Source organism: Pseudomonas sp. TH34, assembly GCF_016650865.1.
Taxonomy (GTDB): domain Bacteria; phylum Pseudomonadota; class Gammaproteobacteria; order Pseudomonadales; family Pseudomonadaceae; genus Aquipseudomonas; species Aquipseudomonas yamanorum.
The window spans coordinates 1-113,804 of record NZ_JAEKFB010000023.1 but is presented as its reverse complement, the minus strand read 5'-3'; the positions used below and the strand labels follow the sequence as shown (position 1 = coordinate 113,804).

Genomic DNA, 113,804 nt, shown 5'->3' with positions numbered 1-113,804 from the left:
CCGAAGGTAACCCAGGCTCTCCAGGGTAAACACCATGCGCTGGGCCGAGCTCTTGGTCATGCCGGCGGCCTCGGCCACCTCTGCAAGGCTCATGCTGCGGCGCTGTGCGCTGAATGCCTTGAGCACCGACAGGCCTTTTTCCAGGGATTGGTTATGCAAGCTATTGCGTTCTTCAGACATGGCGAACTCGCGGTCAAGTCGATCAGGCGTGGCGATATTTCTACACCAAACTGCCAAATTCGACCACTTAAAATCGCATATCGATACGAAGGGTTCATTTTATCTATTTTCTATACCGAAAAACGATTTTATTGAATCGAAATGGCATAGAGCTTGCGGTTTGCTTTCCAACCGCTTGCGGTACTGACGATCCGTTTTCCTTCTGGAGTAACCCGATGAACAGTCTTTCGCCCTTGTTTCGCCGCCTCGCCTTCGGTATCTGCGCCACCTTTTGCGTGGCAACCGTGCACGCCGCCGGTGCGGCCTCGTACAAAGTCGGTGCAACGGCCAGCGGTTCGCCGTTCACCTTCCTCGACATCAAGAGCAACAGCATCCAGGGCGTGATGGTCGACGTCGCCAATGCCGTGGGCAAGGCCGGTGGTTTCACCAGTGAAATCGAGCAGACCAACTTTGCCGCACTGATTCCCTCCCTGACTTCCGGCAAGCTCGACTTCATCGCCGCCGGCATGCTCAAGACCCCGGAGCGCGCGCAGGTGGTGGACTTCAGCGCACCGGTGTACGCCTACGGCGAAGGCCTGATCGTGAGTGCGGACGACAACGCAACCTATACCGACCTGAGTTCCTTGAAGGGCCAAGTGGTCGGCGTACAAGCCGGCACGATCTTCTACGACATGCTCAACAAACTGGGGATTTTCAAGGAAATCCGCACCTACGACTCCATTGGCGAAATGGTCCGCGACCTGAGCCTGGGCCGCATCAAGGCCGCGGTGGGTGACCAGCCGGTAGTGGCTTACCAGATCCGCCAGAAGCTGTTCAAAGGCGTGAAGCTCGCCGCCGACTACAAGCCGGTGAACGTCGGCGAGGTGTGCCTGGTGGTGCGCAAGGGCGACAGCGAAACCCTCGCGCGCCTGAACCAGGCCATCGCCAGCATCAAGGCTGACGGTACCCTGGAAGCGATCCTCAAGAAGTGGGGACTTGATGCCCAGGTGCAGCCATGAACCCGGCTGAATTCCTGCAAAACGCCCGTGACTTCCTGCCGATCCTGCTTCAGGGCGCCTGGGTGACGATTCAGATCACCGTGTTGTCGTTCCTGCTCAGCAGCGCGATTGGCCTGGTGCTGGCGTTGCTCAAGCTGTCGCCGATCCGCGCGCTGTCGTGGGCGGCGAGCACCGTGATCAATGTAATTCGCGGCCTGCCGATCATCGTGCAGCTGTTCTACATCTACTTCGTGTTGCCGGACATGGGCGTGCACCTCAGCGCATTCCAGGCGGGCGTGATCGGCATGGGCATCGCCTACTCGGCGTACCAGGCGGAGAACTTCCGTACCGGCATCATCGCCGTCGAACAGGGCCAGCGTGAAGCCGCCGAAGCCCTGGGGATGCGCTCGGTGCTGATGATGCGCCGGGTGATCCTGCCCCAGGCCTTTCGCATCGCGCTGCCGCCATATGGCAACACCCTGGTGATGATGCTCAAGGACTCGTCCCTGGTGTCGACCATCACCGTGGCAGAGATGACGCGCCAGGGCCAACTGATCGCCTCATCCACCTTCCAGAACATGACCGTCTACACCCTGGTCGCCCTGCTCTACCTGCTGATGAGCCTGCCGCTGGTGTATGGCCTGCGCCGCATGGAACAGCACTTGGGCCGGAGGAAAAAAGCATGATCGAGATTCGCCAACTGCAAAAACACTACGGCACCCATCGTGTGCTGCACGGCGTCGACCTGGACGTGGCCAAGGGCGAAGTGGTGTGCCTGATCGGCCCGTCCGGCTCGGGCAAGTCCACCCTGTTGCGCTGCATCAACGCGCTGGAAGCCTACGACGGCGGCACCATCCGCGTATTCGGTGAAACCGTGCAGCGCAGCAGCAAGACCGTGCATGCCCTGCGCAGCCGCATGGGCATGGTGTTCCAGCGCTTCAACCTGTTCCCCCATCGCACCGTGCTGGAAAACGTGATGGAAGGCCCGGTGTACGTCAAAAGCGAACCGCTGAAACAGGCCCGGGAAGAGGCCCTGGCGCTGCTGGATAAAGTCGGCCTGTCAGCCAAGGCCGATGCCTACCCGGAACAGCTCTCCGGCGGCCAGCAACAACGGGTGGCCATCGCCCGCGCACTGGCGATGAAGCCCGACGCCATGCTGTTCGACGAACCCACCTCGGCCCTCGACCCGGAACTGGTGGGCGATGTGCTGGAGGTGATGCGCACCCTGGCCGATGAAGGCATGACCATGATTGTGGTGACCCACGAAATGGGCTTTGCCCGGGAGGTGGCCGACCGCGTGTGCTTCCTGCACGGCGGCTACATCGTAGAGAGCGGGCCGGCCGAGCAGGTGCTGGGCAACCCGCAACAACCACGTACCCAGGACTTCCTGCGCCGCGTGCTGCATCCCACGGCCAACACCCGGAGCCTGTCATGAAGTCACTCTGGGCCGCGACCGCGCCCGCTGCACCGCCGACACCCGCGCTGACTGAGTCCTTGAAGGTGGACGTGGCCATCGTCGGCGCCGGGTACACCGGTTTGTCCACGGCCCTGCACCTGGCGGAACGTGGCGTGAGCGTGTGCGTGCTGGAGGCCAACGAACCCGGCTGGGGCGCGTCCGGGCGCAATGGCGGGCAGGTCAACCCGACGCTCAAATACGACCCGGATCAACTGGTGCAGAGGTACGGTGCCGAGCGCGCCGAGCCGCTGATCAACACCGTGTCCAACTCGGCAGACCTGGTGTTCAACCTGATTGAGCGCCATGGCATTGACTGTGCGCCCACTCGCAAAGGCTGGATGCAGGTTTCTTATTCCGAAAAAGGCGTGGCGGGCCTGCATGCCCGGGCCGAGCAATGGGAGCGTCGCGGGGTGCCGGTGCAGCGCCTGGATGCCGGCGCGGTGTCCGCCCGCATGGGCAGCCAGGCGTTTGCCGGTGGCTGGTTGGACGGTCGCGCCGGTGCCATCCAACCCTTGGCCTATGCTCGGGGCCTGGTGCGTGCAGCGCAGGCGGCGGGCGTACGCATTCACGGGCAAAGCGCCGTGACCGCGATGCAACAGGCGGGTGCTGGCTGGAAGTTGCAAACCGCCAGCGGCGCGCAGGTGTCTGCCGGCCAAGTGGTGCTGGCCACCAACGGCTACAGCGGCGACTTGTGGCCCGGCATGGCCCAGAGTGTGCTCGCGGCCAACAGTTTTATCGTCGCCACCCGGCCCTTGAGCGGGCCTGCGGCAGAGAGCATTTTGCCGGGCCAGGAAACCGTCTCAACCGCGCAGCGCCTGCTGCTGTACTTCCGCAAGGATGCCCATGGTCGCCTGCTGATGGGCGGGCGCGGGTTGTTCGAAGATCCCACCGGGCCAGCGGACTTTGCGCACCTGGAACGCTCGCTGGCGTTGTTGTTTCCGCAACTGGGCAAGCTGGACTTCGAGTACCGCTGGGCAGGACGGATCGCGATCACCCGGGACTTTATGCCTCACGTTCACGAGCCCGCACCGGGCTTGACCCTGGCGCTGGGTTGCAACGGGCGCGGGATTGCGTTGTGTACCAGCCTGGGCCAGCAACTGGCGGGACGTTTATGTGACAGCCGTTCAGCGTTCGCGTACCCGGTGACACCTTTGCAACGGTTGCCGATGCATGGCTTGCAACGCTTCTACATCGGCGCGGGCGTGGCGTGGTACAGCCTGCTGGATCGCCTCTCCCTGTAAACAACTCGAAGGCGCCGCGTTTCGTCAGGAGACCGGCGCTCTCATCTGGGCAACATGGACCGTCTCTGACTGAGGGAGACGTGCTCGGATTTTTCCGACAACCGTTTCAGGTTGTCGGTCGGACCCGGGCTGACTAACCTCCCGCAGTCGCTGCCAATTCAGCGACCGGATTTGACCGTCCGACCAATCGACGACTGCAACGCCCACACCTATTCCAGGCGTTTTTTTAATGCCTGAGGTATCGTGTCGCGGCGGCTGTACGCGGGATACCTTCGGGTATGCCGGGTTCGTTGATAACCGGTCGGTCAACCCGCGTACAGCTGCCACCCTCCTCGTTTGACCGCGAATGGTGGTGGCTCCACTTATCGACGGAGCTACACCATGATTAAAGACAGTCCAAATCCCCCAAATCATGCCGACCGGCTTCAAGAAGCCGCTTACCGCGCCATCCACCACTATCTGAAACCTGACGCCCAACCGCAGACACCTGAACCCGCCGAGCTACCGTTCGATGGATTATTTACCGTGCGTACGGACCTGGACACGGAAACCTTGCTGGCCAATGCCTCGCAGGATCTGGCGTCGATCAATGTCATCGCCGCTCACCTGGCCTTCGAAGTCGACGGAACTCAACGTAACGTGGCGCTGGGCATCTGCCGGATGCTGGAAGGTGCCCAGATGCTGGTCGACAAAGCGCTGGATAGATGCGCGGAAAATAGCCCGCGCTGAGCTCGTTCCCACTCTCCGCGTGGCAATGCAGACTGTGACGCTCCGCGTCACAAAGGCAGACGCAGAGCGTCCAGGGCAGCGCTCCCACGCAGAGCGTGGGAGCGATCAAGTCTCTTCAAAAAACCGACCATCCGATACGCTCGCTCAACAACTCCAACGCCTTCATCCCCGCCAGGGAATTGCCCGCCGCATTCAGCTCCGGTGACCACACGCACACCGTAAACTGCCCCGGCACTACCGCGAGAATTCCGCCGCCTACCCCGCTCTTGCCCGGCAAGCCAACGCGATAAGCAAAGTTCCCCGCCTCGTCATACAGCCCGCTGGTGGCCATGATCGAGTTCACTTGCTTGGTCTGCCGCGCCGTCAGAATCTGCTCGCCACTGTGGGTGCACACGCCTTCATTCGCCAGAAAGCAAAACGCCTTGGCCAAATCCAGGCAGCTCATCTGCAACGCGCAGTAGTTGAAGTAGCTGTGCAGCACTGCATCCACGTCATTGTGGAAGTTGCCGAACGACTTCATCAGATACGCCATCGCCGCATTGCGCGCACCGTGCTGAGCTTCGGATTCAGCCACGACACTGTTGACCAGAATCTGCGGATTGCCCGACAGCCGCCGCACGAAGTCGCGCATGGACAGGATCGGCACGGCAAAGCGCGATTGGTTAATGTCGCAGATCACCAGGGCACCGGCATTGATAAACGGATTGCGTGGCCGCCCGCGCTCAAACTCCAGCTGCACCATGGAGTTGAACGGTTGCCCCGACGGTTCGTGACCCAGGCGCTCCCAGATGCTTTCGCCGCCATGGTCGATGGCCTGCACCAGGCTGAACACCTTGGAGATGCTCTGCACGGAGAACAGGGTGTGAGCATCGCCCGCGCAATAGAACGAGCCGTCATTGCCATACACGGCAATGCCCAGTTGCTGCGCCGGTACGTCGGCCAATGCGGGAATGTAATCGGCGACCTTGCCGAGGCCGATCAGTGGACGAACTTCGTCGAGGATCGACTCCAGGAGGGCCTGCATGTTGTGTTCTGGCATGGTTTGGGAATAGTTGTTGAGCGGGGCGCGGAGGATACCTGAAACGCCGGGGCCAGGCAGGCTGCTGGTGCAAAGATGGACGCTGCGCAGGCCGTGCGATATCTTCTGGCCGCCGCCGATTCAGGCGAAAACACACGAAGGAATGGAATGTTGAAGATGCAGGACGCTTTGAGAGGACGAAGCTTTGCTGTGCTGATGGGCATTGCCTTTATTGCCCTGGACCAGTTGATCAAACTGCTGGCGCTATTTTCGCTGCAAGCCACGACGTTCCGATTCGGTTCAAGCCCGGTGAACATGGCGTTGGAACTGAGCCTGAACCCGGGCGCATTCCTCAGCCTCGGCGCTGGTTTGCCAACCCGGGTCAAGCAACTGATCTTTATCGTCGGTGTGGCCGCCGTAGTGTGTTGGGCCGGTTATTGGGCCTGGAAGAATTGGAACCATTCCCTGCCCAAAGCCGCGCCGCTTTTTTTGATTGCCCTGGGCGGCGCCGGGAATTTGATCGACCGGGTCTTTCGTGACGGCCATGTCGTCGATTACATGGTGGTGAATGTCGGCTCGCTGCATACAGGCGTATTCAATCTTGCGGATATCGCGATCACTTTGGGTGCGTTGTTGCTGATGGTTGATCTGTTCAAGAAGCCGGGTAACGTCTGAGGTTTGTCCAGTCAACCCGAATGGCTGCCGGAAAACCCTGAACACTTGTGGGAGCTGTCGAGCTTTAGCGAGGCTGCGATGGCGTCAGTTCTGCGACATTGAGGTCGGCTGACCCACCGCTTTCGCAGCCTCGCTGAAGCTCGACAGCTCCTACGTTTGATGTTCTTTCCAGCCCGCCATGCGCGCCCTTGAACGCCACCGAAAACAAAAAAAGCTCAGCAACACCCCCCTCCACTCAAAAGTGCGCCACATCCGACACTTGGGTATCCAGCACGTCCCGCGCCAATGCCCAAGCCTGATCCGTGGATTCGACTACCAATAACGGGTAGCCCCACGCCTTGCCAAACATCACCGCAAACGGCTTGAGCGCCAGGCGTTTGGCCGCGCTGGGCTCTACCTGGATCATGCCTTTGACGAAAGCACGCAGGGCCACCTTGTTCTTCTTCATCCAGATAGAAGCTTGTTTGCGCTCTTCGTGGGAGTGCTCGTGAGCGCTTTCGTCCACGGCTTTTTCATGCAGCAGTACGAAGGGCTCTTCGCGCCGCAACAACGCCTCGAAGGCCACAAAGGTGTCTTGCGGTGGCGTGTCGCTGGGGGCGTCAAATACGATTTTCACCACAGGGAATGTAGAACTGTCGAGTTGCATGGGAAGCGCCTTTAACGAGAATGTTTCTCATGATAGCCATGCCATCACTGGACGCCATTGCACAGAATTGCCAGAATGTTTCGCAATCCAGCCACGACGCACACCCCCATGTACAACCACCGCCTCGAAACCCGTGACCCATTGCGCCCGGCCCTTGCCGATGCGATTCCCCGTGCCGTGGTCGCGGTGAGCGCCTCGAGCACTTCTGCCAGTTGGGAGCACGCACCGCACCAGCACCGCAAGGGTCAGTTGATGTACACGTTGCGCGGGGTGATCCATTGCGTCATCGAAGAAGGTATCTGGATCGTGCCTCCCCAGTGCGCTTTGTGGATTCCGGGCGGTCTTTCCCATGCCGCACGCGGTTCCGGGGCAGCGGATGTGTACTGCCTGCTGGTCGACCCAGACGCTGCCGGTGCCCTGCCACAGCAATGCTGCACGCTGGCGGTATCACCGTTGTTACACGAATTGATCAGCAAGGCCGTCAGCTTCCCACCGCTCTACGACACCGAGGGCGCCCAGGGCCGGTTGGTGGCCACGCTGCTGGACGAACTGGCGCTGGCACCGGTCGAGGCCCTGCACTTGCCCATGCCACGAGACGTTCGGCTCAGGCGCCTGGCCGACAGTTTGCTGGCCAACCCCAGCGACAAGGCCACCCTGGGGGAATGGGCCGTGCGCATCGGCATGAGCGAACGCAGCATGACGCGATTGTTGCTGGAGGAGATTGGCCTGAGTTTCGGCCGCTGGCGCCGGCAGCTGCATGTGATCCTGTCGCTGCAGCGCCTGGCGAAAGGCGAAAGCGTGCAGACGGTAGCGCTGGACCTCGGCTATGAAAACGCCAGCGGCTTTATCACCATGTTCCGCAAGGCCATCGGCCAACCCCCGGCGCGCTACCTCGCCGACCGCGCGAGCATCTCCCAGCACACAACCCCCGCTATCGCGTTGCTGGATTATTATAAATAGTCACGTATAAGCATTTTTAGAGCTTAAGGACTAGAAGGGTTAAATCATTCCAGCCAAAAAATATCAACCCGCCTAAAATACTTATCGCACACTAAAAAATTTGCACTAGCATATGAGTACTCCCGCCCAGAAACCCACGTTCAACACCCGCCTGAAATCCGCCTTATCCCCTGCAAATAACGTGGCGAATGTTAAAATTTGTCACGTTTTGGCGTATTCAATTCGATTAACATCTAAACGCCTGCAGCGATTGAATTGACGGCCTCGCATGCCGGAAAAGGGAGCAACGTGATGCATTTTTCCAACGTCCTCGCTATTGCACGGACCCCATCGAAATCCGAGGACTTCAGCGAGCTTATAGTTCGTACTGTACCGAAAAATCTAAAAGTCGATACACGCTCCTACGGCCAACTAATTGGTCCCTGTGAAAGCCATGGACATTACCGTGCCATCATCATAGAGATCGACACCCCCTCCGCCAGCACTCAAACGCTGGACATCATTAAAAAAACCAGATCGGAAAATCCTGGCAGCACGATTTTTCTGGTTGTCACCTTCGCCACCACACTAAGCAAAACCAAATATTATCTAGCAGGCGCCGACTATTGCATAAAGGTGGTCGAGAGCTCGCCCGAGAAAAAACTTGCCCTGTTTGCCGCGTTCCTCAGCGAGACGTACTGGCTAAGTAATACTGATTTGCTACTCGATCAGGACCGCATGTGCATCTACGGGGGAGGCAAAAAGCTCGAAATCTCCTTCGTTGAAATGAAAGTACTTGAAGCGCTCATTCATAATCGATTGCTCAGTCATGATGAAATTGCCGTGGTCATGGGGCTTAACGCCCGATTTTATGATTCCAGGGCACTCGAAAAATCAATTAGCCGTTTGCGCGGCAAAATAAAGTCGCACTATGGAAGTAATATTATTCAAAGCATCCGGGGTTACGGCTACAAACTAAGCAGAGGACTGGCTTCGGTTAATCATATTCAACCCGTCAGGGAGCGGCCGAACCGTGAATAGCGGAACTCTATTGCTTGCGGACTCTGTCGACTTTACATTTTCACGACAAGCGATACTTGAAAGAAGTTGTGCGTTATGGGGCAGCGAGGTCCGAGTCCATGCCGAGCATGTTCTTGACAACCTGCCCGCTGATACGTGCGCCTTTTATTCTGAGCAACTTAAAATCGCCTACAGTGAAGCCCTGCGATACACCAGACCGAGTTCGGCCGTTCAACAAGGAAAACGTTTGCGTGTGGACAAAAGTGCGGGCCTCCATAAGTTTCTCCGAATCGAGCAGTCATTATTGATGAATGAGGACCTGCTCAAGGAAATTGTCAGCACTTCCAACACCTTGGAAAAACACAAACAACAACTCATCGTCAGCGTCGAAAATACGCTGGATACTCTACCGGGCCCGGTGGAGCGTCGAAACATGATCCGCCAACTCTATAGCCTGAAAGACCGAAGCAGCCTGAAACTTGCCTATAACAATTACACACTCGATACAAAAAAAGCTGACCTGCTGATCGACTTGAGTCTTTATGACTATATAAAAATGCCTTTTCCAGACTCGGCCCTCAGGCTCAGTCTGAACACGCGTTCGGGCCTGTTCGACCGACTTTACGACCAGATGCTGGGGGTGATGAGCACCTCCCGAGTCTCGTTCATCGCCGAAAACGTCGAGCACGCCGACAGCGCACTTCTCGCCAGACGCTTGCCTTTTGACTATTTTCAGGGCCCCTACTTCTCCCCTGCTGATAGTTTATGAACCCCCGTACTTTCCTGGAATCGGTGAATGCCATGAGTTCTCTCAAGAAACACACATTTACATCGACGTACCCGTCAATCGCACTGCACGATTTCACGCCAAATGTGGCATTTTTACATTACGACGTCGACAGCGGTCCGCTGATCGAAACGGCAGAAAAAACATCGGACGCTTCGACCAGTTCCTATGCCGTTACCAGTGAGCAGAACTTTAATCTCTGGCTCAGCAACTATGTGGCCGCGAAAAGACTTTACGAGGCCAGCAATCGCCTGACCCGAAAACTTTACGACGCCTCAAAAAACCCGAACATCACCGCATTAAAATCAGACGCTCCACACCCGCACCTTAATAACACTCCGACCGAAACTGTTAATGCAACACCCGTATTGCGCACTCCCGATGTCTGGCTGCTTACCCAGCAAGACCGGGCACTGGTGAAAGGCGGGCTACGAATTTCGTTGACCACCATTGAGTCGGCGCTGATTAAAAAGATGCTGCACCATGAAGAACGTGTGGTGAGCAAGGAAGAACTTATTCGCAATATCGGGCGCGAACCCGACCTCTATCGCGGGCTTGAAATGTGCCTTAGCCGGCTGCAGGACAAGTTCAAACGCGTCAACGATGGCGAGCGCCTGTTCCGGGCGGTACGCAATCGCGGTTATTGCCTCACACAGAAAATAAAAAGCCCGTTGAGCAACCGCAATAACGTCGCCGAACAATAATTATTTCATAAAAATTACAATTCACCCTGCCTATTAAAACCTCGTTATATCTGCCATTTTATAACAACATGACCGCGTTATAAGTCGTCAGCCATTGCTCCCTGCCATTTATTACTATCAATACGCACGCCTACGCGTGCGCCTGCCATTTGATAGTCATTAAAACCACGCCTCGCTTTAACCTGCCAGTACGTGAGTGGATACCACAGGGAGCAGAAGTATGCTTAACAACAGAAGAATGCATCGTAACCTTACACCCAAGGGTCTGACCTTTTGGGGGCAGTGGGCAATTGCCTTGAGTGTGGTCGTTGTACTTTTGTTTTCACTGGTACTGTTCAAGACCGGACAATTGGAATCCCACTACCGGATATTGGCAGCCATTACAATACTGGCCTCTATACCGGCGTACATGTTATGTGACGTCTATAGCAAAAAAGATGACTTTTTTGTTGGACTGGGACGGCTATTCACCGGCTGGTTATTGACCTTGGGCATATTATCGGCGGTTGGCATTGCCTGTAATGCCAGCTCGCTGTTTCCCTTGGAGATCCTGCTACTCTGGGCAGCAGTGAGCTATCCAATACTAGCACTCTGCTACATTCCGATTCACAGTCTGTCCAGGTACTACCATCGGCAACTTCACGAGCGCCAGAAATCACTGATTATTGGCACGGGCAAACTAGCGACCGACTTGGCCAATACGCTTGCCAGGCAAAAACGCTCACCCTTAGTCGGCCTTGTCGGCCCCAACACCGCGTCCCCCCAGGGCAACACTCAACCGCAGATTCTCGGCGACTTGCCCGACCTTCCCTCATTGATCCGAGCGCACGGCATACGCCGGCTGTACATCACCCACTCCCTTCAGGAAGCCACGCACATCGAGGCGCTCTACCTCAACCTGCTGGAGATCAGCGTGGACGTGATTTGGGTGCCCGACCTCAACAACATGCTGCTGCTCAATCACAGCGTAGCCGAGGTAGACGGCCTACCTGCAATCTTCCTTAATGAGAGCCCGCTGACCAGTCGCCCCACGGCGGCACTGAGCAAGTCACTGCTGGACAAGAGCCTGGCGCTGTTGGCGATTGTGCTGCTCAGCCCTTTGTTGTTGCTGTTCGCCCTGCTGATCAAGCTCACCTCCCCCGGCCCGGTGATTTTCAAGCAGGACCGTCACGGCTGGAATGGTGAGGTGATCAAGGTCTGGAAGTTTCGCTCGATGCGCGTGCATGACGACCAGGAAGTGCGCCAGGCCAGCCGCAACGACTCACGCATAACCCCCGTGGGGCGTTTTATCCGCCGTACCTCCATCGACGAGCTGCCGCAGCTGTTCAACGTGCTGCAAGGGCACATGGCACTGGTGGGACCACGCCCCCATGCCGTGGCCCACAATGACTATTACTCGGGCAAGATTCGCGCTTACATGGCGCGGCATCGCATCAAGCCCGGCATCACCGGCCTGGCGCAAGTCAACGGCTGCCGGGGCGAAACCGAGACCCTGGAGAAGATGCAGCAACGGGTCGATATCGACCTGCGCTATATCAACAACTGGTCGCTGTGGCTGGACATCAAGATCCTGTTCAAGACGCCATTTACCCTGCTCTCCAAAGACATTTACTAAGCCCTCCCTTCCCCCGCGCCGCCACACCGGCGGCGCGGTGCACCAGGCGCCCTTAGGGGCGCTATCGCCCCTCCCCTCATCGTCCCCGCCCCGCGCAAAACTAACGCCCACAGCAACGCCTGGGCATCCAGGCCCAAGCCGTTCGTATAAAAGTCAGAGAGGAAAGTCAGGGACGTGTTGCGCGCCGGCATTGCACCTGGCGCTTTACTGTTGCGGTTTGCTCACCGCCCGGCGCATGAGCACCGGGCAGTGAGTCACCTTGTCGGCAGACGCCGCTACATTACTCAGTGATCTTCTCGAAGTTGTTGTAGAACAGCTCGCTGTCACGCCCATCGGTCATGGTTTGCAGTGAGTACCCGCGGTTCAGGCGTGCGCCGCCATCCCGGGTCAGGGGTGCCCATACGACGTTGGCGCGACGCATGGTCGAAGTGCTCATCAGCTCGTCGAACGGGACGGAAATGTAGATGCCCTTGTCGAAGCTGCCCTCGCCGTATTCTTCCTTCGAGGCCGTGGTCAGCGTGACCCAGCCACCAAACTTCACGCCATTCTTGAACTGCCGCGAGATGTCGACCGTGGTGCCCCAGTCCCGCGCCAGGTAACGCCCCACACTGACGGCGGCCAAGGTGTCATACGGCAGCTGCGTATAGCTGGTGACATGCCCGGTGATGGTCTGGTAATCCCGCAGGCCGAAGCCCTGATTGAAATCACGCTGGCGCACGAAGTTCAGGTCTGCACCCACCGACCAGTGTTTGCCCGCCGGCCGGAACAGCATCTCGCCGCCAACCCCAGCGTACATGGACTCCAGGTAACCGCCGTAGACCATGCCATACAGGTCGCGATCCAGCCGCGCCGCATGGTTGAACTGGAACGTCGGCATCGTCACATCGGACGTCGTCATATACTGGCGCAGATCGGTGCGCACCCGCGGCAACCCGCTTGGCGCGTCGTAGGTGAACTTGTCGTAGTTGTTCAGCAGGTTGGCGCTGACCAAGCCGCTCCACCAGGTGTTGCGGGTAAACCGGTACTCCGCGTCGGCGTCGGCGGTGAACTGATAGAGCAACCCGTCGGGGCCGCCGATGTTCTGTTTGTAACCCAGGCCGAGCCCGTAGCTGAAGGGCTGACGTTTGCCGGTGTAGAGCGTAGTTTCCTGGTGGGCAATCGCCGGGTTGACCTCAGTGGTACGGTGCAGGTCCTTCAACGGCTGGTCGTTGTTGACCACCGCGCGGAAGGTGTCACGGGGCACGCTGGTCTCTTCCATAGGCATGTCGTACCGCTTGTTCACCAGGGTGAACCAATCGATATCCTGATTGACGCTGTTGTCGAGGATCCGGCTGGCGCGCCCCACGGCCTTGGCTGAATAGAAGTAGCGTTGTTGCTCGCCATACACCATCAGCTCGGAACCGTGCTGGGTAATGCGCTCCACTTTGTAGCCGGCATTCTGCTGCAAACGATCGGATACGTTGGCCCAGTCAACCTGGTCGGCCGGGGTCGTCGGCATGCGCGCCGGCAACGGTTCGGCGGGAGGATCGTAGGTCTTCACCGGTGCCTTGCGGCTGACAAAGTTGGTGTGCAGGGTGATACCGAACATCGCGGTATTACCGCGCTCCCAGGCCGCGCTCAGATCGACGCTGTCGGCCAGCTTGTAGACCACGCCGATATTCACCGGCGAATCCTGTTTGATCGGGTTGTCCAACGGCTCGTGCTTGTAGTCGTTGCCCTCGTATTCGAGCTTCACGCTCAGGGGTTCCCAGGGCGTTTGATAGGCGATTCCGCCAAACAACGAAGGACGCCCCCTGAAGTAGGCGTTGGAGTTCACATCCCCTGCCCTGGCGACGACCGCAGTACTCTTCGGCCGGTCGTTGAACTTGCTGCCGAGCACCGACAGCGGGTTACCGAAATCGCCTCGATTTCCCAGGTAGCCCCAGGCGATGCCGAGGCTGAAGTCCAGGTTGCCATAACGCTTGTTGGCGACGAAGTATTCGCTGGAAAACAACCCGGTACCACCGATGTCCCGGGCGCCGAAGGCCAGTTGGGGTGCCCAGTGGCTTTCTTCCCAAAGCCGCGCCTTGAAGTCGATGGCCTTGTCTTTGAAGCTCTGGCTTCCGCTCAACGCCTCGGCGCCGTACCTGCGGTTGCTGATGGCGGTGTAACGAAACGAGCCTTCCAGCCAGTCGAACGGCTGCAAGGAAAAGCTGTAGCGCGAGTAGGGATCGGTGCGGTTGGCGTTGGCGCTCAACTCGCCCGCCGGGGCCATGCGTGCGGTGGGGGTCTGGAGTAGACCCACGCCGCCGAAATCATTTTGGGTGTAACGGGGTTCTCCGTGAACCAGTCCGCAGGGCAAAAGCAATACAGCAGCAAAACGTAAATTCAAGGGTTCACCTCAGCCAACGGTTGAGTGGCAAAAAACTCGGCCAGTTGTTGGTTGAGATCAGGGGTCGGCGTCTCAAGGTCATCGCTGCGCACCGGCACCAGGATCCGGCTGCCAGGCGCAGCCACGATGCCGTCCTCCCGATTCCACGCCGCCACGCCCACCCGTCGCACCTGGCCGTCGGGCTGGATCAGCCACAGGTCATCGCGCTCGGCGTCGTCGAGGACGGTGCAGTTGCGAACATAATCCCCGACCTCTTGCATGGCGCGGTACGGCACCTCACAGGGCTGCGCGACGGCCCCGAGCACTTCCACGGTGGAGGGCCTTTCGGGGTAAACAAGTTGGTCGCCGTCATCGAGCAACGCGTTGCGCGCGAACCCTGCCTCCACGGCGATCGGGTCCAGCACCGCCACCTGGCGGCCCGTGACCGGCAACTGCTCGACCTGCCGATACAGACGCGCACTCAACTGCGCTCGGGTGGGCCGGTCGTCCAGCAAGGCTCCCCGTTGCAGCAGTTTCAAATCGAACAAAACCCCGGCCTTCAAACGCGCCTGCGGCTCCATCAACGACTGGTGCAGCCATGCGGCACCCAACCAGTAGCTTTCGGCGTTCGGTTGCGCCACGCGAATCACGTCCAGCAAGCGCGCCCCCGGTTTGACCTCATAGGCGCCAGGGCTGCGTGCATCGCCACTGACCGTGACGGCTGCCTGGCTCGTACCGGGGCCGATCAACAACAGGCCCAGCCATAGAAGATTCAGAGACTTCACCGGGCAGCCTCCCGATCAGGGCGTAGCTGTAGGATTTTCAGGGACAACCGGGGCGTCAGATGCTGCTCGCTGCGCAGGATGAAACCATCCTGCGGGTCGACCCAGTAATGGTTGGTGGCGCGGAAATCCAAGGTGGGAACATCCACCTGCTCGTCGATGCGCAGCAAGGCATGATCCTTGTCCAGAATGCGGAGGGTCTCGATGGCGTGGGTGCTGAAACGGCTGTTGACCGCGACGCCGATTCGGTTGCCGTCGTAGAGGTCGATCCAGCGTGTGCTGGTGTAGCCATCGGGCAGATGCTGGAGGCCGCGCTTGAACGGTGACTCGCCACTGAAGCGAGTGCCGTCCAGGGAAACGCCCAGGCCGACGGTGCGTACCACCAGGCCGTCACGCATCATCACCACTTGCTTGCCGGAAGCGACCCAGAACTCCAGGTCGCCCCGGCGCCGTGCCCTGGCCATCACCCCCTCACTGACAGCGGTGGTGACCAGAATCTGCGGGTACGGCACGGCGTCGACCTGGGCACGGGTCACGTTGATGGGGGCCGGGCCGCTGACGGAGGTTTCGAGGGTGTACCAGGACGCCCTCATCAACGGGTTACACCCGCTCAACAAGAGCGCCATCGACAGACAGGCGCAGGTAGGCAAAATTTTCACGGAGGGCTTGAGCCTTATCTGCTGTTGGCTTCGCTGAGGTCATTAAACGATCGGGCACCGATCCCGACGGCACTGGCGGTTGGCAGCAGTTGGCTGATCAGGCGGTTCCAGCGCGTCACGCCAGCTGGCCCGACGTACACGATGTCTTGGGGCTGCAAGTCGAATCGGGTGGCCAGCACCAGCGCGGACGGTGATTGGGCATCGAGCTGGAACACCTTGGCGGGTTCTGCTTCAAGGTTGTCCGCGCCACGAATCACGTAGACGGCGTTGCCATTGGAGGTGGTCTGGTTCAAGCCACCCACCGTGCCCAGGGCATCGGTCAGGTTGATCGACTTGCCCTTGAAACTCAGGGCCCGGGGCTGATTGACTTCGCCCATGAGGTACACACGTTTTTGGTCGTTATAGGGCAAATACAGCCGGTCGCCGCCCTTGAGGTAAATGCCCTGCAGTTGCGAGCCCTGGCGATTCAGGCTGTCCAGGTCAAGCCTGTATTCACGCCCGTCGCGGGTGAGTGTCAGGCCCGACAGGTCGGCATTTGTCGGGTCGATGCCGGCGGCGCCAATGGCTTCAACGGCACTCAAGGGCGTGGTAGTGATTGGCTGTTGGCCGGCTTTGATCACCGCACCGGTCACCACCACGGTCTGGCTGGCAAACCGCAGGACGCTGACGTCGACCTGAGGGCTTTCAATAAACTGCGACAGTCGCCCGGCGATAAAGGCGCGTAATTCTTCGATGGTTTTACCGGCCACCGGAACGTTGCCGATATACGGATAAAACAGCGTGCCGTCCGGACGCACCAAGCGGCCGTTGGCATCGATCTGCTGTTGCGGCCCGGACGGTGCCGTCAACTCGGGGTGATCCCAGACCGTGATAAACAACAGGTCGTTGGCGCCTACCCGATAGCCACCCGGAACATACGCCAGCAATTCAGCAGGTACCGATTCACGAACGTGCGTGGCGGCATCCATGGCGATCAACTTGGGCGTGATCGGAATCAACTCCACCCGGGTACTTTCGGGAGAGCCCTCACTGGACATTTGACTGGTGTCCATGTGTTGACCAGGCGAAAACATGCAGCCGTGCAAGCTGATACTTGCCAGCAAAAGAACAGGTAACCTAGAAATCATAATGGCACTACGCTAGTCGAGGACGAGTCTAAAAAAGATCACCCAGAAAGTTCTGAGTGATCTTGTACAACAGGGTTTACGAGGGATTAGTTGGTACCGGTAGTGCCGCCTGTACCGGTTGTACCGCCGGTGCCGGCAGTACCGCCATTGGAACTGCCACCCGAGTTGGAAGCGGCTGCTGCAGCGCCGACAACGGCCGTGCCGACCCCAACCCCTTCACCGAGCGTCACGCCACCCACGAGCGGGGTGCTCAACGACAGGGACTCACCTGCGCCGGCGGCCTCGCTCACCGCAGCGCCGGCGACTTCACCCGCCGCCAGTGCCGCAGTACTTGTGAAAGCCAGCAAGCCGGCCAACAGTAATTTCCTCATATCAGACTCCTTCTCGATATTTACCCCTTATCAAACTTTGCAATAAGGGAGTAGTGATGGAACGGAGATAAACAGGCTATGCAAACTGTACAAAGATCCTGTTGGATCACACACTTAGCCTCCTCGAAATCATCTCACTTGTGGATAGCTCAAACCACCCATGTTAATAATCGTCAGGTTTAAACGACTGGCCGTACTGATAACCCGCGACCAATACCGTAATAGTCAAAGCCGTTGGCTTTCATCCGCTGCGGATCAAATATATTGCGGCCATCAAAGATCACAGGCGTGCTCAGTTTTTCTTTAATCAAGTCCAGGTCCGGGGCTTTGAACTCACGCCACTCCGTCACAATCACCAATGCATCGGCACCTTGCAGCGCGGCCTCTTTGGTCCCCATGAGCAGCAAGTCTTCGTTCATGCCGTAAATGCGCTGGGTCTCGGCCATCGCTTCCGGGTCGAAGGCTTGAACCCTGGCGCCCACGCTGCGCAATTGTTCGATCAGCACGCGGCTGGAGGCTTCGCGCATGTCGTCGGTATTGGGTTTGAAGGCCAGGCCCCAGATCGCAAAGGTCTTGCCCTCCAGTTGCCCACCAAAGTGATGGTGGATATGCCCGAACAGGTGCTGCTTCTGGCGCTTGTTGACTTCCTCGACGGCCGACAGCAGCGTTGCCTGATAGCCGATCGACGACGCGGTGCGCTCCAGGGCCTGTACATCTTTCGGGAAACACGAGCCGCCATAACCGCAGCCAGGGTAGATAAAGTCGTAGCCAATCCGTGGGTCAGAGCCAATGCCCTTACGAACGGCCTCAATGTCTGCGCCCAATCGTTCGGCGAAGTTGGCCATTTCATTCATGAAGGAAATCTTGGTGGCCAGCAGGCAGTTGGCCGCGTACTTGGTCAGTTCGGCACTGCGGATGTCCATCGTGATGATTTTTTCGTGGTTGCGGTTGAAGGGTTCATACAGTTCCCGCATGCGCTCCACGGCGTAGCTGCTGTCACTGCCGATGATGATTCGGTCGGGGCGAGTGCAGTCGGCAACTGCCGAACCTTCCTTCAGGAACTCGGGGTTCGAGATCACCTGAAACTCCACCTCAAGCCCCCGGGACGCCAACACCTCGGACACCTTGGCCTGGACTTTATCCGCGGTCCCCACCGGCACCGTGGACTTGTTCACGATAATCTTCGGCTCGGTCATGTTGAGCGCGATGGTCGCGGCAACGGAGAGCACGTACTTGATGTCGGCGCTGCCATCGTCATCCGGCGGCGTGCCCACGGCGATAAATTGCACTTCACCATGCCGCACGCCTTGCGCCGCGTCAGTGGTGAACTGCAAGCGCCCGGCATCATGGTTCTTCTGCACAAGGGCACTCAGCCCGGGCTCATAGATCGGAATGATCCCGCTCTTGAGGTTCTCGACTTTGGTGGCGTCAATGTCGACACAGCAGACTTCATGCCCCGCGTCAGCCAGCACCGCCGCTTGCACCAGGCCCACATAGCCGATTCCAAATACAGTTACGTTCATTTCAATAGTCCTTTAAACAAGCTCGAGGCGGCCATAGCGGTCTTCAAAGCGGATGATGTCGTCTTCGCCCAAGTAGGAGCCGGACTGCACTTCAATCAGCTCCAGCGGGATGCGTCCCGGGTTTTCCAGGGAGTGCACAACGCCAATGGGGATGTAGGTGGATTGGTTTTCGGTGAGCAGCACCTGCTTGTCGGCGATCTGCACATTCGCGGTGCCGGACACCACGATCCAGTGCTCGGCCCGATGGTGGTGGAGCTGCACCGACAGCTTGTGCCCCGGCTTAACCGTGATCCGCTTCACCTGGTAGCGATAACCCTGGTCCACCGAGTCATATTTGCCCCACGGCCGATAGACTTCGCGGTGACTGGCGCTCTCGATGCGGTGCTTTTCAGTGAGCTGCGCGACGATTTTCTTGACGTCTTGCGCATGATCCTTGGTGGTCACCAGGATCGCGTCGGCGGTCTCGACCACCACCACATCATTGATCCCGGCAACGGTGACCAGGCGGTGGCTGGCATGCACATAGCTGTTGGTCACGTCTTGCAGCAGCACGTCGCCCTGGGTGCAGTTCTGGTTCTGGTCCTTGAGGCCCGCTTCCCAGACCGAGTCCCAGGCACCCAGATCGCTCCACGGAGAGTTGAGGATGACCACCGACGCGATGTCGGTTTTTTCCATCACCGCGTGGTCAATCGACACGTTGGGCGCGTTCACGAAATCCACCTGGTTGAGCCGGGTGAAATCCTGGTCGTGCGTCGCATTGGAGAGGGACAGTTCTGCGGCCACCATGATCTCCGGGCTCAAGCGCTCCAGTTCAGCCTTCATCACGGAAGCGCGGAACATGAACATGCCGCTGTTCCAGAAGTAGTTGCCTTGGGCCAGGTAGCTTTGTGCGGTCTCAAGGTCGGGCTTTTCGACAAAGGCCTCGACATGCGCCGCGCCATCGAGGGCAGCGGCTTGAGTGCGGATATAGCCATAGCCAGTCTCCGGCTTGGTAGGCACCACGCCGAAGGTAACGATCTTGCCCTTGTTGACCTCCACCGCGGCCAGCGTCAAGGCCGCATTAAAGGCGCCGGTATCGCCGATCACATGGTCTGCCGCCAACACCAGCAGGATCGGGTCATCGCCGTCTTGCAGGGCTGACAACGTCGCGGCGGCAATCGCCGGAGCGGTATTCCGGGCCGTGGGTTCAAGAAGGATTTTCTGGGGTATCAAGTCCAGCGATCGACTTTGCTCGGCCACGATGAAACGGTGTTCTTCGTTGCACACAATGATCGGTGGGCTGACGTTCTCGCCCTCTATCGAGAGGTTCTTGATGCGGTCCAACGTGGCTTGAAACAAACTCAAGTCACCGTGCAGCGCTATAAACTGCTTTGGCTTAAGTGCTCTAGAAAGCGGCCACAGGCGCGTGCCTGAGCCGCCAGACAATATCACTGGGATCATAGCGATTACTCGATGATTAAACGTAATGGAAGCGTGTCGACAACCGACCGAAACTTAAGACGTGAATGACTTTACATAACTGATCAGGCGGTCTCTTTCGGTAAAGTCCAATGGACTTTCCGAACTGCTGTAGTTAAGTGCTGAATCAATTGCCGAAAAGAAGCCGTCTTTATCGTGGGCGATAAACACCGACGGAATATCTGAAAAGTTCTCGGCGGTGTCGTACTGGTGATTATTGATGTGTTCACCCCGTCGGCTGTCTCGCGGGACGATAACGATGGGTTTTCCCAGTTCAAGGGAGCGAATGATATTGCCCATGCCCGCATGGGAAACAATCACTTTTGACGCATTAAAGTTCTTGGAAAACAGCGGCTCGGCAATGGTCTTGTGCGCCGTAATGCGGCCCAGGTCATTTTCCTGATTGCCCACTTGGGCGACAATCGGGACCTCAGGGTTTGCATGACTCCACTCATGCAAGTAGCCGAGCATCCGTTCAAAGGGTGCTTGAGTGCCAACGCTGCAAAATATCATTTACACAATCCTCCCTTTATATTGGGCCCGGCTGTTTTGCGAAAGCGTGGGCCACTGGGTCAGCAACTCATCGACAAAATAAACAGCGATCCGGCCGGACAACGAAAGTTTCTTGGGGTTGGCGATACTGTCGATCCACAGGGTCTTTTTCCCCATGAGTTTTCCCGCGACCAATCCCAGCAACCCCGGCGCGGCGCCGGTGGAGATCACGTACCTGGCCTTGCTGCGGTAGACGATCGCAAAGATCTGGCAAAAGCCCTTGATGATCTTCATCGGCTCACTGCGATTAAAGTCCGGGACTTGCGCAAAGGCGTGGGCGGGATACTGCGAGCCAATGCTGATATCCACGGTGGCAATGGTAACTTTCTGACCGTCGAAGGCCGGCAGCAACTTGCTCATTTGCACCCAGTGCCCACCTCCAGAACAAATCAATAAAACATCACTTGATTGACTCATGACGGTTCCCTTCCTGTCAGGTGTAATAGACATCATTAAATAGTGGCGGCAGTTCTTAACTGTTGTGCCTGGCCTTTCCAGCGGGCTATTCGCTTGGCTTTGAGCAAGGCTGATTTCTCTTTATAGATTTCTTGATTGGCGATGAGCTGCGCGACGCCGGCCTTTATCGACAGTGGATTCAGGGTGTCTACGAACACTGCGGCTTCGGAAAACAGCGAGCGCAGTACCGTGGTATTCGAGAGCGCCATCGGCCGGCCGGCGCTGACCGCTTCGTTGGCCACGCTCAACTGCACGTTGTCGCGGGTGGTCAGGCCGAGCACCACATTCGCGTTGCACAGCAACTGTTCGAACGTCGCTTTGCTGAGGAAACCGGTCAGCTTGATGTTCGCGGGAAGGGACGCCACGAGTTCTTCAGACAGCTTGCCCTGATGTTTTCCGGTGATCAGGAAGTCGACATCCGGCATTTCCCGGGCGGCGTTGATCACGACCTCTATGGGCTCATCGATATCAAAGGAGCACGGAAACAGCACATAGGGCCTCTCGCGCTCGGTGGCGGGCGCCGCCGGGAAGTCACACGGCAAGTCTTCCAGGATAAAGATATTGGTTTCCTTGACGCCAAGGCCTGCCAGTTCCTCTTTGACTTTAAAGTTATGCACGACCACTGCGTCGATTCTATTCAACAGGGATACAGTGCCCGGAAAACCTATCCACTGTTTGCGCAACAAGCTGTTGTGGGCATCAGCGATAATCTTCAAGCGCCGGTTAAATATAAACTTGTAGGCCAGTGCTATATGCAATACCGGGCTCGGCGGCAACTGCACCCACAGCACTTCCGGCGAACCGGCCAATAGCGTCTTGATGGTTTTAAACGACTTGATCAAGTAGTCCAGTGGACGCGCCGATTTCTTCTTGAACCGGTTGGGCAAGTGCAGAATGTCATAGGCCCAATATTGCTTCATGGTATCGGCGCGTCGTTGATAGCCAATCCATGCGATCATTAATGATTTCACGTCAGAATCCTGCATAAATAAAAGTGGAGCCAGTGAGGTGCTTACACGGCAAACCAAATCGGAAAGTCGGCGCTGTACAGAATATTTTTATTCCTGAAGCGAAGATGTTTGGCCGGGTTGCCGCCCACAATTGAGTACGCTTCAACGTTGCGCGTGACCACACTGCCTGGATAAACCACGGCGCCTTTTCCGATGGTGACGCCTGGCATCACCATCACATTGGGAAAGAGCCAGGCGTTGTCTTCGATCACTACGGGTTTGCCCACCAGACAACTCATCGGGTCATCAATATCGTGACCCAGGGTATAAATCCGGGCGTTGTGGGAAATATTGACGTTGTCCCCAATCTGGATACCGGCCCGGTTGTCCAGGTAGCAGTCGTAATTGACCGTGCAGTTTTTCCCGATGGAGAAGTTGCCGAAGGTGAAAAAAACCACCTTGCGGTGAACCGTAGTTTTCGCGCCCACCTGGCATCCGGTCAGCCTGAGCAGTGAACGCCTCAGGTTGAAAAACAACGCCAGGCTGAGCAGCGAATTAAACAGCGCAACAGCGGCCTTCTTGATATTCAGTTTCAGGTTTTTCACTTAGTCACCCTGCCCTGATGCATCAGTCACGCGCTGGGAGCTCATCACAAAATTCCTGAAGCGAATATTGGTGCTGACCGGCGTGGCGAACGACGGGTTATTCCCACCAAAGAACGTAGAAAACAGCAGGCCATCGATGCTGATGTCCGGGGTATCTCTAAACGTCAGCCCGGTTTCGGAATGCACCAGCTTTTTGTCATACCAGATGGAAATCACGCCATCGGCCTGCCCCGGTGTATTCAACTTCACCAGTTGCTCCAACCTGTGCCACTGCCCGACCGTAAAAATCCAGGAACCCAGGCCGACTGCCGTGCCCCAGGTTTTACTGGTGGGCAAATAGGCATAGATCGCACCGGCGCCCTTCTCTTTCCAGATATAACGCGTGGAAAAGCCGTCATGCCCGTTGGGTATTTTCCCGCCGGTATTGCCGGTGCCGCCGTAGAGGCCAGGGAGCTTGCCGCCTTTTACAAAATTGAAATTCTGGTCGAACTTCAACTCGTACGTCAGCACCAGGCACTCCCTGCCCGGTTGCGGGAGCGGGGATTTGAATTCGATTCCGCCGTAGGGCAATCCGAGCCGAACCATCGAGCCCGGGTCGTACGAGCCGGCGGGAAAATGAACGGCGATGTCCTTGATTTTCTGGCTGTAGGTTTTGTTGGTTAAATTGGCGCGGCCCTTGATGCTGTTTTGCGCCTGAGCACCGTCGAGCACCTGCGACACATCCGGAAGTGACGGATAGATGTTCTTGATGCGTTGCTCGCAGCGGTCGCTGACCTCTGATGCGCCGCTCGCGGCCACCTGCAGAGAAAACGCCAAAGTGAGTAGCGTCGAGGCTGTCTTTTTCACGTCGGTTGCCCCTCCACTTTATTTTTCATCGACCCATTTCAAAAAGTCGTCGACGGCTTTTTGCGCAAGGGAAGATCGCTGGGCGATTTCTTGCTTGAGGTGCTCGGCCATTTGCGCTTTCGATTGGCGGAATTCGCTGATGGTCGTGATGATCACGTCGGGGTCCGGGACGCTGACCAGCTTCGTGCCGTGCGGCAGCATTTCATGGACTTTTTTCAGCTTGTTTTCGATTTCAACGGCGATGGTCGGGAAACCCAGGGAAGCCGGCAGGAGTACGCCGTGGGCCCGTGCGCTGATGATCACGTCGGACTCAACGATCAGCTTCGCCATGAAGGTTTCAGGGGTATCGCCGGCGGCGTCCCAGCACAACCACTCGAAGGTGTCGTACTTGTCGATCAGGTGCTGGTCACGCTCTTTGTAGAGCGAGACCAGGCGCACCTGCTCGCCACGTTTGGCCAATTCATCAGCGGCCTGGACCATCGCCTTGATGAACTGTTGCCCGTTTGCATCGTGGGGCCAGTCGCGCAGGATAAAGGACAGGTACTTGCCCTTCTTGAGGCTGCCGACTTCCAGGTCTTTGCTGGAGATCCACAGATCGGAAAGCAGGCTGGGGTCGGTGTACACCTCCACGTCTTTCTTTCCAAAGGTATTGCAATGCTGCTGGCTGGTACCGTCCCGCACGGAAATGTAGTCACAGCGATTGATCACGCTGACGGCGCGGGTCAGCAACTTGCCACCGCCATCAAACGGGCCCAGGCCGATACAGAACGCCGCCAGACGCCGGTGGAAATAGATCTTGTCGACACCACCACGCAGCCCGACATACAGGCGTAACAGCGTGGACTTCAGGTCGGTTTGAGCCTTGATGCTCTTATAGGCCTTCGCCAATCGACCGGTAGGAGCGGTGACTTCCTTGGCCGGCGGGATGAACGAGAAGAACTGGCCGCCGCCGCCCAAGACCACCAGGTCGGCCTTGACCGGTTCCTTGATATGCAACCACTTGATGCGCGGATTAAAGTTCCTGGCGATCTGCGGATGATCGACACCCACCGCAATATCCGACTCTTTAAAGCGTTTTTTCAGAATATTGATCACGCATAGCATTAATACGTCATCACCCAAGTTACCCGGACCGTATGCACCCCGGATATAAACTTTACTGACATTCATGCTGGGCTTCCATTTTCCACGGGGTCATTAAACACGGCATTCAAGGCAAACGTTGTTGCGAGAATGTAGATAAATATCGTCGCCATAATCATCAATCGATACAGCACACTTTCAACGTAGGCGCTGGATATGAAACTGATAAAAGGCAATGTCCAGAGGATCAAAATCCTGGGAGATATAAGCAGTTCCAAAGGCAGTATTTTCTTATAAACAAAATAAGGCAGCCCTAACAGGAAGTGGATGAACTGCGAACCAATAAAGGCCTTGGCAATCCCGATTGCGCCCTCCTCCCTGAGCCATAACGCGCCGGCGATAAACAGCAGGCCCCATAGAATGTTGCTCATGACGCTGAACCAGGCCAGGTTCATCACGATCATCTTTCTTGAAATGCCGGACTTGAATGCACTGAGCAAAGATCCGAGGATTACCAGCACCAACGTCACTTCAAAATCCCGCCCGAGGAAACTGCTCCCGTAGAGTTTGGCCAGCAACTCGGGAAACATGATCACCGGCTGTATGATCACCAGCACCACTAACCAGCCCGAGAGAAAGTTCAAGGCGTCCAGCTTGCGGTTTTTACCGCCCAGCGCTGCGGCCAGCATCGGTACCAGTACAGAGCCCAACACCACCGAAACATGTGAAAAGATCGCGTTCCATTGCATGGCAGCGGCGTACATGCCCAACGCGGCAAGGCCGTTGGTGGTTTCCGCCAATAACTTGTTCGCGAACCAGTTCATCGGGGCGACCATCAACCCCGTCAGTAATACCGGCAGGCCCACCGACAGCACGGCATGCTTTTCAGTCATTGCACCTGTGAAGCTCAGCGTGGTGTTCCGGCCCTTGAGTATTTTCCAGCAGGCCAGTGCGCTGAAGAACACGATCAGCAATTGGGAACCGGCCAACCCCAGCAGCGCGCCGTTGAGTCTGAACTTGACCGTGAGGAAATACGTCGCCGGGATCGCGACCATCGCGATGATTCCGTTGATCGTCGCAATCGACCGGTATTGCCCCCACCCGGTCAGACAGCCTTGGGTCCATCCCGACAGAATGATGAAGGTGATGGTGCTCAGTACAATCAGCGAAGCCGCGCTCAGGCTGTCTGCGCCCAAGATAACGCTGGAGAAGAAGTGCGGGAAAAACAGCGCTGTCCCGATGATCATCGCACTGAAAAACACCGAAAATGTCAGCGTCAGGGCGATACCCCGGCCGGTTTTCTCGGGGCTGCTCTCCTTGAACTGCCCGATATGCTTGGCCGTTGCCGTGGTGGTGGCTTGGGCGGCGACGTTGGCAAGCATCACAATCGCGCTTTGGATCAACCCGTACTCACCAAAGGATTGGGCGCCCAATACCCGGGCCACCAGGATGCCGGTGATCACCACCGAGACTTTGGTGGCGACGGCAGAGATGAAACTCCAGGCCGTACTGGAGACGAATTTTTTCAACACTGTGCTGTTCATCCGGCTTTCACCTGTAAGGGCATGGTTATCAGCGGCAGGTCCGGCTTAAGCAGCTTCTTGCGTTGCCTGGCCGTGTGCTCAGCACAGACGCGCAGAACGATGGCGCCATAAGCGATCCCGATGGCGTACGGCTGATAAGGCGTGGCCGACACAACGAACATCACCCCCAAAAACACAGCAATCGAGACCGCCACCCGGCTATGCATGTGCTGGGTAATCGAGGTAATGAACACGTACAACAAGTACAAGCCGATCAGCCCGTACTTAACGAAGTACGTTAAGTAGGCACTGTCGATATTCGAGTTCTTGTCATCGAGGCCACGGTATTCAAACCAGGGAATTTCGAACGGCGTTCCCGCGCCCAATCCGACAAAGTAATGCAGCGGGTTCATGCCCCGGATCAGTTCCAGCGCGGGGCTGAAACGAGTGCCCAGTTGAGCGGCCATGCCCTCGGACGACAAACCGTCATTGATTCGGTCAGCGCCGATCATGTTGCTGACGCCGATAAACGCCATCAGCACAACCGCCCCGGCCAGGGCGACCCCGATCATGCGGGCCGGCTTTGTATATTGGTGAATGATGATCGCCGCAAACACCGACACGAAGATGAAGCGCGAATTGGCGATAAACAGACAGATGAATGAAGTCGCCAGACAAATTCTTGCGAGCTTCTTTCGCTGTTCAAACAGCCGTGGGTCGATGAAGTAATAAATCAGATAGGCCACGGCGGCGTACGTACCGCCATCCAGGTACCGGTAGGCGTTTTCTTCATAGTAAACGTCTTGAAACTTGTACAGGCCCAAGCGTAACCAGGCGATATCCAGCACGTTAAATGCCGTCATCGCGATCAATAGCATCAACACCGTTTGCAGCTTCAGAGTTTTCGCGGCAAGGGTCGCGATGTTCGAGAGCACGATAAACGACAGGATCATTATGAAAGGCCGGACATCCTTCAACAGGTACTTGTTCGAAGACTCCAGCAAACCGCACGCGAGTAATACCAGATACAGGCCACAGCCAAACAACAGGCCGCCTGGCGCTGTCAGTTGATTCCTCTGAGAAACCACCTGCCTGACCAGCAGCGCACCCAGCCCACCGACGATGTAAAAGTCAAAGAAGTAGATGCCTTTGAGCGAGATTATTTCGCTGTAGGAGTTACCCGTGGGAATAACAGCCAGCATTATCCCAAACACTACAATTGAGTATTTTGGATTTTTCGCCGCGAGCAAACCCGCTGACAGCGCGATAAGGGATAACAGGTAAAACATGGCTGGGTATTCTTTATGCTGATTTGAATTTGGCACGCTACCGCCCCAGGATTTTTCGTTCATTTCCTGAGAACGTGACCGCTATCCTGCAATTACAGTGGTGAATCAGCTCCGATCAGCCTGGTACTCGTACTGGTAATACCCGTAGTTGCCGTAGCCATATTTGGCCGAGGCTTTCTTTTCAACCCCGTTGAAGATCGCGCCCCTGAGCACGATGCCGTTCTGGGCAAACCGGCGAATGGTATGTTCGATCTCTTTGGCCGGGTTCAAGCCATAGCGCGTGACGATCAGGTTGGTCCCCGACTGCCTTCCCACAATCGCCGCGTCGGTCACGGCCAATAGCGGCGGCGTATCCAGAATCACCAGGTCATAGCGTTCGCTGACTTGCGACAACAATTCGGTCAGGTTGCGATGCATCAGCAGCTCGGAAGGATTGGGCGGTATCTGCCCGCGGCTGATGATGTCGAGGTTTTCAATGCCGGTTTTGTGGATCGCGGTTTCAAGGGTGCATTGGTTGGAGAGGATGTCGGAAAGCCCATCCTTGGCCGGCACACCCAGCACCTTGTGCAGGTAGCCGCGGCGCATATCCACATCAATCAACAAGACGCGCTGTCCGGTTTGCGCAATGACCGCCGCCAGGTTGACCGAAACGAAGGTCTTGCCCACCTCGGGGCTGGGCCCGGAGATCATGATGCGGTTATTGGGTGCCTCGAGCATCGCGAAGTGCAGGCTGGTGCGCAAACTGCGCAAGGCCTCCACCGCCAGGTCCGTGGGGTGACTGATGGCCAGCAATGAAGAGCCGGCATCGGTACGTCCACGGCCGCGGGTGATTTTGTCTTCTTCAACCTTTTGCAACGGGCTGTATGGAATCGACGCATACACTGGCAACCCGAGCTGCTCGATGGCTTCCGGGCTTTCCAGGCCGCGATTCAGCGCCTTGCGCAACAGCACCAGCGCCACCGCCAGGAAGCCGCCCAAGAGTGTCGCGATCAGCACGATCAGGATCTTTTTCGGTTTGATCGGCTTGAAGTAATTGACGTCTGCGGTGTCGATCAGGCGCACGTTGCCCACGGTCCCCGCGCGCATCACATCCAGCTCCTGGGACTTGTTCAGCAGTTGGGTATAGATGGCCGTGCCGACCTCGACATCCCGGGTCAGGCTCAACAGCTCCTGCTGGGTCGAGGGCAGGCCTTCTACCCGGCTCGCCAGGCTTTGCTGCTTGCTGGTCAACTCGCCGATCTGGGTCAGCAACGCGCGATACGCGGGATGTTGGCGGGTGAACTTGCGGTCCATCTCGGCCTGCTGCAACTTCAGCTCGGAGATGCTGGTGTCGAGCCCCACGATCTGGTCGAGAATCGCCTTGGTTTCCAGGGTGATGTCCACCGACTTGCTGCGGGTCTGGTATTCATTCAAGGCCTTCCCGGCTTTTTCCAGGTCCTTCTTGACCTCTGGCAGTTGCTCCTTGAGGAACGCCAGGCTTTGCGCCGCCTCAGCCGAGGTGCGCTCCACGTTTTGCCGCACGTAAATGGCCGCGATCTGATTAAGGATTTTGATCGCCTGGTCCGGGTCGGTGCTTTCCAGCGCCAGGCCGATCATGCCCGACTCTTTCCCACGCTCGACCACGTCCAGATTTTCCTGGTAGTCGAGGATGCTGGTCAGGCGCGCATTGCGGATCACCCGGAAACGCGTGCCGGGTTTGGCGCGCAGTTCCTCAATCTGGAAGGCGACGCCATTTTGCTCGATCAGTTGCCCAGCTTCGCCGGCCGCCAGCACTTGGTCATCTTCATCCACCAAGGTGAAATGCGCGTTTTCACCCACGGTCAGGGTCAGCTTCTTGCCCAGCTGCCCGTCGGGCAGGTCCAGCTTGAAGATCTTCAGCGACTCGCCGCCCCAGGCGAAGCTGTCCAGCCCCAGCAAGGGCTCGGCGATTGCACCGGGGTTAGTCTTCTGGAAGCGGCGTGCGAGGAACTCACCGACCACCGGGAAGTACATGGGCTGTACGACGATATCGAGTTTCAGGTTGTCGACGGTTTTGCCAATCACATACCGCGACTGGATCAACTCGATCTCGGTGGCCGAAGGCGACTCTTTGCCGAGCATGCCGCCGATGTCCGAAAAGCCCAGCAAGTCGTTCTTTTTCGCTTCGACCTGCAACAGAGCATTCGCCTGATAGACCGGGGTCGCCAACACCGCATACGCGGCGCCTGTGAGCATAAAGGCGCCGGTAACCGCGGCGATCAACCATTTGTGGTCGATCAATGTTCCAAACAGACCGAGGAGATCAATCTCCTCGTTATCGTCTTCCCGTACGGTGACTGCTGGCGCTTGCTGCATAAGTCGGATTCTTAGCCTTTATTTCGATTCAAAAAGTCATGGCGATCAGCGTGCGAGACGCTGCGCCCATGCGTTTACGGCTTCTTCGATCAACGCATAAGCGTGCACAAAAGCAGCTTTCCCTTGCCGGTAGGGGTCGCTGATCTCTCGCTCGTTTTGCCATTTACCCAGCAGCAAGACCTTGCCCCGTGCCTCGGGCGCCATGCTGAGTACGGCGCTGATGTGCTGTCGCTCCATCACCAGGATCAGGTCGGCTTCATTGATCGCCTGTGGCTCCAACTGGATGGCCTGGTGTTCAACGGCCGGATGACCATGGGCCTCAAGTAACGCACGCGCGGTGCTTTCAATCGGTTTGCCGACCAGTGCGGCAATGCCGGCAGAGCTGACCTTGATATCGCAGCGACTGAGTGCGCCACGCAAAAGGCTTTCTGCGGTGGGACTACGGCAAATATTGCCAATACAGACAATCAACACTCTTTTAAACAAAGCACTATTCCCCGGGCCATCCATTACCCCATGAAGCGCTAACATCAACTTCATAACTTCACGGCAGTATTTATTACCATGGAACCCCCACTTCACCCAAAACTATCTCCGGACGAAAAATAACAACACCCGCACCAACGCGACGATTTATAACATTCATGCCTTTGCAGCCTCCACCGGCTTTAAATTACCTAACTACCGAGTTTCGCTATATATAGACAGAGGAAGTTTCATGAGCGCAAATGCCAATAAAGCCTGGTACCTGGTCCAGTGCAAATCCCGGCAGGACGAGCGCGCCGAGGAACATCTTCAGCGCCAGGGCTATACCTGTTTTCGGTCTACCTATAAACGCGAACGGCTGTTGAAGGGCCAGCGCAGGACCACGCGGGAATCGCTGTTTCCCGGTTATCTGTTTATTCAAATGAGCCTGCAGGACAGCTGGAGCTCCCTGCGCTCGACTCGCGGGGTGTCGCGGGTCGTGGCATTCGGCGCACATCCGCTGCCCATCAGCGACGCGCTGGTGGATGAGCTACAGGAGCGAGACCACCAGGGCGTTGTGGCAACCCTGTTGCAGCCGGGCGAAAGCGTGCGCATCAATGAGGGGCCGTTTGCCGAACTTGAGGCCGTCTTCCTGGCCATGGACGGAGAAGAACGTGTGATATTGCTGATGAACTTCCTGCAACGGGAACAGCGCATCAACGTGCCTTTGGCAGAAATCAGCCGAGTCCGGACAACTTGCTGATAATTGCCTTAAGCCGACCAAAAATAACATCCCGCTTATTAGCAGACTAAAAATAACATCCCCTTACTTTTTCGCATCTTCAGAATAAAGTAATACGTGAATAAACAGCGAGGGACGGCCATGAAAAGTTCAAAGCTATTGGTAGAGCGTATCGGCCTGTTTCCTTCTTCGGGGAACATCCACGTCAAGGTTAATAGTTCAACCACTGTTGTAGAACGCATGCAGGTGTTATACGCCAGCAACTCACTGGACAGCGATGAATCCTGTAGCGGGCTTTCAATGGTCTTTGCCGACTGGCGCTTCAAGTTGCAGGTGAGCAATCCCCTGTCCATTTGCCTGTGCGTGGAAAGTCGCGGCGACAGCCACCTGATGCAAATAAAGACCGCCGAGTTACTGGCCAATATCTCCTGCACCGAGGAGCGGCCATGAGCATTTATGAGGATCTGAAACGGGCCTACGCCTTGAAAAGGCTGACGAACGCGTTTGAAGGATTCGTGGGCCTGGCGCCCAACGAACAGCTGCCGGCGGAGCAATACGCGCGCAACACCCAGGTGCTGTCCCACTGGCTGGATCGCTTGCGGGACAACTCGCCGCAGGACATCACCGATACGCTGTTCAAGCAAATGAAGCGCGCTCAGCGCCGTGGCGATGCCCGGCGCTTCAATTGCCAGACGGTACTGCTGGAGCTGCTGGTGGAGAGTAACCTGGCCCTGGACCTGGCCACTTACTCGGCGTTCATCGGCATGGAAGAGGCCCGCCAGGAAGGCTCCTGATGGGCCTGATCGGCCCCTGAAACCGCCACGGCGACATGGTTGAGCAGTTTCTCGGCGTTGTACTTGGGCACCATCGCACTCAGCAACAGAATCACCATTCCCCCGCCGATCAAGGATGGGGAAACCCGTACCTCAACCACTTCCAGTCGCCATAGAAAAGCGATCGCCGCCATCCCACCCAAGAAGCCACCGGCCAGCGCCTCGTTGAGCGGGTGAATATAGGGGGCGACGCAAAAAGCGCTGAACCAGGCGGTGATCAACAGCCCACAGACCGCCGCCGGCCAGCGCCAATCGGGGTTGATGCGGCGCGCCACCAGGCTTATCGCCACAGGGACCATCAACGACGTATTCATGGCGTGACCGCTGAGCACGGCAATATCAAGGTGTTGGAGCGACACGCCCCAACCCTTGAACAACAGCTTGCTGAACGCGACGATGGAATAGGTGCAGGCAATTGTCATCAGCCACCACTTGACCGCCTGGGGCCGGGAGTACCAGAGCCAGACGGCGATTACCACTGCGGCCGGAATCATGACGGTGATCCCGCCATATTGCGCCAGTTCTTCCCGTATCAAGTGCTGTTCCTTACACGCCAGTTTTCCCGGACCCAATGAGACCTCAGACCCGGGCAAAACACAACGACTTCAGGGCGAAGCGGCCAACGCTTGCGGCGAAAACACCTCGGGGTCCATCAATTTCAGCACCTCTACCCGATGGGGAAAAATCTTCTTCTGCACAAACAGATCATCCACCTGCTGCAACGCCTGCACATCCCGCTCCTCTACCGGCAGCAGCGACTCATCGCCCCATGCGCGCAGCAATTGTGAAACCGGCAGCGGGATATCGTTGACCTTGGCAAACACCCGCGCGTATTCCTCGGGGTTCTGTTGCGCCCACTCAAAAGCCTTGGCGAACCGCTGCAAAACATCACGCAGCGCCTGGCGCTTGAGTGGGTCGGTGAGCACCTCATCGGAGGCGGTAATAAAGGTCAGGCCGGTATTGATGCCCTCTCCGCTGATCAGCACCCGTGCGCCCTGCTGTTCGGCGAACGCCTGGTACACCCCAAAGGTGGCCCAGGCTTCGATCTTGCCGGCGTTGAACGCAGGCAGCGCATCAGTGGGCAGGACGAAGCCGACGTTGACGTCCTTTTCATCCACGCCGGCATTCGCCAGGGCGCGGATCAGCAGGTATTGGGAAATGCTGCCACGGGCGGACGACACCACCACATTGCGTCCTTTCAGGTCGGCCACACTGTGGATCGGTGAATCGGGCGGCACCAGGATCGCGATGCTTCGCGCCTGGCTGCGGCGTACGGCGACGATACGCAACGGTGTGCCTCCGGTGGCGGCCGCCAGCACTGGCGTATCCCCGGCCGGGCCCAGGTCCACAGCGCCGGCGCGCAAGGCTTCGAACAACGGCGCGGCACCCTGGAAGTTGGCCCACTGGACCTTGTAGTCGATGCCATCCAGGGTGTGGGCGGCTTCCACCACGGTGCGCAAGCCTTTGGCCTGGTCACCCAGGATCAAGGTCACGCCGGACAGGTCCGAGGCGGACTTCGGGGCTTCAGCGGCTTTGTCGCAGCCGCCCAGCAAAAGCGCCACCACCAACAGCCCTACCGTCCTCAGCTCAACCATGGGCGAACCGCCGTACATTGGCATTTGCAGCCTGCGTGGCCGGGGCGTCCACTTCCACCCCCAGCAGGCTGAGCAAGCGGGCGCGAATCGCCTGGAAACCGTCCTGGCCGGTATCCCGTGCACGGGGCAGGTCGATGGTCAGCTGTTCGGCAATCTTGCCATTTGCCAACACGATCACGCGGTCGGCCAGCAGGATCGCTTCGTCGACGTCGTGGGTCACCAGCAACACGGATGGCGTGTGTTTGCGCCAGAGTTCGATGATCAGGCGATGCATCTTGATGCGGGTCAGCGCATCCAGCGCGGCAAAGGGTTCGTCAAGCAACAGCAGTTTGGGCTCGCGCACCAGGCCGCGGGCCAATGCCACGCGCTGAGCCTCGCCGCCGGACAGGGTCGCCGGGTAAGCCTCCAGCCGATGGGCCAACCCGACTTCCGTCAACGCCTGCACAGCGCGGGCCTTGGCGTCGGGAACGCGCAGGCCGAGGATCACGTTTTTCCAGGCACGTTTCCACGGCATCAGGCGCGGCTCCTGGAAGACTGCGGCGCGGGCCTTGGGCACCCGCAACTGGCCGCTGTCGATACTGTCCAGGCCCGCAAGGCTGCGCAGCAAGGTGGTCTTGCCGGAACCGCTGGCCCCCAGCAACGCGACAAACTCCCCAGGGGCGATATCCAGGTCCAGGCCGTCGATGACCCGCTGCTGGCCGAACTGGCGCACCACATTGCGCAACTGCACCGGTGCTACTGAAGCTTCGAGAATCGACATGTCAGTTCCTCACAAACGATGGGCGCCAGGCCAGGGCAAAACGTTCCAGAGTGCGGATCAGGCCATCGATCAGCAGACCCAACACGCTGTAGATCAACAGGCAGATCACGATCACGTCGGTGCGCATGAAGTCCCGCGCATCACTGGCCAGGTAGCCGATACCGGCGGTGGTGTTGATTTGCTCGACGAACACCAGGGCCAGCCAGGAGATGCCCAGGGAATAGCGCAGGCCGACAAAAAACGAAGGCAGCGAGCCCGGCAGGATCACATGCCAGATCAGCTCGCGGCGGTTAAGGCCGAGGGTGTTGGCAGCCTCGATCAATTTGGGGTCGATGTTGCGGATGCCGGCGAACAGGTTGAGGTACACCGGAAACGTGGTGCCGGTGACGATCAGCGCGATCTTGGTGAACTCGCCGATGCCGAACCAGAGGATGAACAACGGCACCAGCGCCAGGGAAGGAATGGTGCGCAGCATTTGCATCGGTGAGTCGAGGATCACCTCACCACGCTTGGACAGGCCGGTGATCAGCGCAGCCACCACGCCGATACTGACGCCGATGCTCAAGCCCAGCAGCGCCCGTTGCAGCGACACCAGCAGGTGCTTGCCCAACTCACCGGAAACAATCATCGCCCACAAGGTGCCGCCAATCTGCGACGGCGCGGCGATGATCCGGACCGGAATAAAGCCCAGCTCAGAGGCCAGTTCCCACAGCAGCAACAACACAATCGGGCTCACCAGCCGCAGCAACACATCGGGAGTGCGCCAGTTGCGCAACCAGCGTGGAATCAAGCGGGATGCGACCCCGGCCTGATCCTCGGCCTTGTCGACGGAAAACGAACTGGCGTTAAGGGACTTTTCAGTCATCGGGCTTCCTTCCTCATCAAGAACACGGCCAGGAGCGCCGCTGCGGTTTCATGCTATTCGCATAAAAAACCTCAGTGAAATTATATTTGGGAATAACCTAATGCGATTAAAATGCAAATTACTGATAACTATATAAAATTATGATTCTTTATTTTTATAATTAGGATAGAACCAATCGGCATTTTACAGGCCCGGGTGCGGCCCCTATTTTCGATAGCAGCTTTATTCCTGCCCTCAACAAGGACTGACCATGAGCATCGAATTTATCGGCTATATCGGCGGCCACCACGCCTCCGAGATCCACCCTCGCAGCGGCCCGACCTTGCAGCCCGACTACGTGGAAACCGTGGCCCGCGCCCATGAGGAAGCCGGCTTCGACCGCGCCCTCGTAGCGTTCCACTCCAACAGCCCGGACAGCACATTGATCGCCGCCCATGCGGCCAGCGTGACGAAAAAGCTGCAGTTCCTGATTGCCCACCGGCCCGGTTTTGTCCAACCCACCCTCGCCGCCCGCCAGTTCGCGACGCTGGACGTGTTCAACGGCGGGCGCACCGCCGTGCACATCATCACCGGCGGTGACGACCGTGAACTGCGGGCCGATGGCAGCCATATCGACAAGGACGAACGTTATGCGCGCACCGACGAATATTTGAGCGTGGTGCGGCAGGAATGGACCAGCGAAAAGCCCTTCGACCATCACGGCACTTACTACCGGTACGAGGGTGCGTTTTCGACGGTGAAGTCGCCGCAGCAGCCGCACATACCGTTGTATTTTGGCGGGTCTTCGGCGGCGGCCATTGCGGTGGCGGGCAAACATGCGGATGTGTATGCGCTGTGGGGTGAGACCTACGAGCAGGTGAAGGAAGTGGTCACCCAGGTGCGGGCGGAGGCGGCGAAGCATGGGCGTACGGTTCGCTTCAGTTTGTCGTTGCGGCCGATTCTGGCGGAGACTGAAGCACTGGCGTGGGAGCGTGCGGATCGCATCCTGGAGCAGGCGACGGCGTTGGCTGAGAAGAGTGGGTTTGTGAGGCGTGAACCGCCGAATGAGGGGTCGCGTCGGTTGTTGGCGGCGGCGGCTCAGGGTTCGCGGTTGGATAAGCGATTGTGGACCGGGATTGCCGGGCTGCTGGGGGCTCAGGGTAACTCTACGTCGCTGGTGGGTACGGCTGATCAGGTGGCCGAGGCGTTGCTCGACTATTACGACTTGGGTATTACGACCTTTTTGATTCGTGGGTTTGATCCGCTGAATGATGCGATCGATTACGGGAAGCGGCTGATACCGCTGACTCGGCAGTTGGTGGCTGAGCGGGAGCGCCAGGTGGCTGGAAAAGTGGCCTGACAGTAGGTTTGAGGTGGACCGGGGACATATCCGTTTCTTCGGTAACGGCCACCTATGGTTCCGCTCTTACAGCGGCTCACTTTGGAAAAGCCCCAAAGTAAGCAAAGGGCTCTGCCCCGCCTGTCGGCACCTCGCTAGGGCTCGGTGTTCCCTCACTCCGGCACTGCTCCACGGGCCGCCGCGACGGGCCATCCATGGCCCGGCGCGGCTAAACCGGCGTCCTGCCGGTTTACCCGCTCCGCACTGCCTACGTTCGGCCTCGGGCTTATTGGGGCAGTCAGATCAAAATCAAAAGCAAGAGCACAGCGGCCTACCGGCCGGCTTGAGTGTTAAAAGCAAAGGCAAGATCCAGAGCGAAAGCCAAATCTGAAGCTGATGCAGCTCTGCTTTTCTGTGGGAGCTGGCTTGCCTGCGATGCAGACACCTCGGTGCATCAGGTACACCCAGTTGATGCCATCGCAGGCAAGCCAGCTCCCACATTTGACCGTGCCCGCTTTAGCTTTTGATTTTGCTCTTCAACACTCAAGCCGGCCGGGAGGCCGCTGTGCTTTTGATCTGCTTTTGATCTTGATCTTAGGCGCCCCATTAAACCACGCTGGCCGAACGCAGGCTTTGGAGCGTGGGTAACCCGGCAGGACGCCGGGTTAGCCGCGCTGGGCCAAGGATGGCCCATCGCGGCGGCCCACGGTCCAAAGCCGGAGTGAGGGCACACCGAGCCTAAGCGAGGTGCCGAGTGGTGGGGCAAGAGCGTTTTGCTTACTTTTGCGCTTTTCAAAAGTGAGCCGCCGTAAGGGCGGAACCAATAGAAGCCGTAACCGAAGGAATGGATATGTACTCCCCTGCCCTGATTGCAGACCAACTTCAAAGTTTGTAATCAGTATCCGTACGCTCCAACTGCCGAATCAACGCATTCCAATGCCGCGCCACCCCCGGCCCATCCCCGCTCTTGAACACCTCCGCCTGCTTCTCAACCTTGGCCACCACCTCCGCCGGAGGAAAGATCAACTCAGCATTCCCCCCCGCCTGCGCCGCGATCTGAATATTGCACGCCCGCTCCAGCCCCTGCAGCTGCTGGAACGCATGCTCCACACTCACCCCCGCCGTCAGCAACCCATGATTACGCAGGATCATCACACTCTTGTCCCCCAGGTCCGCCACCAACCGCTCACGCTCATCCAGGTCAAGGGCCACACCTTCATACCCGTGGTACGCCACGCGCCCGGAAAACCCGATGGAATGCTGGGAAATCGGCAACAACCCATCCTTCTGCGCCGACACAGCAATGCCATCGCGTGTATGCGTATGCAGCACCGCCTGCAAATCGTGGCGAGCCCCATGGATAGCACTGTGAATTACATAGCCCGCATAGTTGATACCCAGACCGGTAGGGTCATCGACGATCGTACCGTCAATATCCACCTTGACCAGATTCGAAGCGCTGATCTCATCGAACAACAGCCCATAGGCATTGATCAGAAAATGCTCCTCAGGCCCCGGCACACGGGCGGAGAAGTGGGTGTAGATGTGGTCGGTCCACTTGTACAAGGCGGCCAACCGATAGGCCGCCGCCAGCTTGACGCGCACCTCCCACTCTTCCGGGGTGACCCGCTGGCGGACGTTGTTCGAGACACTGGAGATCGAGGTGACGCTGCTCATGGCAAAACTTCCTGGATGGCCTTAAGGACTTCCAGGCAAGCCTAGGGGATGACCAAAAATAATAAAAAGCACATTTTAATCTAAGCTAATTATTATTTTTTTCATATCACGCTGCATTGCGAACCTTGTGCAGCGACGCCGCCACCAGCTTGCCAAACGCATCCACCGGCCCTTGCAGATTGCCAAGGAAATGCGGGTAGATCAGCCACAGGTCCATCACCGGCTTGAAGTCCTTCAGCGGCATGGCCGCCAGTTGATCGCGATGGGCACTGCGTTCCAGCAGCGGGCGTGGCACCAGGCCAAGGCCCAGGCCGTCAGCCACCAGGCCCAGTTGCAGCTCCGTGCCAAAGGTCTCCAGGTTGACCCGTAGCGCCAGGCCCTGGTCCGACAAGGTGCGTTGCAGCCCGGCGCGGAAGCCACAGCCATCCGGGTTGAGGATCCAGCCGTTCTGGTACACGTCCGCCAGCTTGCAGGGCTTCTTGGGCAGTTGGGCCTTGGCGCAGACCACCACCAGTTCCATCTTGCCGATGGACTCGCCGACGATGTTATCCGGGAAGATCTTGCCCGCCGGAAACAGCGCCGCTGCCGCGTCCAGTTCGCCGCGCTCGATCTTGCCCACCAGTTGGCTGCCCCAGCCGGTAGCTACCTGGGCGCGCAGGTCGGGGAATTCACTGCGCAGGTGCTTGAGGGCATCCAGCAGCACCACGTCGCCGATGGTTTGCGGCACGCCCAGGCGCAGCAGGCCGGTGGGCGGTGCGTCGGTGGCCACCAGTTCACGCAGGGCGTCCATTTCCCGGAGGATCGAACGGCACTGTTCATACACCCGCGTACCGATCAAAGTAGGCTTGAGCGGCTTGGTGTTGCGGTCGAACAACTCCACCCCCAGCGCCTGCTCGAAGTTCTGCACGCGACGGGTGATGGCCGGCTGGGTCAGTTGCAGCGACTCGGCGGCATGGCTGATGGACTGGCAACGAATCACTTCGACAAAGGCATCGATATCGTCAATTTTCATTTGGGCCGCACATAGAGAACAGTCATTAAGATGTGTGAAAAGCATAGTTCCATAAACGGTGGCTGGATAGCCTGCCGCTCGATCGATAACGTCTAACGCTATTCAAACCGGTTCTAAATTACTTTCCGCTATAACCTAATCATTAAAAAATAGCATATTAACTATAAACATTATGCTTAGATAAACCCATCACCACGAACCACCCACGATGGAATTGTCATGACCCAGGCCCGACACCCGGAGAGACTCAGAGCATTCATTGGCGCCCTGGCGGAATTGATCGACGGCAACCCTCGCGAAGGCGACCTGCTGCATCGCGGCGGCAAGCTGCTGGCGCAACTGGTGAGCCACGATGACTGGCTGCCGGACGAATTTGCCCAACCCAACCCCGAGCGCTATCAACAGTTCCTGCTGCACGCCGATTCGCGCCAGCGCTTCAGCATCGTCAGCTTTGTGTGGGGGCCGGGGCAAACCACGCCAATCCATGACCATCGCGTGTGGGGGCTGATCGGCATGCTGCGCGGCTCCGAGTATTCCCAGGGCTTTGAGCGCAACGCCGAGGGCGTACTGGTCGCCGACGGCAAGCGCATCCAGCTCGAACCCGGCCAGGTGGAAGCCGTGTCGCCGAAGATCGGTGATATCCATCAGGTCAGCAATGCCTTCAGCGACCAGGTGTCCATCAGCATTCATGTCTACGGCGCCAATATCGGTGCCGTGCGCCGCGCCGTGTACCAGCCGGACGGCAGCGAGAAACTGTTTATCTCCGGTTATTCCAACGCCTTTCTCCCGAACATCTGGGATTTGTCCAAAGACGCCCTGTCCAAAGAGAGCCCTGCCCTATGACTGCATCGAACCGCAGCTTCGCCCAGATTCGCCAGGCCCTGCTGGACCGTGAAGAAGTCGCCCTTGTGGATGTGCGCGAGGAAGCGCCTTTCGCCGAATCCCACCCGCTGTTCGCCGCGAATATCCCGCTGTCGAAGCTGGAACTGGAGGTGTATTCACGCATCCCACGCCGGGATACCCAGGTGACGGTGTACGACAACGGTGAAGGTCTGGCACAGATCGCCGCCCAGCGCTTGCAATCCCTCGGCTATACCCAGGTCAGCCTGCTGGAAGGCGGCCTGGACGGTTGGCGCAAAGCCGGTGGCGAGCTGTTTATCGACGTCAACGTACCGAGTAAAGCCTTTGGCGAACTGGTGGAAAGCCAGCGCCACACGCCGTCGCTGGCCGCTGAAGAAGTGCAGGCCTTGCTCGACAGCAACGCCGACGTGGTGGTGCTCGACGCCAGGCGCTTTGATGAATACCAGACCATGAGCATTCCCACCGGCATCAGCGTGCCCGGCGCCGAACTGGTGCTGCGCGCCCGTGAGCTGGCGCCCGACCCGGCCACCCGCATCATCGTCAATTGCGCCGGGCGTACCCGCAGCATCATCGGCACGCAGTCGCTGATCAATGCGGGCATCGCCAACCCGGTGTCTGCCTTGCGCAACGGCACCATCGGCTGGACCCTCGCCGGGCAGAAGTTGCAACACGGCCAGGCTCGACGCTTTGCGCCGACCTCGGAAGAACACCGCCAGATCGCCGCCAGGGACGCCCGCCAAGTCGCCGACAAGGCCCGCGTAGGCCGCGCCACCCTCGCCGACCTGCAACGCTGGCAGCAGGAAGCGGCACGCACCACTTACCTGTTCGACGTACGCACCCCGGAAGAATTCGCCGCCGGCCATCTGCCCGGCTCGCGCTCCACACCGGGCGGCCAACTGGTGCAGGAAACCGATCACGTTGCCAGCGTACGCGGCGCCCGGCTGGTACTGGTGGATGACGACGGCGTGCGGGCCAATATGTCTGCGTCCTGGCTCGCGCAACTGGGTTGGGAAGTGCATGTGCTGGATGACCTGCAACCTGCGCATTTCAGCGAACCGGGTGCCTGGGTAGCTCCCGTCCCGGCACCGCAACAGGCCGAACTCATCAGCCCGCACACCCTCGCTGAATGGCAGGCTCATGGCGACACTGCGGTACTGGATTTCACCGCCAGCGCCAACTACGTCAAGCGCCATATCCCCGGTGCCTGGTGGGCGTTGCGTGGGCAGTTGCCCGAAGCCTTGCGCAAGGTGCCTGCTGCCGAACGCTACGTGTTGACCTGCGGCAGCAGCCAACTGGCGCGCCTCGCGGTAGCGCAAGTCGAAGCGCTGACCGGCAAGCCCGTGTTCCTGCTGCAGGAAGGCACCGCCAGCTGGATCGCCGCGCAACTGCCCCTGGAAGAAGGCGAAACCCGCCTCGCTTCACCGCGCATCGACCGCTACCGCCGCCCGTACGAAGGCACCGATAACCCGAGGGAAGCCATGCAGGCCTACCTGGACTGGGAATTCGGCCTGGTGGACCAATTGGCCCGCGACGGCACCCATGGGTTTTATGTGATCTGAATACCATCGGGAGCGAGCCCGCTCGCTCCTCTTTCCACTACCGGCCGACCCCTTCTCCAGGCGGAGGCGACTGAACGCAAGACCTAGCCTGGAGCCTGCCTGATGCGCTTGACCCTTGCCCTTTTACTGGCCGCCCTCACCTTGGGCGCGACCTGCCAGGCCGCCGACCTGCAACCCCTGCGGGTGGCCAACCAGAAATCCACCATCAAGGCGCTGCTGGAAGTCGCCGGCGAAACCCGGGATGTGCCCTACGAAATCCAGTGGTCCGAGTTCCCCGCCGCCGCGCCGTTGGGCGAAGCCCTCAACGCTGGCGCCGTGGACATCGGCGCCCTGGGGGACGCGCCCTACGTGTTCGCCCTCGGTGCCGGCGCGCCCCTGAAAGTGGTGAGCATCATCCACGCCGAAGGCCGCAACACCACCGCGCTCATTGTGCCCAAGGATTCGCCCATCCACGATCTTGCCGACCTCAAGGGCAAGCGCATCGTCACCACACGCGGCTCCATCGGGCATTTCCTGGCGATCAAGGCACTGCGTAGCGCCGGCCTTTCCACCCACGACGTGCAGTTCATCTTCCTGCTGCCCAGCGAGTCACGCTTGGTGCTGGATAACGGCACCGCCGATGCCTGGTCGACCTGGGACCCCTACACCACCGTGGTCACCTCACAAAGCCAGGCCAGGGTCCTCGCCAGCGGCAACAACCTGCTGAGCAACCACCTGTACCTCGCCGCCACCAGCAAGGCGATTGCCGACAAGCGCGTGCAGCTGGACGACTTCGTGGCCCGGGTCGACCGCGCCTACCGCTGGAGCAACGATCACCCGCAGGCGTTCGCCGCCGCCATGGCCAAAATCACCGGCTTGCCGCTGGAGGTGCATGTAGCCGTGGCCAACGCCACCCATATGCAGCCGGTGGCGATTGACGACTCGGTGATCAGCGGCCTGCAAACCACCGCCGACATCTACCAGGACGAAGGCCTGCTGACCAAACACATCGACGTGTCCCAAGGCTTCGACAAAAGCTTCAACGCCAAGCGTGCCCCGCTTACCCAGGCTTCCCGCTAAAAGGAGAAAGAACATGAGCAAACGCCAACTGAAACTCGGTGCCATGGTGCACGGCGTCGGTCACGGCTGGGGCGAATGGCGCCACCCGCAGGCGCAACCCAATGCCAGCGTCAACTTCGGGTTCTATAAGCATCAAACGCAACTGGCCGAAGGTGCGAAATTCGATTTCGTCTTCATCGCCGACAGCCTGCATATCCATGAGAAATCCAGCCCCCATTACCTCAACCGTTTTGAGCCCCTGACCATCCTTTCGGCCCTCGCCGCCTTGACCTCGAATATCGGCCTGGTGGCGACCGTCACCGTGAGCTACACCGAACCGTTCCAGGTAGCACGCCAGTTCGCCTCCCTGGACCACATCAGCGGCGGCCGCGCCGGCTGGAACGTGGTGACCTCATGGCTCAGCGGCACTGCCGACAACTTCGGCAAGGCCGAACACCCGCCCCATGCCGTGCGCTACCGCATCGCCAAGGAACACGTGAATGTGGTCAAGGGCCTGTGGGATTCCTGGGAAGACGATGCCTTCGCCTACAACAAGCAAAGCGGCGAGTTCTTCACCCCCGGCAAGCTGCATGCATTGGGGCACAAGGGCGAGTTTTTCTCGGTCAAGGGCCCGCTGAATATCGCCCGGTCACGCCAGGGCCAGCCGGTGATTTTCCAGGCGGGCACTTCCGAGGACGGGCGCAATTTTGCCGCCGAGTACAGCGACGCAATTTTTGTCCACGCCGAGACCTTCGACGAAGCCAAAGCCTACGCCCAGGACTTGAAGAAACGCGCCCGCAGTTTCGGTCGCGATGCCGATCAACTGTCGATCCTGCCGGGCATCCGGCCAATTGTTGGCCGCGACGAAGCTGAGGTGGAACGCCGCTATCAGCAAGCCGTGGAGCTGGTGACCGTCGAGGACGCAATCGTCGCCCTGGGCCGCCCGTTCAACGACCACGATTTCAGCAAGTACCCGCTGGACGAACCCTTCCCGGAACTCGGCGACCTGGGCTCCAACAGCCAGAAAGGCGGCTCCGACCGCATCAAGCAATTGGCTCGGGATGAAGGCCTGACCCTGCGGGAAGTGGCCCTGCGTTTCTCCCGGCCCAAGCGCGATTTCGTCGGCACCCCGGAGCAGGTCGCAGACGCGATCCAGACCTGGTTCGAAGCGGGTGCCGCCGATGGTTTCATCATTAATTCACTGCTGCCCGACGGCCTGCAGTACTTCACCGAACAGGTGGTGCCGGTCCTGCAACAACGCGGTCTGTTCCGCCGTGAATACAGCGGCGTCACCCTGCGGGAAAACCTTGGCCTGGACGTGCCGGCCAACCGCTACAGCGCCGCCCTTGAAACCCAACCCACACAGATCGCCATCTGACCAGGGCACGACCATGACGAACACGATCAAACACGGACAGTTCAATCGTCGCGGCTTCCTGGGCGCCAGTTCGATTGCCTTTGGCGCGCTGGGCCTCGCCTCGCTGGTGCCACGGGCTTTCGCTGCACCTGCGAAGCTCTCGGACCTGACCCTGGCTGTCGCCACCTACCGTGGTCAGGACTCGTACTTCACCGACGACGCCGGCACCTCCAACACACCCTACAAGGTCGACTACGCCGAGTTTGCCGGCGGCAATCTGATCGTCGAAGCGCTGGCCTCGGGCAGCCTGGACATTGGCGGCATGAGTGAGATCCCGCCGATCTTTTCAATCCAGAGCCACCGCGAGCCGAAGTTGATCGCGGTGCTGCAAGGCGACGTGAATAACCAGGTGATCCTGATTCCCAAGGAGTCGAAAATTGAATCCATCGCTCAGCTTAAAGGCAAGCGTGTGGGCTACGTACGCTCCACCACCTCCCACTACTTTCTGATCAAGGCCTTGAAGGAGCAAGGGCTGACCTTCAACGACATCACCCCCGTGGCGCTGACGCCGCAGGATGGTTTCAGCGCGTTCCAGAGCGGCCAGCTGGACGCCTGGGTGATCTACGGGGTGTTTATCCAACTGGCGAAATTCCGCAGCGGTGCCCGGGTCTTGAAAACCGCCCTTGGCTACCTCTCCGGCAACTACCTGATCGGCGCCCGCCCCGCAGCCCTGGAAGACCCGCTGCGCAAACAGGCGATCCAGGATTACCTGCAGCGTCAAGCCCGCACCCTGGAATGGATGAACAACAACCCCGAGCCGTGGGCCGAGAAATCGGCGAAGTTGCTGGGGGTGGACAAGGCGGTGTTCCTCGATGTGTACAACAACCGCAGTCAGCCTTACAGCGTGATCGAGGTGAACGACCAGGCCATCGCTTCGCAGCAGGAAGTCGCCGACCTGTTCTTCAATGCCGGGGTGTTGAGCGAGCGGCTGGATGTCAGCCCGTTGTGGGACCGGCAGTTCAAGTTGCTGCCGATATAACCACCCTTCGAAAACGCCGAATAGCCAATGTGGGAGCGGGCTTGCTCGCTCCCACATTTTGACCGAGTACACCGATAATGAGCCTTTCATCTCAACAACCGCCGCTTCTGCGCTCCGTGGAAGTGGCCAACTTCGAAGCGCTGCTGGAACGCCTCGGCAGCCAGCTCGCCGCCACCGCGCCGCTCTATGATGAAAGCGGCACCTTCCCCCACGACAACTTCAAACTGCTGCACGAACACGGCCTCGTCGCCCTGACCGTGCCCAAGGCCCTCGGCGGTGGCGGTGCCAACCTCGCCCAGGCACGCAAGGCCATCAGTGCCATCGCCAAGGGCGAGCCTTCCACCGCGTTGATCCTGGTGATGCAGTACCTGCAACACACGCGCCTGCAAGACAGCAAAACCTGGCCGCCCGCGCTGCGCACCCAGGTCGCCGAAGACGCAGTGCGCAATGGGGCGCTGATCAATGCCCTGCGCGTCGAACCCGACCTCGGCACCCCGGCCCGTGGCGGGCTGCCAGCGACCATCGCCCGGCGTACCGCCGCCGGTTGGCGCATCAGCGGGCGCAAAATCTACTCTACCGGCAGCCACGGCCTGACGTGGTTCAGCGTCTGGGCCCGCAGCAGCGATGAAGACCCGCTGGTGGGTGCCTGGCTGGTGCCCAAGGGCAGCCCCGGCATCAGCATTATCGATACGTGGGACCACCTGGGCATGCGCGCCACCTGCAGCCACGAAGTGGTGTTCGATAACGTGCTGGTGCCGCTGGACCACGCGGTCAGCGTCAGCCCCTGGAGCGCGCCGCAGGCCGAACTGGACGGCGATGGTTTCCTGTGGATGTCGGTGCTGCTCTCATCCGTGTACGACGCCGTGGCCCAGGCGGCGCGCGACTGGCTGGTGGACTGGCTGGAACAGCGCAAGCCCTCCAACCTCGGCGCAGCGCTGTCGACCTTGCCGCGCTTTCAGGAGACCGTCGGGCATATCGACACCCTGCTGTTTGCCAATCGCAGCCTGCTGGATGCCGCCGCCGACGGGCACACCCCGGCGGCCAATGCCGCGCAGATCAAATACCTGGTGACCGGCAACGCGATACGCGCCGTCGAGTTGGCCATCGAGGCTTCCGGCAATCCCGGCCTGTCGCGCCACAGCCCGCTGCAACGGCATTACCGCGACGTGCTGTGCAGCCGCGTGCATACACCGCAGAACGACGCCGTGCTGCAGGGCGTCGGCAAAGCCGTCTTCGCGCAACGTCAGAAGGAACGCACATGAGCCAGGTGATTATCGCCAGCCAGCTGGACGAAGATTTCAATGAAGTGATCCGCCAGCGCCTGGCCCTGACGCACCCTGGCGCCGAGGTCATCGGTGTACCCGCCGGCGTGCCCAGCGACTTGCCGCCCCAGGCCAATATCCTGCTGGCCCGACCGATCAACGTGCGTGGCTACACCGCCCCGGACACACCACCACCGGGTTGGCCGTATGGTGTGCAGTGGATTCAGGTGGTGTCGTCAGGTATCGACTTCTACCCCAAGTGGCTGTTCAACGGGCCGCCGGTGAGCACCTCGCGGGGCAGCGCCGCCGAGAACATCGCGGAGTTCGCCCTGGCAGCGATCTTCGCGGCAGCCAAGCACTTGCCGGACATCTGGGTGCAGGATTCGCAGTGGCAGTTCACTGCGTTGCGCCCGCTCAAGGGCACCACCCTGGGGATTCTGGGGTTTGGTGCGATTGGCCGTAGCCTGGCGCAAAAAGCTCATGGATTGGGGATCAAGATCGTGGCATTACGCCAAAGTGACACGCCGTTTGACGTGGAGGGTGTGGAGGCGGCGCTGGATATCCATGATCTGTTTGCTCGCTCCGACCACCTGGTGCTGGCCGCGCCACTGACCGAGGCCACGCGACATATAGTGGATCGGGAGGCGCTGGAGAATGCCAAGCCAGGGTTGCACCTGATCAATATTGCCCGGGGAGGATTGGTGGATCATGAGGCGCTGCTGGAGGCGTTGGACAGCGGCCGTCTTGGGCTGGCTTCGCTGGACGTGACTGAGCCGGAACCGTTGCCGGATGGGCATGCGCTGTATGGCCATCCGAGGGTCAGGGTATCGCCGCATACGTCGGCGATTTCGACCAATAGCCGACATGATATTGCGGACAGTTTTCTGGGCAACCTGGAAAGGTATCTGAGTGATCTGCCGCTGGAGAACCTCGCCAACACCCAACGCGGTTACTAAGCCGAACAGAAATCAAAATGTGGGAGCGGGCTTGCCTGCGATAGCAATGGATCAGTCGATATCAATGTGACTGACCTACCGCTATCGCGGGCAAGCCCGCTCCCACATTTGTTTTTCATCAGCTGAAAAATATCATCAGCCTTACGCATCACAAACAAACCACTACATACCCATTTTTTATAATTAACTTATAACTAATCGGACTTTTACGCCCAGCATTTATACAAATACTGTTACATCCAATACCGACCCCTGACCAGGTGGAGGCCCGACTTTGCCTAAACCGTCAACCACCTCAGGGGTCCATCATGAGTCCTACCGCCGTACCCAATCGCCTGACACTGGCCATTTCCCTCGCCCTGTTCGGCCTCGCCGCCCATGCCGACGACACCGCCCTGCCGGTGGTCAACGTCACCGCCGAGCACCGCAGCGAAGACCTGCAAAAAACCCCGCTGGCGATTTCCGCGTTCGATGAAAAGGCCCTGGAAGACAAGCAAATCAACAGCGTGCGCGACCTCGCGGGCCAGGTACCGAACCTGACACTCAGCCGCCAGTCGATCTCCTACAGCGCCCAGACCTACGGCATCCGCGGCATCGGTGAAACCGACCCGATTCAGGAAGCCGCCGTCGCCGTTTACGCTGATGACCTGTACATCCCCCGTGCGATTTCCTCGATGCTCGACTTCAACGATGTGGAGCGCGTCGAGGTGCTGCGTGGCCCCCAGGGCACGCTGTACGGGCGCAACAGCAGCGCCGGTGCGATCCGGGTGATCACCCGCGACCCGACCCAGGAAACCCGCGGTTTTGTAGAGCTGGGCGCCGGCAACTACGACGCCCAGAACGCACGCCTGCTGATCAGCGGCCCGTTGGTAGACAACGCGCTGTTCGGCAGTTTCTCCGCTATCCGCCTGAGCCGCGACGGCACCGTGTCCGATCCCACCCGGGGCAAGGACGTGAACAACGTCGACATCCAGTCCTATCGCGGCAAGCTGCGCTACAAGCCGGTGGATTCGCCCTGGGATGTGCAATTGACCCTGGCCGGTACCTTCGACCGGGGCGACACCACCAGCTATACGCCCTTCGACGCCAACGGGCATTTCGACAAGTTCAAGAGCTACAGCAGCCTCGACCCGAAAAACCGCCTGGACCAGGGCAGCTCGGTGCTGCGGGCGATTTACGCGATCAATGACAACCTGAACTTCAAATCAGTGACGGCCTACTCGGCGTTCCACCAACCGGTGGACTACGACAACTCAGGGCAAGCCGCGCTGATCCAGAACAACCTGATCCTGTACAAGCAGAACTACGCCACCCAGGAATTCCAGCTCAACGGTGACTACGACGATTTCAGCTTCAGCACCGGCGTGTACCTGTACCGCGAGAAGTTCGACGCCGACCGCGACAACCTCACCTATTCCGTCGCCCGCAACCGGGTGATCGGCCAGGGCCAATACAGCACCACCAACACCGAAAGCTACGCGCTGTACGGCCAGGGCACCTACAAGCTGACGCCGCAACTGTCGCTGATCGCCGGCCTGCGCTTTACCCGCGAACACAAGAATTTCGACTTCACCAACTACGCGATCAACACCGACCGGCAGATCACCGGCACCAACTTCACCGCCGAGTCGAGCAAATCCTGGCAGTCCACCAGCCCGAAAATCGGCTTCGAATACGCCTGGACCCCACACTTGAACCAGTACGCCTATGTCGCCAAAGGCTTTAAGGCCGGCGGCTACGACAACCGCGCACCGACCCAGGCCGCCGCCGAACAGGCGTTCTCCCCGGAGGATGTGACCACCTGGGAAACCGGGGTCAAAGGCGACTTCTTCGACCAACGCCTGCGGGCCAACGTCGCGGTGTTCTACAACGACTACAAAGACCTGCAAACCAACGCCTATGACCCGGCGCTGGGGGTCAGCCTGCGCACCAACGTCGGCCGCGCCCACACCTACGGCGTGGAGCTGGAAACCCTCACGGCCCTGAGCCGCGACCTGCAACTGACCGCCAACGTCGGCTACCTGCAAAGCAAGTACGACGACTTCCAGAACGCCAGCGGCGCGGGGGTGGATGCCAACGGCAAGCAGCTGGTGTTCTCGCCACGCTGGAACGCCAGCCTGGGCCTCAACTACACCATTCCCGCCGGGCTGCCCGGCACCTGGCTGGCAGGCACCGATGCGCAGTTCCAGACCAAGTCCTATGCCAACGCGCTGAATGACGACATCCAGGAAATCCCGCAACAGACCTTCTGGAACGCCAACACCCGCTACATCAGCGGCGACGGCCACTGGACCACCACCCTCGCGGTGAAAAACCTGCTGGACCGCGCCTACCCGCAGTCGGTGGGCTACGTGCCTTCCAGCGGCGCCCGCTACTACTCGGTCAACGACCCGCGAACCCTGTTGCTGACCGTGCGCTACGACCTCTGACAAACCGCTATCTCAAGGAGCGAATCATGGCTTTTACCCGCAGAGAACTGATTTCCCGTATTGCCGCCGTGGGCGGTTATTCCGCCGCTGTCAGCGCATTGGGCGCGCTGGGGCTGACGCCTCAGGCGGTGGCATCGAGCTTTACCCCGCTGCAATTGGGCAGCACCGGCAAAGGCAAGAACGTGGTGGTGGTCGGCGCCGGGATCTCCGGGCTGGTCAGCGCCTATGAGCTGCGCAAGGCCGGGTTCAACGTGACGATCCTGGAAGCCCGCGACCGGGTGGGTGGACGCAACTGGACCCTGCGCCGAGGCACCAGGGTCGACTTCGACGACGGCATCAGCCAGACCGTCGACTTTGATGACGGGCAGTTTTTCAACGCCGGCCCTGCGCGTATTCCCAGCCACCACCAGACGATTCTCGGCTACTGCCGCGAGCTGGGCGTGGAGTTGCAAGTACTGGTCAACAGCAGCCGCAACGCCCTGGCCCGGCCGGATACGCAACAGCCGGCGTTCCAGTTGCGCCAGGCGGTCAATGACACCCGTGGCCAGCTCTCGGAACTCCTGGCCCGCACAGTCAGCCGCAAGGCGTTGGACCAGGACCTGAGCGTGGATGACCGCAAAGCGTTGCTGAGTTTCCTCAAAGTGTACGGCGACCTCAACGGCGACCTGCAATACAAGGGTTCGGTGCGTTCCGGCTACACCCGCGTGCCTGGCGCTGGCGACCAGACTGGCGTGACACGCGCGCCACTGGAGCTGCAAACCCTGCTTAACCCCAAGCTTTGGGGCGCCTTGGTGTTCGATGAAATCCCGGAGTTTTCATCCACCATGTTCCAGCCAGTGGGCGGCATGGACCGCATTCCCTATGCCTTTTACGAACACCTCAAGGACGCGGTGCGCTTCAACGCTGAAGTCAGTGATATCCAGACGTCCGAACAAGGCAGCCGAATCAGCTACCGCGACCGTATCAGCGGCAAGACCCAGGTCTTGAGCGCCGACTACGCCATCGTCACCGTGCCCTTGCCACTGCTGGCGAAGCTGCCGAGCAACTTCACGCCGCCGTTCAAGCAGGCGATCCAGACCGCGCAAAGCGACCAGGCCAACAAGGTGGCCTGGCAGACGCCGCGCTTCTGGGAAACCGACTTCAACATCTATGGCGGCCTGTCGTACCTCGACCATGAAGTCAAAGGCTTGTGGTACCCCAGCGACCGCCTCAACAGCGCCCATGGGATTCTGGTGGCGGCCTACAACACCAGCGAATCGGCCCAGGCCTTCAGCCAGAAATCCCTGGCCGAACAGTTCGCCTCTTCACGCCAGGCGGTGGAACTGTTGCATCCCGGCCACAGCGCAAAACTGCAGAAGCCGGTGGCGATCAACTGGTCGAAAGTCAGCTACAGCAAAGGCCCGTGGATCGTTAACGACGAAGTCGGCGAAAGCGCCTACCGCCTGCTCAACGAGCCCCAGGGCCGTACTTACCTGGCCAGCGACGCCCTCGCCCACGGCGGTGTCGGCATCTGGCAGAACAGCGCCGCCGATTCGGCACGGCGCATCGTCTCGCTGATCGGCCGCCATGCCGAACGCCAGCAACCGGGCGTCGCCGCCTGAAATTGCTCACTCAAGGAATGATCGATGAAAACTTTTTTTGCAGGACTGCTGATGACCGCCACCACCCTCGCCGCCCACGCCGATGAGATCAAGCGCGTGCCGCTGCCCAACTCGAACTTCCCGATCTCACTGGCGGTGTCGGTACCACCGCAGACCGAACTGCTGTTTGTCAGCGGCTTGCTGGCCGACCTGCATGATCCCAAGGCACCGAAAGACTCGTTTGCAGCCTATGGCGACACGGCCATCCAGACCACGTCGATCCTCAATAAGCTCAAGGGCGTGCTGCAAAGCCAGGGCCTGGATCTGGGGGATGTGGTGCAGTTGCGGATATTCCTGGTGGGCGATCCCGCCAAGGGCGGCAAGCTCGACTTTGCCGGCTTGCAGGAAGGCTACACGCCGTTCTTCGGCAGTGCCGAGCAGCCGAAAAAACCGGCACGCACCGCGGTGCAAGTCGTCGCCCTGCCATTGCCCGGCGGGCTGGTAGAAATCGAAGCGGTTGCCGCGCGCAAACGCTGACCCAAGGATCGATCCGGGATCAAGGAGCTTCACTCTCATGCATAGCCGTCCCTTATTGCTGCCGCTCTCGCTGGCGTGCGGCCTGGCGTCCTGCGGCGTCGAATCCGCCGAAGACCGCTCTCCCACCCTCGACACCGTCGTCGTCACCGGCAACCGTGGCGCCGAACAACGTACCGTCACCACCAGCCCCACGCCCATTGATGTGATCAGCGGCGAACAGCTGCGGGCCGTGGGCAAGCCGAGCCTGTTGGAAGCCCTGGGCAAGCTCATCCCCTCGTTCAACCTGCCCGACCGCGCCGGCTGGGATGCCAGCGGCGTGGTGCGCTCGGCCACCTTGCGCGGCTTGACCGCCTCCCATGTGCTGGTGCTGGTCAACGGCAAACGGCGCCACACCAGCGCCACCCTGAACATCAACGGCATCAACAGCGGCGCCGCTCCCAGCGACCTCGACCTGATCCCGGTGGCCGCCATCGACCATGTGGAAGTGCTGCGCGACGGTGCGGCGGCGCAGTACGGTTCGGATGCGATTTCCGGGGTGATCAATATCATCCTCAAGCAGACCACCGGCGGTAGTTCCGACACCACCCTGGGCCAGAACTACGACGGCAAGCGCGGCACCGGCCAGGAGGCCCTGAACTATGGCTTCCAGGTAGGCGAAGCCGGGGTGCTCAACGTGTCCCTCGATACCCGCTACCAGGAGCGCGACAACAAGGCCGGCAGCAACGGCTACAGCACCCATTACTATCCGCTGGCGGATGGTTCACCCGACCCGCGTGAAGCCACTTCCAGCCACCATACCTACAAAGGCTACGGCTCGCCCCGCAGCCAACTGGCTGACGTCGCCTACAACCTCGACTTGCCCCTGAACGACGACCTGACGCTGTACTCGTTCTCCACCCTGGCCACCCGGGAGAACAACGACGGCCAGAACTTCCGCCTGCCCAATGGCCGCAACACCATCACCACCGGGCCCAATGGCTATCTCAATGGCTACAGCCCGTACTGGCTGGTCAACGAGACCGACTTTCAATCCGCCTTCGGTGCCAAGGGTAACGACCTCGGCGGCGGTTGGGGTTGGGACTTGAGCAGCACCTACGGGCGCAACTATGCCAAGCAGCGTACCTACGACAACCAGAACCCGTCCCTGGGTGAAAGCACGCCGAACAGGTTCACCTCCGGGATCTATATTGCCGACCAGCTCACCACCAACCTGGACTTGAAAAACACCTACGAGATCGGCCTGGCCAAGCCGCTGGACGTGGCGTTCGGCCTGGAGCACCGGCGCGAAAGCTACGAGACCCGCGCCGGTTCCGAGGCCTCCTATATCGATGGCGGCTACGTGTTCCCGGCGGGCCATCCACGGGCCGGGCAGCGTCCCGATCCGGGGGCCCAGGTCACCAACGGCATCCGCCCCGAAGACGCGCAGAAGGTCAGCCGCAACAGCGTCGCCAGCTATGTCGACCTCGGGTTCTACCCCACCGAGCAGTGGTACGTCGGCGTGGCCGGGCGCTACGAGCATTACAACGAAGGCGTCGGCGGCACCCGCAGCGGCAAGCTCAGCACGCGGTATGCGTTCAACCCGGTGTTTGCCCTGCGCGGCACCGTGAGCAACGGTTTTCGTGCGCCGTCCCTGGCCAACGAGATTTTCACGGCGCGCTCCACCGGGTTCGACACCATCAATGGCGTGTACCAATCGTACAACTACGTGATCCTGCCGGTGGATTCCGCCGGCGCCCAGGCTTTGGGTGCCAAGTCATTGAAGCCGGAGCGCTCGACCAACTTCAGCCTCGGGTTTGCCGTTACCCCAAGCGATGACTTGAGCCTCACGGTGGACGGCTACGTGATCAACCTGCGGGACCGCCTGGTACTCAGCGAGCGCTTCCAGGGCCCGGGCATTGCGTCCCTGCTGGACGGCATCGGCGTACCGGCCACCGCCGGCGCGCAGTACTTCACCAACGGCGCCAACACCCGCACCTCCGGGGTGGACGTGGTGGGCAACTACCGGCAAAACCTCGACCGCTACGGCTCGGTGAAATGGACCGCGGCGCTGAACTACAACCACACGCAAATCCTCAGCGTCAACGACACCCCGGCGCAGCTCGCCGCCCTGGGCGACTTCCAGTTGATGGGCCGCCAGTCCCGGGCGCTGATTACCAAGACCTCACCCAGCAGCAAGATGATCTTCTCCGCCGACTGGGCGATCCACGACTTCGACGTCAACCTGCGCTTGACCCGCTACGGCACCTACACCGAGGTCAACAGCTCCAGCGACCCGAGCCTGGACCGCACGTATTCGGCCAAATGGATCACCGACCTCGATGTGGCCTATGCAATCACCAAACAGCTGACAGTGGCCGTGGGTGCGCAGAACCTGTTCGACAAATACCCGGATCATATCGGCGTGAAGAACTCTTCGTTCGGCGATAACTGGGGCAGCTATTCGCCGTTCGGGTTTACCGGCGGGTATTACTACAGCCGGGTGCAGTACGCGTTCTGACTCAACAACCGCCGGCCAGGCGCTCACGCAGAAACTCGATCAACGCCTGCACCGGGCGCGAGCTCTGGCGGTGCTGGGGGTACACCGCTGACAGGGTCAGGGACTCCGGCGTAGTGTCTTCCAGCAGCGCCACCAGCCGGCCGTCCTGCAAGGCTTGGGCGACGATAAAGTTCGGCAGATACGTGATACCCAACCCGGCGATCGCCGCGTCCCGCAGCAGCTCACCGTTGTTGACGCGCATGCGTCCGCTGACGTTTCGTGTGTGGGGTTTGCCATCGACCTTGAAGTGCCATTGCACCTGGCGACCATGGCCGTAAGGCAGGCATTCGTGGTCGGCCAGGTCATCGGGACTCTGCGGCGTACCGCGGAGGGCCAGGTAGTCCGGGCTGGCGCAGTAGACGCGCTGCACACTGGCGATGCGCCGGGCGATCAGGGTCGAGTCTTCCAGGGTGCCGATGCGCAGCACCAGGTCGTAGCCTTCGCTGATCAGGTCTACCGGGCGGTCGCTGAGGTCGACTTCCACGGTGACGTGGGGGTGGCGTTGCAGGAACAACGGCAACAGGCTGCCCAGGTGCGCCATGGCAAACGACAACGGTGCGCTCAGGCGGATGGTGCCTCGGGGGTCGGTGTTTTGCCCGGCGATGCCTTGCTCCACTTGCTCGACCTCACTGAGCAGGCGCAGGGCGGATTCGTAGTAACTCTGGCCCAGGGGCGTGACGTCCAGGCGGCGGGTGGAGCGGTTGAGCAGGCGTACGCCGAGGCGCTCTTCCAGCTGGATCAGGCGGCGGCTGACAAATTGCTTGGACAGGCCAAGGTGTTCGGCGGCGGCGGTGAAGCTGCCGGATTCCATGACCTGGCAAAACAGGCGCATGTCTTCGAAGGGGTTCATTGTCGCTTCTCGGTGGACGCTGGGCTGTTTTATAGCCGGTATGTCCCGGCACCACAAATCCAATGTGGGAGCTGGCTTGCCTGCGATAGCGGTGGATCAGTCGACATCAGCTTTGACTGATCCACCGCTATCGCGGGCAAGCCCGGCTCCCACATGGAATTTTTGGTGTCCTCTGGAGCGGTTTACTTGGCCGCCAGCGCCGAATAGCTGTTCATCAGGTTGCGATAGTTTGGAATGCGCGGCGACAGCAGGTTGGCCAGGCCTTCCATGTCGTTGCGCCAATCCCCTTGCAGCTCGCAGGCCACCGAAAACCAGTTCACCAGCTGCGCACCAGCAGCCGTCATCCGCGCCCAGGCGGCCTGTTGCACGGTTTCGTTGAAGGTGCCCGACGCATCGGTGACCACGAACACTTCAAAGCCTTCAGCCAGGGCGGACAGCGTCGGGAAGGTGACGCAGACATCCGTCACCACACCGGCAATGATCAGTTGCTTGCGCCCGGTGGCTTTCACCGCCTGAACGAAGTCCGCGTTGTCCCATGCGTTGATCTGGCCAGGACGCGGGATGTACGGCGCGTCCGGGAACAGTTCTTTCAACTCCGGCACCATCGGGCCGTTGGGGCCGTTTTCGAAGCTGGTGGTGAGGATGGTCGGCAGCTTGAAGAACTTGGCCAGGTCCGCCAGGGCCAGCACGTTGTTCTTGAACTCGTTGGGCGAGAAGTCCTGCACCAGCGAGATCAGGCCGGTCTGGTGATCCACCAGCAGGACCACGGCGTCGTCTTTGTTCAGGCGTTTGTAAGTCATGGGAACACTCCTTTGGGGTTAGATTCAGAAGGCAAAACACGAGCAGCCAAACGCGCCCCAGAAACCCTGGAAGTCGCTGACCGGCGCGTTCGAGAGACGCGCCCGTTCATGGCTATGGGAATGCACACCACAGGGGCCGCTGCACTGGTGCACCTGGGCCTGTAGCGGTGAAGTCGGGCGCCAGTGGCCCGGCACCTTGACCACCGGCGACCAGTCCGGCAGCACGGGCACGCGAGGCGGCGCGAAATCTTCAAAGTCGCCGGCGCCGTAGACCACTTTGCCGCCGACCACGGTGAGCACCGATTCGATCCACTTGATGGCTTCCTCGTCGACGCTGAAGAAGTCCGCCGACAGGGCCGCCACGTCCGCCAATTGGCCGACCTTGATCTGGCCTTTCTTGCCCTGCTCGGAAGAGAACCAGGCGCTGCCGTGGGTGAACAGTTCCAGGGCGGTCAGCCGGGGCAAACCCTCGGCGTGCAGTTCCAGCCCGCCCACGGTGCGGCCGCTGACCATCCAGTACAGCGAGGTCCAGGGGTTGTAGCTCGACACCCGGGTGGCGTCGGTACCAGCGCCCACCGGCACGCCCTCGGCGAGCATGCGTTTGATCGGCGGCGTGGCCTCGGCAGCCTTGGCGCCGTAGCGCTCCACAAAGTACTCACCCTGGAACGCCATACGGTCCTGGATTGCGATACCGCCGCCCAGCGCCCGCACCCGCTCGATGTTCTGCGGGGTGATGGTTTCGGCGTGGTCGAAGAACCACGGCAGGCCGTTGAACGGGATGTCGCGGTTGACCTTCTCGAACACGTCGAGCATCCGCGAGATCGACTCGTTGTAGGTGGCGTGCAGGCGGAACGGCCAGCGCTGTTCTACGAGGTGGCGCACCACCGGTTCCAGCTCCTGCTCCATGGTCAGCGGCAGGTCCGGGCGGGGTTCGAGGAAGTCTTCGAAGTCGGCCGCCGAGAACACCAGCATCTCGCCGGCGCCGTTGTGGCGCAGGTAGTCGTCGCCCTGGTGCAGGGTCACGCTGCCGGTCCAGTTCTTGAAGTCGCTGAGTTCTTCCTTGGGCTTCTGGGTGAACAGGTTGTAGGCAATGCGCACGGTCAGTTGCTGGTCCTTGGCCAACTGCTCGATCACTGCGTAGTCGTCGGGGTAGTTCTGGAAACCGCCGCCGGCGTCGATGGCACTTGTCAGCCCTAGGCGGTTGAGTTCACGCATGAACTGACGGGTGGAATTCACCTGGTATTCCAGAGGCAGTTTCGGGCCCTTGGCCAGGGTCGCGTAGAGAATCATCGCGTTGGGCCGCGCCACCAGCATGCCGGTGGGGTTGCCGTTGTGGTCGCGCACGATCTCGCCGCCGGGCGGGTTCGGTGTGTCCTTGGTGTAGCCGGCCACCCGCAGGGCCGCGCGGTTGAGCAAGGCGCGGTCATACAGGTGCAACACGAACACCGGCGTGTCGGGGGCGGCCTGGTTGAGTTCGTCGAGGGTGGGCATGCGCTTTTCAGCGAACTGGAATTCGTTCCAGCCCCCCACCACCCTCACCCACTGCGGCGTGGGCGTGCGGTCGGCCTGGTCTTTGAGCATGCGCAGGGCATCGGCCAGGGACGGCACGCCTTCCCAGCGCAGTTCAAGGTTGTAGTTCAAGCCGCCACGGATCAGGTGCAGGTGCGAGTCGTTAAGGCCAGGGATGACGGTGCGACCCTTGAGGTCGATGACCTGGGTACCACTGCCGCGCAGGGCCATGGCTTCGCCGTCGGTGCCCACCGCGACAAAACGTCCCTGGTGGATCGCGACTGCCGTAGCGCGGGGATTTTCACGGTCCACGGTGTGGAACTGGCCATTGAACAGAATCAGATCGGCGTTCATAGGGTTTCCTTTACAGAGGCTTCAAGCCAGGGCGCGAACAGGCGGGTGGCCGCCGGCATCAGCAGGTAAACCACCAGTACAACGATGGTCAGGGTGACCAGGAAGGTGGCGACGATGTAGTTGGAGAGAAACGGATGCAGCCTCAGTACCGGGCCCCAGATGATCGGTACCAGCAAGGTCAGCGGCAGGATCACCAGCAGCGTGACCACCGCCTGCTTCCAGCGCGGCGGCTTGGCGGCAGCATCGGCCAGGGGCGAGAACCAGAACTCGTTGACCGCGCCGACTTCGGTCTGGTCGCCGTCGGCCAGCATCGGTGCGGCTTGGTTGATCAGCTCCAGGCGCTGCGGCGAATCGAGCCAGCGCTCCAGGTCTTCGGTGGAGCGGTAACGCAGCACGCAGGTGAACAACGCAAGGCCGCCCTGCTTGCTGCGCACCACGTCAACGCCGAGGTGGCCGGGGCGCTCGCCGGCAATGCGCACGATGCGCCGCAGCCAGGCTTCGTAGTCGGCTTCGTGGCCGGGTTTGATGCGGTGTTTGACCACCAAGGTGACAACCTCGTCCGGGCCGCCTTGCTGCGTGACTGAGTCCATCGTGCCCCTCCCCTGAGTACGTGAGCGATGGCCGCAGTGTGGGGCGTCGCGCAGCGTAAAAATTGGATGTACGTGCTCTGTTAAAGCGTCCGGGACATGTGTTCGCCAATCCGCGATCGCAACCAGCGCTCCGCCGGATCGTTGTCGTGCACCCCGCTCCACACCATCGACAGCTCTGCCGCATCGATGGCGAACGGTGGGTCCTCGGCCCGCAACCCGCTGCCTTGGGTCAACGCGCAGGCGGCATAATCGGGCACCGTCGCAATCATTTCGCTGCCGGCCAACAGGTCCCGCAACCCACTGAATTGCGGCACCGCCAACACCACCCGCCGCGCCCGGCCAACCCGCGCCAGGTCCAAGTCAATGTTGCCGCTCAAGTCACCGGAAAACGAAACCATGGCATGGGGCCGTGAACAGTAGTCGTCGAGGGTCAACGGCTCCGGCCGGTCATCCCCCCGCAGGACCTTGCACGGAATATCCCGCAGCTTCTTGCGCTTGGCATTCGCTGGCAGCTCGGTGGTGTAGCTGACCCCCACGGAAATCTCGCCACTGGCCAACAACGCTGACATCAACAAGTAGTTCGCACGCCGCACCACCACGATGATCCCGGGCGCCTCTTCGCGCAGCTGGCTGAGCAACGGTGGAAACAGCCCAAACTCGGCGTCATCCGACAGCCCGATGCGAAACACCGCGCAACTGGTGGAAGGGTCGAAGTCCTTGGCGCGGCTCACGGCGCCGGAAATGATGTCCATGGCCGGTTGCAACTCCTTGAGGATCGCCACGGCCCGTGGCGTGGGTTCCATACCGCGACCATTGCGCAACAGCAGCGGGTCATCGAACAGGTCGCGTAACCGACTCAGGGCCGCACTGACCGCTGGCTGGCCCATGAAGAGTTTTTCGGCAACCCGGGTCAGGTTCTTTTCGAACATCAGGGCCTCGAAAATCACCAGCAGGTTCATGTCGACGCGGCGCAAGTCGTTGCGATTCATAGGGTTTCCCGGGAGGTGAGCACCCCGTCAGCTAACCACGCTCAAGGCCGCTGCAATTGCATCCCTGTGCTGTCTTTTTTGCGCAGGCACCTGGCGAAATTAACAACGATTAACTCGCCAGCCAGACGGTCCGGCACCAAAAATACGGCGGTCTACACTGGATTTTCATCAACAGGAAACGCTCCCATCGACCACGGAATCTGTCATGGCCCGACTTGAGCAAATCGCACCTGCACCGCACCCTCGAGCCCCTGCCACCGGCGGCCTGTGCCCCCGCCGCGAACGCATGGTCAAGCAGTTGATCCTGGCCAACCTCGGGGACAGCCTGGAAGTCGCCGAACTGGCACGGGCCTGCGCCCTGTCCCGCAGCCATTTTTCCCGCGCGTTTAAATGCAGTACCGGCCTCTCTCCCCAGGAATGGATTCGCCAACAACGCATCCAGCGGGCCAAGGAGCTGATCATCCACTCCGCCTTGAGCCTGACCCAAATCAGCCAGGAGTGCGGATTTTGCGACCAGGCGCACTTCTGCCACATATTCAGCCGCAGCGAAGGCGTAAACCCGATGACCTGGCGTAACCACCAACTTCGCGTGATCGCCGCCTAGTGGTGATTGCACCCCAGCGCAAACCTCTGGAATATGCACCACAGACCTCGTTCCAGAGACCGCGCATGAGCAACCCCAGCGACCAGGCCATGCATTTCGGCCCCTACCGGATCCACCCGCGCCAGCGCGCGGTGCTGGAGGGTGGCCGACCGTTGCGCCTGGGCCGCCGGGCGGTGGATATCCTGCTGATTTTGCTCGAGCACGCCGGCCAGGTGGTGAGCAAGCAGGAGTTGATCGCCCGGGTCTGGCCCAGGACCGTGGTGGAGGATGGCAACCTGCGGGTGCACATGGCGGCCCTGCGCAAGGCCTTGGGCGATGGCCAGGCCGGACAGCGCTATATCGTCACCGTGGCCCAGCGTGGCTACAGTTTTGTTGCGCCCCTGAGCATCGAGCCCACGGCGTTGGAAGACGACAGCTTAGGGGCCCATCCAGGGCACAACCTGCCGCTGCGGCGCACCCGAATGCTGGGACGCCAGGCCCTGATCAAAAGCCTGGTGCAGCAGTTGCCTCAACACCGCTTCATCACCCTCACGGGGGCCGGCGGTATCGGCAAGACCACCGTCGCCTTGCGGGTGGCCGAACTGCTGATCGGCCGTTACCGCGACGGCATCCGCCTGCTGGACTTGGCCCCCCTGAACCAACCCTCGATGATCCTGCCCAACCTGGCGGCCCTGTTGGAACTCACGCTACCGAGCCACGAGCCCTTGTGCGGCCTCGCCAGCCTGTTGCGCGAGCGCCAGATGTTGTTGGTGATCGACAACTGCGAGCACCTGCTCGACGATATTGCGCTGATCAGCGAAACCCTGCTGCGCAATGCCCCCCAGCTGCACATCCTGACCACCAGCCGCGAAGCGCTGCGCGCCGAAGGCGAGTTCGTGCAACGCCTGGAGCCTCTGGCGTGCCCACCGGCCACGGGCGACCGCGCCGAAGCGATGGCGTACCCCGCGCTGCAATTGCTGGTGGAACGGGCGTTGTCGCGCTGGGACGGCTTTGAACTGAGTGACGCCGAGCTGCCCCTGGCCATCGACATCTGCCGACGCCTGGACGGCATTCCCCTGGCAATCGAGCTGGTGGCGGCGCAAATCAAACGCTTTGGCCTGCCGGGCTTGCTGGTGCAGATGGAGGATAACTTTCGCCTGTTGACCCGCGGCCGGCGCAGCGCCCTGCCCCGGCACCAGACCCTGCGCGCCACCCTGGAGTGGAGCTTCGATCTGCTGACCGCCAGCGAGCAGGTCTGCCTGCGTCGCCTAGCGGTGTTCCGGGGTGTTTTCACCCTGGAATCGGCGGCGGCAGTGATCGGCGGTGAACACATTGCGCCCACCGAGGTGCTGGGTTCGATCACGCAGTTGGTAGCCAAGTCCCTGCTCAACGTTGAGGTAGGCGATGAAGCGGTAACCTATCGACTGCTGGACATCACCCGCACCTATGCCCTGGAGAAACTCAGCGCCGCCTGCGAGCTGGAGGCCAGCCGTGAGCGCCACGCCGCCCGGTGCCTGACGCTGATGAATCAAGCGCAAGCCGACTGGGAACACGTGTCCACCCAACAGTGGCTTGACCGTTATGCCGCCTACCGCGAAGACGTGCGTGCCGCCCTCGACTGGGGGTTGAGCCAGGCAGGCTCGCCGCTGCTGGCCATCCGCTTGACGGTCAGCGCGATGCCGCTGTGGCAGGAGCTGTCGCTGCTCACCGAGCACGGTTTGTATGTGGGCAAGGCCCTGGCCCTGCTCCAGCAATCAACCTCGCCCTGCGCGCACTTGCACCTGCAACTGCAGTTGGCCCTGGGCAGTTTTTCCTATCACACCCAGGGCGCAACCCCACAGACCATCGAGGCCTTTGAGCGCGCCAGGCAACTGGCAGAAATCAGCCAGGATGTCGCCGGCCAGCTCAGGGCCGTGTCCGGCCACCTGGCGGTCAACCTGTGCAGCGGCAACTACCAGCAGGCCCTGCGTCAAAGCCTGCACTTCGATCACCTGGACCCCAACGCCCCACCGCTGCTGGGTTTGAGCGCACAGCGCCTGCGGGTACTGGCGCAACATTTTGCCGGCAACCAGGCCCTGGCACGGCACAACGCTGAACAGGTGATGCAGCGCATGGCGCAGAGCGGCCACCGCAATCGGTTTACCCATGGATTTGGCGTGCAATACGACCAGAGCGTGGCGTCGCTGACGGTGCTGGCGCGCATCCTCTGGCTCCAGGGTTTCCCGGAGCGCGCCTGGCGCACCGCCCGCCAGGCGCTGGAGCTGGCGCTGCAAATCAATCACGGCACCTCGATCTGCTACACCCTGGCCCTCGCGGGTGTCGTCATCGCTCACTACAACGGTGACGACCGAGCGGCGAGATCGATGCTGGAGCTGCTGTCACAGCAGGCGCAGAAGCACTCGGTGCTGCTGTTCGACACCTGGGCCAGGCATTACACCCTGGCGCTGGACGGCGTGGTACACGAAGAGAACGTCGAAGGCCTGGGCCTGATCAAGGACATCGTTGTGACCCTGCACACAAGGGGCGTGGATGAGGCCTGCTTCGAACGGGCCCGGCGCGGCGATGCGGGGTGGTGCACCGCAGAAATCCTGCGGGTGCGCGCCGAATCCCTGCTGCACCGGGCCGACCCGCCCCCGACGCAGGTGGCTGAAAGCCTGTTGCTGGAAGCGCTGGGGCTGGCTCATCAGCAGGGCGCCTTGGCCTGGGAACTGCGAAGCGCGCTGTCACTGGCCCGCCTATGGCAACGCGAGGGCCGGCACGCCGCCGCGCGCGACCTGTTGCAAACCGTCCACGGGCGCTTTACCGAAGGGTTTTCCACGCCGGACCTAGTGAGCGTGCGCCGCCTGCTCGACGAACTGCACCACAAAGTGCCGGCCTGAAAACGGCCCAAGATAATGCCCGTAGCCTTGCTGCAACAACCTCACCTGTGCCCCGTCACCCAGGCGGGCCAGCGCATAGGCACGTACGCTATGGAGCAGGCGATAACGCCGGGGGCCGGGACCGGGTTCGACGGTTAGCAGCGACGTGTCCACCAACCGTGCCAGCAGATAGGGCAAGTCGGCGTGTTCCAGTTCAGTACCGGCAATCAGCGCGCTCAGTCTCGGCAAAGTCACCGCCATCTTGAACAAGCCTAACTGGAGGAACAGCCAGCGCTCCGGCAGGCTCAAGCGATCGTAGGTCCAGTCCAGCGCCGCGTTCATGGATTGATGCCGCCCTACCGCGGTTCGCCGCCCGCGAGTCAGCACCAGCAAGCCGTTCGCCAACTGTAACTGCACGCCCTTGATGCCCAGGGCATCGACCTGGGCCGCTGCCAGCTCCAGGGCCAGTGGGATGCCGTCGAGGCGCCGGCAGATATCCCGCAGGGGGACCAGGTCTTGCCTGCGCAAGTCAAAGCCCTGCTGGCAGGCCTGGGCCCGGCTGACAAAAAGCTGCACCGCGGGATAAGCCAGCGCTTGCTCGACAGAAGCCAATGCCGACAGCGGCGGCACCGCCATCGCAGGCACGCGCTGAACCCATTCGCCGGGCATATGCAACGCTTCGCGGCTGCTCAACAACAGCGTCACCCGGGGCGCCATTTCCCGCAGGGCAGACACCAGGTTGCGACAGGCCGCCAGCGCCTGTTCGCACCCATCAAGCACCAACAGCAATTGCCGCGACGCCAGTTGCCGGCAAACGCCTTGCAACGTAGCACCCGCTTCAACCTCAATCCCGAGCGCCTTGCCCAACTGACGGAGCACGCCGGATAACTGGCTGATCCCGGCCAGCGGCACCAACCACACGCCGTCGCGATAGCGCGGCAGAACCTGTGCGGCCAGGTACAGCGCCAGGGTGGTTTTGCCGATGCCGGCGCCCCCGGTGAGCGTCATCAGCGTTTGCCCCGGCAATCGCCGGGCAAGGGCGCGCGCCAGCGGCTCCAGGCCGAGCACCGGCACCAGGCGTGCTGGCAGGTTATGTTCAGGTAAGGGCTGTGCAGCTTCTGCCTGCATGGGTGGCGTCGCGACAAAACAATAACCGCGCTGCGGCACGTTGATGATGTAGCACCGCCCGCCCTCGCCATCGGCCAAGGCACGGCGCAGGGCCGCGATGTGCACCCGCAGGTTGTTCTCCTCCACCACGCTGCTGGGCCACACCCGTGCGATCAGGACCGCCTTGCTGACAAACTGCCCCGCCTGCTCCACCAGCACCGCGAGAATGTCCAGCGCACGCCCGCCCAGCGGCAGCGGCCGGCCCTCTGCGCACACCAGGCGCTGCTGGGGGTAGAACGTGAAGGGTCCGAAGCGCACTGAGCATTCCGGTTCAATCGTATGAAGGCTGTTCATGCTCGTCAAAGCGCTGAAACACCCGTTCTTGGGCGCCTGCGCATCCTTTTCCATGGGACTGGCCGCTATCTTGCCAGCTACCGGTGACAGGACAATGCTGGCACGGGGATCCACACGGACATTCAGGTGCGCCGGACGGACATCAGCTGAATTGCTGGCGGTATTGGGTCGGGTTCAAGCCGAGTTTTTCACTGAACAGAGACCGCATATGCCGCACGCTGCCAAACCCCGCGTGAAACGCTACGGTCTTGAGCGGCAGGTCGGTGCTTTCCAGCAAGTGCCGGGCACGATCGATGCGCGCACCTTGCAGGAACGCCATCGGGGTCATCTGCACTTCCTTGGCGAACACCCGCGCAAAGTGCCGTGTGCTCATACCCGCCAATTGCGCCATGGACTCGATGGTAAAGGCCTGGTCCAGTCGCTCCAGCACCTGGGTCTGCACCCGGGTAATCGCGGTTTCCTGAGGGGCCACCGCTGCGGTCATCGGGCTGAACTGGGCCTGGCCACCCTGGCGTTTCATGACCACCAACAACACTTTGGCCACGTCGACAGCCACCTGCTTGCCGTGGTCCTGGGCCACGATGGACAGCGCTAGGTCGATGCCCGCCGTCACGCCACCCGAGGTGATTAGCCGGCCGTCCTGCAGGTAGATACGGTCGGTCTCAACGATGGCCTTGGGAAAGGCCTTGATCAGCCGTTCGGTGTAATGCCAGTGGGTGGTCACGTGCTGGCCGTCCAGCAAGCCCGCATACCCCAGCACAAAGGCGCCGGTGCAGATGGAGCCGAATCGTCGGGCGCGGGGCGCAGCGGCCTTGAGCCAGGGCAACAGGGCGGGATGGCATTCGTTGTAGGCGCCAGGGCCACCGGGGACCAACAGCAAGTCATACGCCTCAAGGGCCTCGTCCAGCTGCAAGTCGGGGTGTACCACCACGCCATTGGAGGCTCGCAGTGGCCCGGGCTCGGTACCGATGGTCAGGATCTGATAATGGGCTGGCGGTTCAAGGTAGCGATTGGCAATGGAGAACACCTCCAGCGGCCCGGCCATATCGAGCAGAAGGAAATCAGGAAACAGCGCCATGGCCACGGTTTTCATTGTCAGGAATTGCCCGTTCAGGAGGTGAATCCGAGCATTATGGCACGTCACTCACTGTCAACTCATACAGGACAGTCATTCCGATTTCAGCTTCTTAATCAACCTGCTGATAACCAGTAATCTTCTCCTTACACCGAAGCCCTGCATCTCGCAGCCAAGCTTCCCTTGAGGAGAACACCCCATGCTGACCCTTCGCAAAGCCTCGGAACGCGGCGCCGCCAATCACGGTTGGTTGAAGTCGTTCCACACCTTCTCGTTTGCGAACTACTGGAATCCCAAGGAACAGGGTTTTTCCGACCTGCTGGTGATCAACGATGACCGGGTTGCCGCCGGCAAGGGCTTCGGCCAACACCCGCACCGCGACATGGAGATTTTTTCCTATGTGCTCGAAGGCGCCCTGGAACACAAGGACACCCTGGGCACCGGTTCGGTGATTCGCCCCGGCGATGTGCAACTGATGAGCGCCGGCAGCGGCGTGGCCCACAGCGAGTTCAACCACAGCCATACCCAGGGCGTGCACTTCCTGCAAATCTGGATCGTGCCGGCGGTGGCGGGCGCCGAACCGCGCTATCAGCAGGAGCACTTCACCGAGGCGCAGAAACGCGGCCGGTTGCAGTTGATCATCTCGCCGGAAGGCACCGACGGCTCCCTCGGCGTGCGCCAGGATGCGCGGGTGTATGCCGGGCTGTTCAACGGCTTTGAAACCGCCAGCCTGCCACTGGCTCCGGAACGCTATTCCTACATCCATGTGGCGCGGGGCAGCGTTGAAGTCAACGGCCAACGCTTGCACGAAGGCGACGGTGCCCGAGTGCGCGACGAGCGGGAAATTCACCTGAGCCATGGCGAGAATGCCGAGGTGCTGGTGTTCGACCTGCGCCCTCAGGAACTGCCTGAAATGCCGTGATAGTCGGCGCGATGGTCCGCGAAAACGGGCCATCGCTGGCGTCGATAGTCACCATCAGCCCAATGAAGTTCTCTAAAAAAATCCACCGCGTAACATCGCATCCATACCAACCAATGACATCCCGGAGCACACTCTCATGAAACGCCAACTCTTGCTTAGCCTCGCTTTCTCGGTACTTGCTGTAAGCGCCTTTACCCAACCTGCCCTCGCTGAAGGCGGCGCAGATCGCCTGATGGACAGCCGCGTGGCTGAGGGTGGTTCTGACCGTTTGCTGGAACGTCGCGTTGCTGAAGGGGGTTCTGATCGCCTGCTGGAACGTCGCGTTGCTGAAGGGGGCTCTGATCGCCTGCTGGAACGTCGCGTCGCTGAAGGTGGTGCTGATCGTCTTCAAGAAAACCGCGTCGCTGAAGGTGGTGCAGACCGTCTTCAAGAAAACCGCGTAGCCGAAGGTGGTGCAGACCGCCTGATGGAAAACCGCGCGTAACCCCTGTCGTTCGCGGTTCACCCCCAGCCGGCCTGATCAGCCGGCTTTTTTTCGCCTGCTATTAACTGATCCTCACAAGCGCCACACAAGCTCTCTCGCCATTACTGGAGTTCACGGTCCAGCCACACCACCGCCTTGCCAATCTGCTGCCGTGCCTCAATCCGCGCGTGCACCTGCTGCACGTTTTCCAGCGCGTAATGCCCTTCGATATCCACTGTCAGCGAACCTTCGAGCATCGCCGCGAACACCGCATTGGCACGCCGTTGCACGGTCGGGCCGTCGGCCATGTGGTCGTTGAGTCGTGGGCGCGTCAGGAACAGTGAACCGGCTTCCCCCAACTCCATCGGGTCCAGATCAGTGATCGAACCGGAAACGTTGCCGTAATTCACGATCAAACCGCGCGTGCGGCATGCCCTGAAACTCTCGCGCAAGGTGGCCTTGCCCACCGAATCGAACACCACATCCACACCCTGCCCCTGCGTGGCCTCCAACACCCGCTCGGCAAACCCATCGTATAGCCAGGCGTGATCGGCACCGCGTTCAAGGGCAATCGCACACTTTTCGACGCTGCTGCCGGTGGTGAACACCGTGGCACCGAGTCGATGGGCCATTTGCACCAGCAACTGGCCGATACTGCCGGAAGCCGCGTGGATCAAGCAGCAGTTGCCCGCCTGCAACCGCGCGACCTCTTCAATCAGGTAGTGGGCGGTGCAGCCCTGGAACATCGCTGCAGCCGCCTGATCGAAGCCGATCGCATTGGGAATCTGCGCCACTCGCTCGGCAGGTACGCTGGCGTATTCAGCGAACGCGCCCCAGGCAATGCACCAGGCCACCCGATCACCCGGCGCCAGGTGGCTCACACCCTCGCCCACCGCAACCACCACACCGGCCCCTTCCATACCCAGGATGCACGGCAGCCGTACCGGATAGGTGACCGAAGTGGCGTACTTGCCCTGGCGAGTGTGCACATCCATGAAATTGATCCCGGCGCAGGCCACCTTGATCAATACGTGGCCGGGTGTCACTGGGGGTTTGGGCACATCAAGGCGCAGCTGAACGACCTCCGGGCCGCCATAGGTTTCAAGGGTGAGGGCTTTCATCGCGGGACAACTCCGTTTGCGGTGGGAATGCGCCATGGTAAAAGGCGCGACTCTGTACGAGAATTCCCCAACAACTCCCACCCTCCGTGCGGAAATAACCCGATGTTCGACTGGCAGGATCTGTATTTCTTCACCGTACTGGCGCGCACCCAGTCGCTGTCGGCTGCCGCCCGCGAGCTGCAGGTGGAACACGCCACCGTTGGCCGGCGCGTCGATGCCCTGGAAAAAGCCCTCGGCGTAAAGTTGGTGGATCGCCTGCCCCGCAGCCGACCGTTGACCGAGGAAGGCCTGGCATTGGCGAAGATGGCAGCAGGCATGGGCGAGATGGCCACCGAAGTGATGCGCCTGTCCCGCGTGGCCTCCATCGAGGTGGCCGGCACCGTGCGGGTCAGTTGCCCGCCGTCGATTGCCATCCACTGCATCGCGCCCCATGTCGCACGATTCAGGACGCAGTATCCCAAGCTGAATATCGTGTTGATGTCCTCGACAACACTCGCCGCCCTCGACAAAGGCGAAGCCGACATTGCCCTGCGCACGGTGCGTCCCGATGAGGAAGCGCTGGTACGCAGAAAGGTCGGCGCCGTGCGCTTCGGCCTCTATGCCACGCCCGAGCTCAAACAACTGCCTGCTGAACAGTGGGCATTCATTGCCTATGACGCCACCCGCGACCACCTGCCCCAACAGGCGTGGATGCATCAGGTGCGCGGCAACCGCACGATTGCCTTCGCCGCCAGCGACCTGATCACCCAGCAAATGGCCGCCCGCGCCCAGGTGGGTGCAGTGGTGTTGCCCACGCTGGTGGGGGATCACGACGGGGCATTTGTGCGGTTGGCAACAAACACCGAAGGCCCGGTTCGCGATATCTGGCTGACGGTTTACCCGGATATGCGCCGCTCGCCTTCGGTGAAAGTGGTGATGGAGTTTTTGGTGAGTTGTATTGAAGGCGAGCCGCAGTTGCGGCGCTGAAGCGGATTACTGCGCCGCGTACTGTTCGTCGCTGACCTGCTCCATCCAGTCCACCACCTTGCCATCGAGCATTTCGTTAATCGCAATATGGGTCATGGCGGTGTTGGCCGTGGCGCCATGCCAATGCTTGACCCCGGGCGCAATCCAGACCGTGTCGCCGGGGCGGATTGCCCGTACCGGTTGGCCCCATTCCTGAACCTGGCCCAGGCCTGCGGTCACGATCAACGTCTGGCCCAGCGGATGGGTGTGCCACGCGGTACGCGCGCCCGGTTCAAAGGTGACGAAGGCCCCGGTGACGCGTGCCGCGTCGGTGCCCTTGAAGGGTGAATCGACGCGTACCGTGCCGGTGAAATAATCCGCCGGGCCTTTTGCAGAGGGCTGGGAACCGTTGGGCGTGATGGTCAGCATGGGCGTCTCCTGTGCGGGTGAATCGAGTGCCATTAATGACAATGAAAGCGCGGTGGCGGCGAGGCTGGTGTTCATAGGCCGGTCATCCTTTCCAGGGCTTCGGGGTAGCGATCGCCATGCACGGCGATGTTGGCAGCGGCGACGTCCAGTTCACTGAGCTCCGTCGCGCTGAGCTGTACTTCGACCGCCCCCAGGTTTTCCGTCAGGCGCGAGGTTTTGGTGGTGCCTGGAATCGGTACGATCCAGGGCTTCTGGGCCAGCAACCAGGCCAGTGCAATCTGCGAGGGTGTGGCGTTTTTTCGCTGGGCAACCTGGCGCAGCAACTCCACCAGGGCCTGGTTGGCCTGCAAAGCGTCAGGCGTGAACCTGGGCAAACTGCTGCGAAAATCCGAGCTGTCAAAGGTGCTCTGACTGTCGAACTTGCCGGTCAGGAAGCCTTTGCCCAACGGGCTATAGGGCACCAGGCCAATGCCCAGCTCCTCCAGCAGCGGCAGCACCTCGGCCTCCGGCTTGCGCCACCACAGGGAGTACTCACTTTGCAGAGCGGTCACCGGCTGAACGGCATGGGCGCGGCGGATGGTCGAGGCGCCGGCTTCCGACAAGCCGAAGTGCTTGACCTTGCCCTCCTGAATCAAATCCTTCACGGCACCGGCCACCTCTTCGATCGGCACATTCGGATCAACCCGGTGCTGATAAAACAGGTCGATAACATCGGTCTTCAGGCGTTTCAGAGAGGCTTCAGCTACCTGGCGGATATGTTCGGGGCGGCTGTCGAGACCGGACCATTTGCCATTGCCGGACGGGTCCGGGGCAAATCCGAACTTGGTGGCGATCACCACCTGCTCACGCAGCGGTGACAGGGCTTCGCCCAGCAGTTCTTCATTGATGAACGGGCCATAGACTTCGGCGGTATCGAAGAAGGTCACGCCTTGTTCAACCGCATTGCGCAGCAAGGCAATCATCTGCTGTTTGTCGGCCGCAGGGCCGTAGCCAAAGCTCATGCCCATGCAACCGAGCCCCAGGGCCGAGACTTCAAGTTGGCTGTTACCGAGTGTGCGTCTGCGCATGGTCATTCTCCGGGTAAGGGGACTGAATCCAATCTAACAGTTACGAATTGTGATAATTAGCCGCTAGAATCTGAAAATACTTATGAGGATGACTCACCAATGCTCAGGGAAAACGCCAATGACCTGCTCGCCTTTCTGGCGGTAGCCCGTGAGCGCAGCTTTACCAAGGCGGCGGCCAAACTCGGGGTTTCCCAATCGGCGCTGAGCCATACCATCCGCGCCCTGGAGGCGCGCCTGGGGCTGCGCCTGCTGACCCGCACCACCCGCAGCGTGTCACCCACCGAAGCGGGGCAGCACTTGATCGATACGGTCGGGCCGCACTTCGATGAAATCCAGGTGGGGCTTGAAGGCCTGAGTAATTTGCGCGACCGGCCGTCCGGCACCATTCGCATCAACGCCATGGACCACGCGCTGGAATTCATCCTGTGGCCGGTGTTGAAACCGTTCCTGGCGCAGTACCCGGACATCGCCGTGGAGGTATGTTGCGACTATGGCTTTGTCGACATCGCCGCCCATGGTTTCGACGCCGGTGTACGGCTTGGGGAAGACGTGGCCCAGGGCATGATTGCCACGCGCATCAGCCCCGACATGCGCATGCTGGTGGTGGGCTCACCGGCCTACTTCGCCCAGCGCCCGATCCCCCGCACGCCCCGGGACTTGACCGATCACGCCTGCAACAACTTGCGCCTACCCACCAATGGCGGTCTGTATGTGTGGGAATTCAAGAAAGGCGACGAAAGCCTGAATGTGCGGGTGTCTGGCCAGGTGACCTTCAATGGCGTGTACCCATTGCTCAAGGCAGCGGTCGACGGCTTGGGCTTGAGTTACGTGCCTGCCGACTTGGTGGCGCCTTATCTGGCGGACGGGCGACTGGTGCAGGTACTGGATGACTGGTGTGCGCCGTTTGCCGGCTTTCACCTGTACTACCCCAGCCGCCGCCAGACCTCGCCCGCGTTTGCGCTGTTGGTGGACGCACTGCGTTATCGCGGCTGAAGGAAATCCGTCAGGGCCGAGCCCAACCCATCGAACACCACGGCGATGCGCGGGACCTTGCGCATGTCCTGGTGCATGGCGATCCACACGTCAACCTTGAAATCCACCTGCGCGGGCAACACCCGCACCAGCCCGTGACGTTGTGCCACCTGGGCTGAACACACGCCGACCCCCAGCCCCGCACGCAACGCGGCCAACTGCGCGAGGTGATCGTCGGTGCGAATCACCGTACTGGGCGCCGAACAGTCGAAACCGCGCTCACCCAGAAATTCGATCTCCAGCAAGTTGCGGTCCGGCCCGATCAGCGGGTAGCAGTGCAATTGCGCAACGGTGTCCGGCGTGCCCTGCTCTGCCAGCAATTCTGGCGCGGCGTACAACCCGACTTGCAGGTCGCCGACCTTGCGCGCGACCACGGTGGATTCGACCGGGCGACGGATGCGTACGGCGACGTCGGCCTCTTGCCGGGCAAGCGCCTGCAGTCGATTGGATACGCTCAGCTCGATGGCCAATTGCGGATGATCACGGCGCAGGCTGCGCAACATTGGCGGCAGCACTTCAACGCCCAGCAGCTTGCCGCTGGTGAGCCGCACCGTGCCGCCGGCGAGCGCCGTGTCGGCCGAGGCTGCGCGGTTAAAGGCGTTGGCCGCAACGGCCATCGCTTCAACATGGCTGATCAGGTCCTTGGCCGTGTCGGTGGGCAATAGCCCGGCGGGTGAGCGGATAAACAGGCTGACCCCGACGCTCTGCTCCAGCGCCTCGATCCGTCGCCGCGCGGTGGCCTGGGCGATCCCCAGCAAACGGGCTGCGCCCGACAGGCTGCCGGTGCGCAGCACGGCGAGGAAGGCGCGCTGGGTTTCCCATTGGAGTTGCGGGGCGTTCATACATTTCCTGTGAGCCGCTGGGCAGTTTTGGTGGATGTTCTTTGTTCGGGGGCTGCGGCATGCTGGCGAGCATAACCGATGGGGCTTTCGCCCTCACTTTGCACAGGATCGTTTTTGATGACACTCACCGGCCAATGTCGCTGCGCCCGCGTGACCTACACCCTCGATACCGACGCGCCGCTGGCGGTGTATGCCTGCCATTGCCGCCACTGCCAGACCTGGAGCGGCAGCGCGTTTGCCCTGCATGCGCTGTTGCCGGCGGATGCGCTGCGGGTTGAAGGTTCGCTGACGGAATATGCCTATGACGTCGATGGGCAGCGTTCGGAGCATCGGTTGTGCGGGGTGTGCCATACGCGGATCTGCAACACCACGACGGCCGCGCCGGGGTTGGTTGTGCTGCGGGTCGGGACACTGGATGAGAGCCCGTCCGTGCAGCCGGTGGCGCACATTTGGCTGCGGCACAAGCAACCGTGGATAACGCTGGCGGAGGGCGTTCCGACCTGGCCGGAAAGCCCTACGCCCCAGGCGTTTGCGCAGGCGTTGAGCGTTCCCCTGTAGACATGACTCACACAAACCCTGTGGCGATGTCGAGACTCAGCACTTCGCCATTGCGCAACTGCCATTCGAAGAAGTCTGAGAAATCATCGCGAACCAATGCGCGAATCGCCTTGGCGACAACCCCATGGGCAACCAGCACCACCACCTGTTGCCCATGGTTCACCAGCAACTGATTCAATCCGCCCCGGATACGCTCGACGAACTGCGAGATTGACTCACCGTCCGTGGGCGCCCGCTCCCATTGCCGGGTAATATTCTGCGCCCAAAGGTCGGGATAACGCTGCGCGGCTTCCACCTGGGTCAGTCCCTCAAACACCCCCACGCCGCGCTCACGAAACGCATCCCGCGTATGCAGTTGCAGCCCATCATCCGTAAACACAATGGCCGCCGTTTGCTGGGCCCTACGCAGCGGCGAGACGATGACAGCGTCGATCTGCGCCGGCAATTTTTCCCGCAACTCCCGCGCCTGCAGCACGCCCCGTTCGTTGAGATCAATGTCCAGCGAGCCCTGGTAACGCCCCTCGGCATTGGCTTGAGTTTCGCCGTGACGAACAACATACAACTGCATACCGCCCTCCTTCATCCTGACGCTGAAAGGCCGCGAACGGCGCATCCGATAAAGCCCTAAGCTAAGACCGAAAAATTATTTATCGAATAATTTTTAGAACAATAAGCTGACCTTAATCCATTAAGAGTCGAGCACGCCATGCCCCTGTTTTCGCTCCATCGCCTTTTCATCACTGGCCTGGCCACGCTGGGCCTCTGCACCACCCTGAGTGCACACGCCCAGGAAACCGTGCGCATCGGTTACCAGAAATCCTCGACCCTGATCACCTTGCTGAAAACCCAGGGCACCCTGGAAAAAGCCCTCAAGACCGACGGCATCGACGTGACCTGGCACGAGTTCCCCAGCGGCCTGCCGCTGCTGGAAGCGCTCAACGTCGGTAACGTGGATATCAGCGCTGACGTGGCCGACACCGTGCCGATCTTTGCCCAGGCCGCCCAGGCCAAGCTCACCTACTTCGCCCAGGAAGCGCCCTCGCCCCAAGCCCAGGCGATCGTGGTGCGCAAGGACTCGCCGATCCAGCAACTGGCGGACTTGAAAGGCAAGAAAATCGCCGTGACCAAGGCCGCCGGCACTCACTATTTATTGATCGCTGCCTTGAACAAGGCGGGGCTGGCCTTCTCCGATATCGAGCCGGCGTACCTGACGCCCGCCGATGGTCGCGCTGCGTTTGAAAACAACAAGGTTGATGCCTGGGTCACGTGGGAACCGTTCCTCACCAGCGTGCAGCGCCAACTGCCCACCCGCACCCTTGCGGACGGTACCGGGCTGGCCAGTTACAAGCGCTATTACCTGACCGGCACGCCCTATGCCAAGGCGCATCCCGAAGTGCTGAAGCTGGTTTACGAGCAGTTGCACCAGGCTGGCGAGTGGGTGAAGAGTCACCCGCGGGATGCCGCGAAAGTGCTGGGGCCTTTGTGGGGCAACCTGGATGTGGAGACTGTCGAGGCGGCCAATGCTCATCGTAGTTATGAGGTGCAGCCGGTGACGCTGGATCAGTTGGGTGAACAGCAGAAGATTGCGGATGCGTTCTTCAAGGCGGGGTTGTTACCCAAGGCGGTGGATGCGCAGGATGTGCAGGTGTGGAAACCCTGAGGCAGTCAACTGTGGGAGCCGGGCTTGCCCGCGATTGAGACAACTCGGTACTCCAGTCATACCGCAGTGATGCCATCGCAGCCTCGCCAAGGCTCGACAGCTCCCACAGTTGATGTTCAGGGCCTGGACTATCGGGGGGGTGTCAGCTTTTACGCGTCGCATCATCCAGCGCAAGGATGGTATGAGCATTGGTCACCGTGGTCGCCAGGGTATTGATCACCCCCGACCGCAACGCCCCCAGCGTCGCCGCCGCCTTGGTATTTTCACTCGCAATCGCCACCACGTCCGGAATGCGGAACAGCTCCTGCACCGTCAACCCGATCACCCGCCCTTGAATCGCATTGACCGCCGGCTGGCCATGAATGTCGATGAAGTCATAGCCCATCATGTCGCCCACCGTACCGGACAACCGCGCCTGGGCGATTTCCTGGGGTGAGAACCAACCCATGCGCACCATGTTGCTGTTTTCACTCATGTCGCCGATGCCGATCAACGCCATGTCGGCACGGCGGGCGCGGTCAAGGGTGGAACGTACGGTGTCGTTACTGATCAGCACGCCGCGCAGTTCCGGGTTGGCCACCAGGGCCGGGGCGTACAGGCTTTCACTCTCGCCGCCAAAGCGCAAGGCCAGGCGCCGGCAGATGTGGTCAGGGTTCATGTATTCGCCCGCCTTGAGCGAACCGCCAATGGCGCACACAAACGTGCAGTTGCGGGTCACCGGCAGGAACACATTATCAGCCACCGCACCGACGTTACGGCCCATGCCGACCGCGACGATCATGCCGTCGCTCAGGGTTTTGTTCAGGTAGTTGGCCACCAGGCTGGCAACCGCCGAACGCTGGGTGTCGGGGTCGCTGTGGTCGACCGCGATCAAGGCGCGGTCCAGCTGGAAGCGATCCACCAGCGCCTGTTCCAATTCGTTGTTCATCGCCGGATGCTGCAACACCCGCACCTCGACGATGCCTTCATCCCGTGCGCGTTTGAGCAGGCGGCTGACTTTTGCCCGGGACAGGTCGAAGCGCTTGGCGATGGCTTCCTGAGTGACGTTCTCAAGGTAATAGAGCATCGCCACTTCGGTCATCAGGTCGATGTCGCTGGCGATGCGCTGGGTACTGTCACTCATGGGCACGGGCTTCCGTTTCGGTGTCAAAGGCGCATTCTCCCGACTCTTGCCCCGTTCCGTCCACTACTGATGCCCGTCACGCTCGATCGCGTTGATGCGGTCGACCTTGGCCCCGGAACGCGCAGCTTCGAACTCCGACTCCAGGAACGACTTGACGATGCTCTTGGCCAGTTCCGCGCCGATCACCCGTGCACCGATGGACAGGATCTGCGCATCGTTGCTCTTGCGCGCCCGTTCCGCCGAATAGGTGTCGTGGGCCTGGGCTGCACGAATCCCCAGGACTTTGTTGGCCGAGATGGCCATGCCGATGCCGGTGCCGCACACCAGCACCCCCAGCCGCTGTTCACCGGCATTGATCGCCGTGGCCACCGCCAGGGCGATGTCCGGGTACAGCACCGGCGCCGTGGAGTGGGTGCCGAAGTCGGTCACCGGATAACCCAACGCCTCGATATGGCGCTTCAACAGTTCTTTAAGCTCATAACCCGCTTCATCGCATCCGATAGCCACCGGGAAAGGTGTGTTCATGGCGTTTGGCTCCGCTGCCGTTTTGGGTACTTTCGAATGATCATATGATCACTCATTGAAATTTCGCTCAGCCATTTCTCGGATATTCGAAGCGCCCTGTCAAGCAAGATTTAGCTGACCTTGCGGTCAAAGCCCTCTAAACCGGTACGCTTTGCGCAAATCCGCCCATTTACAACTTTTCAGTGAAAGAGATTGACTGATCAGAATTTCATTTGATACACATATGATCACAGCGAAACATGACTGTGCGACCTAATAAGAATTCACAGCACGAGGACACGCCGATGGCCACGCCATTACTGCTCCAGGCTGAACACGTCGCCAAGGCTTACGCCGGGATCCCTGCCCTGCGTGAGGGGCGCCTCTCTCTGCGGGCCGGCAGCGTCCACGCCCTTTGCGGCGGCAATGGCGCAGGCAAGTCGACTTTCCTGAGCATCCTGATGGGCATCACTCAACGTGACACCGGGACCATCCTGCTCAATGGCTCACCCGTTCAGTTCAACCGCCCCAGCGAAGCATTGGCGGCGGGGATCGCGATGATCACCCAGGAACTGGAACCCATCCCCTACATGACCGTCGCCGAAAACATCTGGCTGGGCCGCGAACCGCGCCGCGCCGGCTGCATCGTCGACAGCAAGGAGCTCAACCGGCGCACTCGCGAGCTGCTGGAAGGCCTGGAGTTCGACGTCGACGCCACCAGCCCCATGCACCGTCTGAGCGTGGCGCAGATCCAGTTGGTGGAGATCGCCAAGGCATTCAGCCACGACTGCCAGGTGATGATCATGGACGAGCCCACCTCGGCCATCGGCGAGCGTGAGGCCGAAACGCTGTTCAAGGCGATCCGCCGCCTCACCGCCCGTGGTGCCGGCATCATCTATGTGTCGCACCGCCTCAGTGAACTGGCGCAGATTGCCGACGACTACAGCATCTTTCGTGACGGCGCTTTCGTTGAGACCGGGCGCATGGCGGATATCGACCGCGCCCACCTGGTGCGCGGCATCGTCGGCCAGGAACTCACCCGCATCGACCACAAGGTCGGCCGCGAATGCGCCGCCGAATGCTGCCTGGACGTCGATAGCCTGAGCCGCGCCGGCGAGTTCCAGGACATCAGCCTGCAACTGCGCCAAGGTGAAATTCTGGGTATCTACGGGCTGATGGGCTCAGGCCGCAGCGAATTCCTCAACTGCATCTACGGCCTCACCACCCCGGACTCCGGCAGCGTGACCCTGCAAGGCAAACCGATGCCCATCGGCCTGCCCAAGGCAACGATCCAGGCCGGCATGTCACTGGTCACCGAAGACCGCAAAGACAGCGGCCTGGTGCTCAGCGGCAGCATCCTCTCGAACATTGCGTTGTCGGCCTACAAGCAGCTGTCGAGCTGGTCGCTGATCAACGCGCGCAAGGAAAACCAGCTGGCCCAGGACATGGTCAAGCGCCTGCAGATCAAGACCGCCTCCCTGGACCTGCCGGTGGAATCCATGAGCGGCGGCAACCAGCAAAAAGTGGTGCTCGCCAAATGCCTGTCGACCCAGCCGATCTGCCTGCTGTGCGACGAGCCGACCCGGGGCATCGACGAAGGCGCCAAGCAGGAGATCTATCACCTGCTGGACCAGTTCGTGCGCGCCGGTGGTGCAGCAATTGTGGTGTCGTCCGAAGCCCCTGAATTGCTGCACCTGAGTGACCGTATTGCCGTGTTCAAAGGCGGAAGGCTGGTGACCATCAGCAGCGATACCGCCCTTTCCCAGGAAGCCTTGCTGAGTCTTGCCTCATGAATGCCAAATCACTTTCTACACCTGCAGCCGCCCCCGTCACCACCGCACCCCGCAGCCGCCTGCGCTTGTCCCTCGACCGCTTCGGCCTGCCGCTGGTGTTTATCCTGCTGTGCCTGGTGATGGCCTTCGCCAGCGAATACTTCATGACCTGGCGCAACTGGATGGACATCCTGCGCCAGACCTCGATCAACGGGATTCTCGCCGTGGGCATGACCTACGTGATCCTGACCAAGGGCATCGACCTGTCAGTGGGCTCGATCCTGGCGTTTGCCGGGTTGTGCAGTGCCATGGTGGCGACCCAAGGGTATGGCGTGCTGGCGGCGGTCAGCGCCGGGATGTTCGCCGGGGCGATGCTCGGGGTGGTGAACGGCTTTATGGTCGCCAACCTGTCGATCCCACCCTTTGTCGCGACCTTGGGCATGTTGAGCATTGCCCGGGGCATGACCTTCATCCTCAACGACGGCAGCCCGATCACCGACCTGCCCGACGCGTACCTGGCGCTGGGCATCGGCAAGATCGGCCCGATTGGCGTGCCCATCGTGATCTTCGCCGTGGTCGCGCTGATCTTCTGGATGGTGCTGCGCTACACCACCTACGGCCGCTATGTGTACGCGGTGGGCGGCAACGAGAAGAGCGCGCGCACCTCCGGGATCGGCGTGCGCAAGGTGATGTTTTCGGTGTACGTGGTCTCGGGGTTGCTCGCCGGGTTGGCCGGTGTGGTGCTGTCGGCGCGCACCACCTCCGCCCTGCCCCAGGCGGGCACTTCTTATGAGTTGGACGCGATTGCCGCGGTGGTGATCGGCGGCACCAGCCTGTCGGGCGGTACCGGCACGATTGTCGGCACGCTGTTTGGTGCACTGCTGATCGGTGTGATCAACAACGGCCTGAATCTGCTCGGCGTGTCCTCCTATTACCAGCAGGTCGCCAAGGGCCTGATCATCGTGTTCGCAGTATTGATTGATGTGTGGCGCAAGAAAAAACGCTAGTCGCTTTTCCTCGAAACCGAACTGAACGACCTACAACAATAAGCGGAGTTCTCATCATGAAAGTTGGTATTTCCCTGGCCGCCGTCGCGGCACTCTCCCTGCTCGCCAGCAGCATTGCCCTGGCTGCCGATGGCAAGACCTACAAGATCGGCGCCGCAGTGTACGGCCTCAAGGGCCAGTTCATGCAGAACTGGGTGCGCGAGTTGAAGGAACACCCGGCCGTCAAGGACGGCACCGTGCAACTGACCGTGTTCGACGGCAACTACGACGCCCTGACCCAGAACAACCAGATTGAAAACATGGTGACCCAACACTACGACGCGATCCTGTTTGTACCGATCGACACCAAGGCCGGCGTCGGCACCGTGAAGGCCGCCATGAGCAATGACGTGGTGGTGATCGCCTCCAACACCAAGGTGGCCGACGCCAACGTACCTTATGTCGGCAACGACGACGTGGAAGGCGGCCGGCTCCAGGCCCAGGCCATGGTCGACAAGCTCAAGGGCAAGGGCAACGTCGTGATCATCCAGGGCCCGATTGGCCAGTCGGCACAGATCGACCGGGAAAAGGGTGAGATGGAAGTGCTGGGCAAGCACCCGGACATCAAGATCATCGAGAAGAAAACCGCCAACTGGGACCGCGCCCAGGCCCTGGCCCTGACTGAAGACTGGCTGAACGCCCACCCCAAAGGCATCAACGGGGTGATCGCGCAAAACGATGACATGGCCCTCGGTGCGGTGCAGGCATTGAAGTCCCATGGGCTGTCGTCCAAGGATGTGCCGGTGACGTCTATCGACGGCATGCCGGATGCGATCCAGGCGGCGAAGAAAGATGAAGTGACCACCTTCCTGCAAGACGCCCAGGCGCAATCCCAAGGCGCGCTGGATGTGGCGCTGCGGGCGCTGGCCGGCAAGGACTACAAGCCGCAGTCGGTGATCTGGGAACGCTATGGCAAGGATGTGAAATGGGGTGACGGCACCGCCAAGAACTACATCCTGCCGTGGGTGCCGGTGACCAATGCGAATGCGGATGCGCTGTACCAGCAGGTGAGCGGTACGAAGTAAGTTTTGACTTGAAACCCGGTCAAGTGTGGGAGCGGGCTTGCTCGCGAAAGCGGTGGATCATTCAACAGATGTGCCACCTGATACACCGCTTTCGCGAGCAAGCCCGCTCCCACATTGGATCTCCACCGATCTGAAAAATGGAGTCATGTTCATGTCTGGATTCTGGAATCAAGCCTTCGACCTCACCGGCCGCTGCGCCGTGATCACCGGCGGGGCCGCCGGGATCGGTCTGGCTTGTGCCAGCCTGCTGGTGGAACGCGGCGCGCGGGTGGCCCTGCTCGACCGTGACCCGGCCGTGGTCGAAGTCGCCGCCAGCCTCGGCACCGGGAACATCGGCATCGCCGTGGACCTGCGCCAACTCGACCAGGTGCACAGCACCGTCGACTACGTATTCGATCACTTCAAACGCCTGGATTACCTGGTCAACAGCGCCGGGGTCGCCCTGCTGGACAAGGCCCTGGACGTCAGCGAAAACGCCTGGGACACCACCCTCGACATCAACCTCAAGGCCAGCTTTTTCGTCGCCCAGGCCTGCGCCAAACACATGCTTGCCCAGGGCAGCGGGCGCATCGTCAACCTCGCTTCCCAAGCGGCGTTAATAGGCCTGGACCGTCACGTCGCCTATTGCGCCAGCAAGGCCGCCGTGGTCGGCATGACCAAGGTATTGGCCATGGAATGGGCGCCCCACATCAACGTCAACGCCATTTCCCCGACCATCGTCGAAACCGCCCTGGGCAAAAAGGCCTGGGCCGGCGAGCTGGGGGAACGGGCCAAATTGCAGATCCCGGCGGGCCGCTTTGCCCAGCCGGAAGAAATCGCCGGGCTGGCGTTGTACCTGCTCAGCGACGCCGCGCAGATGATCACCGGCGAGAACGTGGTGATCGACGGCGGCTACAGCATCCAGTAATTGATCTTTTGTCGTGAGGTTTATCGTCATGTCTACCGTTACCGAACGCACGCCCGAGCAACTGTCACCCGTCATTCCGAAAACCATGCAGGCCGTGGTCTGCCATGGCCCCGAAGACTATCGCCTGGAGACCGTCGATGTACCGACGCCCGGGCCCGACGAGATCCTGACCAAGGTCGAGCTGTGCGGCATCTGCATGGGCGACATCAAGACTTATCGCGGTGCTCCATCGTTCTGGGGCGATGCTGAGCAGCCGCGCTACGTGAAGCCGCCGATGATTCCCGGCCACGAATTCGTGTGCCGCGTGGTCGCCCTCGGCCCAGGCGCAGAAAAGCGTGGAGTGAAGGTCGGCGACCGGGTGATTTCCGAGCAGATCGTGCCGTGCTGGGGCTGCCGCTTCTGCAACCACGGCCAGTACTGGATGTGCCAGAAACACGACTTGTACGGTTTCCAGAACAACGTCCAGGGCGCCATGGCCCAGTACATGATCTTCACCAAGGAAGGCATCATCCACAAAGTGCCGGACTCGATTGCCCCGGACGAAGCCATCCTGATTGAACCCCTGGCCTGCTCCCTGCACGCAGCGGAGCGGGCCAATGTGGATTTCGACGACATCGTGGTGGTAGCCGGCGCCGGTACGTTGGGCCTGGGAATCATCGGCGCGGTGCGCATGCGCAACCCGAAAAAACTCATCGTGCTCGACATGAAACCCGAGCGCGCCGCCCTCGCCCTGCGCATGGGTGCGGACGAAGTGTGGAACCCGGCTGAAGTCGACGTCATGGCGAAGATTCGCGAGATCACCGACGGCTACGGTTGCGACATTTACATTGAGGCCACCGGGCACCATAAGGCGGTGAACCAGGGCCTGGCGATGCTGCGCAAACTGGGACGTTTTGTGGAGTTCAGCGTGTTCAACGACGAGGCCACGGTGGACTGGTCGATCATCGGCGACCGCAAGGAACTGGACGTGCTGGGCTCCCACCTGGGTCCGTACATGTACCCGCGCGCCATCGACTTTATCGGCAACCGCAAGATCGACATGCGCGACGTGGTCACCCACAAATTTGCCTTGGCAGACTTCAAGGAAGCATTTGCGGTGATGGAGCGCGGGGACAAGTCGCTTAAAGTCGTATTGGAACCCTGATTGGCTTAATAACCCAGAACCCTGTGGGAGCCGGGCTTTGGCTTTTTGTGGGAGCTGGCTTGCCTGCGATGCGGACGCCTCGGTCTATCAGTGACACCGAGCCGATGCAATCGCAGGCAAGCCAGCTCCCACACAAGCCCGGCTCCCACACCAAGAATAAGAACACAGGAAACCGCGTTATGAATCGAGTGATAAACGATCCGGACCAAGTGGTCGAGGACATGCTGCGGGGCATTTTGGTCGCGCACCCAGAGCTGCGCCAATACGAAACCAATCCCCGGGTGATCGGCAAGGCCAAGGCGTCGCCACAGGGCCGCGTGGGCATCGTGACCGGCGGCGGTTCCGGCCATGAACCGGCCTTCCTCGGCTATGTCGGCCCCGGCCTGGTGGACGCCGTGGCCGTCGGCGAAATCTTCTCCTCGCCCACCGCCAAAAGCTTCTTCGATGCTTTCCGCGCCGCCGACCAGGGTGCCGGCGTGGCGTGCCTGTACGGCAACTACGCCGGCGACAACATGAACGTGAAGCTGGCAATGAAAATGGCCGCCAGCAAGGACATGCAGATCCGCACCGTGGTCGCCAACGACGACGTGGCCTCGGCGCCCAAGGCCGATATCGCCAAGCGTCGCGGGGTGGCAGGCGAAATCTTCATGTGGAAGGTCGGCGGTGCGGCCGCTGCCCAGGATTACGATCTGGACGGGGTGATTCGCGTCGCCCAGAAGGCCGTCGACAACTGCCGCTCCATCGGCATCGGCCTCACGCCCTGCACCATCGCGGCGGTGGGCAAGCCGAACTTCCAGATTCCCGACGGGCAGATGGAATTGGGCATTGGCCACCACGGCGAGCCGGGCATCGAAGTGATCGCCATCGAATCCGCCGAAGCCATGGCCGCGCGCATGCTTGCGCCGATCCTCGCCGACCGTGACTTCAGCCAGGATGACAGCGTGGTGGTGCTGGTCTCGGGCCTGGGGGCGACGCCGGTGATGGAGCTGTACATTTTCTACGCCGAGGTTGAACGTCAACTGCAGGCCAGGGGCTTGAAGATTCACCGCTGCTACGTGGGCAACTACTTCACCTCCCTGGAAATGATGGGGGTGACTTTGACCTTGCTGGGCCTGGACGCCGAGCTGAAAACCCTGATCGACCAACCCTGCCGTTCCATCGGCATGACCCAGGCGGACTAAACCATGAGCCAGCATTTCTCCACCCACGACGGCAGCGCCATCGTCGCCGACCTGGTGAGCGTGATCGTTGCCAACCGCGAATACCTGAGCGAAGTCGACGGCGCCATTGGCGATGGCGACCACGGCATCAACATGGCCAAGGGGTTTGCCCATTGCGGGCGCACCATTGAAGGCCGTCAGTTGACCCTGGCCGAAGCGCTGGACGAGTTGACGCTGAGCCTGATGGAAGGCATCGGCGGCTCCATGGGGCCGCTGTATGGCAGCCTGTTTATCGGCATGGCGGATGAGGTGCGCGGCAGCGAAGAGATTGACGCGGCGACCTTTGCCCATTTGCTGCGGGGCGGGTTGACCTCGTTGCAGGACATCACCGACGCCGGCGTGGGTGACAAGTGCTTGATGGACACCTTGATTCCGGCGGTGGAAGCGTTTGAACAGGCCAATGGGTCGGGGGCGTCATTCAGTGAGGCGCTGGACGCGATGAAAAGTGCGGCGTCACAGGGGCGGGATTCCACCAAGGATCTGGTGGCAAAGATAGGTCGCGCCAGCCGTCTGGGCGAACGCTCGCTGGGTGTGCTGGATGCTGGAGCGGTGTCATGCTGCTTGATACTGACGCGATTGGCGGATTCGGTTCAGCCGCGGTTGGTGTAGCGCCTGGTCAGGCCTCATCGCAGGCAAGCCAGCTCCCACAGTTGACCGAGTTGCCCGGGCGTACACGGTCAGCTGTGGGAGCTGGCTTGCCTGCGATGGCCGCTACCCGGCTTAACTTTTATCACCAAAACCAGCCGCACTCAGTTTGACTTGCTCGATGTACCGCGCCACCGCCGGCGCCTTTTCAAAGCGCCGGTGGATCAGCGACAACCACGACGACGCCTCACTGCCGTCAATCGTGCGGTACACCACGTTCGGCAAGCTCACATGCCCCAACACCGACTCTGGCACCACCGCCACGCCCTGCCCCAGTGACACCAGGGCAATCACCGCCACCAACCCGCCCGGTTGCGGCCCCAGGCGCGGCGCATAACCACCCTGCGCGGCCACCTGCAGCGTGCCGCTGATTTGCTCAGGCAAGATAAAGGTCTCGTTTTGCAGATGCTCGCAACTGATCGCCTTTAATCCCAGCAGCCAGGAATCCTGGGGCAACGCCAGCACAAACCCTTCGCTGTTCAAACGCACCGCCTCGACGCCCTCAGGTAATGTCATCGGCGAGCGGATATAGCCAATATCGAAGCGCCCCTCTGCGACCAGCCCCGGCAACGTCGCCATCGGGCTTTCGCGCACGCTCAGGCTCACATCGGGGAAGTCCCCACAGAACGACTGCACCTGACGCTGCAACAGGCCTGAATAGACCGCCGACGCAACGTACCCCAATTCAATGTGACCAATCTCCCCGCGCCCGGCGCGCTGGGCATTGCGCTGGGCGAATTCGAACTGACGCACCGTGGCCTCAGCCTCGATCAACAGCGCCGCTCCCGCTTCGGTGAGGCTGACTTCGCGCTGCTGGCGGATAAACAAGCGCGTACCGAGGGTGTTCTCCATGTCCTGGATCTGCCGGCTCAGGGTCGGCGGGGCGATGCCTAGCTGCTCGGCGGCCCGAGTGAAATTGCGTTGCCGGGCAACCGCCAGAAAGTAGCGGAAATGACGTATTTCCATCGCAGGATTAGCTCAAAGGTAATGAAGATCACTGTCACGCCTAATAAAGCCAAGACTCGGCGGGACTAAGCTGTGCGCACGCTCACAGTAGAGAGGCACCCCCATGTTAGTCAAATCCCTGGTACTGGCACTCGCAACGCTGGCCACCCTGCCCTCGGCAATGGCCGCCGAACCACCCGCCACCATTGCCCACAAGGCAATACTGACCCTGGCCACCGCCCAGCAGATCGCCACGCAGGCCGGTAAAGTCGCCGCTGATAAAGGCTGGCCCTGCGCGCTGGCGATTGTTGACGATGGCGGCTGGCCGATCCTCACCACCCGCATGGACGGCGCTCCCGTGGTTGCCGGGATTGAGTTGGCCCAAGGCAAGGCCCGTACCTCGGCGCTGTTCAAACGGCCGTCGGCCGATCTGGAAAACGCCATCAACGGCGGGCGCCAGGCAGCCGTCACCGCCGGCCTGCTGATGATGAAAGGCGCTCAGCCCATCATCCTCGAAGGCCAGGTAGTGGGCGCCATCGGCATCAGCGCAGACACCCCGGCCCACGATGATGAAATCGCCCTGGCGGCGGTGGCTTCGGTGCATCCATGAGCAAGGTCAGCCCACGTGTCACGCTGCTGACTGCCTCCGGGGTGTGTTCACTGATCGTGCTCGACACCAATATCGTCGCCGTCACCCTGCCGAGCATCGCCCGGGACCTGGGGGCGAATTTTGCCGACATCGAATGGGTGGTCAGCGCCTACATGCTGGCCTTCGCCGCCCTGCTATTGCCGGCCGGGAGCATCGCCGACCGCTTTGGGCGCAAGAAGACCCTGATCTGGGGCCTGAGTATTTTCATCCTCGCGTCCATTGGCTGCGGCGCGGCGCCGAATGCGTTGTTCCTGGATATCGCCCGCGCCGTCAAAGGTGTCGGTGCGGCGCTGCTGCTGACCTCGGCCCTGGCGTCCATCGGCCATACGTTTCACGACGAAGTGGAGCGCGCCAAGGCCTGGGCCTTCTGGGGCGCGTGCATGGGCGTGGCGATGACCGCCGCGCCGACCCTCGGCGGTTTGATCACCCAGTACCTGGGCTGGCGTTGGATTTTCTATCTCAATTTGCCGGTTGGCCTGGTGTTGATGGGCTTGGTGTTGCGCGCGATTCCGGAGTCTCGGGACGCCCAGTCCGCCAGGCTCGATCCCTGGGGTAGCCTGGCGTTCAGCGCCAGCCTGCTGTGTTTGATCTGGGGCCTGATCGAAGCCAACCGCATCGGCTGGGACAACCCGCTGACCTACGCGCGGCTGCTGGGCGGTGCGGCGTTGCTGGGTGTGTTTGTACTCGCCGAACGCTTGCAACAGCGACCCATGGTGGACCTGCAGTTGTTCAAGCACCCGCGCTTTATCGGTGCGCTGCTGGGGATGTTCGCCTACGCCGGCTGCGCCCAAGTGATGATGACGTTGCTGCCGTTCTACCTGCAAAACGGCCTGGGGTTCTCCGCGATTGCCTCGGGGCTGGGCATGTTGCCGTTTGCCTTGACCATGTTGATCTGCCCGCGAATTGGCGCCCGCCTGGCCAGCCGTTTTGCCCCGGCAACGATGATGGCGACGGGGCTGGCGTTGGTGGGGTGCGGCAACCTGCTGAGTGCCTGGGCGGTGAATGTCGGCGGTTATCTGCCGTTCGCCCTGGCCATAGCGGTCACGGGGGCCGGCGCCGGGTTGCTCAATGGTGACACCCAGAAAAACATCATGGCCTGCGTGCCACGGGATCGCGCGGGAATGGCGTCGGGTATGAGCACTACCATGCGCTTCAGCGCGATCATGTTGGCGATTGGGGTGTATGGGGCGTTGTTGAGCAGCCATAGCGAACAGTTGCTGCACACGAGCATCGGCTCCCAGTGGCAGGAACAAGTGGCAGGGATTGCTTCACGGGTAGTGGCAGGCGATATGCCGGCGGCCATGGCGTTGCTGCCTGAAACGGCACGAGGGATGGTGCAGCCACTGGCGCGGCAGGCGTTTGTCGGCGGGTTCAGCGTGGTGTTGTGGGTGGCGGGGTTGTTGGGTTTGCTGGGGGCGCTGGTGGTGGGGTTGTTGATGCAGCACCCCATACCGGCGGTGCCTCAGGCCTCGTTACTAGCTCGGTAATGTGACCAACACAAAACCAATGTGGGAGCGGGCTTGCTCGCGAAGGCGGTGTGTCAGTCAATACATCTGTGACTGATCCACAGCCTTCGCGAGCAAGTCGAATCGTCGCACCGCCGCTCCCACATTTTGATCTTCGACCGTCAGTTGAAGGATTACCAGAAACGCTGCTGGGTCAGGCGGCTCCACCAGGTCAGCAGCACCCGGTCTACTGAACCGCTGGCCGCCAGGCCTACCCGCTCCTGCAGGCTTTTACGCTCGGCATAGTGCAGGTGGAACACCTCGGCAGTCTTGGCCTTGGTCGCCAGGTATTCATCGCTGGTTTGCAACTGGTCTACCAGTTGCTTGTCCAGCGCCGCGACACCCAACCAGACTTCACCGGTGGCCACATCATCAATGGCCAACTGCGGGCGGTAGCGCGACACGAAGTTCTTGAACAGTTGATGGGTGATGTCCAGGTCTTCCTGGAACTTCTCGCGGCCCTTCTCGGTGTTTTCGCCAAACACCGTCAGGGTGCGTTTGTATTCACCGGCGGTCAGCACTTCGAAATCGATATCGTGCTTCTTCAGCAGGCGGTTGACGTTAGGCAACTGCGCCACCACGCCAATCGAGCCAAGGATGGCAAACGGTGCGCTGATGATCTTCTCGCCGATGCACGCCATCATGTAGCCGCCGCTGGCCGCGACCTTGTCGATGCACACGGTCAACGGCACGCCCGCCTCGCGGATACGCGCCAGTTGCGACGAAGCGAGGCCGTAGCTGTGAACCATGCCGCCGCCGCTTTCGAGGCGCAGTACCACTTCGTCCTTGGGCGTGGCCAGGCTCAGCAGTGCGGTGATTTCATGGCGCAGGTTTTCAGTGGCCGAGGCCTTGATGTCGCCGTCGAAATCCAGCACGAACACCCGAGGCTTGGCTTCGGGTTTCTTCTTGCCTTTCTTCTTTTCGGTTTTGCTTTCGGACTTGCGCAGGGCCTTGAGCTGGTCCTTGTCGAGCAAGGTCTGCTCCAGGCGCTCACGCAGGCCTTTGTAGAAATCATTGAGCTTGCTGACCTGCAACTGGCCGGCGGCTTTACGGCGGCCCTTGCTGCGCAGCGCGGCAAAACTGATCAGCACCACCAGGATGGCGACGACCAGGGTGACAGTTTTAGCCAGGAAAGTAGCGTACTCGGCCAGAAAATCCATGTGACTCCTTACAAGTGCAGTGCGCCAGGCGCGGATTGCCCAAGCATACCGACGCCACCGTCATGGGGCCAGTGATCAAACCGCCAGCAACGGGCCTCTAACGACCTTTTAAAACAAGCGTATGTTTTTTCATTGACAGCTTCCCGGCATCCTCATAACCTCGCCAGACTTTCAACGTACCGGGAAAACGGACGTGGGCAGCATCTACCTGATTCGACATGGCCAGGCCTCCTTCGGTGCAGACGACTACGACGTGCTGTCGCCCATCGGCGTGCAACAGGCGCAAGTGCTGGGCCGCCACCTGGCGGAACTGGGCCTGAGCTTCGACCGTTGCGTGTCGGGCGACCTGCGCCGGCAGCAGCACACCGCCACCGCCGCCTTCGAACAATACAGCGCCCTCGGCTTGCCGGTACCCACGCTGGAAATCGACAGCGCGTTCAACGAGTTCGACGCCGAGGCGATCATCCGCGCCCTGCTCCCGGACCTGCTGCACAGCGAACCCGAAGCCCTGCACATCCTGCGCAACGCCGCGCAAAACCGCGGCGAGTTCCAGCGCATCTTTTCCCTGATTGTCGAACGCTGGCTGGCCGGCACCTACGACCCGCCGGGCCTGGAAAGCTGGCTGGGGTTTGTCGAGCGCGTCCAGGGCGGCCTGCAACGCCTCCTCGAAGCCGCCGACAACAGTGACAAAATCGCCGTGTTTACCTCCGGCGGCACCATCACGGCCCTGCTCCACCTGATTACCCGGATACCTGCTGCACAGGCCTTCGAACTGAACTGGCAAATTGTTAACACCTCGCTCAACCAGCTGAAATTCCGTGGTCGCGAGGTGGCACTGGCTTCCTTCAACAGCCATACCCACTTGCAACTGTTGAAGGCGCCGCAGCTCATCACCTTCCGATGAGCTGCGGCCAACCGTGACCCCAAGGTCACTGGACTCACCATAAAAGGATCGAAACCATGACTGACGTAGCTAAAGCCGTAGAAGCAATGAAAGCCAAATTCAACCCAGCCGCTGCCGACGGCCTGGACCTGGTGTTCGGTTTCCGTATCGACGACACCCAGAACTTCTCGCTGGTCGTGAAAAACAAAACCTGCGAACTGCTGGAAGGTGAAAACCCAGACGCCCAAGTCACTCTGGTGATGGACGGCGAAACCATGAAAGGCATCGTCGACGGCTCCACCGACGGCATGCAGGCATTCATGGGTGGCAAACTGCGCACTGAAGGCGACATGATGCTGGCCATGAAATTGAGCGAGCTGTTCCCGGCCTGATCAGGGCAACCCTGGCCAGACCAGTGTGGGAGCGGGCTTGCTCGCGAAAGCGGTGTATCAGCGCAGGATTTGTTGGCTGACCCACCGCTTTCGCGAGCAAGCCCGCTCCCACATTTTGATTGTGCTGTTTTCAGGTTTTGGGCTGCAACAACAACGCCACCAACGCACTCCACCCCGTCTGATGCGAAGCCCCCAACCCCCGCCCGGTCTCGCCATGAAAGTACTCATGAAACAACACCAAATCGCGACTGCCCGGATCCGCCTCCAACTGCGCATACCCCACCATCGACGGCCTCGAACCGTTCTCATCCCTCAGAAACAATCGCGTCAACCGCTGACTGAGCCCATCCGCAACCTCCTCCAGCGAAGCCAGATACCCACTCCCCGCCGGATACTCCACCGAAAAATTATCCGCGTAGTACCGATGAAACTCCCGCAACGACTCAATCAGCATGTAATTGACCGGCATCCACAACGGCCCACGCCAGTTAGAGTTACCCCCGTACAACCGCGAATCCGACTCCGCCGGCTCATAACGGGCACATAGCGTATTGCCATTCATCTTCAACGCCAGCGGCTCCTCGGCAAACGCTTTCGACAGCGACCGCACACCAAACGTCGAGAGAAACTCAGACTCATCCAGCATGCGCCGCAGCAAATCCTTGGTCCGCTCCCCCGCAACAGCGCCAGCAACAGGCGATTCCCCTGCCCCGGCTCGTTCCAGCGCGACACCAACTTGGCCAGGTCCGGCCGATGCTTCATAAACCCCAGCAACCGCTCGCGCAAACCTTCCAGCCCTTCATGCTCCCGCTGCTCCAGCACCAGCACCGCAAACAGCGGCATCAGGCCAACGATGGAGCGCAACCGCACCGGCTCACTTTCACCGCCCGGACGATGCAGCACGTCATAGAAAAACTGATCCTGCTCATCCCACAAGCCTTCGGCACTGTCGTCTACCCGGTTGATCGCCCCGGCGATATACAGGAAGTGCTCAAAGAACTTCACCGCGATGTCCACATACACCACGTTGCGCTTGGCCAGTTCCAGGCCGATACGCATCAGGTCCAGCGCATACGCCGCCACCCACGCCGTGCCGTCCGCCTGGTCCAACTGATAACCCGGCGGCAAATCAGCCGAGCGATCGAACAGCGCAATGTTGTCCAACCCGAGGAACCCGCCCTGGAACAGGTTGCGGCCCTCGGCGTCCTTACGGTTAACCCACCAGGAAAAATTCAGCAGCAGCTTGTGGAAGATCCGCTCCAGGAAATCCATGTCGCCCACGCCGTTCAGCGCCTTGTCCTGCTGGTACACCCGCCAGCTGGCCCAGGCATGCACCGGCGGGTTGGCGTCGTCGAAACGCCATTCGTACGCCGGTAACTGCCCGTTGGGGTGCATGAAGCGGTCTTTCACCAACAGCAACAGTTGCTGCTTGGCGTAACCCGGGTCGACCAGCGCAAACGCCACCGCCTGGAAACCCTGGTCCCACGAGGCGTACCACGGGTACTCCCAGGTGTCGGGCATCGAGAGGATGTCGAAATTCGACAGGTGCCGCCAATGGGTATTGCGGATATGCAAACGCTCGGGCGGCGGCGCCGGCTGGGCCGGGTCGCCGTCGAGCCATTGATTCACGTCGAAGTAATACAGCTGCTTGGACCACAAGAGCCCGGCCAGGGCCTGGCGCTGCACGTTGCGTGCGTCTTCATCGGCGATGCCCTGCTGCAGCGCCGCGTAGAAATCATCGGTCTCCTGACGACGCTCTTCGAACAGCTTGCGCGCGTTGATCCACGGCGCCTCCGCCGGGGCGAAGCGCAGGTACAGGATTTTGCTTTCCTGGCCCGCCAGTTCCAGGATGAAACGCGCGGCCACTTTCGTGCCCGAATCCCGGCGAATCGCCGATTCCAGGCCCGTGGTCACATAGTCGTTGATCCCGTCCTTGAACGGCCCCGGCCCAGGTTGCCCGTCCAGCTTGGGGAAGTTGGTTTCGTTCTCGCAGAACAACCACTCCACACCGTCTTGGCCCCAGGCACTCAGGTGGCGATCAAACAGCTCATGGTGCCGGGCCACCACCTGATCGCCTTCCAGCCGTAGTTCCGGCTTGGGGGCATCGTGGGTCCAGCTCCAGTCGTTACGCGCCCACAGGTGCGGCAACACCTGCAAGCGTGTGGGCTGGTCCGATCGGTTGTGGACGGTGATGCGCATGAACACGTCATCGGGCTGATGCTTGGCGTATTCCACCGTGACGTCGCAGTAGCGGTTGTCTTCGAAAACCCCGGTATCGAGGATTTCGTATTCGGCATCCCCCAGGCCACGCCGGGCGTTTTCGGTGATCAGGTCGTCGTAGGGAAAGGCCGCGTGGGGGTACTTGTAGAGCATGCGCATGTAGGCATGGCTCGGCACGCCATCGACGAAAAAGTACAGTTCCTTGACGTCTTCGCCGTGGTTGCCCTCGGCGTTGTTCAGGCCGAACAGACGCTCCTTGATGATCGCGTCGTGCTCGTTCCACAGCGCCAGGCCCAGGCACCAGCGCTGGGCCTTGTCGCTGAAGCCCGCCAGGCCATCCTCGCCCCAGCGGTAGGCGCGGCTGCGGGCGTGTTCGTGGGGGAAGTAGCGCCAGGCATCGCCGTCGGCGCTGTAGTCTTCGCGCACCGTGCCCCATTGCCGCTCGCTCAGGTAAGGGCCCCAGTCACGCCAGCGCTCGACGTCGTCCCTGGCCAGGCGCTGGCCTTCAATCGTGTTCAGAATGTTCGTCGCAGGCTGTGCCGTCATCGAGTCTTCCGTCGCGTTCAGAGGTGACGGCCAGTGTAGAGCCCATCGACGCTGAGATGCACGTGAAGCTAATAACATCCAGCTCATTCATTTGCAGAATGAAGTCCAGAGGAATCTTCGTTTGCAAGGCCATGGCGGGCCCAACAAAATCAGGCAACCGTGTAGTTCACCTCGACAGCCGCCAGGAATTTTTCTATGCCCACTGCCCGCCATGTCAGCCCTGACGACATTCGCAAAGGCTTCTCCAAAGCCATGTCCGACATGTACCGCGATGAAGTGCCGTTGTATGGTGCGCTGATGGAACTGGTGGCCGAGACCAACGCCCGCGTGCTCAACACCGACGCCGCGCTGGCTCGCCAACTGCAGCGCACCGGGGAAATCCAGCGCCTGGACATGGAGCGACACGGCGCCATCCGCCTGGGCACCGCCGAAGAACTGGCGACCATCAGTCGCCTGTTTGCGGTGATGGGCATGCAGCCGGTGGGCTATTACGACCTCACGCCCGCCGGGGTACCGGTGCACTCCACGGCCTTTCGCGCCGTGCATGAAAGCGCCCTGCAAACCAGCCCGTTCCGGGTATTCACTTCCCTGCTGCGCCTGGAACTGATCGAAAATCCTGAGCTGCGCGCATTCGCCGAGTCAGCCCTGGCCAAACGCTCGATCTTCACCCCACGCGCCCTTGAACTGATCCAACAAGCGGAAGCCGACGGCGGCCTCGACGCCACCCACGCCGAAGCGTTTATCCAGCAAGCCCTGGAAACCTTCCGCTGGCACCACACCGCCACCGTCACCGCCGCGCAATACCAGCAACTGAGCGACCAGCACCGGCTGATCGCCGACGTGGTGGCATTCAAGGGCCCGCACATCAACCACCTGACACCGCGCACCCTGGACATCGACCAGGTACAGGCCGCGATGCCCGGCAAAGGCATCACCCCAAAGGCCGTGATCGAAGGCCCGCCCCGCCGCCAGTGCCCGATCCTGCTGCGCCAGACCAGCTTCAAGGCCCTCGACGAGGCGATTGCGTTTACCGATGCCAAGGGCAGCCACAGCGCGCGCTTCGGTGAGATCGAACAACGCGGCGTGGCGCTGACCCCCAAGGGCCGTGCGCTGTATGACCAACTGCTGAATGCTGCACGGGATGAATTGGGCGCGTTTCCGAATGAGGCCAATGCCGGGCGCTACACCGAATTGATGGAGCAGCACTTCCAGAGGTTTCCCGATAATCACCGCGAGATGCGCGAGCAGGAGCTGGCGTACTTCCGCTACTTCGTGACCGAGAAAGGCTTGGCCGCGCAGGACAAGGCCGCCACCCTGGACGAACTGATCGCCGCCGGCCACGTGGATGTGGAGCCATTGGTGTACGAAGATTTTCTGCCCGTGAGTGCGGCGGGGATTTTCCAGTCGAACCTGGGGGATGCGGCGCAAAGTCACTACGCGGCCAACTCCAACCAGGCCGAGTTTGAAAAGGCCCTGGGCCGTCAGACGATTGATGAGCTGAAGTTGTACGGGGAAACCCAGCAGCGCTCGATTGACGAATGCAAACGCGCGCTGCTGGCTTGAAAGAGAGAGTTCGCCCGGCCACAGCGCATTCCATGCGCCGTCTAAGAGCCCCAGTGCCGGGCGAACGATTGGCATGATAGGCAGCGGCGGTGCCGCTGTCTTTCAGGCAATTCTGAACAAATATTTTACTTGGCTGTGGCTTTCTCCAACTGCTCGACGATCTTGTCTTTGATCAACAGGCGTTTTTTCTTCAGCTTCTCCAGCTCCTCGTCGCCGCCACTGGAGGACTCAAGCTCCAAAACCTCCTTGTCGGCGCTGTCGTATTGGTGGAGCAGCGAATCCAGGTAGTTGTCGCCCGCCCTGCGCTGTTGAATGTCTTCCTTGGTGAAAGTCAGGTCCTGATACAGGTCGTGTTTCACTGGCATGGAGTACCTCCGCAAGTTGATCAATGACTGAATGCCCCTTGAAGCTAGCCCATCCGATGGGCTCTTGTCATGTTTGAGATGAACCTGTCGCGTTTGCGCCCCGTTCGTCGCGGGGCAGACGATTTCATAAAACCTTTGGCGCAGGCTGCCCTCCACTGTAGATCGTCACCCGATGGAGAACAGGTTCCATGAATCACGCTGCCAACGCTGTCGACACCCAGTGCATCAACACTATTCGTACCCTCGCCATGGACGCTGTGCAGAAGGCCAACTCCGGTCACCCCGGCACGCCCATGGGCCTGGCGCCCGTCGGTTACACCTTGTGGAGCCGCTTCCTGCGCTATCACCCCGAGCATCCCGACTGGCCCAACCGTGACCGTTTTGTATTGTCCGTGGGCCATGCCTCGATGCTGTTGTATTCACTGTTGCACCTGGCGGGCGTGGTGGAGATTGACGCCCACGGCAAGCGCTCCGGCCAGCCGGCCATCAGCCTGGACGACATCAAGCAGTTCCGGCAGATGAGCTCGAAAACCCCCGGCCACCCCGAATACCGCATGACCACTGGCGTGGAAACCACCACCGGGCCTCTCGGCCAGGGGTGCGCCAACAGCGTCGGCATGGCGATGGCCGAGCGTTGGCTGGCCAAGCGTTTCAACCGCGACGGCCAGGTGCTGTTCGACTACAACGTCTACACCCTGTGTGGCGACGGCGACATGATGGAGGGCATCAGCAGCGAAGCTGCGTCCATTGCCGGGCACTTGAAGCTGGATAACCTGTGCTGGATCTACGACAACAACACCATCAGCATCGAAGGTCACACTGAACTGGCCTTCAGCGAAGACGTGATCAAACGTTTCCAGGCCTATGGCTGGCACACGTTGCACGTCACCGATGCAAACAACCTGCTGGCCCTGAGCGACGCCCTGAGCACCTTCCAGAAAAATACCGGGGCTCCGACGCTGATCGTGGTCGACAGCGTGATCGGCTATGGCTCGCCTCACAAACACAACACCGCGTCGGCCCATGGCGAGCCCTTGGGTGAAGAGGAAATCCGCCTGACCAAAGCGGCTTACGGCTGGCCCGAAGACTCAAGCTTCCTGGTACCGGAGGAAGCCCGCACGGTCCTGCGGGATGCGCTGCTTAAGCGCAGCAAGCCGCTGTATGAGCAATGGACCGAAACCCTGTCCCACCTCGAACAGTACGAGCCGGAACTGGCCGATGAGCTGCGCCGCATGCGTGCGGGCGAGATGCCCGAGCATTGGCAGGAGCAACTGCCGAGCTTTGCCGCGGATGCCAAGGGCGTCGCCAGCCGTGCCGCCGGTGGCGAGGTGTTGAATGCGTTTGCCAAGCAAATCCCGTGGCTGCTGGGGGGCTCGGCAGACTTGTCGCCGTCCACCAAGACCAACCTGACGTTCGACGACGCCGGGCGCTTCAGTGCCGAGAACTACGGCGGGCGCAACCTGCACTTCGGTATTCGTGAACATGCCATGGGCGCGATTGCCAACGGCATGGCGCTGTCGTACCTGCGGCCGTACACCTCGACCTTCCTGGTGTTCAGCGATTACATGAAGCCGCCGATTCGCCTCGCGGCAATCATGGAGCTGCCGGTGGTGTTCGTGTTTACCCATGACTCGATTGGTGTCGGCGAAGACGGCCCCACCCACCAGCCCATCGAACACCTGACCCAACTACGGGCCACGCCGGGCTTGCTGACCCTGCGCCCAGGCGACGCAAATGAAACCCTGGAAGCCTGGAAGATCGCCCTGGCCCAGACCTACCGGCCGACCTGCGTGGTGCTGTCGCGGCAGAATCTGCCGACCCTGGATCGCACGAAATACGCCGCAGCCTCGGGCACGTCCCGTGGTGCTTATGTGCTGGCCGCCGCCGATAAGCCCCAGGTGATCCTGATGGCCACCGGCAGTGAAGTCAGCCTGGCGGTGGAGGCCTATGAGCAACTGAAGTCTGAAGGCGTGGCGGCGCAAGTGGTGTCGATGCCGAGCTGGGAACTGTTCGAAGAACAGGACCAGGCCTACCGCGACAGCGTGCTGCCGCCAACAGTGAAGGCACGCTTGGTAGTGGAGCAGGCCGGGCCGTTGGGCTGGGACCGCTACGTGGGGCAGACCGGGGCCAAGGTGGTGATGAACAGCTTTGGCGCCTCGGCACCCTTGGCCAAGTTGCAGGCCAAGTTCGGCTTTACCCTGGAGAATGTGGTGAAGCTGGCGAAAGAGCAGATCAAGCTCAACAGCTGACCCGGCGCAAGAATGCCTGGCGTGGCCTACCGGGGGGAGCCTCGGTGCCACGCCCTGCTGTTCATTTACCGCCGGTGACATCCAGGAACGTACCCGTGATGAAGGACGCCTCGGCGCCTGCCAGCCACAGGATCGCCCTGGCCACTTCTTCAGGCTGACCGCCCCGCCCCATGGGGATCGAGTCTTTAACGCGATCAACCCGCCCCGGCTCTCCGCCGCTGGCGTGAATGTCGGTGTAGATATGCCCGGGGCGGATGCAGTTGACGCGTATTCCCTCCCTTGCAACTTCCTTGGCAAACCCGATGGTGAAGGTCTCAAGCGCGCCTTTCGATGCGGCGTAGTCGACGTATTCGTTGGGGCTGCCGAGCCGCGCGGATGCCGACGAGATATTGATCACAGAACCGCCCCGCCCCTCGTGACGAATCGACATGCGCTTCACCGCTTGCTGGGCACACAGCATCGGCCCGATCGCATTGACCGCGAAAATCCGCTGCATGCGCTCGAACGCCAGGTCCTCGACCCGGGATTGCAACGCGTTGATCCCGGCGTTGTTAACCAGTACATCGATGCGCCCGAATGCCCGATCTATCGCGGCAAATAACTGAACGACCTGCTCCGGGTCTGCGCTGTCTGCACGCACGGCCAAGGCCCGGCGCCCCGCCGCTTCTACATCCGCCACTACCGCGAGGGCGGCAGATTCGTCGGAAACGAAGCTGATCGCCACGTCATAACCTTGTGCGGCAGCCAGCCGCGCGGTGGCGGCGCCAACGCCACGGCTTCCACCCGTGATCAGAATCAGCGGTGCCTGCGGGACGGTATCCATTGAGCGAACCTTCATGTGGTGGTGGGAAATGCGTTACCTGTCCTCAGCCGATGAGGAGGGTGCCGGTGGCGATCACCACGCACGCCAATACCTTGCGCACCGTCAGTGTCTCGCCGAGAAAGAAATAGCCAATCAGCGCCGCAAACAACACGCTGGTCTCGCGCAACGCCGACACCGCGCCCATGGGCGCACCGGCCATGGCGTAGATGATGATTCCGTAGGCCAGGAGCGACACCAGCCCGCCGGCGAACGCCGTGAAGAATCCGGGCCGCACGCTGAACAAACTCTTGGCCCCGCGCAGGCCGATGTACACCGCCGGCATCAGCACACCCCACAGGGCGCACATCCATACGGTGTAGGCCACGGGAGCGCCGGAAAGGCGTGCGCCGATGCCGTCTGTCACGCTGTAAGCGGCAATGAAACAGCCGGTGCCCAGGGCATATGGCAGGCTGGGCACGGCCAGGCGACGGCCCCTGAACGCCAGTGAAATAATCCCGCCAGACACCAGGGCAATGCCCAGCAGTGCGCTGGCCGACACGCTCTCCCCGGCAAACACTGCGGCGCCAAGGGTGATCAGGACCGGCGAGGAGCCCCGTGAAATCGGATAGGTTTGCCCCAGGTCGCCCACCTTGTAGCTGCGCACCAGGAACAGGTTGTAGCCCACATGCAGTACCGCTGACAGCACCACATAGAACCAACTGGCTGGCGCCGGCACTTCCAGGAACAAGGCAGCGGCGCCACTGGCAATAGCGACCGCCAGGCACATCACCGTCATCGACCAGAGCCGGTCGGCGCCGCCACGCAGCAGCGCATTCCAACTGGCGTGCAGTAAGGCGGCGAACAGGACCAGGAGAATGATGTGATAAGGCATGCGCTAATCCTAAGCAAACCGGCGCGTTAACTGAAACGAAGTCTCCTCATTGAAGAATGAGCAAATCCTCATGCTTTATTCGTAGGCGAGTCCGGCGTTTACCGCTTCCTGCATCAACCAATCACGAAAGCTGACGATGTGAGGCTGGGATTCGAGCCCTTTGGGGCACACAAAATAATAGGCGACCGGGGATGGGAACGGCACATCGAACAGCTTGACCAGGCTGCCGTCGCTCAGCTCTGACTCCACATGCCCACTGCGCGCCAATGCGATGCCCTGGCCGAGCAAGGCGGCCTCGATCGTCATGTTGGTATCCGGAAACCTGACACTCTCATTGAGTGGCGAAATCGCCAGCCCGACGTGCTGGAACCACACTTCCCACTTCGGCACCAGGTCGGCGCCGTCGCGCATCAGCAAGGGATAGCGCAGCAATTCGGCTGGCGTGTTTGGCCGGCCAAAGCGCTTCAACAGATCGGGACTGGCCACTGGAAAAATCTGCTCGCGGAACAGGAACTCCGAGTAAAGCGCCGGGTAATTCCCGTTGCCCAAGCGGATCGCAACATCAGCCTCCGCACTGGAGAAGTTGATGATCTTGTCGCTGGAGTCCAGCGTGACCAGTATTTCCGGATGCCGCTGGGCCAGGCTCGGCAAACGTGGCAGCAGCCATTTCAGCGCGAAGGAATAGGTGGTGCTGACCTTGAGCCGCACCCTGCCCTTTTGCTCCCGCAGGTCCGCGAGTGTGGCCTCAAGGTTCATGAAGAACTCGCGCACGATGGGCGCAAGGGCTGCGCCGGCAGGTGTCAGGCTGAGTGACTTGCCCCGCTGGAACAGCTGCAATCCCCAGAGTTCTTCGAGGTGCTTGAGTTGATGGCTGACGGCACTTTGGGTGACGTGCAGCTCTTGCGAAGCTGAGGTGAACGTGGCGTGCCGAGTCGCAACCTCAAAGGCACGCAGTGTCGAGGTGGGTGGCAGGTCTCTCATGGCATTGCTTCCCGGGCGGGCAATCGTTTATGAGTAAAAACTCATGATAGAGCATTCCATTCACCCGTCGAAAGCTGCCCGTTTATTCACACTCCACGCATACCTGCTGGAACCACGCCGAAAAATTCGGCCAGCGCTCATTCGTCGGGCCATTGTGCGACCAATACCGAACCTGCCCTGTCTGCGACACGCAGAAGTAGTCGCCGTTTTCTTCAATGAACGGCAGCCACTCCTTTGGCACCCCCATTTGGTTCCACGCAACCTGGGCGATTTCGAACAAATCGAGATGGCTCGTGCCCGGCAGGATCACGGCCGGCTCGAACGTCGCATTGGCCACATCGCTGCCGCCCTTGAGGAACTCGATATACGCCGCAGGGAACGGGAAGTTCAGGTTGCTCGCGGCCTTCTCGATTTCAGCATCGGTTGGAATACGGAACGGATCGGAGATCATTGAAAAGGTCTCTGGCTCGTCGAACGGGAGAGCGCTTCTACCGGCCTCATACCACGCTGGCCCGACGAAGGCTGCTGGTGTGCCCGATGCCAGCAGCCTTCAGGCGGCTGACCAGATCTTCCCGTGCTTCGCGCCCGCCGGTGCGCACGTATTCCAGCTCGGACGCGGTGATCAATACCACGGGAACCAGCCTGACCGGGGACAGCGGCATGTCGTCCAGGCGGGTCGGGAAGTCCGGATCAGGGCCGCCCAACAGCACGCCCGTGGCATCGTCCTCGGTGACGAACAGAGGCGGCAGCTGATCGCTCATGTGGTGCGACTGGCTGAACCCAGGCAGCTCCAGGGACAACACACCGTGGCGGTCCAGTTGATGGGTAATGCCGCCGGCGTTCGCCACGGTTTTTGCGACGTGCTCTATCAGCTCAAACGCCCAGCTCTGCTTTAAAGGATCAATATCCCCTAACACACCCCGGGCATGTTCGGGGATATCGGACGTCTCCAGGAACAGCTCCATTTCGAAGCCATTGCCCAACCCCTCGGCGTCATCGAAAGGGTCTGACAGGCCGTCCGTGGCGAGCACGATGGCATGGTCCCGGCGAACCACCCGGTACGCCTGGCGGGTCGACGGCCAATCAGGCCCACCGCTGAAACTCGGGCTGATGATGTACGAGAGCACGTCCCGCTCAACAGTACCTACCGTTTGCCAATGGCGATCCAGGCATTGCGCGCTGGCCATGCAAGCGGCGTGGTTCGCCGCCTCTGCTTCGGTCAGGTCGTCGTAATTGAGCTTTTGCGCGGCGGTTTCGGGTGATGCCACGGGCTCGGGCGACTGGGGCTCAGGCGTGTTCCGTGCCCCGAAGAGCTTCTTGAAGAAATTCATCTGCGTTCCTTGCTGGGCTGTAGGGAGCTGAATACCACAGTTTGCCCCGCCAACACACCCTCAACCAAGCTGGAACCGCGCCGTGTTATCGCTCAATGCTCGGCTGCCCTTGCTCAACATATCCGCCGCCTGATTCACCGCCCGCGCGCCATCGAGCAAGCGCCCGGCGGCCTGGTCAACCTGCTGGATATTGCCGCTCACTTCATCCGCCGTCGCCGCCTGCTCTTCAACCGCCGTGGCGATCTGCGCCAGGGTGTCAGTGACGCTCTGCACCGCGCTAGCGATCTCGCCCAACCGATGGCCCAAGCCCGTGACGGACTCGGCATCGGTCACCGCCTGCTCACAGGCCGCGCCCATCAGGGTGACCGCCTGGCTCACCGTCGCGCGCAAGCTGTCGACCGTCCCGGCGATCTGCGCCGTGGAGGCCTGGGTGCGCTGGGACAGGCTGCGCACCTCATCGGCCACCACCGCAAAACCCCGCCCCTGCTCACCGGCCCGCGCCGCCTCGATGGCGGCGTTCAGCGCCAGCAGGTTGGTCTGCTCGGCGATACCGCGAATGGTGTCGACCACCGACTGGATCTGCTGGCCCTGCTGGCTGACGCGTTCCAATGCATCGGAGGTGTCGGTCAGGCGCTGGTTGAGTTGCTGGATACTGGCGGTGGTGCGTTGGCTGTCGCGGCTGCTGTCTTCGGCAATCTGCCGGGTTTTCTGCGCACTGCCGGAGGCCTGCTCGCAGCTCTTGGCGACCCCCATGGAGGTCGCGGCCAACTGTGTGGCGGCCGCTGCAATCTGGCTGATCTGCTGTTGCTGGTCTTCCACTTCGGTCAGCGTGCTGCCTGATTGTGAATTGAGGGTCAGCACCGCAGAGCCCAACTGCTGCGTCTCGTGATTGACCCCCAGCAAGCTGGTGCGCAACTGCACCACGGCCACGTTGAGCGCCGTGCTGATGGCCGCCAGTTCATCGCGCCCTTCCACCGCCACTTCAACGCACAGATTACCGTCGCGCAGGGATTCGGCCAGGGTGGTGATGCCGCTGGCGCTGCGGCGGATCGATGCCTGCAAGCACACGAACAGGTACAGCGCTGCCAGCGCCAGCACGCTGAACGTCACCGCCACTGGGATGAATTGCTTGAGCGAGCTGTCGCGGTAGTAACCCAGCCTCGCGTCCAGCGAGGTCAGCGACTGTTTACGCAACGCGCCGAGGGTGCCGAGCATGCCATCCACACTGCGTTCGAAGCCGGTGGTATCGAGCTTGATGGTGCCGCCGAACACGCCTTCGTCCAGGGTCTTCAGTTCGTTGTCCAGCAGTTGCAAGCTGTCGTCGTATTGCGCGATCCAGGTTTGCAGCCCCGGATATTGCTTGGCCTTGAGGGATGCGGCGGCCTTGACCAACTGGTCCCTTGCATCGCCAATGCGACCGCGTAAATCACGCATCTGCAAACGGCTTTGCAGGGTGAACTGCCCCGATGCGATGGACGACTGCCCGACGCTCGCCATGCGCCCGATACGCTCGATCAGGTCAGGTGTTTGCTGGGTGGAAATCTGCATCAGCAAATAGGTTTCAAGCCACGGGTCGAGGATCAAACCGGTGTCCATGGTGATCTGCTCGCGCAGGGTTTGCATCGCGCTCAATGCGGAAGTGAAGCGGTCGTAGCCGTCCGGCCACCAACCCACGGTGCGCAGGGCCTGGGAGTCCATGCCGGTGACCGAAGCCTTTAGTGCTTCGAAGCGTGCGAGGGTATCAGCGCTCGCATTCTGGGCTTTCAGGGCCTCGCCCAGGGCCTGCACGCTTTGCAGGATCAGCGGAAAATTGGTGTCCACGGCCGTCATTGCGGCTTTGGCGGCGGGTGTCTGGTCGTGGAGGATGTCGGCGGCTTTCCAGCGCGCGGCCAAGTTGCGTTGGGCGGTCAGTTGGGCGTCCAGGGCATCCAGGGCCAACAGTTCGCGCACGCCGGATTGCTCATTGGAAATCACCGTCTGCTTGGTGCGGTACTCCTGCGCGATCATCCACAGGCTGCCCGCCAGGGGCAGCATGAACAGAAAAAACAGGATCTGGAACTTTCGCGCGAATCCAAAACGTCCGAGCAGGCGGATTCCTGGCGACAAAAGGCTTTGCATGTCCGACGACTCCTAGAACCACTCGCCTGTGCGGCGAATCAAGCTTTGAAATGACTGACGGCAAAATGCCATGTCATTGATTAAGCTGGCTCAAGCAAGAAACGGACCGCTGGTGGTAAGCCCGCAGATACGCGGGGCGTCGTTCAAAAAACGCGGTGCCGTGCGCGAAAATGGGGCGAAAGCACTCAGCGCCGGTGGCAGAACGGTAACCGTCTGACCAATACCGCAAGCGTGAGGGCAGACGACAACCTGTGGCGAGGGAGCTTGCTGAATCAGGATTGCCGACTGGCAATCACCAACACCCTCTCCAGCATCCGGTCACAGGGCTCAGGCTGCGCAACGCTGATGAACTCGTCAGGCTTGTGCCCTTGGTCCGGCGCCAGGTTCGATTCGCGGCTGGTGGTGTCGAAGCTGACCAGTTGCGCCAGCAGGTCACGACTGCGGCTCACCGATCATCTACCGGCACCGCGTAGCCCGGCGCGCTTTGCGGGTTGATGGCGCGCTCGTAGTGAAAACTCCTCCAAGCGACAACTGCAGGAAGACTCTCGCAGATGTACGGCTCTCCTCCCCTCATACGCCCATAAAAACCGCAAATCCCAACAATCCGCAGGGTGCCGCCCGGCATTTCGCCAACCCATAATGAACCCACAACAATAAAGGGGCTCACCCCGGGGCGCGTAAGCCATGTACAAAGACCATATCGTCAAGACCCGCATGACGGACAGCGCCGTATTCATGGGCGTGGTCGCCGTGGTGATTTTCGTCATCACGCTGGCGTGCGGCGTGGGCGAAGGCCGCCTTGCCCACTTGATGGGCCCCATCGTTCTCGACCTGTCGGCCCCGCTGGCGCGTGACATCGCGGTGGGCGGTACGTTTACCCTCACGGTGGTGCTGAACCTGTTCATCCTTGGCCGGTTTCCCTTGCGCGCACAGATCATTACGGTGTGGTGCGAGTTGCTGGTGCTGTTCCTGTTGTTCTTCGACACCTTCAACCTTTCCTACAGTTTCATCGCGACCAAAATCGGCTTCATGATCACCCAGGGGGTGTTCACCACCGTCTACGTGTCGGCGATTTCCATTGCGATTGCGTTCGTGCTGGCCTTGCTGGGCGCCACCGCGCGCTTGTCTTCCAACGGCTTCGCGATTGCGATTGCCAGCTTCTACACCTCGTTTTTTCGCGGTGTCCCGCTGCTGATCCAGATCTACCTGATTTACCTCGGCATCCCTCAACTCGGTTATGTCGTCGGGGCTGTTCCGGCAGGGATCCTGGCGCTTTCGCTGTGTTATGGCGCCTACATGACGGAGATCTTCCGTGCGGGCATCAGCAGTATCTCGCGTGGTCAGTGGGAAGCTTCGCGGGCGATTGGCCTGAATCCGTTCCAGACCATGACTCGGGTGATTCTGCCGCAGTCCATGCGCCTGATCATTCCGCCAACGGGCAATCAGTTTATCTCGATGCTCAAGGACAGTTCGCTGGTGTCGGTGATCGGGGTCTGGGAGCTGATGTTCCTGGCGCGAACCCAGGGACGCGCCGAGTTCCGTCACCTGGAAATGCTGATCACCGCCGCCGTGCTGTATTGGCTGCTGTCGATCGTGCTGGAAACCGTTCAGGCCCGCCTGGAAAAGCACTTCAACCGCGCCCATCGCTGACAGGAGCATGACGATGAATCAGCCCTCCGTAGTCCCTGCTCCATACCCTGCGATATCGATCCAGGACATGCACAAATGGTATGGCGATTTTTATGTGCTAAAGGGCATCGACCTGCACATTGCCAGCGGTGAAATCGTGGTGGTGTGCGGGCCGTCGGGTTCCGGCAAATCCACGTTGATTCGCTGCCTGAATCTGCTGGAAGACTTTCAGAAAGGCCACGTGTTCATCGAGGGTACCGAGCTGACCCGTGATGCCGCCTGCGTGGCCGGCATACGCCGCCAGGTCGGCATGGTGTTTCAACAGTTCAACCTGTTCCCGCACATGACGGTGCTGGAAAACCTGATGGTGGGGCCGCGCCTGGTGAGCAAGCTCAGCGAGCCCCAGGCGCGTGAACTGGCCCATGAATACCTGGACCGGGTGCGCATCGGGGACCAGGCCGACAAATACCCCAGCCAACTCTCGGGCGGCCAGCAGCAGCGCGTCGCCATCGCCCGCGCCCTGTGCATGCGCCCGCGCATCATGCTGTTCGACGAGCCCACGTCCGCCCTTGACCCGGAGATGGTCAAGGAGGTGCTGGACGTGATGGGCGAACTGGCCCAGGACGGCATCACCATGGTCTGCGTCACCCACGAGATGGGGTTTGCCCGGCGAGTTGCCGACCGGATCATCTTCATGGACCAGGGTTGCATCATCGAGCAAGCCAAACCCACCGAGTTTTTTGACAACCCGCAGCACGAGCGTGCCCGGGAGTTTCTGTCGCAGATTCTCAGCCACTGAGAAGCATCGTCGGACATCGACCAAAACAACAAAAATCCGCATTCACGATATCTGGAGGCTTACCCATGATCTCGCTCACTCGCTTCGTCGCAGCAGCCGCTGTCGCCACCGCCCTCACAGGCACCGCCTGGGCGGGTTCAACCCTCGACCGCATCCATGAAACCAAGGTGCTCAAAGTGGCGACTTCGGCCAACTGGCCACCGCAATCGTTCCTGGGCCCGGACAATCAGCTGCAAGGCTTTGATATCGATGTCGCCAGCGAAATCGGCAAGCGCCTGGGCAGCAAAGTCGACTTCGTGACGCCCGAGTACGGGATCATCACTGCCGGGCGCTGGTCGAATCGCTGGGACTTGTCGGTGGGCTCCATGACGCCGACCACCGAGCGCACCCGAGTGCTCGATTTTCCCGCGATCTACTACTACACGCCGTATGTATTCGCCGTGCACAAGGACGCTGCGGGGACGAAGTTGGCGGACCTGAACGGCAAGATTATCGGCGTCGAAGCCGGTACAACGTCGGAGGACTATATCAATCGTCGCCTCAAGATCGACGCCGCCGACGTGCCGCCATTTACCTATGACGTCACACCCGGCGAGGTTCGCACCTACGGCGACAGCATGGGCCCACTGGATGACCTGCGCATGGGTAACGGGGTTCGCCTGGACGCCACCTTGTCCGCGCTTCCAACCATCGTCGCGGCCATCAAGAATGGCTATCCCGTCGTCAAAGTGGAAGGCAAGCCGGCCTACTACGAACCCCTGGCCATCGCCGTGGACAAGGGTGATGAGGCGTTCAACAACGCCCTGACCAAGATCGTCACCGACATGAAAGCCGACGGCACGCTGAAGCAGCTGTCTGAAAAGTGGTACGGCGCCGACCTCACCCAAGTGCAATAAAACAAGCATTGGCCTACCAGGCGCCCGTCCTCGACGTGGCGCGCTGTACGCCTGCGCCGCGAAAAAAGGACGACGGACTTCATGTACACCTATAACAACAATTACTACACCGCCACGATGCGCGAGACGACTGAACGTGGGGCGCTGTGTGGCAATGCCCAGGCCGATGTCTGCATCATCGGCGCGGGGCTGGCGGGGTTGAGCACCGCGTGGGAGCTGGTCTCACGCGGGCAGTCCGTGGTGCTGCTGGATGCCGGGCGTGTGGCCTGGGGCGCCTCGGGACGTAACGGGGGCTTTGTGCTTCAGGGCTGGTCGGAAGGGTTGTCCTCCATCGAGCGGCGCTGCGGTAAACCCACCGCTGCCGCGCTGTTCAAACTGTCGCTTGAAGGTGTCGATATTGTTCGAGACATGATCACCCATCATCAATTCCCAGGCTGTACGCCAACCCCTGGAAAACTGAGCGTGGTTCGCTACGAAGACGGCGATAACCTCCAGCGCATGCGCGACAAAATGGCGGCGGATTTCGACTTTCACCTCGAGTACCTGGATCGCCAGGCGGTGCGTGAAAAGCTCAAGACCGAGCGGTATTTCCAGGCCCTGCGCGACAGCCAGGGCTTTCACTTCCACCCGTTGAACTATTGCCTTGGCCTGGCCCTGCTGATCGAAGGCAGCGGCGGTAAAATTCATGAACGGTCGCCCATGATCAGCGTGGAGAGCCGCAACGGGCGACACCGGGTCATCACTGACCAGGGCACTGTCGATTGTGCCCATGTGGTGTACTGCTGCGGCGGCTATGGCGGGCCGGAGTTCGGCAAGTTACGCCGCGCCTTCCTGCCGATCGCGACCTATGCGGTGCTGACCGAGCATCTGGGTGATCGCCTGGTAGAGGCGGTGCGTACCACCGATGCCGTGGGTGATAACCGCCGGGCCTCGGATTATTACCGCGTCGTCGAGGGCGACCGCCTGCTCTGGGGCGGGCGTATCACCACCCGGAACCTGCAGGATGAAAAACGCCTGGGGCAGTTGCTGACCCAAGACATCCTCGACGTTTATCCGCAATTGCGCGGCATCAGGATCGACAAAGCCTGGTCCGGGCTGATGGGCTATGCGCGGCACAAAATGCCGCACATTGGCCCGCTCGGGCAGGGATTGTGGACATGTACATCATTTGGTGGCCATGGTATGAACACCGCGCCGATTGGTGGACGCGTCATCGCTGAAGCGATCTGCGGCGAAACCGATCGCTACCGCCTGTTCGATGCTTATGGCCTGGAATGGAACGGCGGCCCGCTGGGCCCGGCGGCCGCACAAACGGTTTACGCCGGCCTGAAGATGATGGACATGTTTCAGGAAAGGCGTTCGCAACACAGGGCAACTCATAAGAACTAAAACCCAGCGAGGTCAAGGACATGTCCATGGATACGCACAATCCCGGTCCACTGTTTAACCTCACCGACAAGGACCGGCAATTGCTGGGCCTCCTGCAAGCCAACGCCCGCGAACCCACCGCGTCATTGGCCCGCAAGCTCGGCGTCTCGCGCTCTGCGGTGCAGGAACGGATTACCCGCCTGGAAAAGGCGGGTGTCATCACCGGGTACAGCGTGCGCATCGACCAGGACCGGCTGCAGCAGACGGTTACCTGCTTCACCATGACCTCCTGCACCAACAAGAGTTACACCGATGTCATGACGTCCCTGCGCAAGATGGACGCCGTGCAGGCCGTGTATGCGGTCTCAGGCGAGTCCGACTTCATCATCCATCTCGCCACCTCCACCTTGAGCGAGCTCAACGCCGAGCTCACCCGGATCAACATGATCAAAGGCGTGGCGCACACCGCGTCTCATATCGTGATGGAAACCAAGTTCAGCCGGAAATTGACGGTGTGAGCCTTGGGAAACGCTTCGTCTCCACGAACGGCTTCAACGCCTGACACGTCACTTCTTGCAAAATATTTCGCCTCGCCTCAATATTCAAAGCTAAAACTTGGTTAATTAACGCCAAGCCTGACACCCATGCCATCCGCCGGGCTCTACCGCGAATGCAGTTCAAGGAATCGTTGATGCAAACCCAAGACAGCAGTTGGGGCGAGTTGCTCCGGGGCAAAAACGCCACCCGCTCCATCGCGCTTTCAGGCGGCATTGCGCTGTATGCCACCAACACCTACATCGCCACCACCATCCTGCCGTCGGTGGTCGCAGAAATCGGCGGCCTGGAGCTCTATGCGTGGAGTACCACCTTGTATGTGGTGGCCTCGATCCTCGGCTCGGCCCTCACCTCCAAGCTGTTGCAACGTACCGGTCCACGGCAGGCGTATGCCGTGGCCACCCTGGTGTTCATGGCTGGTGTGCTGATCTGCGCATTGGCGCCGAGCATGCCGGTGATGCTGGCGGGACGCTTTATCCAGGGCCTGGGCGGCGGGGTTCTGTTGGCGCTGTGTTACTCCATGATCCAGCTGGTGTTCGAAGAACGTCTGTGGCCTCGGGCAATGGCCTTGGTATCGGGCATGTGGGGCGTGGCGACGCTCGTCGGGCCAGCGGTGGGTGGTGTGTTTGCGGAAATAGACGCCTGGCGTTTCGCCTTCGGCTCGATGGTCCCGGTGAGCCTGGCGTACATGGTGCTCACCAGCCGTGCGCTGCCCCCACGGAACACCACCGTGACTGCCACCGCTCGTTTACCGGTGCCGCAGTTGGTGCTGTTGGCCGGCGCGGTGTTGGCGGTGTGTGCGGGCAGCGTCTCGTCGCTGCCGAGTTGGAACCTGCTGGGCATCGCGACCTGTGCGGTGCTGGTGTGGCTGCTGATCCGCAAGGAGTCCAAAGCCACAGTGCGTCTTTTGCCCAGAGATGCGCTGAAATTCAGCACCCCGCTCTGCGCGCTGTACGCGACCACGTGTTTGTTGGTGATCGGCATGAGCAGCGAGATTTTCATGCCGTATTTTCTACAGCACCTGCATGGCCAGTCACCATTGGTCGCCGGTTACATGGCGGCGTTGATGGCGGCCGGTTGGACCGTCTCGGAAATCCTCAGCTCTGGCTGGACCGGCCGCGGTCCACACCGCGCCATTATCGCGGGGCCGCTGTTTATCGTGGCCGGGCTGGTGATGCTGGCAATCACTACACCAATCGCCGGTCACGGGGACTGGGCACTGTTGGCACCTATTTGCCTCGGGCTGTTCCTGGTGGGTTTCGGCATCGGCCTGGGCTGGCCGCATCTGCTGACGCGCATTCTGCAAGTGGCGTCGGAGCAGGATAAGGACACGGCGGCATCGTCGATCACCACCCTGCAACTGTTCGCCATGGCCATGGGCGCAGCATTGGCGGGGGTGATCTCGAACATGGCGGGCATCAATGACGTGGCGAGTGATGCCGGCGTCGCCAATGCGGCACGCTGGTTGTTCGCCGTGTTTACCCTGGCACCGATGTTGGCGTTGGTCATGGCGCTGCGGGCAACACGGACGAAGGCCTGCTTAGGGGAAGAACTGACGGTGCTTTGAGACTGAAAATCCGCTGACGCCTCCTTTGAAAAAGCCCTGCCTGTCAGGGCTTTTTTGTGCGCGTAAAAATTTTTCACCGAGTTACTTTCATTATGAAATCCACTGTGCAATATTACTAACGTAATATTTAGCAACAGATCCCGGAGTACCTCATGAAGAAAGCCAGCTTCCAGCCCATGCCCTGCCCGGTCGCCCGTGCCCTAGAGCACATCGGCGATGGCTGGAGCCTGTTGATCCTGCGTGATGCGTTCTACGGGCTGCGCCGTTTCGACGAGTTTCTCCAGAGCCTCGGGATTGCCTCGAACACCCTGACCCGCCGCCTCAACGCGTTGGTGGCCGGTGGCTTGCTGGAACGGCGACCGTATCAGGACAACCCGCCGCGCCACGAGTACCACCTTACCGAAGCCGGTCGGGACTTGCGTCAGGTCATCCTCACCCTGATGGCCTGGGGTGCGCGGCATGCGGAAGGCTCGACCAAGGTGTTTCTCGCCGATGAAGCCACCGGACGGCCCGTGACCTTGGCCTTGATGGACGCCAACACCGGTAAACCCATCACCCGCGAGGGCCACCGTGTACATGTCACCGCCGATGCCGAACCGCTGACCCTGTGGCGCGCACGAACCGGCCGGGCCTACGCGGAAAAAGACCAACTGGTCAGCCCCTTCCCCCACTAATACTCAACGAGGTCATTTCGCCATGGACGCTCAAGTCAGCGCTGTGCCCGAACCCACGAAAACTTCCCGGCGCAAACAGGCCCTGCGCCTTGGGCTGCTGACCCTGGCCGTGGTGGGCGGCGTCTGGTACGCCAGCCACTGGTGGCTGGTCAGCCGGTTTATCGAAGACACCGATGACGCCTATGTGGGTGCAGACGTAACGGTAATCAGCGCCAAAGTGCCGGGCTATATCAGCGAAGTGGCCGTGCAGGACAACCAGTTCGTACGCGCCGGCGACGTACTGGCCCGCATCGATGTCCGCGACTACCGCACCGCCCTGGCCAAAGCCGACGGCGCCGTGGCCGCGCAACAGGCGACGCTCGCCAACCTGGACGCCACCGAACAACTGCAACTGGCGGTGATCAACCAGGCCAAGGCGCAGATCGACGCCACCGATGCCGAAGCGCAACGGGCCAGCGACGATCAGACCCGTTACCAGAACCTGGTGCGCAGCCAGGCCGTGTCGGTGGAAAGCGCACAACGGGTCAGCGCCGTGTGGAAAACCGCTCGCGCCGATCATTCCCGGGCACAGGCCGGGCTTCAGGCGGCCAACCGGCAAATCGACGTGATTGAAACCCAGCGCGGCCAGGCACGCGCAGCGCTGCAACAGGCCCAAGCCGAACGCGACCAGGCGCAGTTGAACATCAGCTATACCGAACTGCGGGCTCCGGTGGACGGCTACGTGGGCAACCGCCGCGCCCGGGTCGGTGCCTACGCCGCGGCCGGCAGCCAACTGATCTCGGTGGTGCCGGCGAAGGGATTGTGGGTGGACGCCAACTTCAAGGAAGACCAACTGGGCCGCCTGCAGATTGGGCAAAGCGTGAGCATCCGCGCCGACATCCTCCCGGGCCGCGAATTCCACGGCCATATCGAGAGCCTGGCCCCTGCCACCGGGGCGCAATTCAGTGTGTTGCCGCCGGAAAACGCCACCGGCAACTTCACCAAGATCGTGCAGCGTGTGCCGGTGCGCGTGCGGCTCGACAGTACCGACGCCGACTTCGGAGCCCTGCGCCCCGGCTTGTCGGTGATGGCGAAGGTCAATACCGATGAAGCGTTCGAGGACCAGGCCAGCGCCCTCAAGGCCCAGCTATGAACAGCCCGTTGCCCGCCCTCAGCACCGCACAAAAGGTCGCGGCCTTCGCCACCATGTGCGTGGGCATGTTTATCGCCTTGATCGATATCCAGATCGTCTCCGCCTCCCTCAAGGACATCGGCGGCGGGCTGTCTGCCGGGGCGGACGATACGGCGTGGGTGCAGACCGCCTACCTGATCGCGGAAATCATCGTGATCCCCATGTCAGGCTGGCTCTCCCGGGTGATGAGCACACGCTGGCTGTTCGCGGCCTCAGCGGCCGGTTTTACCTTGACCAGCCTGTTGTGCGCGATGGCCTGGAACATCCAGAGCATGATCGCGTTTCGCGCCTTGCAGGGGTTCCTGGGGGGCTCGATGATCCCGTTGGTGTTCACCACCGCGTTCATGTACTTCAACGGCAAGCAACGGGTGATCGCGGCCTCCACCATCGGCGCAATTGCATCCCTTGCGCCCACATTGGGCCCGGCCGTGGGCGGCTGGATCACCGACATTTCCTCCTGGCACTGGCTGTTCTACATCAACCTGGTGCCCGGCCTGTTCGTGACCTTTGCGGTGCCGATGCTGGTCAAGGTCGACCGCCCCAACCCGTCGCTGCTCAAGGGCGCGGACTATATCGGCATGGCGTTGATGGCGGTGTTTCTCGGCTGCCTGGAATACACCCTGGAAGAAGGCCCACGCTGGAACTGGTTCAGCGACAGCACCATCTCCACCACCGCCTGGATCGCCGCCATCAGCGGCGGGCTGTTTATCTGGCGCTGCCTGGAGATCAAGGAGCCGATCGTCGACCTGCGCGCGCTTCGGGATAGAAACTTCGCCCTGGGCTGTCTGTTTTCGTTCATCACCGGCATCGGCATTTTCGCCACCATCTACCTCACGCCGCTGTTTCTCGGGCGGGTGCGCGGGTACGGCTCGCTGGATATCGGCCTGGCGGTGTTTTCCACGGGGGTGTTCCAGTTGCTGGCGATCCCGGTGTACGCGTTGCTGGCCAACCGCTTCGACCTGCGCTGGATTTTGATGTTCGGGTTGTCATTATTCGCCCTGTCGATGTGGGACTTCTCCCCCATCACCCACGACTGGGGCGCCAAGGAGCTGCTGCTGCCCCAAGCCATACGCGGGTTTGCCCAACAAATGGCGGTGCCGCCCGTGGTCACCCTGACCCTAGGCGCACTGGCCCCCGACCGACTGAAACTCGCCTCGGGGCTGTTCAACCTGATGCGCAACCTCGGCGGCGCCATCGGCATCGCCGCCTGCGCCACGGTGCTCAACGATCGCACTAACCTGCACTTCCTGCGCCTGGCCGAGCACCTGAACATCCGGAACGAGTCGATGAATGTGTGGCTTGACCAGCTTTCGGGAAATGCGCAGTTGCTCGGGCAAAACAGCCTGGACGCGAGCCAGTTTGCGCTGCATCAGCTGTGGGCACTGACCTGGCGCGAGGCGCAGACGCTGACTTATGCGGATGCGTTCCTGATGATCATGGTGTGCTTTGTTGTCGCGGTGTTGCTGGTGCCGTTGATGCGCAAGGTGCAACCGCCGAAGCAGCCGACGGCGGATGCGCATTGAATCGTCCAATCATGTTGAAGGCGGCAACGGCGCCAACCGGCTGAGCTTGGTCATCTGTTTGAATATCAGGCCAGGCGCAACCCGGCTGGCCACCTTCAGCACCTTGCTCAGCCCCGGGCATATTTCCAGTTGGCCGGCTTCAATTTGCCGAATGCATTGCTGCACCATCAGCATTGGGTCCATACCTTTTTCATTCTTCATTTCTTCCGCGAACTCGGCCCTGAGCAGCGGTGTTTCGGTGCCGGGAGGGGCAAGCTCCACCACGGTGACGGCGCTGTGCTGAAGCTGTGCCCGCAGGCATTGGGTGTAAGCGTGCAATGCCGACTTGGACGCACTGTAGACAGGCGCCGCCGGAAACGGCACAAACGCCAGCCCGGACGAGACGTTAACAATCAAGCCGCGCGGTTGTTTGAGTAGAGCGGGAAGAAACTGCTGGATCATCCGGACCGGCCCGTTCAGGTTGATCTCGATCTCTTCAGTCACGTCCTCCAGCGCCCGCTCCCCGGCCAGCTTGATGTTGCGCATCACGCCCGCGTTATTCACCAGCGTATCGAGCCCAGGGAACTGACCGGTGACTGCCGCAAACAGCGTTTGGATGCTGGCGGGGTCGCGCACGTCGCTTTGAAACGTGTGCAGACTCGGCAGCAGTTGCCGCGCCTCGTCCAGTCTGTGCTGATCGCGGCCCGTCACGATCACGGTATTGCCTCGTGCCACAAGCTGGCGGGCAAGCTCAAGCCCGATACCACTCGAACCTCCCGTCACTAGCACTGTTCGTCCGGTCATCTTCATCGAAACTCTCCACTGGTGGGTCACACGCAAGAAGCTTGAGGGATACACTGGCCTTAAGTAAGTAGGCACCCAAAAGATCTATACGCACCTGAAAGAGAGTGTCCAACGAATGAACAAACACCCTGGCTTTACCGACGAGCAGATTGCCGCCGCCCAGTTTTATGCCCGGCAAACGCCCCCGAAGGACCTGGACCCACGGATCGCGCCCCTGGTGACCGACCTGATAGGTCGCGTTGCGGACAAATGGACCATGCTGATTCTTGAAGCCTTGATCGAAACGACGCCTCTGCGCTTCACGCGCTTGAGTGAGCGAGTCGGCGGCATCAGCCAGAAGATGCTGACGCAGACCTTGCGAGGAATGGAGAGGGACGGCCTGGTGGTGCGCAAGGTCTACCCCGTCGTACCGCCGAAGGTCGAATACA

Annotated in this window: 108 protein-coding genes and 1 pseudogene (1 of these 109 running past the window's edge); 57 read left to right on the top strand and 52 right to left on the bottom strand. The window is 60.8% G+C overall.

Annotated features, from left to right (window positions below; all coding sequences use genetic code 11):
- Positions 1-180 carry the beginning of an IclR family transcriptional regulator gene (locus JFU58_RS18750; protein ID WP_201141583.1) on the bottom strand. It extends 600 nt beyond the left edge of the window, so 180 of the gene's 780 nt are visible here — the first part of the coding sequence; it begins with the start codon at positions 178-180; its stop codon lies off the left edge, out of view.
- 215 nt (positions 181-395) lie between these two features.
- Here JFU58_RS18750 and JFU58_RS18745 point away from each other — a divergent pair, with 215 nt between their 5' ends.
- The 5 genes from JFU58_RS18745 (at position 396) to JFU58_RS18725 (ending at position 4,583) form a co-directional block, all read left to right on the top strand.
- Entirely contained in the window at positions 396-1,178 is a 783-nt protein-coding gene (locus tag JFU58_RS18745) for an ABC transporter substrate-binding protein (protein WP_177026629.1), read from the top strand.
- Complete coding sequence (gene ehuD / locus JFU58_RS18740; RefSeq protein WP_017475082.1) at positions 1,175-1,843, top strand: ectoine/hydroxyectoine ABC transporter permease subunit EhuD; 669 nt, start codon at positions 1,175-1,177, stop codon at positions 1,841-1,843. Before JFU58_RS18745 ends, ehuD begins: the two co-directional genes overlap by 4 nt.
- Positions 1,840-2,592: an amino acid ABC transporter ATP-binding protein gene (locus JFU58_RS18735; RefSeq protein WP_177071379.1), complete on the top strand. Its 753-nt coding sequence runs from the start codon at positions 1,840-1,842 to the stop codon at positions 2,590-2,592. The genes ehuD and JFU58_RS18735 overlap by 4 nt, the downstream gene beginning before the upstream one ends.
- Positions 2,589-3,854 carry an NAD(P)/FAD-dependent oxidoreductase gene (locus JFU58_RS18730; RefSeq protein ID WP_201141581.1) on the top strand — a complete coding sequence of 422 codons (1,266 nt, stop codon included), beginning with the start codon at positions 2,589-2,591 and terminating at the stop codon, positions 3,852-3,854. Before JFU58_RS18735 ends, JFU58_RS18730 begins: the two co-directional genes overlap by 4 nt.
- A gap of 381 nt (positions 3,855-4,235) precedes the next feature.
- Entirely contained in the window at positions 4,236-4,583 is a 348-nt protein-coding gene (locus tag JFU58_RS18725; RefSeq protein ID WP_177022013.1) for a DUF6124 family protein, read from the top strand.
- A 115-nt stretch (positions 4,584-4,698) separates the two neighbouring features.
- Here JFU58_RS18725 and glsB read toward each other — a convergent pair whose 3' ends face one another.
- Positions 4,699-5,607 (bottom strand): glutaminase B, encoded by a 909-nt coding sequence (gene glsB / locus JFU58_RS18720; RefSeq protein ID WP_010171887.1) that lies wholly within the window; start codon positions 5,605-5,607, stop codon positions 4,699-4,701.
- Between the two features lie 171 nt (positions 5,608-5,778).
- Between glsB and JFU58_RS18715 the strand changes: the two genes are divergently transcribed.
- Complete coding sequence (locus JFU58_RS18715) at positions 5,779-6,276, top strand: signal peptidase II (protein WP_063033995.1); 498 nt, start codon at positions 5,779-5,781, stop codon at positions 6,274-6,276.
- A 235-nt stretch (positions 6,277-6,511) separates the two neighbouring features.
- On the opposite strand, the gene JFU58_RS18710 is transcribed toward JFU58_RS18715, so the two are convergent.
- Positions 6,512-6,922, bottom strand: a complete 411-nt coding sequence (locus JFU58_RS18710) for a hypothetical protein (protein ID WP_201141579.1) — start codon at positions 6,920-6,922, stop codon at positions 6,512-6,514.
- Positions 6,923-7,030: 108 nt separating this feature from the next.
- Here JFU58_RS18710 and JFU58_RS18705 point away from each other — a divergent pair, with 108 nt between their 5' ends.
- The 5 genes from JFU58_RS18705 (at position 7,031) to JFU58_RS18685 (ending at position 11,987) form a co-directional block, all read left to right on the top strand.
- On the top strand, positions 7,031-7,882 hold the full coding sequence (locus JFU58_RS18705) for an AraC family transcriptional regulator (protein WP_177071375.1): 852 nt from the start codon (positions 7,031-7,033) through the stop codon (positions 7,880-7,882).
- A 291-nt stretch (positions 7,883-8,173) separates the two neighbouring features.
- Positions 8,174-8,902: a winged helix-turn-helix domain-containing protein gene (locus tag JFU58_RS18700; RefSeq protein WP_017475074.1), complete on the top strand. Its 729-nt coding sequence runs from the start codon at positions 8,174-8,176 to the stop codon at positions 8,900-8,902.
- The gene (locus JFU58_RS18695) at positions 8,895-9,650 is read left to right on the top strand and encodes a hypothetical protein (RefSeq protein WP_201141578.1); all 756 of its coding nucleotides are present in this window, start codon (positions 8,895-8,897) and stop codon (positions 9,648-9,650) included. The genes JFU58_RS18700 and JFU58_RS18695 overlap by 8 nt, the downstream gene beginning before the upstream one ends.
- A 32-nt stretch (positions 9,651-9,682) precedes the next feature.
- Positions 9,683-10,372 (top strand): winged helix-turn-helix domain-containing protein, encoded by a 690-nt coding sequence (locus JFU58_RS18690; RefSeq protein WP_063030961.1) that lies wholly within the window; start codon positions 9,683-9,685, stop codon positions 10,370-10,372.
- Positions 10,373-10,592: 220 nt separating this feature from the next.
- A complete protein-coding gene (locus JFU58_RS18685; protein ID WP_201141575.1) occupies positions 10,593-11,987 on the top strand; it encodes an undecaprenyl-phosphate glucose phosphotransferase in 1,395 nt (464 codons plus the stop codon).
- A gap of 280 nt (positions 11,988-12,267) precedes the next feature.
- Here the strand turns inward: JFU58_RS18685 and JFU58_RS18680 are convergent, their stop codons facing one another.
- The 17 genes from JFU58_RS18680 to JFU58_RS18600 all read right to left on the bottom strand — a co-directional run bounded on the left by JFU58_RS18680 (position 12,268) and on the right by JFU58_RS18600 (position 30,381).
- The gene (locus tag JFU58_RS18680) at positions 12,268-14,358 is read right to left on the bottom strand and encodes a YjbH domain-containing protein (protein WP_201141573.1); all 2,091 of its coding nucleotides are present in this window, start codon (positions 14,356-14,358) and stop codon (positions 12,268-12,270) included.
- Complete coding sequence (locus tag JFU58_RS18675) at positions 14,355-15,122, bottom strand: capsule biosynthesis GfcC family protein (protein WP_201141571.1); 768 nt, start codon at positions 15,120-15,122, stop codon at positions 14,355-14,357. The genes JFU58_RS18680 and JFU58_RS18675 overlap by 4 nt, the downstream gene beginning before the upstream one ends.
- A complete protein-coding gene (locus JFU58_RS18670; protein ID WP_342215283.1) occupies positions 15,119-15,778 on the bottom strand; it encodes a YjbF family lipoprotein in 660 nt (219 codons plus the stop codon). Before JFU58_RS18670 ends, JFU58_RS18675 begins: the two co-directional genes overlap by 4 nt.
- 14 nt (positions 15,779-15,792) lie before the next feature.
- Complete coding sequence (locus JFU58_RS18665) at positions 15,793-16,905, bottom strand: polysaccharide export protein (protein WP_157721257.1); 1,113 nt, start codon at positions 16,903-16,905, stop codon at positions 15,793-15,795.
- 86 nt (positions 16,906-16,991) lie between these two features.
- Positions 16,992-17,276, bottom strand: a complete 285-nt coding sequence (locus JFU58_RS18660; RefSeq protein ID WP_063030974.1) for a hypothetical protein — start codon at positions 17,274-17,276, stop codon at positions 16,992-16,994.
- 179 nt (positions 17,277-17,455) lie between these two features.
- Positions 17,456-18,799 carry a UDP-glucose dehydrogenase family protein gene (locus JFU58_RS18655; RefSeq protein WP_201141569.1) on the bottom strand — a complete coding sequence of 448 codons (1,344 nt, stop codon included), beginning with the start codon at positions 18,797-18,799 and terminating at the stop codon, positions 17,456-17,458.
- A 12-nt stretch (positions 18,800-18,811) separates the two neighbouring features.
- Positions 18,812-20,239, bottom strand: coding sequence for a mannose-1-phosphate guanylyltransferase/mannose-6-phosphate isomerase (locus JFU58_RS18650; RefSeq protein WP_201141567.1), 1,428 nt, complete (start codon positions 20,237-20,239; stop codon positions 18,812-18,814).
- A 54-nt stretch (positions 20,240-20,293) separates the two neighbouring features.
- Entirely contained in the window at positions 20,294-20,770 is a 477-nt protein-coding gene (locus JFU58_RS18645) for a glycosyltransferase (protein WP_063030978.1), read from the bottom strand.
- Entirely contained in the window at positions 20,771-21,169 is a 399-nt protein-coding gene (locus JFU58_RS18640; protein WP_017475061.1) for a polysaccharide biosynthesis protein, read from the bottom strand.
- Positions 21,170-21,261: 92 nt separating this feature from the next.
- Entirely contained in the window at positions 21,262-22,224 is a 963-nt protein-coding gene (locus JFU58_RS18635) for a glycosyltransferase family 1 protein (protein ID WP_177026644.1), read from the bottom strand.
- Positions 22,225-22,277: 53 nt separating this feature from the next.
- Positions 22,278-22,820, bottom strand: a complete 543-nt coding sequence (locus JFU58_RS18630) for a DapH/DapD/GlmU-related protein (protein WP_177026637.1) — start codon at positions 22,818-22,820, stop codon at positions 22,278-22,280.
- Positions 22,821-23,666 (bottom strand): polysaccharide lyase, encoded by an 846-nt coding sequence (locus JFU58_RS18625; RefSeq protein WP_342215281.1) that lies wholly within the window; start codon positions 23,664-23,666, stop codon positions 22,821-22,823.
- 18 nt (positions 23,667-23,684) lie between these two features.
- Positions 23,685-24,836, bottom strand: a complete 1,152-nt coding sequence (locus JFU58_RS18620) for a polysaccharide pyruvyl transferase family protein (RefSeq protein ID WP_201141565.1) — start codon at positions 24,834-24,836, stop codon at positions 23,685-23,687.
- Positions 24,833-26,293 carry an oligosaccharide flippase family protein gene (locus tag JFU58_RS18615; protein WP_201141563.1) on the bottom strand — a complete coding sequence of 487 codons (1,461 nt, stop codon included), beginning with the start codon at positions 26,291-26,293 and terminating at the stop codon, positions 24,833-24,835. The genes JFU58_RS18620 and JFU58_RS18615 overlap by 4 nt, the downstream gene beginning before the upstream one ends.
- The gene (locus tag JFU58_RS18610; RefSeq protein WP_063030988.1) at positions 26,290-27,561 is read right to left on the bottom strand and encodes a DUF6369 family protein; all 1,272 of its coding nucleotides are present in this window, start codon (positions 27,559-27,561) and stop codon (positions 26,290-26,292) included. Before JFU58_RS18610 ends, JFU58_RS18615 begins: the two co-directional genes overlap by 4 nt.
- Positions 27,562-27,666: 105 nt before the next feature.
- Positions 27,667-29,895 carry a polysaccharide biosynthesis tyrosine autokinase gene (locus JFU58_RS18605; protein ID WP_177026640.1) on the bottom strand — a complete coding sequence of 743 codons (2,229 nt, stop codon included), beginning with the start codon at positions 29,893-29,895 and terminating at the stop codon, positions 27,667-27,669.
- Between the two features lie 45 nt (positions 29,896-29,940).
- On the bottom strand, positions 29,941-30,381 hold the full coding sequence (locus tag JFU58_RS18600) for a low molecular weight protein-tyrosine-phosphatase (protein ID WP_167410184.1): 441 nt from the start codon (positions 30,379-30,381) through the stop codon (positions 29,941-29,943).
- Positions 30,382-30,613: 232 nt separating this feature from the next.
- Here JFU58_RS18600 and rfaH point away from each other — a divergent pair, with 232 nt between their 5' ends.
- The 3 genes from rfaH (at position 30,614) to JFU58_RS18585 (ending at position 31,896) form a co-directional block, all read left to right on the top strand.
- Positions 30,614-31,123 (top strand): transcription/translation regulatory transformer protein RfaH, encoded by a 510-nt coding sequence (gene rfaH / locus JFU58_RS18595; RefSeq protein ID WP_063030994.1) that lies wholly within the window; start codon positions 30,614-30,616, stop codon positions 31,121-31,123.
- Between the two features lie 120 nt (positions 31,124-31,243).
- On the top strand, positions 31,244-31,552 hold the full coding sequence (locus tag JFU58_RS18590) for a phosphomannomutase (RefSeq protein ID WP_226476182.1): 309 nt from the start codon (positions 31,244-31,246) through the stop codon (positions 31,550-31,552).
- Positions 31,549-31,896: a hypothetical protein gene (locus JFU58_RS18585; protein ID WP_063030996.1), complete on the top strand. Its 348-nt coding sequence runs from the start codon at positions 31,549-31,551 to the stop codon at positions 31,894-31,896. Before JFU58_RS18590 ends, JFU58_RS18585 begins: the two co-directional genes overlap by 4 nt.
- On the opposite strand, the gene JFU58_RS18580 is transcribed toward JFU58_RS18585, so the two are convergent.
- From JFU58_RS18580 to JFU58_RS18565, 4 genes are all read right to left on the bottom strand, one after another.
- Positions 31,848-32,471 carry a hypothetical protein gene (locus tag JFU58_RS18580; protein WP_017475049.1) on the bottom strand — a complete coding sequence of 208 codons (624 nt, stop codon included), beginning with the start codon at positions 32,469-32,471 and terminating at the stop codon, positions 31,848-31,850. The two genes, JFU58_RS18585 and JFU58_RS18580, sit on opposite strands and share 49 nt — an antisense overlap.
- A gap of 69 nt (positions 32,472-32,540) precedes the next feature.
- Entirely contained in the window at positions 32,541-33,530 is a 990-nt protein-coding gene (locus JFU58_RS18575) for an ABC transporter substrate-binding protein (protein ID WP_093210082.1), read from the bottom strand.
- The gene (locus JFU58_RS18570; protein WP_201141561.1) at positions 33,523-34,290 is read right to left on the bottom strand and encodes an ABC transporter ATP-binding protein; all 768 of its coding nucleotides are present in this window, start codon (positions 34,288-34,290) and stop codon (positions 33,523-33,525) included. Before JFU58_RS18570 ends, JFU58_RS18575 begins: the two co-directional genes overlap by 8 nt.
- 1 nt (position 34,291) lies before the next feature.
- Positions 34,292-35,155: an ABC transporter permease gene (locus tag JFU58_RS18565; protein WP_063031000.1), complete on the bottom strand. Its 864-nt coding sequence runs from the start codon at positions 35,153-35,155 to the stop codon at positions 34,292-34,294.
- Positions 35,156-35,405: 250 nt separating this feature from the next.
- Between JFU58_RS18565 and JFU58_RS18560 the strand changes: the two genes are divergently transcribed.
- On the top strand, positions 35,406-36,494 hold the full coding sequence (locus JFU58_RS18560) for an LLM class flavin-dependent oxidoreductase (RefSeq protein ID WP_063031002.1): 1,089 nt from the start codon (positions 35,406-35,408) through the stop codon (positions 36,492-36,494).
- Between the two features lie 861 nt (positions 36,495-37,355).
- On the opposite strand, the gene JFU58_RS18555 is transcribed toward JFU58_RS18560, so the two are convergent.
- Together JFU58_RS18555 and JFU58_RS18550 are read right to left on the bottom strand one after the other, a co-directional pair.
- Positions 37,356-38,150: a class II aldolase/adducin family protein gene (locus JFU58_RS18555; protein WP_063031004.1), complete on the bottom strand. Its 795-nt coding sequence runs from the start codon at positions 38,148-38,150 to the stop codon at positions 37,356-37,358.
- Positions 38,151-38,256: 106 nt separating this feature from the next.
- Positions 38,257-39,162, bottom strand: coding sequence for a LysR family transcriptional regulator (locus tag JFU58_RS18550; protein ID WP_063031006.1), 906 nt, complete (start codon positions 39,160-39,162; stop codon positions 38,257-38,259).
- Positions 39,163-39,381: 219 nt separating this feature from the next.
- On the opposite strand from JFU58_RS18550, the gene JFU58_RS18545 reads away from it, so the two are divergent.
- The 11 genes from JFU58_RS18545 to JFU58_RS18495 all read left to right on the top strand — a co-directional run bounded on the left by JFU58_RS18545 (position 39,382) and on the right by JFU58_RS18495 (position 54,277).
- Positions 39,382-40,005 carry a cysteine dioxygenase family protein gene (locus JFU58_RS18545; protein WP_063031008.1) on the top strand — a complete coding sequence of 208 codons (624 nt, stop codon included), beginning with the start codon at positions 39,382-39,384 and terminating at the stop codon, positions 40,003-40,005.
- Positions 40,002-41,582 (top strand): rhodanese-related sulfurtransferase, encoded by a 1,581-nt coding sequence (locus tag JFU58_RS18540; protein WP_201141559.1) that lies wholly within the window; start codon positions 40,002-40,004, stop codon positions 41,580-41,582. The genes JFU58_RS18545 and JFU58_RS18540 overlap by 4 nt, the downstream gene beginning before the upstream one ends.
- 102 nt (positions 41,583-41,684) lie before the next feature.
- The gene (locus JFU58_RS18535; RefSeq protein ID WP_063031012.1) at positions 41,685-42,641 is read left to right on the top strand and encodes an ABC transporter substrate-binding protein; all 957 of its coding nucleotides are present in this window, start codon (positions 41,685-41,687) and stop codon (positions 42,639-42,641) included.
- Positions 42,642-42,654: 13 nt separating this feature from the next.
- Positions 42,655-43,998 carry an LLM class flavin-dependent oxidoreductase gene (locus tag JFU58_RS18530; protein WP_063031014.1) on the top strand — a complete coding sequence of 448 codons (1,344 nt, stop codon included), beginning with the start codon at positions 42,655-42,657 and terminating at the stop codon, positions 43,996-43,998.
- A 13-nt stretch (positions 43,999-44,011) separates the two neighbouring features.
- Entirely contained in the window at positions 44,012-45,016 is a 1,005-nt protein-coding gene (locus JFU58_RS18525; protein WP_201141557.1) for an ABC transporter substrate-binding protein, read from the top strand.
- A gap of 77 nt (positions 45,017-45,093) precedes the next feature.
- Positions 45,094-46,278 (top strand): acyl-CoA dehydrogenase family protein, encoded by a 1,185-nt coding sequence (locus JFU58_RS18520; RefSeq protein ID WP_201141555.1) that lies wholly within the window; start codon positions 45,094-45,096, stop codon positions 46,276-46,278.
- Positions 46,275-47,234 (top strand): D-isomer specific 2-hydroxyacid dehydrogenase family protein, encoded by a 960-nt coding sequence (locus tag JFU58_RS18515; protein ID WP_063031019.1) that lies wholly within the window; start codon positions 46,275-46,277, stop codon positions 47,232-47,234. The genes JFU58_RS18520 and JFU58_RS18515 overlap by 4 nt, the downstream gene beginning before the upstream one ends.
- A gap of 308 nt (positions 47,235-47,542) precedes the next feature.
- Complete coding sequence (locus tag JFU58_RS18510; RefSeq protein ID WP_093197993.1) at positions 47,543-49,663, top strand: TonB-dependent receptor; 2,121 nt, start codon at positions 47,543-47,545, stop codon at positions 49,661-49,663.
- 26 nt (positions 49,664-49,689) lie between these two features.
- A complete protein-coding gene (locus JFU58_RS18505) occupies positions 49,690-51,264 on the top strand; it encodes a flavin monoamine oxidase family protein (RefSeq protein WP_201141553.1) in 1,575 nt (524 codons plus the stop codon).
- 24 nt (positions 51,265-51,288) lie between these two features.
- Entirely contained in the window at positions 51,289-51,780 is a 492-nt protein-coding gene (locus tag JFU58_RS18500) for a RidA family protein (protein WP_201141551.1), read from the top strand.
- Between the two features lie 37 nt (positions 51,781-51,817).
- A complete protein-coding gene (locus JFU58_RS18495) occupies positions 51,818-54,277 on the top strand; it encodes a TonB-dependent receptor plug domain-containing protein (protein WP_201141549.1) in 2,460 nt (819 codons plus the stop codon).
- Between the two features lies 1 nt (position 54,278).
- Here JFU58_RS18495 and JFU58_RS18490 read toward each other — a convergent pair whose 3' ends face one another.
- From JFU58_RS18490 to JFU58_RS18470, 5 genes are all read right to left on the bottom strand, one after another.
- Positions 54,279-55,166: a LysR family transcriptional regulator gene (locus JFU58_RS18490; protein ID WP_201141547.1), complete on the bottom strand. Its 888-nt coding sequence runs from the start codon at positions 55,164-55,166 to the stop codon at positions 54,279-54,281.
- A 182-nt stretch (positions 55,167-55,348) separates the two neighbouring features.
- Positions 55,349-55,966: an isochorismate family cysteine hydrolase YcaC gene (gene ycaC / locus JFU58_RS18485; RefSeq protein WP_093198011.1), complete on the bottom strand. Its 618-nt coding sequence runs from the start codon at positions 55,964-55,966 to the stop codon at positions 55,349-55,351.
- 24 nt (positions 55,967-55,990) lie between these two features.
- Positions 55,991-57,829 carry an amidohydrolase gene (locus JFU58_RS18480; protein ID WP_201141545.1) on the bottom strand — a complete coding sequence of 613 codons (1,839 nt, stop codon included), beginning with the start codon at positions 57,827-57,829 and terminating at the stop codon, positions 55,991-55,993.
- Positions 57,826-58,419, bottom strand: a complete 594-nt coding sequence (locus tag JFU58_RS18475) for an antibiotic biosynthesis monooxygenase (protein WP_177026518.1) — start codon at positions 58,417-58,419, stop codon at positions 57,826-57,828. Before JFU58_RS18475 ends, JFU58_RS18480 begins: the two co-directional genes overlap by 4 nt.
- A gap of 80 nt (positions 58,420-58,499) precedes the next feature.
- Positions 58,500-59,408 carry a LysR family transcriptional regulator gene (locus JFU58_RS18470; RefSeq protein ID WP_063031037.1) on the bottom strand — a complete coding sequence of 303 codons (909 nt, stop codon included), beginning with the start codon at positions 59,406-59,408 and terminating at the stop codon, positions 58,500-58,502.
- Positions 59,409-59,613: 205 nt separating this feature from the next.
- Between JFU58_RS18470 and JFU58_RS18465 the strand changes: the two genes are divergently transcribed.
- Both JFU58_RS18465 and JFU58_RS18460 read left to right on the top strand, forming a co-directional pair.
- Positions 59,614-60,012: a helix-turn-helix domain-containing protein gene (locus tag JFU58_RS18465; RefSeq protein WP_063031039.1), complete on the top strand. Its 399-nt coding sequence runs from the start codon at positions 59,614-59,616 to the stop codon at positions 60,010-60,012.
- Between the two features lie 65 nt (positions 60,013-60,077).
- Positions 60,078-62,870: an ATP-binding protein gene (locus JFU58_RS18460; RefSeq protein WP_201141543.1), complete on the top strand. Its 2,793-nt coding sequence runs from the start codon at positions 60,078-60,080 to the stop codon at positions 62,868-62,870.
- Here the strand turns inward: JFU58_RS18460 and JFU58_RS18455 are convergent.
- Both JFU58_RS18455 and JFU58_RS18450 read right to left on the bottom strand, forming a co-directional pair.
- Complete coding sequence (locus JFU58_RS18455; protein ID WP_201141541.1) at positions 62,817-64,364, bottom strand: ATP-binding protein; 1,548 nt, start codon at positions 64,362-64,364, stop codon at positions 62,817-62,819. The two genes, JFU58_RS18460 and JFU58_RS18455, sit on opposite strands and share 54 nt — an antisense overlap.
- An 88-nt stretch (positions 64,365-64,452) precedes the next feature.
- Positions 64,453-65,403: a GlxA family transcriptional regulator gene (locus JFU58_RS18450; RefSeq protein WP_201141539.1), complete on the bottom strand. Its 951-nt coding sequence runs from the start codon at positions 65,401-65,403 to the stop codon at positions 64,453-64,455.
- Between the two features lie 181 nt (positions 65,404-65,584).
- On the opposite strand from JFU58_RS18450, the gene JFU58_RS18445 reads away from it, so the two are divergent.
- Positions 65,585-66,307 (top strand): pirin family protein, encoded by a 723-nt coding sequence (locus JFU58_RS18445; protein WP_201141537.1) that lies wholly within the window; start codon positions 65,585-65,587, stop codon positions 66,305-66,307.
- Positions 66,308-66,443: 136 nt separating this feature from the next.
- Positions 66,444-66,791, top strand: a complete 348-nt coding sequence (locus JFU58_RS18440) for a hypothetical protein (RefSeq protein WP_081253168.1) — start codon at positions 66,444-66,446, stop codon at positions 66,789-66,791.
- Positions 66,792-66,892: 101 nt separating this feature from the next.
- Here JFU58_RS18440 and JFU58_RS18435 read toward each other — a convergent pair whose 3' ends face one another.
- Positions 66,893-67,891 carry a quinone oxidoreductase family protein gene (locus JFU58_RS18435; protein ID WP_177026523.1) on the bottom strand — a complete coding sequence of 333 codons (999 nt, stop codon included), beginning with the start codon at positions 67,889-67,891 and terminating at the stop codon, positions 66,893-66,895.
- 102 nt (positions 67,892-67,993) lie between these two features.
- On the opposite strand from JFU58_RS18435, the gene JFU58_RS18430 reads away from it, so the two are divergent.
- Positions 67,994-68,857 carry a LysR family transcriptional regulator gene (locus JFU58_RS18430; RefSeq protein WP_201141535.1) on the top strand — a complete coding sequence of 288 codons (864 nt, stop codon included), beginning with the start codon at positions 67,994-67,996 and terminating at the stop codon, positions 68,855-68,857.
- Between the two features lie 6 nt (positions 68,858-68,863).
- Here JFU58_RS18430 and JFU58_RS18425 read toward each other — a convergent pair whose 3' ends face one another.
- Together JFU58_RS18425 and JFU58_RS18420 are read right to left on the bottom strand one after the other, a co-directional pair.
- Positions 68,864-69,298, bottom strand: a complete 435-nt coding sequence (locus JFU58_RS18425) for a (R)-mandelonitrile lyase (RefSeq protein WP_081253257.1) — start codon at positions 69,296-69,298, stop codon at positions 68,864-68,866.
- Between the two features lie 38 nt (positions 69,299-69,336).
- Positions 69,337-70,332: an aldo/keto reductase gene (locus tag JFU58_RS18420; protein WP_177072156.1), complete on the bottom strand. Its 996-nt coding sequence runs from the start codon at positions 70,330-70,332 to the stop codon at positions 69,337-69,339.
- Positions 70,333-70,431: 99 nt separating this feature from the next.
- On the opposite strand from JFU58_RS18420, the gene JFU58_RS18415 reads away from it, so the two are divergent.
- Positions 70,432-71,325 carry a LysR family transcriptional regulator gene (locus JFU58_RS18415; RefSeq protein ID WP_063031056.1) on the top strand — a complete coding sequence of 298 codons (894 nt, stop codon included), beginning with the start codon at positions 70,432-70,434 and terminating at the stop codon, positions 71,323-71,325.
- On the opposite strand, the gene JFU58_RS18410 is transcribed toward JFU58_RS18415, so the two are convergent.
- Entirely contained in the window at positions 71,313-72,206 is an 894-nt protein-coding gene (locus tag JFU58_RS18410; RefSeq protein ID WP_201141533.1) for a LysR family transcriptional regulator, read from the bottom strand. The two genes, JFU58_RS18415 and JFU58_RS18410, sit on opposite strands and share 13 nt — an antisense overlap.
- A gap of 117 nt (positions 72,207-72,323) precedes the next feature.
- On the opposite strand from JFU58_RS18410, the gene JFU58_RS18405 reads away from it, so the two are divergent.
- Positions 72,324-72,764 carry a GFA family protein gene (locus JFU58_RS18405; protein ID WP_093198055.1) on the top strand — a complete coding sequence of 147 codons (441 nt, stop codon included), beginning with the start codon at positions 72,324-72,326 and terminating at the stop codon, positions 72,762-72,764.
- 7 nt (positions 72,765-72,771) lie between these two features.
- Here JFU58_RS18405 and JFU58_RS18400 read toward each other — a convergent pair whose 3' ends face one another.
- Positions 72,772-73,332, bottom strand: coding sequence for a histidine phosphatase family protein (locus tag JFU58_RS18400; RefSeq protein WP_093198058.1), 561 nt, complete (start codon positions 73,330-73,332; stop codon positions 72,772-72,774).
- 138 nt (positions 73,333-73,470) lie between these two features.
- Between JFU58_RS18400 and JFU58_RS18395 the strand changes: the two genes are divergently transcribed.
- Entirely contained in the window at positions 73,471-74,424 is a 954-nt protein-coding gene (locus JFU58_RS18395; protein ID WP_201141531.1) for an aliphatic sulfonate ABC transporter substrate-binding protein, read from the top strand.
- Positions 74,425-74,566: 142 nt separating this feature from the next.
- On the opposite strand, the gene JFU58_RS18390 is transcribed toward JFU58_RS18395, so the two are convergent.
- Positions 74,567-75,547, bottom strand: a complete 981-nt coding sequence (locus JFU58_RS18390) for a sugar-binding transcriptional regulator (protein ID WP_017479041.1) — start codon at positions 75,545-75,547, stop codon at positions 74,567-74,569.
- A 63-nt stretch (positions 75,548-75,610) separates the two neighbouring features.
- Complete coding sequence (gene rpiB, locus JFU58_RS18385; RefSeq protein ID WP_003215716.1) at positions 75,611-76,072, bottom strand: ribose 5-phosphate isomerase B; 462 nt, start codon at positions 76,070-76,072, stop codon at positions 75,611-75,613.
- A 284-nt stretch (positions 76,073-76,356) separates the two neighbouring features.
- On the opposite strand from rpiB, the gene JFU58_RS18380 reads away from it, so the two are divergent.
- The 7 genes from JFU58_RS18380 (at position 76,357) to dhaL (ending at position 83,774) form a co-directional block, all read left to right on the top strand.
- The gene (locus JFU58_RS18380; RefSeq protein ID WP_093198065.1) at positions 76,357-77,844 is read left to right on the top strand and encodes a sugar ABC transporter ATP-binding protein; all 1,488 of its coding nucleotides are present in this window, start codon (positions 76,357-76,359) and stop codon (positions 77,842-77,844) included.
- Positions 77,841-78,830 (top strand): ABC transporter permease, encoded by a 990-nt coding sequence (locus JFU58_RS18375; protein WP_003215711.1) that lies wholly within the window; start codon positions 77,841-77,843, stop codon positions 78,828-78,830. Before JFU58_RS18380 ends, JFU58_RS18375 begins: the two co-directional genes overlap by 4 nt.
- 56 nt (positions 78,831-78,886) lie before the next feature.
- Positions 78,887-79,894, top strand: a complete 1,008-nt coding sequence (locus tag JFU58_RS18370; protein WP_017479039.1) for a substrate-binding domain-containing protein — start codon at positions 78,887-78,889, stop codon at positions 79,892-79,894.
- A gap of 151 nt (positions 79,895-80,045) precedes the next feature.
- Positions 80,046-80,801, top strand: a complete 756-nt coding sequence (locus JFU58_RS18365) for an SDR family oxidoreductase (RefSeq protein ID WP_201141528.1) — start codon at positions 80,046-80,048, stop codon at positions 80,799-80,801.
- A 28-nt stretch (positions 80,802-80,829) separates the two neighbouring features.
- Positions 80,830-81,945, top strand: a complete 1,116-nt coding sequence (locus tag JFU58_RS18360; protein ID WP_063031068.1) for an MDR/zinc-dependent alcohol dehydrogenase-like family protein — start codon at positions 80,830-80,832, stop codon at positions 81,943-81,945.
- A gap of 179 nt (positions 81,946-82,124) precedes the next feature.
- Entirely contained in the window at positions 82,125-83,126 is a 1,002-nt protein-coding gene (locus JFU58_RS18355) for a dihydroxyacetone kinase subunit DhaK (RefSeq protein ID WP_201141526.1), read from the top strand.
- A 3-nt stretch (positions 83,127-83,129) separates the two neighbouring features.
- Positions 83,130-83,774: a dihydroxyacetone kinase subunit DhaL gene (gene dhaL, locus JFU58_RS18350; RefSeq protein WP_201141524.1), complete on the top strand. Its 645-nt coding sequence runs from the start codon at positions 83,130-83,132 to the stop codon at positions 83,772-83,774.
- A gap of 111 nt (positions 83,775-83,885) precedes the next feature.
- On the opposite strand, the gene JFU58_RS18345 is transcribed toward dhaL, so the two are convergent.
- Positions 83,886-84,776, bottom strand: coding sequence for a LysR family transcriptional regulator (locus tag JFU58_RS18345; RefSeq protein ID WP_201141522.1), 891 nt, complete (start codon positions 84,774-84,776; stop codon positions 83,886-83,888).
- A 103-nt stretch (positions 84,777-84,879) separates the two neighbouring features.
- On the opposite strand from JFU58_RS18345, the gene JFU58_RS18340 reads away from it, so the two are divergent.
- Positions 84,880-85,365: a GlcG/HbpS family heme-binding protein gene (locus tag JFU58_RS18340; protein ID WP_201141520.1), complete on the top strand. Its 486-nt coding sequence runs from the start codon at positions 84,880-84,882 to the stop codon at positions 85,363-85,365.
- The gene (locus JFU58_RS18335) at positions 85,362-86,891 is read left to right on the top strand and encodes an MFS transporter (RefSeq protein ID WP_201141518.1); all 1,530 of its coding nucleotides are present in this window, start codon (positions 85,362-85,364) and stop codon (positions 86,889-86,891) included. Before JFU58_RS18340 ends, JFU58_RS18335 begins: the two co-directional genes overlap by 4 nt.
- Before the next feature lie 152 nt (positions 86,892-87,043).
- On the opposite strand, the gene sohB is transcribed toward JFU58_RS18335, so the two are convergent.
- Positions 87,044-88,069 carry a protease SohB gene (gene sohB / locus JFU58_RS18330; RefSeq protein WP_093198093.1) on the bottom strand — a complete coding sequence of 342 codons (1,026 nt, stop codon included), beginning with the start codon at positions 88,067-88,069 and terminating at the stop codon, positions 87,044-87,046.
- Between the two features lie 193 nt (positions 88,070-88,262).
- Between sohB and JFU58_RS18325 the strand changes: the two genes are divergently transcribed.
- Both JFU58_RS18325 and JFU58_RS18320 read left to right on the top strand, forming a co-directional pair.
- Positions 88,263-88,973 (top strand): histidine phosphatase family protein, encoded by a 711-nt coding sequence (locus JFU58_RS18325; RefSeq protein WP_201141516.1) that lies wholly within the window; start codon positions 88,263-88,265, stop codon positions 88,971-88,973.
- Between the two features lie 56 nt (positions 88,974-89,029).
- Positions 89,030-89,344, top strand: coding sequence for an SCP2 sterol-binding domain-containing protein (locus JFU58_RS18320; protein WP_017479029.1), 315 nt, complete (start codon positions 89,030-89,032; stop codon positions 89,342-89,344).
- 130 nt (positions 89,345-89,474) lie between these two features.
- On the opposite strand, the pseudogene JFU58_RS18315 reads toward JFU58_RS18320, so the two are convergent.
- A pseudogene (locus JFU58_RS18315) lies at positions 89,475-92,110 on the bottom strand (MGH1-like glycoside hydrolase domain-containing protein).
- Positions 92,111-92,305: 195 nt separating this feature from the next.
- Between JFU58_RS18315 and hglS the strand changes: the two are divergent.
- Positions 92,306-93,673 (top strand): 2-oxoadipate dioxygenase/decarboxylase HglS, encoded by a 1,368-nt coding sequence (hglS, locus tag JFU58_RS18310; protein ID WP_201141514.1) that lies wholly within the window; start codon positions 92,306-92,308, stop codon positions 93,671-93,673.
- Positions 93,674-93,798: 125 nt separating this feature from the next.
- Here the strand turns inward: hglS and JFU58_RS18305 are convergent, their stop codons facing one another.
- The gene (locus JFU58_RS18305) at positions 93,799-94,038 is read right to left on the bottom strand and encodes a DUF465 domain-containing protein (protein WP_063031086.1); all 240 of its coding nucleotides are present in this window, start codon (positions 94,036-94,038) and stop codon (positions 93,799-93,801) included.
- A gap of 188 nt (positions 94,039-94,226) precedes the next feature.
- On the opposite strand from JFU58_RS18305, the gene tkt reads away from it, so the two are divergent.
- Positions 94,227-96,287, top strand: coding sequence for a transketolase (tkt, locus tag JFU58_RS18300; RefSeq protein WP_201141512.1), 2,061 nt, complete (start codon positions 94,227-94,229; stop codon positions 96,285-96,287).
- 61 nt (positions 96,288-96,348) lie between these two features.
- Here tkt and JFU58_RS18295 read toward each other — a convergent pair whose 3' ends face one another.
- From JFU58_RS18295 to JFU58_RS18265, 7 genes are all read right to left on the bottom strand, one after another.
- The gene (locus JFU58_RS18295) at positions 96,349-97,110 is read right to left on the bottom strand and encodes an SDR family oxidoreductase (protein WP_201141510.1); all 762 of its coding nucleotides are present in this window, start codon (positions 97,108-97,110) and stop codon (positions 96,349-96,351) included.
- A gap of 43 nt (positions 97,111-97,153) precedes the next feature.
- Positions 97,154-97,981 carry a DMT family transporter gene (locus JFU58_RS18290; protein WP_063031092.1) on the bottom strand — a complete coding sequence of 276 codons (828 nt, stop codon included), beginning with the start codon at positions 97,979-97,981 and terminating at the stop codon, positions 97,154-97,156.
- 75 nt (positions 97,982-98,056) lie between these two features.
- Complete coding sequence (gene gcvA / locus JFU58_RS18285; RefSeq protein WP_201141509.1) at positions 98,057-98,962, bottom strand: transcriptional regulator GcvA; 906 nt, start codon at positions 98,960-98,962, stop codon at positions 98,057-98,059.
- 82 nt (positions 98,963-99,044) lie between these two features.
- Entirely contained in the window at positions 99,045-99,413 is a 369-nt protein-coding gene (locus JFU58_RS18280; RefSeq protein WP_201141507.1) for an SMI1/KNR4 family protein, read from the bottom strand.
- A 46-nt stretch (positions 99,414-99,459) separates the two neighbouring features.
- Positions 99,460-100,293, bottom strand: coding sequence for a suppressor of fused domain protein (locus tag JFU58_RS18275; protein WP_201141504.1), 834 nt, complete (start codon positions 100,291-100,293; stop codon positions 99,460-99,462).
- A 60-nt stretch (positions 100,294-100,353) separates the two neighbouring features.
- Positions 100,354-102,411, bottom strand: coding sequence for a methyl-accepting chemotaxis protein (locus tag JFU58_RS18270; RefSeq protein ID WP_177026540.1), 2,058 nt, complete (start codon positions 102,409-102,411; stop codon positions 100,354-100,356).
- A 272-nt stretch (positions 102,412-102,683) separates the two neighbouring features.
- Positions 102,684-102,860: a hypothetical protein gene (locus JFU58_RS18265; protein ID WP_177072120.1), complete on the bottom strand. Its 177-nt coding sequence runs from the start codon at positions 102,858-102,860 to the stop codon at positions 102,684-102,686.
- Positions 102,861-103,095: 235 nt separating this feature from the next.
- Here JFU58_RS18265 and JFU58_RS18260 point away from each other — a divergent pair, with 235 nt between their 5' ends.
- The 9 genes from JFU58_RS18260 (at position 103,096) to JFU58_RS18220 (ending at position 112,593) form a co-directional block, all read left to right on the top strand.
- A complete protein-coding gene (locus tag JFU58_RS18260; protein ID WP_093198133.1) occupies positions 103,096-104,061 on the top strand; it encodes an amino acid ABC transporter permease in 966 nt (321 codons plus the stop codon).
- A 13-nt stretch (positions 104,062-104,074) separates the two neighbouring features.
- Positions 104,075-104,839, top strand: a complete 765-nt coding sequence (locus tag JFU58_RS18255; RefSeq protein ID WP_063031104.1) for an amino acid ABC transporter ATP-binding protein — start codon at positions 104,075-104,077, stop codon at positions 104,837-104,839.
- 65 nt (positions 104,840-104,904) lie between these two features.
- Positions 104,905-105,735 (top strand): transporter substrate-binding domain-containing protein, encoded by an 831-nt coding sequence (locus JFU58_RS18250; RefSeq protein ID WP_063031106.1) that lies wholly within the window; start codon positions 104,905-104,907, stop codon positions 105,733-105,735.
- An 81-nt stretch (positions 105,736-105,816) separates the two neighbouring features.
- Positions 105,817-107,124 carry an NAD(P)/FAD-dependent oxidoreductase gene (locus tag JFU58_RS18245; RefSeq protein WP_201141503.1) on the top strand — a complete coding sequence of 436 codons (1,308 nt, stop codon included), beginning with the start codon at positions 105,817-105,819 and terminating at the stop codon, positions 107,122-107,124.
- A 26-nt stretch (positions 107,125-107,150) separates the two neighbouring features.
- The gene (locus JFU58_RS18240) at positions 107,151-107,621 is read left to right on the top strand and encodes an Lrp/AsnC family transcriptional regulator (RefSeq protein WP_063031110.1); all 471 of its coding nucleotides are present in this window, start codon (positions 107,151-107,153) and stop codon (positions 107,619-107,621) included.
- 173 nt (positions 107,622-107,794) lie between these two features.
- Positions 107,795-109,225, top strand: coding sequence for an MFS transporter (locus tag JFU58_RS18235; protein WP_201141501.1), 1,431 nt, complete (start codon positions 107,795-107,797; stop codon positions 109,223-109,225).
- 152 nt (positions 109,226-109,377) lie between these two features.
- Positions 109,378-109,899, top strand: coding sequence for a winged helix-turn-helix transcriptional regulator (locus tag JFU58_RS18230; protein ID WP_063031114.1), 522 nt, complete (start codon positions 109,378-109,380; stop codon positions 109,897-109,899).
- Positions 109,900-109,921: 22 nt separating this feature from the next.
- Positions 109,922-111,031 carry an HlyD family secretion protein gene (locus JFU58_RS18225; RefSeq protein ID WP_201141499.1) on the top strand — a complete coding sequence of 370 codons (1,110 nt, stop codon included), beginning with the start codon at positions 109,922-109,924 and terminating at the stop codon, positions 111,029-111,031.
- Entirely contained in the window at positions 111,028-112,593 is a 1,566-nt protein-coding gene (locus tag JFU58_RS18220) for a DHA2 family efflux MFS transporter permease subunit (RefSeq protein WP_201141497.1), read from the top strand. The genes JFU58_RS18225 and JFU58_RS18220 overlap by 4 nt, the downstream gene beginning before the upstream one ends.
- A 9-nt stretch (positions 112,594-112,602) precedes the next feature.
- On the opposite strand, the gene JFU58_RS18215 is transcribed toward JFU58_RS18220, so the two are convergent.
- Positions 112,603-113,382, bottom strand: a complete 780-nt coding sequence (locus JFU58_RS18215; protein ID WP_201141495.1) for an SDR family oxidoreductase — start codon at positions 113,380-113,382, stop codon at positions 112,603-112,605.
- A 109-nt stretch (positions 113,383-113,491) separates the two neighbouring features.
- Here JFU58_RS18215 and JFU58_RS18210 point away from each other — a divergent pair.
- A partial coding sequence (locus JFU58_RS18210; protein ID WP_201141493.1) for a winged helix-turn-helix transcriptional regulator occupies positions 113,492-113,804 on the top strand: 313 nt, incomplete at its 3' end.

Excerpts from the sequence above, each read along its gene's own strand:
- JFU58_RS18705 (WP_177071375.1), top strand. The coding sequence starts at position 7,031 with ATGTACAACCACCGCCTCGAAACCCGTGACCCATTGCGCCCGGCCCTT.
- JFU58_RS18610 (WP_063030988.1), bottom strand. The coding sequence starts at position 27,561 with ATGTTTTACCTGTTATCCCTTATCGCGCTGTCAGCGGGTTTGCTCGCG.
- JFU58_RS18725 (WP_177022013.1), top strand. The coding sequence starts at position 4,236 with ATGATTAAAGACAGTCCAAATCCCCCAAATCATGCCGACCGGCTTCAA.
- JFU58_RS18505 (WP_201141553.1), top strand. The coding sequence starts at position 49,690 with ATGGCTTTTACCCGCAGAGAACTGATTTCCCGTATTGCCGCCGTGGGC.
- JFU58_RS18660 (WP_063030974.1), bottom strand. The coding sequence starts at position 17,276 with ATGAGGAAATTACTGTTGGCCGGCTTGCTGGCTTTCACAAGTACTGCG.
- JFU58_RS18605 (WP_177026640.1), bottom strand. The coding sequence starts at position 29,895 with ATGCAGCAAGCGCCAGCAGTCACCGTACGGGAAGACGATAACGAGGAG.
- JFU58_RS18335 (WP_201141518.1), top strand. The coding sequence starts at position 85,362 with ATGAGCAAGGTCAGCCCACGTGTCACGCTGCTGACTGCCTCCGGGGTG.
- JFU58_RS18440 (WP_081253168.1), top strand. The coding sequence starts at position 66,444 with ATGAAACGCCAACTCTTGCTTAGCCTCGCTTTCTCGGTACTTGCTGTA.
- JFU58_RS18515 (WP_063031019.1), top strand. The coding sequence starts at position 46,275 with ATGAGCCAGGTGATTATCGCCAGCCAGCTGGACGAAGATTTCAATGAA.
- JFU58_RS18735 (WP_177071379.1), top strand. The coding sequence starts at position 1,840 with ATGATCGAGATTCGCCAACTGCAAAAACACTACGGCACCCATCGTGTG.
- JFU58_RS18635 (WP_177026644.1), bottom strand. The coding sequence starts at position 22,224 with ATGATCGCATGGATTGGCTATCAACGACGCGCCGATACCATGAAGCAA.
- JFU58_RS18405 (WP_093198055.1), top strand. The coding sequence starts at position 72,324 with ATGACACTCACCGGCCAATGTCGCTGCGCCCGCGTGACCTACACCCTC.
- JFU58_RS18640 (WP_017475061.1), bottom strand. The coding sequence starts at position 21,169 with ATGAGCAAGTTGCTGCCGGCCTTCGACGGTCAGAAAGTTACCATTGCC.
- JFU58_RS18220 (WP_201141497.1), top strand. The coding sequence starts at position 111,028 with ATGAACAGCCCGTTGCCCGCCCTCAGCACCGCACAAAAGGTCGCGGCC.
- JFU58_RS18475 (WP_177026518.1), bottom strand. The coding sequence starts at position 58,419 with ATGGACTCAGTCACGCAGCAAGGCGGCCCGGACGAGGTTGTCACCTTG.
- JFU58_RS18280 (WP_201141507.1), bottom strand. The coding sequence starts at position 99,413 with ATGATCTCCGATCCGTTCCGTATTCCAACCGATGCTGAAATCGAGAAG.
- JFU58_RS18225 (WP_201141499.1), top strand. The coding sequence starts at position 109,922 with ATGGACGCTCAAGTCAGCGCTGTGCCCGAACCCACGAAAACTTCCCGG.
- JFU58_RS18465 (WP_063031039.1), top strand. The coding sequence starts at position 59,614 with ATGGCCCGACTTGAGCAAATCGCACCTGCACCGCACCCTCGAGCCCCT.
- JFU58_RS18590 (WP_226476182.1), top strand. The coding sequence starts at position 31,244 with ATGAAAAGTTCAAAGCTATTGGTAGAGCGTATCGGCCTGTTTCCTTCT.
- JFU58_RS18320 (WP_017479029.1), top strand. The coding sequence starts at position 89,030 with ATGACTGACGTAGCTAAAGCCGTAGAAGCAATGAAAGCCAAATTCAAC.
- JFU58_RS18295 (WP_201141510.1), bottom strand. The coding sequence starts at position 97,110 with ATGGATACCGTCCCGCAGGCACCGCTGATTCTGATCACGGGTGGAAGC.
- JFU58_RS18360 (WP_063031068.1), top strand. The coding sequence starts at position 80,830 with ATGTCTACCGTTACCGAACGCACGCCCGAGCAACTGTCACCCGTCATT.
- JFU58_RS18500 (WP_201141551.1), top strand. The coding sequence starts at position 51,289 with ATGAAAACTTTTTTTGCAGGACTGCTGATGACCGCCACCACCCTCGCC.
- JFU58_RS18270 (WP_177026540.1), bottom strand. The coding sequence starts at position 102,411 with ATGCAAAGCCTTTTGTCGCCAGGAATCCGCCTGCTCGGACGTTTTGGA.
- JFU58_RS18340 (WP_201141520.1), top strand. The coding sequence starts at position 84,880 with ATGTTAGTCAAATCCCTGGTACTGGCACTCGCAACGCTGGCCACCCTG.
- JFU58_RS18355 (WP_201141526.1), top strand. The coding sequence starts at position 82,125 with ATGAATCGAGTGATAAACGATCCGGACCAAGTGGTCGAGGACATGCTG.
- JFU58_RS18245 (WP_201141503.1), top strand. The coding sequence starts at position 105,817 with ATGTACACCTATAACAACAATTACTACACCGCCACGATGCGCGAGACG.
- JFU58_RS18645 (WP_063030978.1), bottom strand. The coding sequence starts at position 20,770 with ATGATATTTTGCAGCGTTGGCACTCAAGCACCCTTTGAACGGATGCTC.
- JFU58_RS18400 (WP_093198058.1), bottom strand. The coding sequence starts at position 73,332 with ATGCAGTTGTATGTTGTTCGTCACGGCGAAACTCAAGCCAATGCCGAG.
- JFU58_RS18530 (WP_063031014.1), top strand. The coding sequence starts at position 42,655 with ATGAGCAAACGCCAACTGAAACTCGGTGCCATGGTGCACGGCGTCGGT.
- JFU58_RS18730 (WP_201141581.1), top strand. The coding sequence starts at position 2,589 with ATGAAGTCACTCTGGGCCGCGACCGCGCCCGCTGCACCGCCGACACCC.
- gcvA (WP_201141509.1), bottom strand. The coding sequence starts at position 98,962 with ATGAGAGACCTGCCACCCACCTCGACACTGCGTGCCTTTGAGGTTGCG.
- JFU58_RS18710 (WP_201141579.1), bottom strand. The coding sequence starts at position 6,922 with ATGCAACTCGACAGTTCTACATTCCCTGTGGTGAAAATCGTATTTGAC.
- JFU58_RS18305 (WP_063031086.1), bottom strand. The coding sequence starts at position 94,038 with ATGCCAGTGAAACACGACCTGTATCAGGACCTGACTTTCACCAAGGAA.
- JFU58_RS18415 (WP_063031056.1), top strand. The coding sequence starts at position 70,432 with ATGCTCAGGGAAAACGCCAATGACCTGCTCGCCTTTCTGGCGGTAGCC.
- JFU58_RS18480 (WP_201141545.1), bottom strand. The coding sequence starts at position 57,829 with ATGAACGCCGATCTGATTCTGTTCAATGGCCAGTTCCACACCGTGGAC.
- JFU58_RS18380 (WP_093198065.1), top strand. The coding sequence starts at position 76,357 with ATGGCCACGCCATTACTGCTCCAGGCTGAACACGTCGCCAAGGCTTAC.
- JFU58_RS18620 (WP_201141565.1), bottom strand. The coding sequence starts at position 24,836 with ATGAATGTCAGTAAAGTTTATATCCGGGGTGCATACGGTCCGGGTAAC.
- JFU58_RS18715 (WP_063033995.1), top strand. The coding sequence starts at position 5,779 with ATGCAGGACGCTTTGAGAGGACGAAGCTTTGCTGTGCTGATGGGCATT.
- JFU58_RS18375 (WP_003215711.1), top strand. The coding sequence starts at position 77,841 with ATGAATGCCAAATCACTTTCTACACCTGCAGCCGCCCCCGTCACCACC.
- JFU58_RS18525 (WP_201141557.1), top strand. The coding sequence starts at position 44,012 with ATGACGAACACGATCAAACACGGACAGTTCAATCGTCGCGGCTTCCTG.
- JFU58_RS18425 (WP_081253257.1), bottom strand. The coding sequence starts at position 69,298 with ATGGCACTCGATTCACCCGCACAGGAGACGCCCATGCTGACCATCACG.
- tkt (WP_201141512.1), top strand. The coding sequence starts at position 94,227 with ATGAATCACGCTGCCAACGCTGTCGACACCCAGTGCATCAACACTATT.
- JFU58_RS18455 (WP_201141541.1), bottom strand. The coding sequence starts at position 64,364 with ATGGAAAAGGATGCGCAGGCGCCCAAGAACGGGTGTTTCAGCGCTTTG.
- dhaL (WP_201141524.1), top strand. The coding sequence starts at position 83,130 with ATGAGCCAGCATTTCTCCACCCACGACGGCAGCGCCATCGTCGCCGAC.
- JFU58_RS18260 (WP_093198133.1), top strand. The coding sequence starts at position 103,096 with ATGTACAAAGACCATATCGTCAAGACCCGCATGACGGACAGCGCCGTA.
- sohB (WP_093198093.1), bottom strand. The coding sequence starts at position 88,069 with ATGGATTTTCTGGCCGAGTACGCTACTTTCCTGGCTAAAACTGTCACC.
- JFU58_RS18575 (WP_093210082.1), bottom strand. The coding sequence starts at position 33,530 with ATGGTTGAGCTGAGGACGGTAGGGCTGTTGGTGGTGGCGCTTTTGCTG.
- JFU58_RS18410 (WP_201141533.1), bottom strand. The coding sequence starts at position 72,206 with ATGAACGCCCCGCAACTCCAATGGGAAACCCAGCGCGCCTTCCTCGCC.
- rpiB (WP_003215716.1), bottom strand. The coding sequence starts at position 76,072 with ATGAACACACCTTTCCCGGTGGCTATCGGATGCGATGAAGCGGGTTAT.
- JFU58_RS18545 (WP_063031008.1), top strand. The coding sequence starts at position 39,382 with ATGACCCAGGCCCGACACCCGGAGAGACTCAGAGCATTCATTGGCGCC.
- JFU58_RS18370 (WP_017479039.1), top strand. The coding sequence starts at position 78,887 with ATGAAAGTTGGTATTTCCCTGGCCGCCGTCGCGGCACTCTCCCTGCTC.
- JFU58_RS18665 (WP_157721257.1), bottom strand. The coding sequence starts at position 16,905 with ATGATTTCTAGGTTACCTGTTCTTTTGCTGGCAAGTATCAGCTTGCAC.
- JFU58_RS18560 (WP_063031002.1), top strand. The coding sequence starts at position 35,406 with ATGAGCATCGAATTTATCGGCTATATCGGCGGCCACCACGCCTCCGAG.
- JFU58_RS18535 (WP_063031012.1), top strand. The coding sequence starts at position 41,685 with ATGCGCTTGACCCTTGCCCTTTTACTGGCCGCCCTCACCTTGGGCGCG.
- JFU58_RS18550 (WP_063031006.1), bottom strand. The coding sequence starts at position 39,162 with ATGAAAATTGACGATATCGATGCCTTTGTCGAAGTGATTCGTTGCCAG.
- JFU58_RS18345 (WP_201141522.1), bottom strand. The coding sequence starts at position 84,776 with ATGGAAATACGTCATTTCCGCTACTTTCTGGCGGTTGCCCGGCAACGC.
- JFU58_RS18555 (WP_063031004.1), bottom strand. The coding sequence starts at position 38,150 with ATGAGCAGCGTCACCTCGATCTCCAGTGTCTCGAACAACGTCCGCCAG.
- JFU58_RS18510 (WP_093197993.1), top strand. The coding sequence starts at position 47,543 with ATGAGTCCTACCGCCGTACCCAATCGCCTGACACTGGCCATTTCCCTC.
- JFU58_RS18470 (WP_063031037.1), bottom strand. The coding sequence starts at position 59,408 with ATGAATCGCAACGACTTGCGCCGCGTCGACATGAACCTGCTGGTGATT.
- JFU58_RS18745 (WP_177026629.1), top strand. The coding sequence starts at position 396 with ATGAACAGTCTTTCGCCCTTGTTTCGCCGCCTCGCCTTCGGTATCTGC.
- JFU58_RS18390 (WP_017479041.1), bottom strand. The coding sequence starts at position 75,547 with ATGAGTGACAGTACCCAGCGCATCGCCAGCGACATCGACCTGATGACC.
- JFU58_RS18240 (WP_063031110.1), top strand. The coding sequence starts at position 107,151 with ATGGATACGCACAATCCCGGTCCACTGTTTAACCTCACCGACAAGGAC.
- JFU58_RS18290 (WP_063031092.1), bottom strand. The coding sequence starts at position 97,981 with ATGCCTTATCACATCATTCTCCTGGTCCTGTTCGCCGCCTTACTGCAC.
- JFU58_RS18565 (WP_063031000.1), bottom strand. The coding sequence starts at position 35,155 with ATGACTGAAAAGTCCCTTAACGCCAGTTCGTTTTCCGTCGACAAGGCC.
- ycaC (WP_093198011.1), bottom strand. The coding sequence starts at position 55,966 with ATGACTTACAAACGCCTGAACAAAGACGACGCCGTGGTCCTGCTGGTG.
- JFU58_RS18490 (WP_201141547.1), bottom strand. The coding sequence starts at position 55,166 with ATGAACCCCTTCGAAGACATGCGCCTGTTTTGCCAGGTCATGGAATCC.
- JFU58_RS18650 (WP_201141567.1), bottom strand. The coding sequence starts at position 20,239 with ATGATCCCAGTGATATTGTCTGGCGGCTCAGGCACGCGCCTGTGGCCG.
- JFU58_RS18615 (WP_201141563.1), bottom strand. The coding sequence starts at position 26,293 with ATGAACAGCACAGTGTTGAAAAAATTCGTCTCCAGTACGGCCTGGAGT.
- JFU58_RS18520 (WP_201141555.1), top strand. The coding sequence starts at position 45,094 with ATGAGCCTTTCATCTCAACAACCGCCGCTTCTGCGCTCCGTGGAAGTG.
- JFU58_RS18435 (WP_177026523.1), bottom strand. The coding sequence starts at position 67,891 with ATGAAAGCCCTCACCCTTGAAACCTATGGCGGCCCGGAGGTCGTTCAG.
- hglS (WP_201141514.1), top strand. The coding sequence starts at position 92,306 with ATGCCCACTGCCCGCCATGTCAGCCCTGACGACATTCGCAAAGGCTTC.
- JFU58_RS18585 (WP_063030996.1), top strand. The coding sequence starts at position 31,549 with ATGAGCATTTATGAGGATCTGAAACGGGCCTACGCCTTGAAAAGGCTG.
- JFU58_RS18445 (WP_201141537.1), top strand. The coding sequence starts at position 65,585 with ATGCTGACCCTTCGCAAAGCCTCGGAACGCGGCGCCGCCAATCACGGT.
- JFU58_RS18690 (WP_063030961.1), top strand. The coding sequence starts at position 9,683 with ATGAGTTCTCTCAAGAAACACACATTTACATCGACGTACCCGTCAATC.
- JFU58_RS18255 (WP_063031104.1), top strand. The coding sequence starts at position 104,075 with ATGAATCAGCCCTCCGTAGTCCCTGCTCCATACCCTGCGATATCGATC.
- JFU58_RS18275 (WP_201141504.1), bottom strand. The coding sequence starts at position 100,293 with ATGAATTTCTTCAAGAAGCTCTTCGGGGCACGGAACACGCCTGAGCCC.
- JFU58_RS18655 (WP_201141569.1), bottom strand. The coding sequence starts at position 18,799 with ATGAACGTAACTGTATTTGGAATCGGCTATGTGGGCCTGGTGCAAGCG.
- JFU58_RS18460 (WP_201141543.1), top strand. The coding sequence starts at position 60,078 with ATGAGCAACCCCAGCGACCAGGCCATGCATTTCGGCCCCTACCGGATC.
- JFU58_RS18700 (WP_017475074.1), top strand. The coding sequence starts at position 8,174 with ATGCATTTTTCCAACGTCCTCGCTATTGCACGGACCCCATCGAAATCC.
- JFU58_RS18230 (WP_063031114.1), top strand. The coding sequence starts at position 109,378 with ATGAAGAAAGCCAGCTTCCAGCCCATGCCCTGCCCGGTCGCCCGTGCC.
- JFU58_RS18365 (WP_201141528.1), top strand. The coding sequence starts at position 80,046 with ATGTCTGGATTCTGGAATCAAGCCTTCGACCTCACCGGCCGCTGCGCC.
- JFU58_RS18495 (WP_201141549.1), top strand. The coding sequence starts at position 51,818 with ATGCATAGCCGTCCCTTATTGCTGCCGCTCTCGCTGGCGTGCGGCCTG.
- JFU58_RS18215 (WP_201141495.1), bottom strand. The coding sequence starts at position 113,382 with ATGAAGATGACCGGACGAACAGTGCTAGTGACGGGAGGTTCGAGTGGT.
- JFU58_RS18420 (WP_177072156.1), bottom strand. The coding sequence starts at position 70,332 with ATGCGCAGACGCACACTCGGTAACAGCCAACTTGAAGTCTCGGCCCTG.
- JFU58_RS18395 (WP_201141531.1), top strand. The coding sequence starts at position 73,471 with ATGCCCCTGTTTTCGCTCCATCGCCTTTTCATCACTGGCCTGGCCACG.
- JFU58_RS18685 (WP_201141575.1), top strand. The coding sequence starts at position 10,593 with ATGCTTAACAACAGAAGAATGCATCGTAACCTTACACCCAAGGGTCTG.
- JFU58_RS18430 (WP_201141535.1), top strand. The coding sequence starts at position 67,994 with ATGTTCGACTGGCAGGATCTGTATTTCTTCACCGTACTGGCGCGCACC.
- glsB (WP_010171887.1), bottom strand. The coding sequence starts at position 5,607 with ATGCAGGCCCTCCTGGAGTCGATCCTCGACGAAGTTCGTCCACTGATC.
- JFU58_RS18570 (WP_201141561.1), bottom strand. The coding sequence starts at position 34,290 with ATGTCGATTCTCGAAGCTTCAGTAGCACCGGTGCAGTTGCGCAATGTG.
- JFU58_RS18540 (WP_201141559.1), top strand. The coding sequence starts at position 40,002 with ATGACTGCATCGAACCGCAGCTTCGCCCAGATTCGCCAGGCCCTGCTG.
- JFU58_RS18450 (WP_201141539.1), bottom strand. The coding sequence starts at position 65,403 with ATGAAAACCGTGGCCATGGCGCTGTTTCCTGATTTCCTTCTGCTCGAT.
- rfaH (WP_063030994.1), top strand. The coding sequence starts at position 30,614 with ATGAGCGCAAATGCCAATAAAGCCTGGTACCTGGTCCAGTGCAAATCC.
- JFU58_RS18250 (WP_063031106.1), top strand. The coding sequence starts at position 104,905 with ATGATCTCGCTCACTCGCTTCGTCGCAGCAGCCGCTGTCGCCACCGCC.
- ehuD (WP_017475082.1), top strand. The coding sequence starts at position 1,175 with ATGAACCCGGCTGAATTCCTGCAAAACGCCCGTGACTTCCTGCCGATC.
- JFU58_RS18235 (WP_201141501.1), top strand. The coding sequence starts at position 107,795 with ATGCAAACCCAAGACAGCAGTTGGGGCGAGTTGCTCCGGGGCAAAAAC.